The organism is Sphingomonas sp. T1, from assembly GCF_902506585.1.
Classification (GTDB): domain Bacteria; phylum Pseudomonadota; class Alphaproteobacteria; order Sphingomonadales; family Sphingomonadaceae; genus Sphingomonas; species Sphingomonas aerolata.
Genome location: NZ_LR733875.1, coordinates 2490673 through 2601153 on the forward strand (window position 1 = coordinate 2490673; position 110481 = coordinate 2601153).

General features: G+C 67.2%; 113 protein-coding genes, 1 pseudogene and 1 riboswitch (2 of these 115 cut by a window edge). Of the genes and pseudogenes, 57 read left to right on the top strand and 57 right to left on the bottom strand.

All coding sequences use genetic code 11. From position 1 onward, the window contains the following. A protein-coding gene (gene rlmN, locus GV027_RS11200; RefSeq protein ID WP_201302611.1) for a 23S rRNA (adenine(2503)-C(2))-methyltransferase RlmN crosses the window boundary here: on the top strand, positions 1-363 show its 3' portion. 828 nt of this gene lie to the left of the window's left edge; only the last 363 of its 1191 coding nucleotides appear in the window; its start codon lies off the left edge, out of view; the stop codon is at positions 361-363. Next, positions 356-1114: a sulfite exporter TauE/SafE family protein gene (locus tag GV027_RS11205; RefSeq protein WP_159511929.1), complete on the top strand. Its 759-nt coding sequence runs from the start codon at positions 356-358 to the stop codon at positions 1112-1114. The genes rlmN and GV027_RS11205 overlap by 8 nt, the downstream gene beginning before the upstream one ends. A gap of 71 nt (positions 1115-1185) precedes the next feature. Here the strand turns inward: GV027_RS11205 and GV027_RS11210 are convergent, their stop codons facing one another. Continuing rightward, complete coding sequence (locus tag GV027_RS11210) at positions 1186-1803, bottom strand: flavin reductase family protein (RefSeq protein WP_159511930.1); 618 nt, start codon at positions 1801-1803, stop codon at positions 1186-1188. A 51-nt stretch (positions 1804-1854) separates the two neighbouring features. On the opposite strand from GV027_RS11210, the gene GV027_RS11215 reads away from it, so the two are divergent. The 3 genes from GV027_RS11215 to GV027_RS11225 are packed head-to-tail and all read left to right on the top strand — an operon-like array spanning position 1855 to position 4666. Beyond that, a complete protein-coding gene (locus GV027_RS11215) occupies positions 1855-2631 on the top strand; it encodes a cytochrome b/b6 domain-containing protein (RefSeq protein WP_031396583.1) in 777 nt (258 codons plus the stop codon). Further along, a complete protein-coding gene (locus GV027_RS11220; RefSeq protein ID WP_159511931.1) occupies positions 2628-3389 on the top strand; it encodes a molybdopterin-dependent oxidoreductase in 762 nt (253 codons plus the stop codon). The genes GV027_RS11215 and GV027_RS11220 overlap by 4 nt, the downstream gene beginning before the upstream one ends. 50 nt (positions 3390-3439) lie before the next feature. Then, complete coding sequence (locus GV027_RS11225) at positions 3440-4666, top strand: SAM-dependent methyltransferase (protein ID WP_159511932.1); 1227 nt, start codon at positions 3440-3442, stop codon at positions 4664-4666. Between the two features lie 157 nt (positions 4667-4823). Here GV027_RS11225 and GV027_RS11230 read toward each other — a convergent pair whose 3' ends face one another. Next, entirely contained in the window at positions 4824-5213 is a 390-nt protein-coding gene (locus tag GV027_RS11230; protein WP_031396586.1) for an EF-hand domain-containing protein, read from the bottom strand. Positions 5214-5362: 149 nt separating this feature from the next. Between GV027_RS11230 and GV027_RS11235 the strand changes: the two genes are divergently transcribed. Further along, complete coding sequence (locus GV027_RS11235; protein WP_236559181.1) at positions 5363-6610, top strand: argininosuccinate synthase; 1248 nt, start codon at positions 5363-5365, stop codon at positions 6608-6610. A 119-nt stretch (positions 6611-6729) separates the two neighbouring features. After that, positions 6730-8322, top strand: a complete 1593-nt coding sequence (locus GV027_RS11240; RefSeq protein ID WP_201302612.1) for a hypothetical protein — start codon at positions 6730-6732, stop codon at positions 8320-8322. Here the strand turns inward: GV027_RS11240 and GV027_RS11245 are convergent. Genes GV027_RS11245 through GV027_RS11260 form a run of 4 tightly spaced genes read right to left on the bottom strand, consistent with a single transcriptional unit; the run spans position 8285 to position 10882 of the window. Then, positions 8285-9430 (bottom strand): GNAT family N-acetyltransferase, encoded by a 1146-nt coding sequence (locus GV027_RS11245; protein ID WP_159511933.1) that lies wholly within the window; start codon positions 9428-9430, stop codon positions 8285-8287. The two genes, GV027_RS11240 and GV027_RS11245, sit on opposite strands and share 38 nt — an antisense overlap. Before the next feature lie 46 nt (positions 9431-9476). Then, complete coding sequence (locus GV027_RS11250; RefSeq protein ID WP_031396590.1) at positions 9477-9944, bottom strand: RidA family protein; 468 nt, start codon at positions 9942-9944, stop codon at positions 9477-9479. A 33-nt stretch (positions 9945-9977) separates the two neighbouring features. Next, complete coding sequence (locus tag GV027_RS11255) at positions 9978-10604, bottom strand: HAD family hydrolase (protein WP_159511934.1); 627 nt, start codon at positions 10602-10604, stop codon at positions 9978-9980. Further along, the gene (locus GV027_RS11260; RefSeq protein ID WP_056673459.1) at positions 10601-10882 is read right to left on the bottom strand and encodes a DUF3572 domain-containing protein; all 282 of its coding nucleotides are present in this window, start codon (positions 10880-10882) and stop codon (positions 10601-10603) included. The genes GV027_RS11255 and GV027_RS11260 overlap by 4 nt, the downstream gene beginning before the upstream one ends. A 39-nt stretch (positions 10883-10921) precedes the next feature. Between GV027_RS11260 and GV027_RS11265 the strand changes: the two genes are divergently transcribed. Then, the gene (locus GV027_RS11265) at positions 10922-11284 is read left to right on the top strand and encodes a response regulator (protein ID WP_159511935.1); all 363 of its coding nucleotides are present in this window, start codon (positions 10922-10924) and stop codon (positions 11282-11284) included. Positions 11285-11391: 107 nt separating this feature from the next. On the opposite strand, the gene rpmG is transcribed toward GV027_RS11265, so the two are convergent. Next, a complete protein-coding gene (gene rpmG, locus GV027_RS11270; protein WP_017977469.1) occupies positions 11392-11559 on the bottom strand; it encodes a 50S ribosomal protein L33 in 168 nt (55 codons plus the stop codon). A gap of 205 nt (positions 11560-11764) precedes the next feature. Between rpmG and GV027_RS11275 the strand changes: the two genes are divergently transcribed. The 5 genes from GV027_RS11275 (at position 11765) to GV027_RS11295 (ending at position 15307) form a co-directional block, all read left to right on the top strand. Then, complete coding sequence (locus tag GV027_RS11275; protein WP_042466204.1) at positions 11765-12106, top strand: hypothetical protein; 342 nt, start codon at positions 11765-11767, stop codon at positions 12104-12106. A gap of 21 nt (positions 12107-12127) precedes the next feature. Then, positions 12128-12694, top strand: a complete 567-nt coding sequence (locus GV027_RS11280) for a TMEM165/GDT1 family protein (RefSeq protein ID WP_159511936.1) — start codon at positions 12128-12130, stop codon at positions 12692-12694. 106 nt (positions 12695-12800) lie between these two features. Further along, entirely contained in the window at positions 12801-13298 is a 498-nt protein-coding gene (locus GV027_RS11285; RefSeq protein ID WP_159511937.1) for a Dps family protein, read from the top strand. 74 nt (positions 13299-13372) lie between these two features. Then, positions 13373-13558 (top strand): DUF1328 domain-containing protein, encoded by a 186-nt coding sequence (locus tag GV027_RS11290; protein WP_031395540.1) that lies wholly within the window; start codon positions 13373-13375, stop codon positions 13556-13558. Between the two features lie 138 nt (positions 13559-13696). Next, on the top strand, positions 13697-15307 hold the full coding sequence (locus GV027_RS11295; protein WP_159511938.1) for a cisplatin damage response ATP-dependent DNA ligase: 1611 nt from the start codon (positions 13697-13699) through the stop codon (positions 15305-15307). Here GV027_RS11295 and GV027_RS11300 read toward each other — a convergent pair. After that, positions 15304-16128 carry a glutaminyl-peptide cyclotransferase gene (locus tag GV027_RS11300; RefSeq protein ID WP_159511939.1) on the bottom strand — a complete coding sequence of 275 codons (825 nt, stop codon included), beginning with the start codon at positions 16126-16128 and terminating at the stop codon, positions 15304-15306. The genes GV027_RS11295 and GV027_RS11300 overlap by 4 nt on opposite strands. A 37-nt stretch (positions 16129-16165) precedes the next feature. Next, positions 16166-17011: a cold-shock protein gene (locus GV027_RS21810; protein ID WP_159511940.1), complete on the bottom strand. Its 846-nt coding sequence runs from the start codon at positions 17009-17011 to the stop codon at positions 16166-16168. 249 nt (positions 17012-17260) lie between these two features. Here GV027_RS21810 and GV027_RS11310 point away from each other — a divergent pair, with 249 nt between their 5' ends. The 6 genes from GV027_RS11310 to GV027_RS11335 all read left to right on the top strand — a co-directional run bounded on the left by GV027_RS11310 (position 17261) and on the right by GV027_RS11335 (position 22962). Beyond that, on the top strand, positions 17261-17881 hold the full coding sequence (locus tag GV027_RS11310; protein ID WP_031396597.1) for a ribonuclease D: 621 nt from the start codon (positions 17261-17263) through the stop codon (positions 17879-17881). A gap of 1 nt (position 17882) precedes the next feature. After that, complete coding sequence (lptC, locus tag GV027_RS11315; protein WP_236559182.1) at positions 17883-18548, top strand: LPS export ABC transporter periplasmic protein LptC; 666 nt, start codon at positions 17883-17885, stop codon at positions 18546-18548. Positions 18549-18553: 5 nt separating this feature from the next. Next, entirely contained in the window at positions 18554-19099 is a 546-nt protein-coding gene (locus tag GV027_RS11320; RefSeq protein WP_107930894.1) for an LptA/OstA family protein, read from the top strand. A gap of 90 nt (positions 19100-19189) precedes the next feature. Further along, positions 19190-19984, top strand: coding sequence for an LPS export ABC transporter ATP-binding protein (gene lptB / locus GV027_RS11325; RefSeq protein ID WP_107045271.1), 795 nt, complete (start codon positions 19190-19192; stop codon positions 19982-19984). A 4-nt stretch (positions 19985-19988) separates the two neighbouring features. Next, the gene (gene rpoN, locus GV027_RS11330; protein WP_159511941.1) at positions 19989-21509 is read left to right on the top strand and encodes an RNA polymerase factor sigma-54; all 1521 of its coding nucleotides are present in this window, start codon (positions 19989-19991) and stop codon (positions 21507-21509) included. Positions 21510-21570: 61 nt separating this feature from the next. Continuing rightward, positions 21571-22962, top strand: a complete 1392-nt coding sequence (locus GV027_RS11335) for a DUF418 domain-containing protein (protein WP_236559183.1) — start codon at positions 21571-21573, stop codon at positions 22960-22962. Here the strand turns inward: GV027_RS11335 and GV027_RS11340 are convergent. Both GV027_RS11340 and GV027_RS11345 read right to left on the bottom strand, forming a co-directional pair. After that, positions 22959-23957, bottom strand: a complete 999-nt coding sequence (locus tag GV027_RS11340; protein ID WP_031438833.1) for a ligase-associated DNA damage response exonuclease — start codon at positions 23955-23957, stop codon at positions 22959-22961. The two genes, GV027_RS11335 and GV027_RS11340, sit on opposite strands and share 4 nt — an antisense overlap. Before the next feature lie 68 nt (positions 23958-24025). Then, positions 24026-24631, bottom strand: a complete 606-nt coding sequence (locus GV027_RS11345) for a hypothetical protein (protein WP_159511942.1) — start codon at positions 24629-24631, stop codon at positions 24026-24028. A gap of 101 nt (positions 24632-24732) precedes the next feature. Between GV027_RS11345 and GV027_RS11350 the strand changes: the two genes are divergently transcribed. From GV027_RS11350 to GV027_RS11360, 3 genes are all read left to right on the top strand, one after another. Further along, positions 24733-27156: a ligase-associated DNA damage response DEXH box helicase gene (locus GV027_RS11350; protein ID WP_159511943.1), complete on the top strand. Its 2424-nt coding sequence runs from the start codon at positions 24733-24735 to the stop codon at positions 27154-27156. Between the two features lie 66 nt (positions 27157-27222). Further along, complete coding sequence (locus GV027_RS11355) at positions 27223-28194, top strand: aspartyl protease family protein (protein WP_236559184.1); 972 nt, start codon at positions 27223-27225, stop codon at positions 28192-28194. A 92-nt stretch (positions 28195-28286) separates the two neighbouring features. Beyond that, a complete protein-coding gene (locus GV027_RS11360) occupies positions 28287-29666 on the top strand; it encodes a M20/M25/M40 family metallo-hydrolase (RefSeq protein WP_236559185.1) in 1380 nt (459 codons plus the stop codon). A 155-nt stretch (positions 29667-29821) separates the two neighbouring features. Here GV027_RS11360 and GV027_RS11365 read toward each other — a convergent pair whose 3' ends face one another. Then, positions 29822-31786, bottom strand: coding sequence for a potassium transporter Kup (locus GV027_RS11365; RefSeq protein ID WP_159511946.1), 1965 nt, complete (start codon positions 31784-31786; stop codon positions 29822-29824). A gap of 124 nt (positions 31787-31910) precedes the next feature. Here GV027_RS11365 and pdeM point away from each other — a divergent pair, with 124 nt between their 5' ends. After that, positions 31911-32606: a ligase-associated DNA damage response endonuclease PdeM gene (pdeM, locus tag GV027_RS11370; RefSeq protein WP_159511947.1), complete on the top strand. Its 696-nt coding sequence runs from the start codon at positions 31911-31913 to the stop codon at positions 32604-32606. Between the two features lie 15 nt (positions 32607-32621). On the opposite strand, the gene msrA is transcribed toward pdeM, so the two are convergent. The 4 genes from msrA to pabB all read right to left on the bottom strand — a co-directional run bounded on the left by msrA (position 32622) and on the right by pabB (position 36726). Then, entirely contained in the window at positions 32622-33281 is a 660-nt protein-coding gene (msrA, locus tag GV027_RS11375; RefSeq protein ID WP_159511948.1) for a peptide-methionine (S)-S-oxide reductase MsrA, read from the bottom strand. A gap of 84 nt (positions 33282-33365) precedes the next feature. Beyond that, positions 33366-33512 (bottom strand): hypothetical protein, encoded by a 147-nt coding sequence (locus tag GV027_RS21250; protein WP_166746496.1) that lies wholly within the window; start codon positions 33510-33512, stop codon positions 33366-33368. 203 nt (positions 33513-33715) lie between these two features. Continuing rightward, entirely contained in the window at positions 33716-34915 is a 1200-nt protein-coding gene (locus tag GV027_RS11380; RefSeq protein ID WP_159511949.1) for a pyridoxal phosphate-dependent aminotransferase, read from the bottom strand. Positions 34916-34965: 50 nt separating this feature from the next. Then, a complete protein-coding gene (gene pabB, locus GV027_RS11385; RefSeq protein WP_159511950.1) occupies positions 34966-36726 on the bottom strand; it encodes an aminodeoxychorismate synthase component I in 1761 nt (586 codons plus the stop codon). An 80-nt stretch (positions 36727-36806) separates the two neighbouring features. On the opposite strand from pabB, the gene GV027_RS11390 reads away from it, so the two are divergent. Further along, entirely contained in the window at positions 36807-37475 is a 669-nt protein-coding gene (locus GV027_RS11390) for an MBL fold metallo-hydrolase (protein ID WP_031394761.1), read from the top strand. A 187-nt stretch (positions 37476-37662) separates the two neighbouring features. Here GV027_RS11390 and GV027_RS11395 read toward each other — a convergent pair. Next, positions 37663-39280 (bottom strand): annotated as a pseudogene (locus GV027_RS11395) (M28 family metallopeptidase). Positions 39281-39318: 38 nt separating this feature from the next. After that, the gene (locus GV027_RS11400; RefSeq protein WP_056406758.1) at positions 39319-39762 is read right to left on the bottom strand and encodes an MAPEG family protein; all 444 of its coding nucleotides are present in this window, start codon (positions 39760-39762) and stop codon (positions 39319-39321) included. A gap of 207 nt (positions 39763-39969) precedes the next feature. On the opposite strand from GV027_RS11400, the gene rpmF reads away from it, so the two are divergent. The 5 genes from rpmF to GV027_RS11425 all read left to right on the top strand — a co-directional run bounded on the left by rpmF (position 39970) and on the right by GV027_RS11425 (position 42932). Continuing rightward, entirely contained in the window at positions 39970-40149 is a 180-nt protein-coding gene (gene rpmF, locus GV027_RS11405; RefSeq protein ID WP_031438822.1) for a 50S ribosomal protein L32, read from the top strand. A 27-nt stretch (positions 40150-40176) separates the two neighbouring features. After that, the gene (gene plsX, locus GV027_RS11410; RefSeq protein WP_159511951.1) at positions 40177-41205 is read left to right on the top strand and encodes a phosphate acyltransferase PlsX; all 1029 of its coding nucleotides are present in this window, start codon (positions 40177-40179) and stop codon (positions 41203-41205) included. Continuing rightward, positions 41202-42170 carry a beta-ketoacyl-ACP synthase III gene (locus GV027_RS11415; protein WP_031395325.1) on the top strand — a complete coding sequence of 323 codons (969 nt, stop codon included), beginning with the start codon at positions 41202-41204 and terminating at the stop codon, positions 42168-42170. Before plsX ends, GV027_RS11415 begins: the two co-directional genes overlap by 4 nt. A gap of 94 nt (positions 42171-42264) precedes the next feature. Next, positions 42265-42564 carry an integration host factor subunit alpha gene (locus GV027_RS11420; RefSeq protein WP_031395326.1) on the top strand — a complete coding sequence of 100 codons (300 nt, stop codon included), beginning with the start codon at positions 42265-42267 and terminating at the stop codon, positions 42562-42564. A gap of 8 nt (positions 42565-42572) precedes the next feature. Continuing rightward, positions 42573-42932 carry a MerR family transcriptional regulator gene (locus GV027_RS11425; protein ID WP_159511952.1) on the top strand — a complete coding sequence of 120 codons (360 nt, stop codon included), beginning with the start codon at positions 42573-42575 and terminating at the stop codon, positions 42930-42932. A gap of 68 nt (positions 42933-43000) precedes the next feature. Here the strand turns inward: GV027_RS11425 and GV027_RS11430 are convergent, their stop codons facing one another. From GV027_RS11430 to rpmI, 7 genes are all read right to left on the bottom strand, one after another. Further along, positions 43001-44569 carry a peptide chain release factor 3 gene (locus GV027_RS11430; protein ID WP_159511953.1) on the bottom strand — a complete coding sequence of 523 codons (1569 nt, stop codon included), beginning with the start codon at positions 44567-44569 and terminating at the stop codon, positions 43001-43003. 229 nt (positions 44570-44798) lie between these two features. Continuing rightward, a complete protein-coding gene (locus GV027_RS11435) occupies positions 44799-45674 on the bottom strand; it encodes an aldose 1-epimerase family protein (protein WP_159511954.1) in 876 nt (291 codons plus the stop codon). Between the two features lie 158 nt (positions 45675-45832). Continuing rightward, the gene (gene pheT / locus GV027_RS11440; RefSeq protein WP_159511955.1) at positions 45833-48247 is read right to left on the bottom strand and encodes a phenylalanine--tRNA ligase subunit beta; all 2415 of its coding nucleotides are present in this window, start codon (positions 48245-48247) and stop codon (positions 45833-45835) included. Then, the gene (gene pheS, locus GV027_RS11445; protein WP_192141248.1) at positions 48244-49338 is read right to left on the bottom strand and encodes a phenylalanine--tRNA ligase subunit alpha; all 1095 of its coding nucleotides are present in this window, start codon (positions 49336-49338) and stop codon (positions 48244-48246) included. The genes pheT and pheS overlap by 4 nt, the downstream gene beginning before the upstream one ends. 96 nt (positions 49339-49434) lie before the next feature. Beyond that, the gene (locus GV027_RS11450) at positions 49435-49764 is read right to left on the bottom strand and encodes a GIY-YIG nuclease family protein (RefSeq protein ID WP_159512876.1); all 330 of its coding nucleotides are present in this window, start codon (positions 49762-49764) and stop codon (positions 49435-49437) included. 240 nt (positions 49765-50004) lie between these two features. Continuing rightward, positions 50005-50370 carry a 50S ribosomal protein L20 gene (gene rplT, locus GV027_RS11455; protein WP_031395288.1) on the bottom strand — a complete coding sequence of 122 codons (366 nt, stop codon included), beginning with the start codon at positions 50368-50370 and terminating at the stop codon, positions 50005-50007. A gap of 19 nt (positions 50371-50389) precedes the next feature. After that, positions 50390-50593 (bottom strand): 50S ribosomal protein L35, encoded by a 204-nt coding sequence (gene rpmI, locus GV027_RS11460; protein WP_031395289.1) that lies wholly within the window; start codon positions 50591-50593, stop codon positions 50390-50392. Between the two features lie 199 nt (positions 50594-50792). Between rpmI and GV027_RS11465 the strand changes: the two genes are divergently transcribed. Beyond that, positions 50793-52916 (top strand): AsmA family protein, encoded by a 2124-nt coding sequence (locus tag GV027_RS11465; RefSeq protein WP_159511957.1) that lies wholly within the window; start codon positions 50793-50795, stop codon positions 52914-52916. Positions 52917-53113: 197 nt separating this feature from the next. Here the strand turns inward: GV027_RS11465 and GV027_RS11470 are convergent, their stop codons facing one another. Then, complete coding sequence (locus GV027_RS11470; protein ID WP_159511958.1) at positions 53114-53944, bottom strand: inositol monophosphatase family protein; 831 nt, start codon at positions 53942-53944, stop codon at positions 53114-53116. Positions 53945-54035: 91 nt separating this feature from the next. On the opposite strand from GV027_RS11470, the gene GV027_RS11475 reads away from it, so the two are divergent. From GV027_RS11475 to GV027_RS21715, 3 genes are all read left to right on the top strand, one after another. Further along, positions 54036-54566, top strand: a complete 531-nt coding sequence (locus GV027_RS11475) for a peroxiredoxin (RefSeq protein WP_159511959.1) — start codon at positions 54036-54038, stop codon at positions 54564-54566. A 95-nt stretch (positions 54567-54661) separates the two neighbouring features. Beyond that, positions 54662-55672 (top strand): GGDEF domain-containing protein, encoded by a 1011-nt coding sequence (locus GV027_RS11480; protein ID WP_328799428.1) that lies wholly within the window; start codon positions 54662-54664, stop codon positions 55670-55672. Between the two features lie 335 nt (positions 55673-56007). Next, positions 56008-56136 (top strand): hypothetical protein, encoded by a 129-nt coding sequence (locus GV027_RS21715; protein WP_260171388.1) that lies wholly within the window; start codon positions 56008-56010, stop codon positions 56134-56136. Between the two features lie 43 nt (positions 56137-56179). Here the strand turns inward: GV027_RS21715 and GV027_RS11485 are convergent, their stop codons facing one another. Beyond that, the gene (locus GV027_RS11485; protein WP_159511961.1) at positions 56180-56818 is read right to left on the bottom strand and encodes a YbhB/YbcL family Raf kinase inhibitor-like protein; all 639 of its coding nucleotides are present in this window, start codon (positions 56816-56818) and stop codon (positions 56180-56182) included. Next, a complete protein-coding gene (locus tag GV027_RS11490) occupies positions 56811-57362 on the bottom strand; it encodes a hypothetical protein (RefSeq protein WP_159511962.1) in 552 nt (183 codons plus the stop codon). The genes GV027_RS11485 and GV027_RS11490 overlap by 8 nt, the downstream gene beginning before the upstream one ends. A 168-nt stretch (positions 57363-57530) precedes the next feature. Between GV027_RS11490 and GV027_RS21720 the strand changes: the two genes are divergently transcribed. Further along, on the top strand, positions 57531-57656 hold the full coding sequence (locus GV027_RS21720) for a hypothetical protein (protein WP_260171387.1): 126 nt from the start codon (positions 57531-57533) through the stop codon (positions 57654-57656). A gap of 25 nt (positions 57657-57681) precedes the next feature. Then, positions 57682-57987: an alkylphosphonate utilization protein gene (locus tag GV027_RS11495; RefSeq protein WP_031394037.1), complete on the top strand. Its 306-nt coding sequence runs from the start codon at positions 57682-57684 to the stop codon at positions 57985-57987. A gap of 55 nt (positions 57988-58042) precedes the next feature. Here the strand turns inward: GV027_RS11495 and thiC are convergent, their stop codons facing one another. From thiC to GV027_RS11515, 4 genes are all read right to left on the bottom strand, one after another. After that, a complete protein-coding gene (gene thiC, locus GV027_RS11500; protein WP_159511963.1) occupies positions 58043-59965 on the bottom strand; it encodes a phosphomethylpyrimidine synthase ThiC in 1923 nt (640 codons plus the stop codon). 39 nt (positions 59966-60004) lie between these two features. Then, positions 60005-60112: riboswitch (TPP riboswitch) on the bottom strand. Between the two features lie 88 nt (positions 60113-60200). Next, a complete protein-coding gene (locus tag GV027_RS11505) occupies positions 60201-61064 on the bottom strand; it encodes a MipA/OmpV family protein (RefSeq protein WP_234387246.1) in 864 nt (287 codons plus the stop codon). Between the two features lie 69 nt (positions 61065-61133). Continuing rightward, the gene (locus GV027_RS11510; RefSeq protein ID WP_236559186.1) at positions 61134-61583 is read right to left on the bottom strand and encodes a DUF2141 domain-containing protein; all 450 of its coding nucleotides are present in this window, start codon (positions 61581-61583) and stop codon (positions 61134-61136) included. Then, positions 61489-61893, bottom strand: a complete 405-nt coding sequence (locus GV027_RS11515) for a sterol desaturase family protein (RefSeq protein ID WP_443029533.1) — start codon at positions 61891-61893, stop codon at positions 61489-61491. The genes GV027_RS11510 and GV027_RS11515 overlap by 95 nt, the downstream gene beginning before the upstream one ends. A gap of 372 nt (positions 61894-62265) precedes the next feature. Here GV027_RS11515 and GV027_RS11520 point away from each other — a divergent pair, with 372 nt between their 5' ends. Then, positions 62266-62685: a hypothetical protein gene (locus GV027_RS11520; protein WP_159511965.1), complete on the top strand. Its 420-nt coding sequence runs from the start codon at positions 62266-62268 to the stop codon at positions 62683-62685. A 172-nt stretch (positions 62686-62857) separates the two neighbouring features. On the opposite strand, the gene GV027_RS11525 is transcribed toward GV027_RS11520, so the two are convergent. Beyond that, positions 62858-63451, bottom strand: a complete 594-nt coding sequence (locus tag GV027_RS11525) for a GNAT family N-acetyltransferase (RefSeq protein WP_159511966.1) — start codon at positions 63449-63451, stop codon at positions 62858-62860. Between the two features lie 236 nt (positions 63452-63687). Between GV027_RS11525 and crtY the strand changes: the two genes are divergently transcribed. The 4 genes from crtY to GV027_RS11545 all read left to right on the top strand — a co-directional run bounded on the left by crtY (position 63688) and on the right by GV027_RS11545 (position 68200). Continuing rightward, entirely contained in the window at positions 63688-64854 is a 1167-nt protein-coding gene (gene crtY, locus GV027_RS11530; protein WP_031394043.1) for a lycopene beta-cyclase CrtY, read from the top strand. After that, entirely contained in the window at positions 64851-66329 is a 1479-nt protein-coding gene (locus tag GV027_RS11535) for a phytoene desaturase (RefSeq protein WP_031394044.1), read from the top strand. The genes crtY and GV027_RS11535 overlap by 4 nt, the downstream gene beginning before the upstream one ends. A gap of 193 nt (positions 66330-66522) precedes the next feature. Then, positions 66523-67104 carry a TIGR00730 family Rossman fold protein gene (locus GV027_RS11540; protein ID WP_031394045.1) on the top strand — a complete coding sequence of 194 codons (582 nt, stop codon included), beginning with the start codon at positions 66523-66525 and terminating at the stop codon, positions 67102-67104. Positions 67105-67252: 148 nt separating this feature from the next. Continuing rightward, the gene (locus GV027_RS11545) at positions 67253-68200 is read left to right on the top strand and encodes a phytoene/squalene synthase family protein (RefSeq protein WP_159511967.1); all 948 of its coding nucleotides are present in this window, start codon (positions 67253-67255) and stop codon (positions 68198-68200) included. 146 nt (positions 68201-68346) lie between these two features. Here GV027_RS11545 and GV027_RS11550 read toward each other — a convergent pair whose 3' ends face one another. After that, positions 68347-68577 carry a hypothetical protein gene (locus GV027_RS11550; protein WP_056406734.1) on the bottom strand — a complete coding sequence of 77 codons (231 nt, stop codon included), beginning with the start codon at positions 68575-68577 and terminating at the stop codon, positions 68347-68349. A gap of 121 nt (positions 68578-68698) precedes the next feature. Between GV027_RS11550 and GV027_RS11555 the strand changes: the two genes are divergently transcribed. Further along, complete coding sequence (locus tag GV027_RS11555; RefSeq protein ID WP_159511968.1) at positions 68699-70528, top strand: ABCB family ABC transporter ATP-binding protein/permease; 1830 nt, start codon at positions 68699-68701, stop codon at positions 70526-70528. Between the two features lie 33 nt (positions 70529-70561). On the opposite strand, the gene GV027_RS11560 is transcribed toward GV027_RS11555, so the two are convergent. Both GV027_RS11560 and GV027_RS11565 read right to left on the bottom strand, forming a co-directional pair. Next, on the bottom strand, positions 70562-71221 hold the full coding sequence (locus GV027_RS11560; RefSeq protein WP_236559187.1) for an SdpI family protein: 660 nt from the start codon (positions 71219-71221) through the stop codon (positions 70562-70564). Continuing rightward, on the bottom strand, positions 71197-71508 hold the full coding sequence (locus GV027_RS11565) for a metalloregulator ArsR/SmtB family transcription factor (protein WP_056406728.1): 312 nt from the start codon (positions 71506-71508) through the stop codon (positions 71197-71199). Before GV027_RS11565 ends, GV027_RS11560 begins: the two co-directional genes overlap by 25 nt. A gap of 275 nt (positions 71509-71783) precedes the next feature. Between GV027_RS11565 and recQ the strand changes: the two genes are divergently transcribed. From recQ to GV027_RS11580, 3 genes are read left to right on the top strand one after another with little or no spacing between them, the layout of a single operon-like run. Further along, on the top strand, positions 71784-73553 hold the full coding sequence (gene recQ / locus GV027_RS11570) for a DNA helicase RecQ (protein ID WP_159512877.1): 1770 nt from the start codon (positions 71784-71786) through the stop codon (positions 73551-73553). Then, positions 73550-73978 (top strand): TIGR01244 family sulfur transferase, encoded by a 429-nt coding sequence (locus GV027_RS11575; RefSeq protein ID WP_031394698.1) that lies wholly within the window; start codon positions 73550-73552, stop codon positions 73976-73978. Before recQ ends, GV027_RS11575 begins: the two co-directional genes overlap by 4 nt. Then, positions 73975-74388, top strand: coding sequence for a hypothetical protein (locus GV027_RS11580; RefSeq protein ID WP_159511970.1), 414 nt, complete (start codon positions 73975-73977; stop codon positions 74386-74388). The genes GV027_RS11575 and GV027_RS11580 overlap by 4 nt, the downstream gene beginning before the upstream one ends. Positions 74389-74514: 126 nt before the next feature. Here GV027_RS11580 and GV027_RS11585 read toward each other — a convergent pair whose 3' ends face one another. The 4 genes from GV027_RS11585 to GV027_RS11600 form a co-directional block, all read right to left on the bottom strand. Next, entirely contained in the window at positions 74515-75879 is a 1365-nt protein-coding gene (locus GV027_RS11585; RefSeq protein WP_201302613.1) for an ammonium transporter, read from the bottom strand. Between the two features lie 15 nt (positions 75880-75894). Next, positions 75895-76233 carry a P-II family nitrogen regulator gene (locus GV027_RS11590; RefSeq protein WP_031439291.1) on the bottom strand — a complete coding sequence of 113 codons (339 nt, stop codon included), beginning with the start codon at positions 76231-76233 and terminating at the stop codon, positions 75895-75897. 171 nt (positions 76234-76404) lie between these two features. Next, positions 76405-76605, bottom strand: coding sequence for a putative signal transducing protein (locus tag GV027_RS11595; RefSeq protein ID WP_159511972.1), 201 nt, complete (start codon positions 76603-76605; stop codon positions 76405-76407). Further along, a complete protein-coding gene (locus tag GV027_RS11600) occupies positions 76602-77159 on the bottom strand; it encodes a pyridoxamine 5'-phosphate oxidase family protein (RefSeq protein ID WP_031439289.1) in 558 nt (185 codons plus the stop codon). The genes GV027_RS11595 and GV027_RS11600 overlap by 4 nt, the downstream gene beginning before the upstream one ends. A gap of 141 nt (positions 77160-77300) precedes the next feature. On the opposite strand from GV027_RS11600, the gene GV027_RS11605 reads away from it, so the two are divergent. From GV027_RS11605 to GV027_RS11615, 3 genes are all read left to right on the top strand, one after another. Then, on the top strand, positions 77301-79526 hold the full coding sequence (locus GV027_RS11605; RefSeq protein WP_159511973.1) for a TonB-dependent siderophore receptor: 2226 nt from the start codon (positions 77301-77303) through the stop codon (positions 79524-79526). Between the two features lie 119 nt (positions 79527-79645). After that, positions 79646-79918: a CsbD family protein gene (locus GV027_RS11610; protein WP_031439287.1), complete on the top strand. Its 273-nt coding sequence runs from the start codon at positions 79646-79648 to the stop codon at positions 79916-79918. Positions 79919-79991: 73 nt separating this feature from the next. Beyond that, positions 79992-81020, top strand: a complete 1029-nt coding sequence (locus GV027_RS11615) for a lactonase family protein (protein WP_159511974.1) — start codon at positions 79992-79994, stop codon at positions 81018-81020. On the opposite strand, the gene GV027_RS11620 is transcribed toward GV027_RS11615, so the two are convergent. Beyond that, on the bottom strand, positions 81017-82417 hold the full coding sequence (locus tag GV027_RS11620) for a hypothetical protein (protein ID WP_236559188.1): 1401 nt from the start codon (positions 82415-82417) through the stop codon (positions 81017-81019). The genes GV027_RS11615 and GV027_RS11620 overlap by 4 nt on opposite strands. A gap of 211 nt (positions 82418-82628) precedes the next feature. On the opposite strand from GV027_RS11620, the gene GV027_RS11625 reads away from it, so the two are divergent. Further along, positions 82629-83555 (top strand): crotonase/enoyl-CoA hydratase family protein, encoded by a 927-nt coding sequence (locus GV027_RS11625; RefSeq protein WP_042466417.1) that lies wholly within the window; start codon positions 82629-82631, stop codon positions 83553-83555. Positions 83556-83574: 19 nt separating this feature from the next. On the opposite strand, the gene GV027_RS11630 is transcribed toward GV027_RS11625, so the two are convergent. After that, positions 83575-85584, bottom strand: coding sequence for a putative bifunctional diguanylate cyclase/phosphodiesterase (locus GV027_RS11630; RefSeq protein WP_159511975.1), 2010 nt, complete (start codon positions 85582-85584; stop codon positions 83575-83577). 120 nt (positions 85585-85704) lie between these two features. On the opposite strand from GV027_RS11630, the gene GV027_RS11635 reads away from it, so the two are divergent. After that, positions 85705-86292: a septal ring lytic transglycosylase RlpA family protein gene (locus tag GV027_RS11635; RefSeq protein WP_201302614.1), complete on the top strand. Its 588-nt coding sequence runs from the start codon at positions 85705-85707 to the stop codon at positions 86290-86292. Here the strand turns inward: GV027_RS11635 and GV027_RS11640 are convergent. Then, complete coding sequence (locus GV027_RS11640; protein ID WP_031394390.1) at positions 86271-86885, bottom strand: class I SAM-dependent methyltransferase; 615 nt, start codon at positions 86883-86885, stop codon at positions 86271-86273. The two genes, GV027_RS11635 and GV027_RS11640, sit on opposite strands and share 22 nt — an antisense overlap. 181 nt (positions 86886-87066) lie before the next feature. Here GV027_RS11640 and GV027_RS11645 point away from each other — a divergent pair, with 181 nt between their 5' ends. Next, positions 87067-87390 carry an antibiotic biosynthesis monooxygenase gene (locus GV027_RS11645; RefSeq protein ID WP_159511976.1) on the top strand — a complete coding sequence of 108 codons (324 nt, stop codon included), beginning with the start codon at positions 87067-87069 and terminating at the stop codon, positions 87388-87390. Next, positions 87387-88709 carry an MFS transporter gene (locus tag GV027_RS11650; protein ID WP_037530031.1) on the top strand — a complete coding sequence of 441 codons (1323 nt, stop codon included), beginning with the start codon at positions 87387-87389 and terminating at the stop codon, positions 88707-88709. Before GV027_RS11645 ends, GV027_RS11650 begins: the two co-directional genes overlap by 4 nt. Before the next feature lie 27 nt (positions 88710-88736). On the opposite strand, the gene GV027_RS11655 is transcribed toward GV027_RS11650, so the two are convergent. Next, positions 88737-89021, bottom strand: coding sequence for a hypothetical protein (locus tag GV027_RS11655; protein WP_159511977.1), 285 nt, complete (start codon positions 89019-89021; stop codon positions 88737-88739). A gap of 304 nt (positions 89022-89325) precedes the next feature. Further along, entirely contained in the window at positions 89326-91599 is a 2274-nt protein-coding gene (locus GV027_RS11660) for a CDC48 family AAA ATPase (RefSeq protein WP_031396435.1), read from the bottom strand. Between the two features lie 276 nt (positions 91600-91875). Here GV027_RS11660 and GV027_RS11665 point away from each other — a divergent pair, with 276 nt between their 5' ends. Further along, positions 91876-92760 (top strand): LysR substrate-binding domain-containing protein, encoded by an 885-nt coding sequence (locus tag GV027_RS11665; RefSeq protein WP_037530034.1) that lies wholly within the window; start codon positions 91876-91878, stop codon positions 92758-92760. Positions 92761-92942: 182 nt separating this feature from the next. On the opposite strand, the gene GV027_RS11670 is transcribed toward GV027_RS11665, so the two are convergent. Beyond that, complete coding sequence (locus GV027_RS11670) at positions 92943-93398, bottom strand: peptidylprolyl isomerase (RefSeq protein WP_031440995.1); 456 nt, start codon at positions 93396-93398, stop codon at positions 92943-92945. A 108-nt stretch (positions 93399-93506) separates the two neighbouring features. On the opposite strand from GV027_RS11670, the gene mgtE reads away from it, so the two are divergent. Both mgtE and GV027_RS11680 read left to right on the top strand, forming a co-directional pair. Next, complete coding sequence (gene mgtE / locus GV027_RS11675) at positions 93507-94916, top strand: magnesium transporter (protein ID WP_031440994.1); 1410 nt, start codon at positions 93507-93509, stop codon at positions 94914-94916. Positions 94917-94959: 43 nt separating this feature from the next. After that, on the top strand, positions 94960-95376 hold the full coding sequence (locus tag GV027_RS11680; RefSeq protein ID WP_037530035.1) for a DUF1489 family protein: 417 nt from the start codon (positions 94960-94962) through the stop codon (positions 95374-95376). 9 nt (positions 95377-95385) lie between these two features. Here GV027_RS11680 and GV027_RS11685 read toward each other — a convergent pair whose 3' ends face one another. The 6 genes from GV027_RS11685 to GV027_RS11710 all read right to left on the bottom strand — a co-directional run bounded on the left by GV027_RS11685 (position 95386) and on the right by GV027_RS11710 (position 101025). Then, entirely contained in the window at positions 95386-96078 is a 693-nt protein-coding gene (locus tag GV027_RS11685) for a GIN domain-containing protein (protein ID WP_159511978.1), read from the bottom strand. A 52-nt stretch (positions 96079-96130) separates the two neighbouring features. Continuing rightward, on the bottom strand, positions 96131-96862 hold the full coding sequence (locus tag GV027_RS11690; protein ID WP_159511979.1) for a head GIN domain-containing protein: 732 nt from the start codon (positions 96860-96862) through the stop codon (positions 96131-96133). Positions 96863-97009: 147 nt separating this feature from the next. After that, a complete protein-coding gene (locus GV027_RS11695) occupies positions 97010-97543 on the bottom strand; it encodes a CarD family transcriptional regulator (RefSeq protein ID WP_031393647.1) in 534 nt (177 codons plus the stop codon). Between the two features lie 218 nt (positions 97544-97761). Next, complete coding sequence (fdxA, locus tag GV027_RS11700) at positions 97762-98103, bottom strand: ferredoxin FdxA (RefSeq protein WP_031393648.1); 342 nt, start codon at positions 98101-98103, stop codon at positions 97762-97764. 149 nt (positions 98104-98252) lie between these two features. Then, entirely contained in the window at positions 98253-98525 is a 273-nt protein-coding gene (locus GV027_RS11705) for an RNA-binding S4 domain-containing protein (protein WP_159512880.1), read from the bottom strand. A 7-nt stretch (positions 98526-98532) separates the two neighbouring features. Then, positions 98533-101025 (bottom strand): helicase-related protein, encoded by a 2493-nt coding sequence (locus tag GV027_RS11710; protein ID WP_159511980.1) that lies wholly within the window; start codon positions 101023-101025, stop codon positions 98533-98535. A gap of 233 nt (positions 101026-101258) precedes the next feature. On the opposite strand from GV027_RS11710, the gene GV027_RS11715 reads away from it, so the two are divergent. Together GV027_RS11715 and GV027_RS11720 are read left to right on the top strand one after the other, a co-directional pair. Continuing rightward, complete coding sequence (locus GV027_RS11715) at positions 101259-102797, top strand: M23 family metallopeptidase (protein WP_236559189.1); 1539 nt, start codon at positions 101259-101261, stop codon at positions 102795-102797. Positions 102798-103004: 207 nt separating this feature from the next. After that, positions 103005-103649, top strand: coding sequence for a BLUF domain-containing protein (locus GV027_RS11720; RefSeq protein ID WP_159511982.1), 645 nt, complete (start codon positions 103005-103007; stop codon positions 103647-103649). 43 nt (positions 103650-103692) lie between these two features. Here the strand turns inward: GV027_RS11720 and GV027_RS11725 are convergent, their stop codons facing one another. The 5 genes from GV027_RS11725 to GV027_RS11745 all read right to left on the bottom strand — a co-directional run bounded on the left by GV027_RS11725 (position 103693) and on the right by GV027_RS11745 (position 109754). Next, positions 103693-105384, bottom strand: coding sequence for an ATP-binding protein (locus GV027_RS11725; RefSeq protein WP_159511983.1), 1692 nt, complete (start codon positions 105382-105384; stop codon positions 103693-103695). An 88-nt stretch (positions 105385-105472) separates the two neighbouring features. Continuing rightward, a complete protein-coding gene (locus tag GV027_RS11730; RefSeq protein ID WP_052149151.1) occupies positions 105473-106192 on the bottom strand; it encodes a TIGR02186 family protein in 720 nt (239 codons plus the stop codon). Between the two features lie 38 nt (positions 106193-106230). Continuing rightward, positions 106231-107145 (bottom strand): sulfite exporter TauE/SafE family protein, encoded by a 915-nt coding sequence (locus GV027_RS11735; protein ID WP_037529957.1) that lies wholly within the window; start codon positions 107143-107145, stop codon positions 106231-106233. Positions 107146-107188: 43 nt separating this feature from the next. Next, the gene (locus tag GV027_RS21475) at positions 107189-108409 is read right to left on the bottom strand and encodes a hypothetical protein (RefSeq protein ID WP_236559190.1); all 1221 of its coding nucleotides are present in this window, start codon (positions 108407-108409) and stop codon (positions 107189-107191) included. Then, on the bottom strand, positions 108375-109754 hold the full coding sequence (locus tag GV027_RS11745; RefSeq protein ID WP_159511984.1) for a glycosyl transferase family protein: 1380 nt from the start codon (positions 109752-109754) through the stop codon (positions 108375-108377). The genes GV027_RS21475 and GV027_RS11745 overlap by 35 nt, the downstream gene beginning before the upstream one ends. Before the next feature lie 304 nt (positions 109755-110058). Between GV027_RS11745 and GV027_RS11750 the strand changes: the two genes are divergently transcribed. Continuing rightward, positions 110059-110481 carry the beginning of an ATP-dependent DNA helicase gene (locus GV027_RS11750; RefSeq protein WP_236559191.1) on the top strand. 2307 nt of this gene lie beyond the right edge of the window, so only the first 423 of its 2730 coding nucleotides appear in the window; it begins with the start codon at positions 110059-110061; its stop codon lies beyond the right edge, outside the window.

A 110481-nucleotide genomic window follows, 5' to 3' on the forward strand; every position in this document is an offset into this window, starting at 1 on the left:
CTCCAGGCCTGCGCGGACTATCCCGGCACCAACAATGCCCGCCGGATCACGTTCGAGTACGTGATGCTGAAGGACAAGAATGATTCGGACGCCGACGCGCACGAACTCGTCCGGCTGCTGCGCAAATACGAGCTGCCCGCCAAGGTGAACCTGATACCGTTCAACCCCTGGCCGGGCGCGACCTATGAATGCTCGACGCCCGAGCGGATCAAGTCGTTCTCCAGCATCGTGTTCGGCGCGGGCATTTCGGCGCCGGTGCGCACCCCGCGCGGTCGCGATATCGATGCGGCCTGCGGGCAGCTGAAGACCGCGTCCGAGAAGAAGAGCCGCGCGCAGCTGGATCGCGAAGCCGCGCTTGCTTGAGATCGGTGCGGTCGCACTGGCGGCAGGGGCTGGACTATTGGGCGGCGCGATGAACGCGCTGGCGGGCGGCGGCAGTTTCGCGACGATGCCCGCGCTGATCGGGCTTGGCCTGCCCTCGACCTTCGCCAATGCGACGAGCAACGTCTCGCTCCAGCCCGGCGCGATGGCGAGCGCATGGACCTATCGGCACGGGCTTGAGCCGGTGTCGGGCGTCGGCATGCGGACGATGGCGGGGATCACCTTCGTCGGCGGGCTCGTCGGCAGCCTGTTGCTCGTCGCGACCTCGGCGCGCGCGTTCGACCTGATCGTGCCGTGGCTGCTGCTGTTCGCGACGCTGGCGATCGCGTTCGGCACGCAGGCGTCGCTGTGGCTGCGGTCACGGGTCGAGATCGGGCCGAAATCGCTGGTCGCGGTGCAGGCGATGCTGGGCGTCTATGGCGGTTATTTCGGCGGCGGGGTCGGGCTGATGCTGACCGCCGCCTGGGGGCTGTTGTCGGGCGCGACGCCCGCCATGCTTGCGGCACCGCGCACGCTGATGCTCGCGGTCGCCAATCTCGCGGCGACGATCATCTTCATCGCCACCGGCATGGTCTATTGGGCGCTGTGCATACCGATGCTCCTCGGCGGGATCGTCGGCGGGCATTTCGGCGCGAAGCTCGGGCTGGTGCTGCCCGCCAAGGTCATTCGGGTGTGGACGCTGCTGGTGACGATCGCAACGACGATCGTGTTCTTCTGGCGAGCGTATGGCTGAGGCGTGTGTCCCCGCGAAGGCGGGGACGCAGTCCGGGCACCCGCCTTCGCGGGTGAACAAACCTCCTCAGGTCAACCCGGCCGACGCATCTTGAATAGCGACTCCTCGGTGATCGCGAAATAATCCGCCGGGCCGCCGCCGCGCAGGATCGGTTCGCCGCGCGCGGTCTGGTACACGCCGTCGTCGAGCATCGCCGGGTCGATATGGATCGCGACCGCCTCGCCGAGCACGAGCCACTGGTCGAGTTCGCGGCCCTCCTTGGTTTCCAGCCGGACGATCTGCGTCACCTTGCATTCGAACTGCGCGCGGCTCGCGGCGACGCGCGGCGGCTTCACGTGCAGCGAGGCGAGCGTTTCGAGCCCCGCGAGTGCGAATTCGTCGACGTCCGCCGCGACATTGGCCGCGGTCGCGTTCATCGCCTCGCCCAGATCGCGGCTGACGAGGTTCCAGACGAATTCGCCGGTCGCGGCGATGTTCGCGACGCTGTCCTTCCACCCCATCGACGAAAAGCCGATCAGCGGCGGGGTGTAGTTGAACAGGTTGAAGAAGCTGTAGGGCGCAAGATTGGGTACGCCGTCCGCGGACAGCGTGCTCACCCAGCCGATCGGGCGCGGCGCGACGATCGCGTTGAGCGGATCATGCGGCAGGCGATGGCCGCTCGTCGGTTCGTAAGAATGCCATTCGGTCATACGCGTATCCCTGCTATGGTCGGAGCTTGTCGCCTAAAGCGAAGGCCAAGCATGAACGATCCCGCCCGCCCTATCGCCACTGCCCCTGTCACCGTCATCAAACGCCACCGGATCGCGACGCGGCTGTGGCACTGGATCACCGCGGTGGCGATGTTCATCATGATCGGCAGCGGGATCGGCATCTTGAAGGCGCATCCGCGATTCTACTGGGGGCGCTATGGTGCGAACTTCGATCAGGCGTGGACGACGCTCGACCAGTGGCCGGGCTGGGTGGTGACGCTGATCAACCTGCTGACGATTCCGGCGAGCTACAACCTCGCCATCTCGCGACGCTGGCACCTGTTCTTCGCACTGGTCCTGTCGTTCGCGCTGCTCGGCTTCATGATCGTCAGCCTGTTCAATCGGCATTTCCAGCGCGACCTTCGCGTCCGGGCGGGTGAGCTTGCGCCGCGCGAAGTGGCGCATGACGTGCGCGAGCATCTGGCGCTGCGCTTCCACGATCCGAAGCGGCCCGCCGCGTACAACATCCTGCAGAAGCTGTCCTATGTCGCGACGATCTTCATCCTGCTGCCGGTGATGATCCTCACCGGGCTGGCGATGTCGCCGGCGATGGATGCCGCCTGGCCATGGCTGCTCGACATCTTCGGCGGGCGGCAGTCGGCGCGGTCGATCCACTTCATCGCGATGGTCGCGCTCGTGCTGTTCATCATCGCCCACCTCGCGCTCGTGATCCTGGCGGGCGCGTGGAACGAGGTGCGATCGATGATCACCGGACGCTTTACCGTTCCGGGGCACGTCCCCGCGCATACCGGGGAGGATGCCGCATGAGCACCATCATCACCCGCCGCTCGCTGGTCGCCGGCGCGGCGGTCGGCGCCGGTGCGCTGCTTACCGGGTGCGACAAGATCATCCAGCATCCCGAGGCGCGCAAGATCCTGTTCATGGGCGAGGAGATGCAGCGCGGGCTGCAACGCGCGCTGACCGATCGCAACGCGCTCGTCCCTGAATTCAGCGCGGCGCAGATGTCGCCGATCTTCCGGTCGAACGGCACGCGCAACCCCGGCACCCCGGCCTATACCGAGATGCTGGTGAACAACTTCGCGGACTATCGGTTGCGCGTCGGCGGGCTGGTCGACCGGCCGCTGTCGCTCTCGCTGCCGCAGCTCCGCCAGATGCCCGCGCGCGCGCAGATCACGCGGCACGACTGTGTCGAGGGCTGGTCGGCGATCGCCAAGTGGCAGGGCCCGAAGCTTGCCACGCTGTTACAGGCCGCGGGGATCCGCGACACCGCGCGCTACATCGTCTTCACCTGCGCCGACCTGTACCGGGGCACGCCCTATTACGAGTCGATCGACCTGATCGACGCATTCCACCCACAGACGATTCTCGCCTGGGCGTTGAATGATCAGATTCTGGACGTCGCGCACGGCGCCCCCGTCCGGCTGCGCGTCGAACGTCAGCTTGGCTACAAACATGCCAAATATATCATGGCGATAGACGCCGTCGCCAGCCTGGCCGGGATCGGCAAGGGCAAGGGCGGCTATTGGGAAGATAACGTGGATTATGATTGGTATGCGGGAATCTGACGCCGCCCGGGGGGTGGCGCATTTCCGTACCAGTCATTAGCTAACGCGACATGGCCCTATTCGATCGCTTTCTCGCCCGGCAGGTAAAAACCGGCGAACTCACGCTGATCCACGCGGACGGTACCACCAAGCAGTTCGGCACGCCCGACCCTGCCTACAACCCCGTCACGATCCGCCTCACCGCCCCAGGTGTTGCGGGCGCGATCGTCCGCCACCCGGCGCTGGGCGCAGCGGAAGCGTTCATGGACGGCCGCCTGGTGATCGAGCGCGGCGACATTCGCGACCTCGTCAACCTGCTCAAGGGCAACAGCCCGTGGGAGCGCGGCGGCGGGCTCAATCCCTCGCTGCCGATCAAGCTGCTCGACAAGGTCGTCCACCGCGTCGACCGGGTGAACATGGCACGCCGGTCAAAGAAGAACGTCGCGCATCATTACGACCTGTCCGACCGGCTCTACGACCTGTTCCTCGACGCCGATCGCCAATATTCGTGCGCGTACTTCACCGATGCCGGCAACAGCCTGGAACAGGCGCAGGACGACAAGAAGGCGCATATCGCCACGAAGCTCGCGATCCAGCCCGGCATGCGCGTGCTCGACATCGGCTGCGGCTGGGGCGGCATGGCGCTGTACCTGCACGCCAAGACGGGCGCCGAGGTCCTGGGTGTCACGCTGAGCGAGGAACAGCTGAAGGTCGCGCGGCGCCGCGCCGAGGAGGCCGGCGTCGCGGACAAGGTGAAGTTCGAGCTGATCGACTATCGCGCGCTGACGGGTACGTTCGACCGGATCGTGTCGGTCGGCATGTTCGAGCATGTCGGCCCGCCGCAGTACAAGACGTTCTTCCGCAAGTGCCGCGACCTGCTGAGCGCTGACGGGGTGATGCTGCTCCACACGATCGGCCGCATGGGCGGGCCCGGCGTGACCGACACCTTCACGACCAAGTATATCTTCCCCGGCGGCTACAACCCCGCGCTGTCGGAGATCGTCCGCGGCTATGAGGGGCTGAAGTTCTTCCCGACCGATATCGAGGTGCTGCGCGTCCATTACGCGCTGACGATCGACCATTGGTACGACCGGACCGTCGCGGCGAAGGACGCGATCGTCGCGCTGTATGACGAGCGCTTCTACCGGATGTGGACTTTCTACCTCGCGGGCGCGGCGGCGGCGTTCCGGACCGGGGGGATGGTCAATTACCAGATCCAGCTGTCGAAGAGCCGGATGACGCTGCCGCTGACGCGCGACTATATGATCGAGGGTGAACGGGCGTTGCGCGCGGGCTGATTTCCCGCCGTTCGTCATTCCCGCGGAGGCGGGAATCCAGACTGGCAGGCTCCGGTGATGGAACCGAAAAGCCAGCCGGTCTGGATCCCCGCCTCCGCGGGGATGACGACTTTACGGGGGGGACTCCGTAGATGGATGCCCCCCTATAGGCGTGGCCTCAGCGGCTGCCCTGCATCTGCGACTTCGCGGCCGATCGCTCGTCGCCGCCGATCTTGCCGTCCTTGTTCGCGTCATATTTCGCAAAGGTCGCGGCGAGCAGTGCCTGTGCCTCGGGCTGCGTGACCTTGCCGTCCTTGTTGGTGTCGGCGCTGCTGAACCACAGCTCGGCGAGCCGCTTGGCGTGGACCGGATCCGGGCGCCCCGGCCCGACCTTCATCTGGCTGATCCCCGCCTGGACCTCGGCGCGCGTCAGGACGCCGTCCTTGTTGGTATCGCGCGCGGCGAACTCGGCCTTGAACTTGGCGGACACGGAAGCGCGGGTCTCCTGCGCCAGCGCGGGCGTCGCGAGGCCGGCGAGGACGAACAGGGTAAGCGTTTGACGTAGCACGGTCGGGACACTCCAAATGATCTGGGCGCGCACGTAGCGCGGGTTGGTTGTACGCGCCATGAATGCACCCGGTTGCATGCTCCGGTTGCATGCAGGGCGTCCAGCGCATAGGGGCGCGGGCATTGGATATTGCCCAAAGGATCTTGCCCGTGACCGATCAGATCAACCGCGCCGCCGGCGACGCCGGCATCAATCGGGTCGTCCTCGCCTATTCGGGCGGCCTCGACACCAGCGTGATCCTGAAATGGCTCCAGCAGACCTACAACTGCGAAGTCGTCACCTTCACCGCGGATCTGGGCCAGGGCGAGGAACTCGAGCCGGCGCGCGCCAAGGCCGAGATGATGGGCGTGAAGCCCGAGCACATCTTCGTCGACGATCTGCGCGAGGAATTCGTGCGCGATTACGTGTTCCCGATGATGCGGTCGAACGCGCTGTACGAGGGGCTGTACCTGCTCGGCACGTCGATCGCGCGGCCGCTGATCGCCAAGCGCCAGATCGAGATCGCCCGGATGGTCGGCGCCGACGCGGTCAGCCACGGCGCGACCGGCAAGGGCAACGACCAGGTCCGCTTCGAGCTCGGCTATTACGCGCTGTCACCCGACATCAAGGTGATCGCACCGTGGCGCGAATGGGACCTGACCAGCCGCACCAAGCTGATCGAGTTCGCCGAACAGCACCAGATCCCGGTCAGCAAGGACAAGCGCGGCGAGGCGCCCTTCTCGACCGATGCGAACATGCTCCACACCTCGTCCGAGGGGCTGGTGCTTGAGAATCCGTGGGACGAAGTGCCGGACTATGTCTATTCGCGCACGGTGAACCCCGAGGACGCGCCCGACGTCCCCGAGTACATCACGATCGATTTCGAGCGTGGCGACGGCGTCGCGATCAACGGCGAGGGGATGAGCCCCGCGACCCTGCTGTCGACGCTCAACGACTATGGCCGTCGTCACGGCATCGGCCGTCTCGACCTGGTCGAGAACCGCTTCGTCGGCATGAAGAGCCGCGGCATGTACGAGACACCGGGCGGCACCATCTATCACCTCGCGCATCGTGGTATCGAACAGCTGACGCTCGACCGTGGCGCCGCGCATCTGAAGGACGAGCTCGCGCCGCGCTATGCCGAGCTGCTGTACAACGGCTTCTGGTTCTCGCCCGAGCGCGAGATGCTGCAGGCGGCGATCGATCACAGCCAGGAGAAGGTGTCGGGTACCGTCCGGCTGAAGCTCTACAAGGGCGGCGTGTATGTGGTCGGCCGCAAGTCGCCCAACTCGCTCTATTCGGAAAAAGTCGTGACGTTCGAGGACGATCAGGGCGCCTATGACCAGCGCGACGCGGCCGGCTTCATCAAGCTGAACGCGCTGCGTCTGCGCCTGCTGGGCCGCCGCGACCAGGTGTGAGCGATACCGGCTCCCGGCCCCCGACGCTCGGGGGCCGGGAGCCCCGGCGGTGTATTCCGTCGCAACGCCGCGCGGTCGGCGCTTGTCGAATGCCCCCCTGCGGCGCTAGGCGTCGAGGGATGGCGCGGGGGACAACAACGGAACTTCACTGGTGGCAGACGCGCACGTTCGTCGCGTGCGTTGCGCTGGCATCGATCATCCCGCTGCTGTGGCCGGAGGTGCCGCCTCTCGTCGATCTGCCCGGGCATATGGGGCGCTACCGCGTCCAGCTCGCGATCGGCGACAATCCCTGGCTCAGCCAATGGTATGATTTCCGCTGGCAGCTGATCGGCAATCTCGGCATCGACCTGTTGATCGTGCCGCTCGCGCCGATCTTCGGGTTGCAGCTCGCGGTGAAGCTGATCGTCATGGCGATCCCCGCGCTCACCGTCACCGGACTGCTGTGGATCGCGCGCGAGGTGCATGGCCGGATCCCGGCGACCGCGCTGTTCGCGCTGCCGCTCGCCTATAGCTATCCGTTCCAGTTCGGCTTCGTGAACTTCGCGCTGGCGATGGCGCTCGCCCTCAACATGTTCGCGCTGTGGCTCCGCCTCGGGCGGCTCGAGCGGCTGCGGCTGCGCACGATCCTGTTCGTGCCCGGATCCTGCCTGCTCTGGCTGTGCCATACCTTCGGCTGGGGCGTGCTGGGCGTGCTCGCCTTCTCCGCCGAGCTGATCCGCCAGCACGACATCCGCAAGACCGGGGTGCGCGGCGAAGGCGCGATCAAGGGCTGGATCGGCGCGTTCATCCGCGCCGGGCTCAGCTGTATCCCGCTGGCGCTGCCGATGGTGATGATGGTGCTGTGGCGGTCGGGCGACCACGTCACCGGCAAGACGCAGGACTGGTTCAACTGGCGCTGGAAGATGAACTGGATCACGATGGTCCTGCGCGATCGCTGGATGGCGTTCGACATCGCATCGGTCACCGTGCTGTTCGTGATCCTGTTCCGCGGCGTGCGCGACCAGACGATCGAATATTCGCGCAACCTCGCGCTGTCCGCGCTGTTCCTGGCTTTGGTCTATATCCTGTTGCCGCGGATCGTGTTCGGCTCCGCCTATGCCGACATGCGCCTCGCGCCGTTCATGCTGGCGTTCGCGATCATCGCGCTGCGCCCGCGCAACCGCCTGTCGCTGCGCGGTGCCGCGACGCTGGCGGTGCTGGGGTTCAACTTCTTCGCGGTCCGGCTGGCGGGCACCACGATCAGCTTCCTGATCTATGACCGCAGCTACGACCAGGCGATCGCCGCGATCGACACCGTGCCCGAGCGGGCGCGCGTGGTCTCGTTCGTCGGGCGCCGCTGTCGCGACGACTGGGCCTATTCGCGGCTCGAGCATGTCCCGGCGCTGCTGCTCGAGCGGCGGCTGGCCTTCACCAACGACCAGTGGTCGATGGCGGGCGGACAGCTGATGACGACGCGCTATCCGATCGCGCGCGGCTTCGCGCATGATCCGTCCGAAATCGTTACGGATATCCGCTGTCGTGGCCAGTTCTGGCGGCCGATCGCGATGGCGCTAGAGCATTTCCCGCGCGACGCGTTCGATTATGTCTGGCTGATCCACCCGCCGGCGTTCGACCCCGCGCTGATCCGCGACCTGACCCCGATCCGCCGCGACGGCACGAGCGTCCTGTACAAGGTCAACCGGTCGGCGGTTCCGCCCGCCGAAACGGAGTAAGCTCGCCGAGATACTCGCGGTCGGAGGCGACCGCCTCGCGTTCGCGGACGAGGAAGTCGGCGATCGCGCGGCGGAAGCCCGGATCCGGGATGTAGTGCGCCGAATAGGTCGCGACCGGCGCATAGCCGCGCGCGAGCTTGTGTTCGCCCTGCGCGCCCGCCTCGACCGTCGTCAGCCCGCGCGCGATCGCCGCATCGATCGCCTGGTAATAGCAGAGCTCGAAATGGAGGAACGGCACCTCCTCGGTCGCGCCCCAATAGCGGCCGTAGAGCGTGTCCGCACCGATCAGGTTGAGCGCCCCCGCGATCGGCACGCCGTCACGCTCGGCGAGGATCAGCAGCACCAGGTCGCCCATCGTCTGACCGATCCGATCGAAAAAGGCGCGCGTCAGATAGGGCTGGCCCCATTTGCGGCTGCCCGTGTCCTGGTAGAAGACCCAGAACGCGTCCCAGTGCGCGGGCGTGATCTCCGCGCCCGTCAGGTGGCGGATCGTCAGTCCCTCGACCGCGGCGGCGCGCTCCTTGCGGATCGCCTTGCGCTTGCGGCTGGCGAGCGCGGCGAGGAAATCGTCGAAGCTCGCATAGCCGTCATTGGTCCAGTGGAACTGCGTGCCCTGACGGATCAGCCATCCGGCGGCCTCGAACAGCGCGACCTCTGCGGGGGCGATGAAGGTCGCATGCGCGGAGGACAGACCGCTCTGATCGGTCACCGCCTCGAGCGCGGCGATCAGCGCGGGCGCGACCGCCGGGTCGCGCAGCAGCAGCCGTGGGCCGGGCACCGGGCTGAACGGCGCGGCAATCTGCAATTTGGGGTAATACTGCCCCCCCGCCCGCTCCCACGCGTCGGCCCAGCCCTGATCGAACACATATTCGCCCTGGCTGTGGCTCTTGGCATAGGCGGGCGCGATCCCGGCCGGCCTGCCGTCGTCGCCATCGACGACCACCGGCAGCGCCTGCCACCCCGATCGTCCACCGACGCTTCTGGACGCCTCGAGCGCGGCGAGGAAGGCGTGGCCGACGAACGGGTTCGCGTCGCCGGCACAGGCGTCCCAGTCCTCCGCCGCGATCGAGGTAACGCCTTGGGCGATGCGGGCGGTAATGGCTGTCATGCGCTCCTAAAATAGGCGCGCAGGCGTCAGGCTCAAGCGGCTGACCTCAAGCGGCGGAGACCTGGACGATCGCGTCGATCTCGACCGCGGCACCCAGCGGCAGCACGGGAACGCCGACGGCCGAGCGGGCATGCTTGCCGGCTTCGCCGAACAGCTGGACCATCAGGTCGGACGCGCCGTTCGCGACCTTGGGCTGATCGGTGAAATCGCCGTGCGAATTGACGAACACGCCGAGCTTCACGATTCGCTCGACACGGCCGAGCGAGCCGAGCGCCGCCTTCATCTGCGCGACCAGCATCAGCGCGCAGCGCTGCGCCGCGTCCTGCCCGTCCTCGAGCGACACGCCGTCGCCGAGGCGACCGGTGACGATCTGGCCATCCTTGAACGGCAGCTGGCCGGAAATGTGGAGCAGCCCGTTCGCCTCGACGGCGGGAACATAGGATGCGACGGGGGCGGCGGCCTGCGGCAGCGTCAGGCCAAGCTCTTCGAGCTTGCGGTCGATACGATCGGTCATGTGCGCGGTCTCACCACAGCCACGGGGGGCGGGTCAAGCGTCCGCGGGCACCCCGGCGGCGAACCGCGCGGCGATCCAGGCCTGCGCCTCGCGCCAGTCGTCGATCCGGGCATGCGCGGCGGGCGCTCTCGGCACCGCCCCCGCCAGCGTCGGCTCGGACACCATGTGCAGGCGGTGGACGCCCGGCGCATGCCGCGCGACCGATTCGTGATGCACCGCAAGGTCGTCGACGAACACGGTGACGGGGTTGCCATATTCGGCGACCAGTCGCGCGACGGGGTCGCCCTTGCCGCCCTGGTTGCACTCGACGCGGTGGGCGATGTCGAACGCGGCGAGCTGCTCGATCCGTGGCAGGCGGCATTCGTCCTGCAAATTGGTCAGGATCACGATGTCCGCGATCTCGGCGAGCGACGCGAGCGCCTCGCGGGCATGCGGCACCAAAGTCTGGCGGTGCATCTCTGCGGGAAAGAACCCGCCGAGCAGCGCCCACATATCCTCGCGCGTGGGCGCGGGCCCGCCGTCGCGGCGCGTCATGCTGTTGGCGAAATCGCCGTGGCCGATTTCGAAATCGATATCATGCGCCTCGTCGAGCCAGGTGCCGAAATGCTTGACCATGTGGAGCAGCACTTCGTCGCAATCGCTGATCAGCAGCGGCTTCATGCCTCGAACCCCGGATCGAGCGTCATCCGCGCGCGGACCAGCGCCTCGGGCCTGATGCCGAGCGTTTCGGCGCAGGCGACAAGATCGGGTTCATGCGATTCGAGGAAACCGAGTACCGCCGCGAGCACGGCGGGCTCCCCAGCCCGCGTGCGCAGGTCGGCAGGGTCGAGTCCGGTCACCGACAACAGGCGCATCGCTCGGTCCGGCTCGCTCAGCGTCCATACCAGGGCTTGCAGCGCCAGGGCCTCAGCGTCTTCATTTGTAACGGCGCTGCGCATTGCCTATTGTCATCCTTCTTGAAACGAATGGTGGCTCGCGTGGCAAAGAAGGTGCTCGTTGTCGAGGACAACGAACTCAACCTGAAACTATTCTGCGACCTTTTGCGGGCGCATGATTACCTTGCCGAACCTGTACGCGACGGGCGCGAGGCGGTGGTCCGGGCTCGCGAATTCGCCCCCGACCTGATCATCATGGACATCCAGATGCCGCACGTCACCGGCTATGAGATCATCCTTGAGCTCAAGGCCGACGACGTGCTCAGCACGATCCCGGTGATGGCGGTCACCGCCTATGCAGGTCGCGAGGACGAGGACCGGATCCGTGCCGCGGGCGCGGACGCCTATATCTCGAAGCCGATCAGCCTCGCCCGCTTCATGGAAGCGGTGCGCGCGTTCATCTGAACGAACAACGAGACCTGCCGCGCAGGAACGCCAAAGGCCGCGGGTATCGCTACCCGCGGCCTTGCGATCGCATCGTAAACGCGCGACGGCATCGCCGCCGCGTCGACTTACTTGATCTTGGCTTCCTTGAACTCGACATGCTTGCGCACGACGGGATCATACTTGCTGAACGAGAGTTTCTCGGTCTTCGTGCGGGGATTCTTCTTGGTGACGTAGAAGAAGCCGGTGTCCGCGGTGCTGACGAGCTTGATCTTGACGGTAGTCGGCTTGGCCATGAGCCCAATCCTTAAGGCTGAAAATGCTAGGGCGGCAGCACGCATGCCACCGCCCGATCTGTCGCGGCGCATGGCGCATGCTGCCGGCCAAGTCAACCATATCACCCCATATTCGCCCCGGAATCCCGCATCACAGGGTGTTTAACCCCATCTTTATCGGCATGGGCGCATGATGCATCCCATAAGAAAGACAGGAGGCGGGATCATGGGGCAGGTTGCCGAGCGAGTCGCGGAATTCCAGGATCTGGCGCTGGTAAAGGCCGAGCTTGCGGCCCGGATCGCCGCGATCGACGTCCGCGCGCCCTATACCCGTGCGACCGATCTCGCGCCCGATATCGACGCGATCCGCCTGATCGCGCATCGCAACGGCATGAACCCCGCGGTGACCGTCACGCACTTCATCGATTCGGCACTGTCGCGCGGCGAACATGGCGCGCTCGTCCATGGCTGGCTGATGACGCTCAGCGACGCGATCTACAGCGAGCGGCAGGACGTCCAGGCCTGCCATGTCTTCGCGGCCGCCTGTTCGGTCCGGCTCGCGGGATGACCCGCGCATGACGCGTTAGCGATGGACGCGCTGATGGCGGCGCTCGTCGCCGCCGCGCTGGCGCAGGTCGGCGATCGGACCGCGTGTCTCGCCGCGATCCTGTCCGATCGGTATCGCAAGCCGCGGCTGGTGATCCTCGCCGCGGCGGTCGCGTTGCTGCTCGCGGGCAGCCTGGCGGTCGCGGGCGGGATCGCGGTCGCGCCGTTGCTGACCCCCAATGCGCGGCAACTGATGCTGGCGCTCGCGCTGATCGTCCAGGGCGGCGGTGCGCTCCTGCCGGTCAAGGCGCCCGATCCACTGCGCGGGTGGCGCACGGGCGCGATCGCCACCACCATGCTCGGGCTGTTCATCCTCGCGTTCGGCGACGGCATACAGTTCATCGTGGCCGCGCTTGCGCTCCGTAGTGCCGTACCGATGCTGGCGGCGGTCGGCGCGACGATCGGATCGCTGGTGGTGATCGTCCCCGCTGCGATGATGGGTGAAGCCGCGTGGCGCCGATGGCCGCTCGCCCGACTGCGCACCGGCATCGGGCTGATATTCGTGATCCTGGGGGTCATTCTGGGCCTGAGCGCTGCGCGATTGATCTAGCGGGGCGATCACTCAGATGAGGAATGGCGCATGCGCAACGGGAGCATTTCGGCTATCGCTTCGTTGACGCAACGATCCACAGACATTCCCATGCATGGAGTTTTCGATGCCCGCCACCAACCCCGCACTCGACACGCCCACCGATCTCGTCAGCAACAGCACGAAGACGGTTGCCGAAGCGCTCAATGCCTCGCTCGCCGATTGCTATGCCTTGTATTTGAAGACCAAGAACTTTCACTGGCATATGTCGGGTCCGCACTTCCGTGACTATCATCTGTTGCTCGATGACCAGGCGGCACAGATCCTGGGCGTGACCGATGCGATCGCCGAGCGGGTCCGCAAGACGGGCAACACGACGCTGCGCTCGATCGGCGACATTTCGCGCCGCCAGAGCATCCCTGACAATGACAAGGATTTTGTCGGACCGACCGAAATGCTCGCCGAGTTGCGCGAAGACAATCTGAAGCTCGTCGAGCAGTTCCGGATCGTCAAGGACGCCGCCGACGACGCTAAGGACAATGCCACCAGCGGCATCGTCGACGAGTGGACCGATCAGGCCGAGGAACGCGCCTGGTTCCTATTCGAAGCCAGCCGGAAGGCCTGAACCCCGGCGCCCGTCCCGCCCGTGTCGGAACCGACATGGGCGGGACGGGTTCTGTCAGAAACAGGAGAATGCCCATGTTGAAGCTCGCCATCACTTTCTTGATCATCGGCCTCGTGCTGGCCCTGCTCGGATTTGGCGGCGTCGGCGGGGCGTTTATCGGCATCGCCAAGGTGCTGTTCTTCATCGCGATCGCGCTGTTCGTGATCTTCCTGGTGCTCGGCCTGCTGGCCGGCAAGGGAATCAAGAACGCGATCGACTGACGCGACGGGATTGCATCGGCCCGCGCCGATACCACGACAGGGCCCTCGCCGGGAACGGCGGGGGCCTTTTTGATGTAATGCCCGCAGCGACGTGGACGCCGACCCGGAGCCGAGTGCCGGGCGGCGCGTTGTCGGATCATGCATGCTTTCGCCGCGCTCCTCGATGCCCTCACCTATACGCGATCGCGCAATGCGAAGCTGAAGCTGATCGGCGATTATCTGCGCGTGACGCCGGACCCCGATCGCGGCTGGGCGATGGCGGCGCTGACCGGCGATCTCGATCTGCCGGGGGTCAAATCGGCGGTCATCCGCGGGTTGATCGAGGACCGGGTCGATCCCGTCCTCTTCCGGATGAGCCGCGATTATGTCGGCGATACCGCCGAGACCGTCGCCCTGCTGTGGCCCGAGCCCGAGCCCTTGGGGCCGGATCCGGTGCCGGCCGAACCGCTGTCGATCTCGCAGGTGGTCGACCGGCTGATGACGCTGTCGCGCGCCGAGGCGCCGGCGGCGCTCGCCGCGATGCTCGATCGCTCGGATGCGGAGGAACGCTTCGCCCTGCTCAAGATGGCGACCGGCGGGCTGCGGATCGGCGTTTCGTCGCGCCTGGCGAAGACCGCGCTGGCGGATGCGTTCGGGCTCGACGTCGATGCGGTCGAGGAAGTCTGGCACGGCCTGGCAGCCCCCTATCCGACGCTGTTCGCCTGGGCGGAGGGGCATGGCGCGCAACCGACACCCGCCAACGTCCCCGTCTTCCGTCCCTTCATGCTCGCCCATGGTCTGGAGGATCTGCGCGTCGACCTCGCCGACTATGCGGCGGAGTGGAAATGGGACGGGATCCGCGTGCAGATCGTCCATGTCGCGGGGGAAACACGGCTCTACAGCCGGACCGGCGACGACGTGACCGCGAGCTTCCCCGAAATCGCCGCCGCCTTCGTCACGCCGGGGACGGTCGATGGCGAATTGCTGGTCAAGGGCGAGCATCAGGGGGGCACGCTGGAGGAGGGCGGCGGGGCCGCCAGCTTCAACGCGCTGCAGCAGCGGCTGGGGCGCAAGACCGTGTCGGCGAAGATGCTGGCCGAGTATCCGGCCTTTGTCCGCCTCTATGACCTGTTGATCGATGGCGACGAGGATCTGCGCGCACTGCCCTGGACCGAGCGACGCGCGCGGCTCGAGGCGTTCATGCCGCAGCTCGATGCCGAGCGGTTCGACCTGAGCCAGGTCATCGATGCGGCGGATTTCACCGCGCTCGAGGCGGTGCGCGCGGGTGCGCGCGACTCGGCGATCGAGGGCGTGATGCTCAAGCGCCGCGACTCGCCCTATGTCGGCGGGCGCCGCGTCGGGCTGTGGTATAAATGGAAGCGCGACCCGCTCACCGCGGATTGCGTGATGATGTACGCGCAGCGCGGCAGCGGCCGGCGGTCCTCTTATTATTCGGACTATACCTTTGGCTGCTGGACCGAAGAGGGCGAGCTGCTGCCGGTCGGCAAGGCCTATTCGGGGATCACCGACGAGGAGCTGCGGATGCTCGATTCGTTCGTCCGCAAGAACACGCTCAACCGGTTCGGGCCGGTGCGCGAGGTCGCCAAGACGATGGTGCTCGAAATCGCGTTCGACGCGCTGCAGGAGTCGAAGCGGCACAAGTCGGGGATTGCGATGCGCTTCCCAAGGATCGCGCGGATCCGGACGGACAAGCCCGCGGCCGAGGCCGACCGGATCGACACGCTCCGCCGAATGATCCCCGCGCCCTAGCCGTTGATCCGGATCTCGAACAGGGTCGGCCAGAGTTTGCCGGTGACGAACAGCCGCTTCTTCGCGGCATCCCAGGCGATGCCGTTGAGCACCGCGTCGCGGTCGCGGGCGCGGATCTCGGCGACCAGCGGACGCAGGTCGATGATCGCGGTGACGCGGCCGGTGCCGGGGGCGATGCGGACGAGATATCCCGTCTGCCAGACGTTGGCGAGGATCGCGCCGTCGACATATTCGAGTTCGTTGAGCTGCGTCAGCGGACGCCCGTCGATCGTCACGCCGATCCGGCGACGTTCGGTGAGTGTCCTGGGATCGCGCAGGATCAACGACGCGCTGCCGTCGGACTGGATCAGGCCGTCCCTGTCGCTCGTCAGGCCCCAGCCCTCGCCCGCATAGCGGTTGGTGCCGGTCGGCTTGAGCGTGCGGGCGTCCCAGCGGTGCGCGATGCCGTCATGCCAGGTCAGGCTGATCAGCTCGTTCTTCCACAGGCCGAGCCCCTCGCCGAACTGTGCCGGATCGATCCGCCGGCGCGCGACGATACGACCATCGAGAAGCGTGACGCGGCGGACATCGGACTGCCCCTCCTTGCCCGTGCTCTCGTAGAGCGCGCCGTCGTGCCACAACAGGCCTTCGGTGAATGCCGTCGCATCGTGCGGATAGCGGGCCACGATGCTGACCGACAGGATCGGCACGGCTGGCGCGGGCGCAGAAGCGGGCAATGTGCGCGTGGCGGGCTGGGGCGCCGCTGCGCCCTGCGCCAGAACGGCAACGGCCGGCCCCGCAAGTGCGAGACCGGCCGCTATCAGGCTGTGTCCGATCGTCATGTTGGTTCGAAAAACCCCGATGACCGGACGGACGGGATTAGCCGCCTGCGCTCAGGTTGACCGCTGCATACTTGCCGCGACGATCGACTTCGAGCTCGAACTCGAGCTTGTCGCCCTCGTTCAGCGTCGCCATGCCGGCACGCTCGACCGCCGAGATGTGCACGAATGCGTCAGGCTGGCCGTCATCGCGCTGAATAAAGCCGAAGCCCTTCATCGCGTTGAAGAACTTGACCGTACCCGTTGCCTTCTCACCGGTCAGCTGGCGCTGCGGCGCGCCGCCTGCACCACGATCGGCACCGCCACGGGGTGCACCCGGGCCGGCATCGCGATCACGCGGCGGACCACGATCGGTCACGGCCATTGGCTCGCCATCGATCTTGAGATCGGTTGCCGAGATGCGGCCGCCGCGATCGACGAGCGTGAAGCCGAGCGGCTGACCCTCGGCGAGAGCGACCATGCCGGCCTGCTCGACTGCGCTGATGTGCACGAACACGTCCTCGCCGCCGTCATCGCGAACGACGAAGCCGAAGCCCTTCTGTGCGTTGAAGAACTTTACGACGCCGGTGCCTTCACCAACGACCTGGGGGGGCATGCCGCGCCCGGCGCCACCGCCGCCACTGAAGCCGCCGCCACCGCCGCCGCCGCGGTAACCACCGCCGCCACCGCCGCCGCCGCCGAAGCGATCACCGCCGCCGCCGAAGCTGCTGCCGCCGCCGTAGCTGCTGCCACCGCCACCATAGCTGCTGCCGCCGCCGCCGAACCGGTCACCGCCGCCGCCGAAGCTGCTGCCGCCACCGAAATCGTCGCTGCCGCCGCCGAAGCTGTCGCGCTTGTCGCGGCCACGCCCGCCACGGTTCCCGCGGCCACCTTTATCGAAACCCATAAGCCCTGATCGTCTTCCCGGTTCGCCCGCAAAATCTCTCCAAAAGCCGGCGTGTCCGGACGACGAACGCGGGCCCTCGGGCGCGAAACCTTTTGCGCCTTGGGGAAGGGCATAGCGCAAAAATCAAGCTATCGCGAACAGAATCTTGTCCGCTTGCTCCATTGGCGATGATCGCGGCAAAAGCATGGCGCACCCGCGTCATCGCGGAGGACCATTGAGCAAGGCGCCCCCGACCGCTAGGGCCACCGCATGACAGTGTATCTTCATGAAGGCGACATCCCGTCCGGGATCTTCGCACCGGGCGCCTCGATCGCCGTCGACACCGAGACCATGGGCCTCATCACGCCACGCGACCGGCTCTGCGTCGTGCAGCTGTCGGATGGCGGCGCGGACGAACATCTCGTCCGGTTCGCGGCCGACAGCGACTATGCGGCGCCCAACCTCAAGGCGCTGCTCGCGGATCCGGAGCGGCTGAAACTCTACCATTTCGGACGATTCGATATCGCCGCGGTCCAGCATTATCTCGGCGTCGTCGCGGCGCCGGCCTATTGCACCAAGATCGCGTCGCGACTCGTCCGGACCTATACCGACCGGCACGGCCTCAAGGAGCTGGTCCGCGAACTGCTGGGCCAGGACGTGTCGAAGCAGCAGCAATCCTCCGACTGGGGGAGCCCGCAGCTCAGCGAGGCGCAGAAGGACTATGCCGCGTCCGACGTTCGCTTCCTGCACCGGATGAAGGAAGAGCTCGACAAGCGGTTGATTCGCGAAGGCCGCATGGAGCTCGCGCAGAAATGCTTCGACTTCCTGCCGACCCGTGCCGCGCTCGATCTCGCCGGATGGCCCGAGATCGACATCTTCGCGCACGCCTGACATGACCATGGCGCCCCCGTCCGACGCATCGGCGAAGACGATCCGGCAGGCCCGCTCGCCGCGTCAGGTCTGGGCGGCGCCGGGCAGCCGCCACGACCGCGTCGTCGGGCTGGCGCGACTCGGCCTGCCGACCGCGATCGGCGTGCTGACCGCATTCCTGGTGATGGCGCCGCTGACCGCGGGCGGCGACGTGTCGTTCGTGCTCGACAAGAACAAGGTCGAGGTCGCGCAGGAGCGCATGAAGCTGCAGGCCGCGCAATATCGTGGGCAGGATTCGAAGGGCCAGGCGTTCACGCTCGACGCCCGCTCGGCGATCCAGAAGAGTTCGGCCGAACCGATCGTGCAGCTCAACACGCTGAGCGCGCAGCTCCAGCTCGCCGACGGCCCCGCCAACATCAAGGCGAATTCCGGGCGCTACGACATGGACACCGAGAAGGTGCAGCTGAACGGCCCGCTCAACGTCACCGGGCCCAACGGCTATGACCTGAAAACCACCAACGCGACGCTCGACATGCGCGCGCGGACGATGGACAGCGGCAGTGCGGTGACGGGAACCGTGCCGCAGGGCGTGTTCAGTGCGAACAAGCTGCATGCCGATCTGGAAGCCCGCACCGTCAGGCTCGACGGCAATGCGCGCTTGCGGATCGTGCCGCGAGGGCCGAAATAGCCGCCATGCGCCTCATACCAAGCTCCGTCCTCCTGATGCTCTCCGCGGTCGCGGCGACCGGCGTCTCCGCGCAACGTGCGCACAACTCGAACGCGCCGATCGATTTCGGCGCGGACCATATCGAGCTGCAGGACAAGGCGAACCGCGCCGTGCTGAGCGGGGGCGTGTCGGTCAAGCAGGCGGACATGACGCTGAATTCCGCGCGGATGACGGTGGCCTATACCGGCGAAGTGGTCGGCGGGAACCCGCAGGTGTCGCGCCTCGACGCGTCGGGCGGCGTGACGGTGCGCCGGCCGGACCAGACCGCGAAGAGCCAATATGCGATCTACGACCTCAACCGGCGGGTGATCACGATGCTCGGCGCGGTGACGCTGACCCAGGGTGGCAACACCGTGAATGGCGGGCGGCTGACGATGAACCTCGACACCGGTCGCGCGGTGATCGACGGATCGTCGGTCCGCGGCAGCGGCGGCGCGACGGCCAGCGGCGGCACCGTGACCCAGACGGGCGGGCGCGTGACGGGCACCTTCTCGGTTCCCAAGCGCAACTGATCCGATGACCGCACCGCCGGCCATCCGCGAAACCCGCCAGCCGAGCGCCAGCCGCTTTTACCCGCCCGCCCTCAGCAAGGCCAAAGCCTGATGGATGCCCCCACGCTGCCCCCGATCGAAACCCCCGGCCCGCACGGCGACGCGATCGTCGAAGCGCCGACGACCAACGGCCTTCAGGTCGTGTCGATCGCCAAATCCTATGACAAGCGCACCGTCCTGACCGATGTGTCGGTGTCGGTCGGGCGCGGCGAGGTGGTCGGGCTGCTCGGGCCGAACGGCGCCGGCAAGACGACGTGCTTCTATTCCGTGATGGGGCTGGTGAAGCCCGATTCGGGCCGGATCATGCTCGACGGCGACGATATCACGCGCCTGCCCATGTATCGGCGCGCGATCCTGGGGCTTGGCTATCTGCCGCAGGAAACCTCGATCTTCCGCGGGCTGACGATCGAGAAGAACATCCTGACGGTGCTCGAGCTGTCCGAGCCCGACAAGGCGGTGCGCGAGCGCAAGCTCGACACGCTGCTCGAGGAGTTCGGCCTGACCCGGCTGCGCGCCGCGCCCGCGATGGCGTTGTCGGGCGGCGAGCGGCGCCGGGCGGAGATCGCCCGCGCGCTGGCCGCCGAGCCGTCGATCATGCTGCTCGACGAGCCGTTTGCGGGCATCGATCCGATCTCGATCGCCGACATTCGCGACCTCGTGAAGGATCTCAAGCGCCGCGATATCGGCGTGCTGATCACCGACCACAATGTCCGCGAGACGCTCGACATCGTCGACCGCGCCTACATCATCTACGATGGCCGCGTGCTGTTCTCGGGCAGCCCGGCCGAACTGGTTGCCGACGCGAACGTCCGCCGCCTCTATCTGGGCGAGGGCTTCTCGCTCTAGTGTCATGAGCCTCGCGCCTCGCCTGGACCTTCGCCAATCGCAGTCGCTGGTGATGACCCCGCAATTGCAGCAGGCGATCAAGCTGCTGGCGCTGTCGAACCTGGAGATCGAGGGGTTCATCGCCGAGGAGATCGAGCGCAACCCGCTGCTCGAGGCGGGCGCCGCGGACGATGGCGACAGACCCGAGCGCGAGGCCGGGCCGGAACCGGACGCCGCCGCCCCCCGCGACGAACGCGTCGCCGCCGACGAGCTGGTGAGCGGCAGTGTCGGCAGCGACGAGCCCGCGCTCGACATCGACTATGCGACCGAGAGCCATCACCAGGACAGCGTCGCCGACGGTGGCAGCGGCACCGACGGCGCGCTGTCGATGAGCGGGGCCGGCGCGGGCGGTGGCAGTGATGGCGACGGGAATGGCCTCGATCTGGACGCCTTTGCCGATACCGGGCTCAGCCTTGCCGATCATCTGCTGGCGCAGGCGGGCCCCGCGATCGCCGCGGATGATGCGTTCGTCGCGGCGCATCTGATCGACCAGATCGACGAGGCGGGGTATCTGACCGTGCCGCTGCTCGAAATCGCCAACCGGCTGGGCGTCGCGCTCGCCCAGGTCGAGCATGTCCTGGCGGTGATCCAGACCTTCGACCCGACCGGGGTGGGCGCGCGCGATCTGGCCGAATGCCTGACGATCCAGGCGCGGGAGGCAGACCGCTATGATCCCTGCATGGCGCGGCTGATCGACAATCTCGACCTGCTGGCGCGGGGCGAGATCGGACGCCTGAAACGGCTGTGTCAGGTCGACGACGAGGACATGGCGGACATGATCCGCGAGCTGCGCGGCTATGATCCGAAGCCCGGATGCCGGTTCGGCGGCGAACCAAGCCGCGCGGTCGTGCCCGACCTGTTCGTCGCGCGGACCAAGACCGGCTGGAGCATCGAGATCAACACCGCGACGCTGCCGCGCATCCTCGTCAACCGCAGCTATTACACCGAACTGGCGCGGGGAGAGCAGGACAAGGCGTCGAAGGCGTGGCTCAGCGAGTGTCTCGCCAGCGCGAACTGGCTGGTCAAGGCGCTCGACCAGCGGCAGCGCACGATCATCAAGGTCGCAACCGAGATCGTGAAGCAGCAGGAGGCGTTCTTCCTCCACGGCGTCGCACATCTCAGGCCGATGACGCTGCGGATGGTTGCCGACGCGATCGAGATGCACGAATCGACCGTCAGCCGCGTGACCAGCAACAAATATGTCTCGTGCGGGCGCGGACTCTACGAGCTGAAATATTTCTTCACCTCGGCGATCCAGTCGGCGGACGGCGGCGACGCGGTTTCGGCGCAGGCCGTCAAGAGCGCGATCAAGGCGCTGATCGCGAACGAGGGTGCCAAGATCCTGTCCGACGATACTTTGGTGGAATTGCTCGACGGCAAGGGCTTCGACATTGCCCGGCGCACCGTTGCTAAATATCGCGAGGCACTCGGCATCGGCAGTTCGGTACAACGCCGCCGGGCGCGTGCGCTCGAGGGTACGGGCTGACGCTTGCCTTCGCACCGGATCGGCGTAGCGTCCGGCTTGCATCACGGGGGGGCCCAGACCGATGAACGACCTTTCCGCCAGCCGTGATGGCGACGCCGAGCGTGTGGCGACGTTGCCAGCGATGACCGCGGCCGAGCCCGATGGCGCGCCACGCATCGCGGTGCTCGATATCCTGCGCGGGATCGCGATCCTCGTCATCCTGTTCATGAACATCAACGACATGGGCGGGTCGCTCTACGCGTCGTTCGACGATATCCGGCATTTCGGCTGGACCACGCAGGACCAGATCGCCTGGTGGCTGCGCGAGGTGATCGCCAACGGCACCGCGCGCTGCATGCTCGAGATGCTGTTCGGCGCCGGGATGGTGATCCTGACCGACCGCGCCGCGCAGCTGGCGGGGACGCGCGTGGTGATGAAGCGCTATTATGCGCGCAACCTGCTGCTGTTCGCGTTCGGCGTGGTGCACATCCTCATCCTGCTGTGGCCGGGCGACATCCTCCACACCTATGGCCTCGCGGCGCTGATCGCCTTCCTGTTTCGCGGACTGCGACCCCGCCTGCTTCTGACCATCGGCCTGTCGGCGGCGGCGCTGCAGTTCGCCGGCGGCACCTACGGCTATGTCTCCACCACGCAGACCCAGGCGCAGGTCGCCGCGATCGAGAGCGCGCAGCGCGCCGGGCGACCGGTCACCGCCGCAGACCGCACGCTGCTGACCAAGGTCACCGAGGGGGCTGCAAGACGCGCTAAAACCAAAGCCGAGGATGCTGCGCGGATCGCCGCCGAGGACAAGGCGCGGACGGGCAATTTCAAGACCTGGGCGGCGTATCAGTGGAGCGTCATCGCCTATCTGCAGAGCCGCGGGCTCGAGCTGGTGTTCGTGTGGGAAGCGGCGGGCGTGATGCTGATCGGCGCGGCGCTGTACAGGCTCGGCATCCTGCAGGGCGGACGATCGCGCGCCTTCTACGCGCGGATGACGCTGATCGCCTACGGGATCGCGATCCCGCTGCGGATGATCGGCGCGGCGGAGCAGATGCGCTTCGATACCGCGCCGAAGACGCTCTGGGCGACCGCGGAGCTCAGCCGGCTGGCGATGACGCTGGGCCATGTCGGCGCGGTCCATCTGCTGGTCGGGACGATCGTCGGCGCGCGGCTGTTGCGCCCCTTCGCCGCCGCCGGCCGGACCGCGCTGTCGCTCTACGTCCTGCAGACGATCATCGGCCTGTGGATACTGTTCCCGCCCTTTGCGCTCGGGCTGTACGGCCAGTTCGGCTGGGCGGCGCTGATGGGAATCGCGCTGGCGATCAATATCGGCCTGTTGTGGCTCGCCAATGCCTATCTGCGCGCGTTCAATATCGCGCCGGTCGAATGGGCGTGGCGGTCGCTGCTCGAGCGGCGTCGGCTGCCGTGGCGCAAAACGCGTATCACCCCCGCGATGCGGACGGCATCCGCCTAGTCGTCCTCGTCCTCGAACCCGACCAGCGCCAGCGCGCGCGCCTTGATCTGGCGGGTCATGCACCAGTGGACGAGCGCATCCTCACGGCCGTGCGTGACCCATACTTCGCGCGGTGCGATCTCGGCGAGCGTGTCGATCAGCTCGTCCCAGTCGGCATGGTCGCTCAGGATCAGCGGCAGCTCGACATTCTTCTGCCGCGCGCGCCCGCGGACGCGCATCCAGCCGCTCGCCATCGCGGTGATCGGGTCGGGCAGCCGCCGCGACCAGCGATCGTTGAGCGCGCCGGGCGGACACATCACGACATGCCCCGCCATATCGGCCTTCTTGGCGTCCGCAACCGGGAGCAGGGTGCCCAGCCGGACGCCGTGATCGGCGTAGAGGTCGCACAGCCGCTGGAGCGCACCATGAATGTAGATCGGCGCCTCATGCCCACGCGCGCGCAGTTCGGCGATCACGCGCTGCGCCTTGCCGAGCGCATAGGCCCCGACCAGCACGCAGCGGTCGGGATTGGCGTGCAGCGCGGCGATCAGTTTGTCGATCTCGTCGCCGGTATCGGGGTGGCGGAAGACCGGCAGGCCAAAGGTCGCCTCGGTGACGAACACGTCGCATTTGACGGGCTCGAACGGCGTACAGGTCGGATCGCTCCGCCGCTTGTAATCGCCCGAGACGACGACCCGTTCGCCGCGATAGTCGAGCACGATCTGCGCCGAACCCAGGACATGGCCGGCGGGGACGAACCCGATATCGACCTCGCCCATGCGGATCGTCTCGCCATAGGCGACCGGGTGACCCGATTGCGGACCATAGCGGGCATCCATGATCGCCAGCGTCTCGGGCGTTGCCCAGACCGCGGCATGGCCGCCGCGCGCATGATCCGCATGGCCGTGCGTGACGAGCGCCCTTTCGCTCGGGATCGACGGATCGATCCACGCGTCGATCGGCTTGACGAGGATGCCGTGCGGATGCGGTTCGAGCCAGTCGCCGAGTTTTGCCATCACGCTACTACGCCCGAGCGATGGCTGCGGTGCCACGCGCGACAGCGGAGCGACACCGGCGCGGCCGCCTAGCGTCGCCGGCCGACCTTGACCGTCTTCAGGATCGCATCCATCCGTGCCGCGGCGACCGCCTGGGTCGGTGCATTGCGCGGCGGCGGCGACCCCGCCTTGGCCGCATAGGTGATCCGGTCGACCGCGTAGCAGGTGCCGCCGATGACGCTGCGCAGCGTGAGCGCGCGGACCTGCTGGCTCATCCCGGCATCGCCCGTCTCATAGGTCGCCCAGCGCTGGCCGCCGAGCGTGCGATCGGCGAGGCGGCGGCTGTTCGCCGATGTCAGCCCGTCGGTGGTGCAGCGTGCAATCACCGCCGTGCTCCGGCTGAAGCCGACCTGGATCATCTCGGTCACCTGCCCCTGCCCGTCGGTCGGCTTTGCGACCTGCCAGAACCGGACGATGCCGACGCCCCGCCCGGGCAGCGTGCCGTCCCACATCGTCCGCCAGCCGCTGGTCATCAAAGCACGGCCGGCAAAGTTGCGCGTCGGGGTCAGGGTCGACGGATAGGCGAGGCGAACCGTGCCGCCCGCGCCGACGAACTTCTGCGTCGCCGCCGTCGCATTGGCAAAGGGCAGCAGTGCGATCAGGGACAGCGGCGCGAGATGGCGAAGAATCGACAAGGTTGGTCTTTCACAGGCTAAACAGATCGATGGTCCGACAAATCGCCGACCGGATGAGCGCCGTCCATGGCGTTGCGGCATAGTGCACCCATATGACGACCATGCGTGAACAGGCCGTGAGCGACCTTCCCCCCCAACTTGACGACTGGTTTGCGACACGGGGCTGGCGGCCGCGCCGGCATCAGACCGACATGCTGGCACAGGGACGTGCCGGGCACCACGCGCTGCTGGTCGCGGCGACGGGGGCCGGCAAGACGCTCGCCGGCTTCCTGCCGACGCTCGCCGAGCTGATCGAGGAGCCGACTAGCGGGCTCCACACGCTCTATGTCTCGCCGCTGAAGGCGCTCGCGGTCGACGTCCAGCGCAACCTGCTGACGCCGATCGAGGAGATGGGCGTCAACATCCGCGTCGAGACGCGCACCGGCGACACGCCGTCGGACCGCAAGGCACGGCAACGCGTGAAACCGCCGCAGATCCTGCTGACCACCCCCGAATCGCTGTCGCTGCTGCTGAGCTATCCCGACAGCATCACGATGTTCGAGGGCATCCGCACGATCGTGATCGACGAGGTTCATGCGTTTGCGACCGGCAAGCGCGGCGACCTGCTTTCGCTGTGCATGGCGCGGTTGCAGACAATCTCGCCGGGGATGCGCCGCGTCGCGCTGTCCGCGACGGTCGCGGATGCCGACGGCTATCGCGCGTGGCTCGCCCCCGACGGCGATATCGACCAGGTCGCGATGGTGCAGGGCGAGGCGGGCGCGGATCCGGACATCGCGATCCTGCTGCCCGAGGGGCGCATTCCGTGGTCGGGCCATTCGGGCCGCTATGCCGCCGAGCAGGTGATGGCGGAAATCGAAAAGCATGCGACGACGATCGTGTTCTGCAACACGCGCAGCCTCGCCGAGCTGATCTTCCAGGATCTTTGGAAGGTGAATGCGAACACGCTGCCGATCGGCGTCCATCACGGCAGCCTCGCGCGCGAGGCGCGGCGCAAGGTCGAGGGCGCGATGGCGGAGGGCAAGCTGCGCGCGCTGGTCGCGACCGCAAGCCTCGACCTCGGCGTCGACTGGGGCAATGTCGACTGCGTGATCCAGATGGGCGCACCCAAGGGTTCGTCGCGGCTGCTCCAGCGGATCGGCCGCGCCAATCACCGGCTCGACGAGGCGAGCAAGGCGATCCTCGTCCCCGGCAACCGGTTCGAATATCTCGAGGCGCGCGCCGCATTGGACGCGGTCGAGGCGGGCGAACTCGATCCCGACCTGTTCCGCGTCGGCGCGCTCGACGTGCTGGCGCAGCATGTCATGGCGTGCGCCTGCGCCGCGCCGTTCCGTGAGGAGGACCTGCTCGACGAGGTCCGCTCGGCCCTCCCTTATTCCGCGCTGCAGGCCGAGACCTTCTCGCGCGTGCTCGGCTTCATCAGCGACGGCGGCTACAGCCTGAAGGCCTATGACCGGTTCAAGCGCCTGACGCAGGACGCCGACGGCACATGGCGGATCAGCCATCCCAAGTTCATCGGCCAGCACCGGCTGAACGCGGGGATCATCGTCGAGGCGACGATGCTCAACGTCCGGTTCGGCAATGGCCGCGCGCTCGGCCGCGTCGAGGAAGGCTTCGCGGCGCAGCTCAGCCCCGGCGACACGTTCTTCTTCGCCGGGCTCAGCCTTGAAGTCATCAAGATGGACACCGAGGACCTCGTCGTCCGCGCGACGTCCAAGCCGGCGCGGATCCCGACCTATGGCGGCAGCCGGATGCCGCTGTCGACCAACCTCGCCGACCGCGTCCGCGGCTTCCTCGCCCATCCCGGCGAATGGGCGCGGTTTCCCGACGATGTGCGCGAATGGCTCGAATATCAGCGGCTGCGCTCGGTCCTGCCCGAACCCGGGCAGCTGCTGGTCGAGACCTTCCCGCGCGAGGGCCGGCATTACATGGTCGCCTACAGCTTCGAGGGGTGGAACGCGCACCAGTCGCTCGGCATGCTGATCACCCGGCGGATGGAGACGCAGGGGCTCAAACCGCTCGGCTTCGTCGCGAACGACTATGCGCTGGCGGTGTACGGGATCGACAAGATCACCGACCCGGCATCGCTGTTCTCCGCCGATATTCTCGAACATGAGTTCGTCGACTGGGTGCAGCAATCGCATCTGCTCAAGCGTGCGTTTCGCGAGGTCGCGGTGATCGGCGGGCTGGTCGAGCGCCAGCATCCCGGCAAGCGCAAGACCGGGCGGCAGGTCACCTTCTCGACCGACCTGATCTATGACGTGCTGCGCAAATACGAGCCGACCCATTTGCTGCTCGAGGCGGCCTGGGCGGATGCGCGGGCGCGGATGACCGATGTCGGGCGACTGGCCGGGCTGCTCGACCGCGCGGCCGAAACGATGCTGCATGTCGATCTCGAGCGCGTGACGCCGCTCGCGGTGCCGATCCTGACGCTGATCGGGCGTGAGAAGGTCGCCACTAACACGTCCGACGACGCCCTGCTGATCGAGGCGGAGGCGCTGGCAGCCGAGGCGATGCGGATCGACTGAACGGACGCGCGACGAACCAGGGACGAACGACTTGTCGTCCGTCGGTTTCGGGCGCAGCATCGGGTCATGCGCAGGTGGTCAGGCCCGGTGTTGCTCATCATCGCTGCCCCGGCTGCGGCCCAGCAGTCTGCCCCGGATGCTACTCCCCAAGCCGCCGCCCCGCCCGCTTATGCTGCACCGGTCGATGATGCAGCATCTGCAGCAAACACGGTGATGCTGTTCGGGCAGGACGAGAGCAGGATGACGGTGCCCGTGTCGATCGCGGGCACCAGTCCGCAGAAGTTCGTCGTCGATACCGGCGCGCAACGCACCGTGATCTCGCGCGAGCTTGCGGCGGTGTTGCGGCTCGCCCCCGGCCGGATCGTCCGCGTCACGGGCATGACCGGATCGGACAGCGTCGCGACCGTGATCATCCCGGCGCTGCGCGTTGGCACGATCGACAGCCCGGCGATCGAAGCGCCCGCGATCGCCGCGCAGAATCTGGGCGCGCTGGGGCTGCTGGGGATCGACACGCTGCAGGGACGCGCGGTGGGAATCGATTTCGACACCCGCACGATGACCGTGACGCCCGCGCGCCGGCGCAACCGCCGCGAGCGAACCGAGCGGGGCGAGATCGTCGTCCGGGCACGCAGCCTGTTCGGCCAGCTCGTCGTCACCGACGCTTATTGCAACGGCGTCCGGATCCGCGTGATCATCGATACCGGGTCATCGGTCAGCATGGGCAATGCCGCACTGCGCCGCAAGCTGTTGCGCAAGCCGGTCCGGTCGCAATCGATCGCGCTGACCGGTGTCACCGGTCAGACGGTGATGGCGGACTATTCGACGATCGATCGCGTCATGATCGGCAGCCTGACGATCACCAGCCTGCCGATCGCGCTGACGGCCGTCGACGCCCCGCCCTTTCGCCAGTTCGGGCTGGCGGAACGGCCCGCGATCCTGCTCGGCATGGATGCGCTGACGTTGTTCCGGCGCGTCGACATCGACTTTGCCAATCGCGAGGTGCGGCTTGCCCTGCCGCGCAATGTCACGCCGCGTTGAGGTTGCGTGATCGATCATTCGCTGCAACGCTGCTGCAATAAACGATCAAGGGGACGACGATGCGCGCAGTAAGCAGGGTGATGGCGGGAGTGATGCTGACGGCCAGTGTCGTCACCATGCCCGGTACGGGACTTGCGCAAAGCCGCCCCGACCAGAAGGCGTTCTTCGGTCTCTACAAGGAGCTGGTCGAGACCAACACGACACTGTCCTCGGGCAGCTGCACCCAGGCCGCAGCGCAGATCGGCGCACGGCTGAAAAGCGCGGGCTATGCCGATGCCGACATCACCTATTTCTCGGTTCCCGAGCATCCCAAGGATGGCGGACTGGTCGCAGTGCTGAAGGGATCGGACGCGTCGATCAAGCCGATGTTGCTGCTCGGCCATCTCGACGTCGTCGAGGCCAGGCGCGAGGACTGGGTGCGCGATCCGTTCACGCTGATCGAGGAGGGCGGCTATTATTACGCGCGCGGAACCGTCGACGACAAGGCGCAGGCGGCGATCTGGTCCGACGCGATGATCCGCTTCAAGACGTCGGGCTATACGCCGAAGCGGACGATCAAGCTCGCGCTGACCTGTGGCGAGGAGACGACCTTCGCGTGGAACGGCGCGCAATATCTGGCCGCGAGCAAGCCCGACCTGATCGCCGCCGAATTCGCGTTGAACGAGGGCGGCGGCGGGCGGCTCGACGATAATGGCAAGCGCCAGCTGCTGGCGATCCAGGTCGGTGAGAAGGCCGCGCAGAATTACACCTTCACCGCGACCAATCCCGGCCGGCACAGCTCGCAGCCGACGCCCGACAATGCGATCTACGAACTCGCGGACGCGGTGAAGGCGGTGCAGGGCCATGAATTCCCCGTGACCTTCACCGACACGACGCGCGCCTTCTTCACCGCGAGTGCAAAAGCGATGCCGGGCACGATGGGCGACGCGATCACGCGCCTGCTCGCCAACCCGCAGGACAAGGCGGCAGACGCGATCGTCAGCCGCGACAAGGCGATGCATTCGACGCTGCGCACGACCTGTGTCGCGACGCTGCTGAGTGCGGGCCATGCCGAAAATGCGCTGCCACAGCGGGCGACCGCGAATGTGAACTGCCGGATCTTTCCCGGCGAGACGGTCGACGGCACGCTCGCCAAGCTGAAGTCGCTCGCGGGTGCCAAGGTGAGCGTGACCGCGAACCAGCCGGTCCGGCCGACCGCGATCCCGCCGACGCTCGACCCCAAGATCATGGGCCCGGTGACGAAGGTCGCGGCCAAGCACTTCCCCGGGCTGCCGATCCTGCCGCTGATGTCGACCGGCGCGACCGACGGGATCTTCTTCGAGGCGATCGGCATCCCGGTTTACGGCGCGCCGGGCGTGTTCATCGACAAGGACATGGGCGGCATCCACGGCCTGAACGAGCGGATCCGGATCGCGTCGCTCTATGACGGCCGCGACTATCTGTACGATCTGGTCAAGGCGTTCGCGGGGTGACCGCTCGTCCCTCTCCCCCCGGGGGAGAGGGACGGGCCGCAGGCGACGGAAGGGTGAGAGGCATTGGGTCGGGGTCCCTAGCCTCAAACCCCTCACCCTTCCCACCCGGCTTCGCCGGGCGGGCCCCTTCCCTCTCCCCCTAGGGGAGAGGGAGATCAGACGGTGACCTGTTCGCCGAGTTCGAGCACCTTGCCGGGCGGGATCCGCAGGAAATCGGTCGGATCGCTCGCGTTGCGCTGCAGGAACATGAAGATCCGGTCCTGCCAGGGCGGCATGCCCTTTTCCGCGTCGGGCTTGAGCGTGTTGCGGCCGATGAAGAACGACGTCCGCATCGGGTCGAGGCCGAGCTGTTCGGTCTTCGCGCCGACACCAAGATCGCGCGGCACGTCGGGCGATTCCATGAAGCCGTAGGTCAGCACGACGATCGAGAAATTGTCATCGACCCGCTCGACCTTGGCGCGGCCTGCTTGGTCGACGAACGGACGATCCGCGGTGCGGATGCTGACGATCAGGTTTCGCTCGTGCAGAACCTTGTTGTGCTTGAGGTTGTGGAGCAGCGCGCCGGGCGTCGCGTGCGGATTGGCGGTGAGGAACACCGCGGTCCCCGACACACGCTCGGGCGGGCGCTTCTCGAGCGCGGCGGCGAGGTCGCTGAGCGGGATGCTCTGCCGCTTCTCGAACGCGCTGACGATCTTCTTGCCACGCACCCAGGTGAAGATGATCAGCCCGATCGACGCCGCGATCACCAGTGGCACCCAGCCGCCCTCGATCACGCGCAGGATGTTCGCGCCGAAGAAGATCAGGTCGAGCGTCAGGAACGGTAGGATCGCGGCGAGCGCCAGCGGCCGCGACCAGTTCCAGCGGTGCCGCACGACGATATAGGCGAGCAGCGTGGTGACGACCATCGTGCCGGTCACCGCGATACCGTACGCCGCGGCCATCGCCGACGAGGTCTTGAACTGGATCACCAGCACCAGCACGCCGATCAGCAGCAGCCAGTTGATCGCGGGCAGGTAGATCTGCCCGGCGAACACCGCCGAGGTCTGGCGGATGCGCAGCCGCGGCAGCAGGCCGAGCTGGATCGCCTGCTGCGTCAGGCTGAACGCGCCGGTGATCACCGCCTGGCTGGCGATGACCGTCGCGAAGCCCGCGAGAATGATCAGCGCGGGGCGCAGTGATTCGGGTGCCATCAGGAAGAACCAGTCCTGATTGACGAACGGGACGCCCCGACGCGCGGCATCCTCGAGCTGCGACAGCGCGAACGCGCCTTGCCCGAGATAGTTGAGCGCGAGCGCGGGAAAGACCAGGAAGAACCAGCCGATCCGGATCGGCAGTTTGCCGAAATGGCCCATGTCCGCGGTCAGAGCTTCCGCTCCGGTGACGGTCAGGAACACCGCGCCGAGCACGAACAGGCCGGTGACGCCGTGGGTCGCGAGAAACGCGACACCGTAGGTCGGCGAGAAGACGCGGACGATCGAGGGCTCGTCGGCAATATGCCACACGCCCAGCGCACCGATCGCGACGAACCAGACGATGCAGACCGGACCGAACAGCTTCGAGACATGCGCGGTGCCACGCGACTGGATCACGAACAGGACGATGAGAATGGCGATCGTCAACGCGCGCACCACGGCCTCGTTGAAGATATGCGCCGCGCTCGGGATCGTGCGCAGCCCTTCCATTGCCGAGAGGACGGACAGGGCCGGCGTGATGATCGCATCGCCGTAGAACAGCGACGCGCCGGCGGCCCCGAGCACGATCGCGATCTTCGACCGGACCCCCAGCGCCCGCCTTGCGAGCGCCGCGAGCGCGAGCACGCCGCCCTCGCCCTGGTTGTCGGCGCGCATCAGGAAAATGACGTATTTCACCGTGACGACGAGGAACAGCGACCACAGCGCCAGGCTTAGCACGCCGAGAATCTCGCTCGGATCGATCCCGCCCGCAGCACTCTGGCCGAGCGCCTCGCGGAAGGCATAGAGCGGGCTGGTGCCGATATCGCCGAACACCACGCCGATCGCCCCCACGGTCAGCGCGGCGAGCGCCGGGTGTGGGTGAAGATGCGCCGCCGACAGATCGGTGGACGTTTCAGCGGGCTGGGGTGTTCCGGCGACGGACGACATGGCGCGAAAAGCGCTCCTCCTGATGGGACGGCGCGCTTTACGCCGATTGCAGCCATGCGCAAGTGTTCGACGCTGCGCCGCACAATCGCTTGATTCGAACGTCGACCGACGGCATGGCCACCTGATGGTTCCCTTTTCGTTCGGCGGACACACGCTTTTGGCGCTGGCGGCAGGTGCGGTTTACTGGCCCGCGCGACACGCCTTGCTGGTCGCCGACCTGCATTTCGAAAAGGCGAGCTGGTTCGCCAGCCGTGGCCAGATGCTGCCGCCTTATGATTCGATCGCGACCTTGACCGAACTCGCCGCCGTGCTCGACGCGACCGGCGCGACCGATATCTGGTGTCTCGGCGACAGTTTCCACGACAGCGACGGCTGCGACCGGCTGCCGCAGCGCGCGCAGGACATGCTGCGCGCCATGACGCAGAAGACCCACTGGACCTGGATCACGGGCAATCATGACCCGATGATCCTCGACCGGTGCGGTGGCACGGTCGTCGACGAGGCCTGTGTCGATGGCCTGGTACTGCGCCACGAGGCCGATCCCCGTGAAACCCGGCCCGAACTCTCGGGCCATTTCCATCCCAAATTGCGGCTTCGGCTGCGCGGCAAGCAGGTCGCGCGACGGTGTTTCGTCGCGACCGAGACCAAGCTGATCCTGCCCGCCTTCGGATCGCTGACGGGCGGGCTGGACGTCGACCATCCCGAGATCATCCGCGCGGTGGGTCCCGGTGCGCAGGCGCTGTTGCCAGTCGCGGACCGGATGCTGCGGTTTCCGGTCGCCGCGCAGCGACCGGACACGCGGATCGCCGTATCCGCCTGAGCCGATCAACCGGCGTTAGCTGGCGATTGTCGGGAAGGCCTTGCGGAACGCCGCGAGCTTGGGCTTGTCCCAGGCGACGATGTAGGGATGCGTCGGGTTCCGGTCGAAAAAGTCCTGATGATAGGCTTCGGCAGGATAGAAGCTGCCGGTTTCGAGCGTCGTGACGATCGGCCGCGCAAACGCCCGCGTCTGGCCGAGCTGCGTGATATAGGCGCGTGCGACCTGCGCCTGCTGCGGCGACTGCGGGAAGATCGCGGAGCGATAGCTGGTGCCGCTGTCGGGACCCTGGCGGTTCAGCTGCGTCGGATCATGCGCGATCGAAAAATAGACGCGCAGCAGCGTGGCGTAGCTCACGACGCGGGGATCATAGCTGATCCGCACCGCCTCGGCATGCCGCGTGGTTTCGCTCGACACCTGCTCGTAATTCGCGGTCGCCTTCGTCCCGCCGGCATAGCCTGCGGTCACGCCCTTGACGCCGCGGACATGCTCGAACACCGCCTCGAGCCCCCAGAAACAGCCGCCCGCCAGCACCGCGGTCTGCAGGCCGCCCGTCCGCGGGACATCGACGGTCGCGGCCGGGATGATGACCGCGCGCTCTGCCTGCGCAGAACCGGTGGCGATGACCGCACCGGCGAGTCCGACGGCGGCGAGCGTTGCGAAAAGGGGCGTGTGCATGTTGATCATGTGGGGCGTCTCGATGACGTTTCCAGCCCCGGCGCGGAATGCCTTTCGGCGACCGATCACCGGGATTCAGCAGGCTCAGCGCTGGGCGGGCGCGGTGTGCACGGGCGCGCCATACACCGGCTGCGTTGCCTCGGCGGGCTGGAACGCAAGGAGACCCAGCGCACCCAGAACAAAACCGCCAGTAAACTGCCAGAGAAAGCTCGACTTGATAAGATTGCGCATCATGCGCTCCTGTTGAAATCAGACTTGGCGTGATCCCGGTGGATCACGTCAGCTACGACCCAGCATGTCGTGGGGATGCCGTGTCTTCACAATGCCGTTTTATGAAACGGTCGATTAACGCGATGTGGCCAATCCGTTCATCCGCCAGCAGGGTTGCTGGCGGATGTCCGGGCATGTCCGCGATGTTGCCGAGGCGTGCCGGATCAGCGCAGCGCGGCGCAGGCGGTCTGGATCCGCGTGCAGGCCTCGCGCAGCAGCGTGTCCGACGTGGCATAGCTGATCCGGAACGCGGGGCTGAGGCCGAACGCCGCGCCCTGCACGACTGCGACCTTGGCATCGTCGAGCAGATAGCCGACCATCGCCTCGTCGGTGTCGATCAGCCGACCGTTCGGCGTCGACTTGCCGATCAGCGCGGCGAACGACGGATAGACGTAGAACGCACCCTCGGGCGTCGGGCATTCCATGCCGTCGATTTCGTTCAGCATCGACACGACCAGATCGCGGCGGCCCTGGAAGGCGGTGTTGCGCTCGGCAAGGAACGACTGGTCGCCGTTGAGCGCGGCGACGGCGGCGGCCTGCGCGATCGAGCACGGGTTCGAGGTCGACTGCGACTGGAGCTTGGCCATCGCCTTGATCAGCCAGCTTACGCCGCCCGCATAGCCGATCCGCCAGCCGGTCATCGCATAGGCCTTCGAACAGCCATTGACGGTCAGCGTGCGCTCGAACAGCTCGGGGCACGCCTCGGCGATCGTCGCGAACCTGAAGCCGTCATAGACGATATGCTCGTACATATCGTCGGCGAAGATCCAGACATGCGGGTGCTTCGTGAGCACCGCGCCCAGAGCCTTCAACTCGTCGATCGTGTAGCCGGCGCCGGTCGGGTTCGACGGCGAGTTGAGGATCACCCACTTGGTCTTCGGCGTGATCGCCGCGTCGAGCGCCTCGGGGGCAAGCTTGTAGCCGACCTCGGGGCCGGCCTTGACGATCACCGGCACACCGCCGGCGAACTGCACGACGTCGGGATAGCTGACCCAATAGGGCGCGGGGATCACGACCTCGTCACCCGGGTCGATCGTCGCGACCATCGCGTTGAACAAGGTGTGCTTGCCGCCGACGTTCACGCTGATCTGGTCGGTCGCATAGGTCAGGCCGTTGTCGCGCGCGAACTTGGCGGCGATCGCCTGCTTCAGCTCGATCGTGCCGTCGACATTGGTGTATTTCGTCTTGCCGTCGCGAATCGCCTGGATCGCGGCCTCCTTGACGAAATCGGGCGTGTCGAAATCAGGCTCGCCCGCCCCCAGCCCGATCACGTCGACGCCGGCGCGCTTCAGTTCGAGCACACGCGACGTGATCGCGAGGGTCGGCGAAGGGCTGATGCGGCCAAGGGCGGCGGATGCGTGCATGGTGAAACCTCTGCGGTTGACCGCAGCGGCGCCTGCGGAATTCGCGCGGGCTATACGCCGCGATCGCCTGATTTCGCAACCGCAACAACGGCCGGAACGAGCCCGCGCACCGCATTTCCCATACGGAACCCGTTGGCAAGGTCGGCGCGCGTCAACCGTCCCTCGATCGCCTGGCCGCTGGCGAGCAGATCGGCGCGCAGCACGCCGGGGATCAGCGCGCCCGCGGGCGGGGTCACCAGCACCCCGTTGCGCGGGACGAACAGCGAGGTGAAGCTGCCCTCCGTCAGGAAGCCGTCGGGCGCCTCAAACACCACTTCGGTGGTGCCCGCGGCACGCCGCGCGTCGTCGTAAAAGGCGCGGTCGCTGGTCTTGTGGCGCAGCCGGATATCGGCGGGCGCGACGGGCAGCGGGACGATCGCCACCGTCATCTGCGCGGGCGTGACCGGCATCGGACCGACCTGGATCGCGACCGCGCCCGATGCCGCGACGACCAGCCGGATCCGCCGCGGACCGCGCAGCCGGAAGGTCGCCGCCTGCAATTCGTTCCGCACCGCGTGACGATCGAAGCTGAACCCCAGCGCCGCAGCACTCGCTGTCAGCCGGGCGAGATGCAGTTCGAGCCGCATCACCCCGTGTTCGGGATCGAACGCCATCGTCTCGATCAGGTCCAGCTTGCGCTGTCCGGCGGTGACGAAGGCCGCCTTGTCCGCGCATTCCTGCCATTCCTGGTCGGCGACGCTGTCCGCGACGATCCCCGAGCCGAGCCCCATCACCGCGTCACCGTCGCGCACCGTCAGCGTGCGGATCGCGACGTTCAGCGCGGCGTCGCCGCCGGGATCGAACCGGCCGATCGCACCGGTATAGAGGCCGCGGGGGCGGGCCTGCTCGACCTCTGCAATCACTTCCATCGCGCGCTGCTTGGGTGCGCCGGTGATCGAGCCGCAGGGAAACAGCGCGGCGAGCACATCGATCGCATCGCGGCCGGGGGTCAGCCGCGCTGCCACCGTCGAGGTCATCTGGTGGACGGTTGGATAGGTTTCCACCGTGAACAGGTCGGGGACCGAGACACCCTGCGCGACCTGCGACAGGTCGTTGCGCATCAGGTCGACGATCATCAGATTTTCCGCGCGCTGCTTCGGATCGGCGGCCAGCTCCTCGGCGAGGCGGCGATCGACGTCGGGCGTGGCGCCGCGCGGCGCGGTGCCCTTCATCGGCCGACAGGTCAGCCGATCGCCCTCGAGCGTGAAGAACAGTTCGGGCGACAGCGACAGACAGGTCTCGTCGCCCGTGTCGATCAATGCGCCATAGCCGGCGCGCGCCTGGTGTCTGAGACGGGCATAGAGCGCGCGGGGATCGCCGATGAACGGCACGGTCGCGGCAAAGGTCAAATTGGCCTGATAGATGTCGCCCGCCGCGATCAGCGCGAGCAGCCGCGCGATTCGCGCATCATAGACCTCGCGGTCGATCTGCGGCTGCGGCGGCCCAACCCAGATTCCGGCAGGATCGGGCAACAGCGCGGGCAGCGCCGCCGCGGGGATCGTCTCGTAGCGCTCGAACAGGCCGAACCACAGCAACGGGCCGTCCGGCGGGCCGGTATCGACCGCACGCGACGCGAACGTCATCCCCGCTTCGTAGGCCAGCATCCCCGCGGCATGCAGCCCCTCGGCCAGTCCGCGACGGATCTCCGCAAGCGCGGGTTGCACGGCATCGGGGGTGTCCGCGCGAACGACCCGAACAGGCCGGTCGTACAGGCGCGCGGGGGCCCCCGCCTCCCGGGCATCATCAAGCAGCACGAAGGGCGCAGTCCACATCGTGCCGACTGATGCACGGGGCGGCAGGCAAACCGCAAGCGGCGATTGCCCGAAACCGCCCGCCGCCCTATTTTGCCGGAATGACAAAGACCTCCCTGCCGCCGCTGCGTGCCGCGATCATCCCCGTCACGCCGATCCAGCAGAACTGCACGTTGCTGTGGTGCACCGCGACGATGAAGGCGGCGGTGGTCGATCCCGGCGGCGACCTGCCGCGAATCAAGGCGGCGATCGCGGAGGCGGGTGTGACGGTCGAGAAGATCCTGCTGACGCACGGGCATATCGACCATGCCGGCGAGGCGAAGGCGCTGGCCGACGATCTGGCAGTGCCGATCGAGGGGCCACACGAGGCCGACCGTTTCTGGCTCCAGCGGCTCGACCAGGACGGGCCGAAATACGGCATCGCCGGCGTCAATTTCGAACCCGACCGGTGGTTGGTCGAGGGTGACCGGGTGTCGGTCGGCGACCTCGTTCTCGATGTCTACGAAACGCCGGGGCATACCGAAGGCCATGTGATCTTCCATCACGCGCCATCGAAATTCGCGCAGGTCGGCGACGTGCTGTTCCAGGGGTCGGTCGGGCGATCGGACATGCCCGGCGGCAATCACCGGGTGCTGCTGTCGTCGATCGTCGAGAAGCTGTGGCCGCTGGGCAGCGATACGAGCTTCATCCCGGGTCACGGCCCCGCGAGCACGTTCGCGCATGAGCGCGCGACCAACCTGTTCGTGAGCGATCGGGCGCTGGCGGCGTAGGTCCCTGGTCCCCCGCGGATGCGGGAGAACACCGGGAAGCAGATGTCCAACGCGCCAATCACCCCACCCCGGCGAAGGCCGGGGCCCAGTTGGGGGACCAAGATTGGCGGAGGTAGCGCGCCGTTACTGCAACCTTCCCAACTGGGCCCCGGCCTTCGCCGGGGTGGTAGCGAGTGTGGGTTGAGCCCTACTTCCGCTCCCCCGCGCTTTCAGCGCGAACCGACTTGAATTCGGAGTCGTCGCGCCATTCCGGCCAGAGCCGGCTGTTCGCCAGCTTCGTGCCGATCGTCCGGAACAGACCGACATCCTGCGCCGCGCCGCGCAGATCCCAGTCCGCACTCCAGGCGTCGCACGTCTGGTGATAGCATTTCATATAGCCGTCGAGCCACGCCTGCCCCGCGGGTCTGCCGCCCGTCACGAGGTCGGACGCACCGCTGATCGCCATCAGCAACAGCGTCGGCACGCCGCGCCGCGCGACCGAGAAATGATCCGCGCGGTAGAACAGCCCCCGTTCGGGCAGGGCTTCCGGAGTCACCACCCGGCCCTGAGCCTTCGCGGCATCGCCCAGCATGTCCTCGAGGCTGTTCTGACCCGCGCCGACCAGCAGGACGTCGCGCGCCGGCCCCGCCGTCTGGAGAATGTCGAGCGTCAGGTTGGCGACCGTCTTCGCCGCGGGATAGACCGGTTTCACCGCATAGGTTTCCGACCCGAGCAGCCCCCGCTCCTCCCCGCTCCACAGCGCGAAGACGAGGCTGCGGTCGGTGCGCGGCGCGGCGGCAAAGCTGCGGGCAAGGCCGAGCACGCCCGCGACGCCGAGCGCGTCGTCATTGGCGCCCGGGCGGATCGTGCGGCCCTGCGCATCGGGCGCGCCGACGCCATACGCATCCCAGTGCGCCCCGAACATCACCACTTCGTCGGGACGGGTCTTGCCGGGCAGCATCGCCAGCACGTTGCGGCTCTCCGCCGTGTCATGACGGACGGGAAGGTCGGTCGTGAACCGCTGCTTCAGCGCGACGGGGCGGAAATCGCTGCGCCGCGCGGCCTTGCGCAACGTGGCGAGGTCGAGACCGGAGGCGGCAAAGAGCCGGGTTGCGGCGGCCCCTTCAATCCACCCCTGCAGCAGCACGCGCGAGGCCGGATCCTCGCGGACGATGTCGTAATTCTCGCCCGCGGGTGCGGTGACCGTCGCCCAGCCATAGCCGGCACCCGGGGTGTCGTGGACGATCAGCGCCGCCACCGCGCCACGCCGCGGCCTCCTCGAACTTGTAGGTCCAGCGCCCATAATAGGTCATGCGGCGATCGCCGAACCGGCCCTTGGCATCGTCGCCCGCCACCGCCTCGAAATCGGGGTCGTTGACCAGGAAGACGGCGACCTTGCCCTTCAGGTCGAGACCCTTGAAGTCGTCCCAGCCGCGTTCGGGCGCGGTGACGCCGTAGCCGACAAAGACCATCGGCGCGTCGGCGATCGCGACGCGGTCGACCCCGCGCACCGTGCTGAGATAGACGTCGCGGCCCTGGACCAGCGGCGTGGCCCCGGCGCGCACACTGCCCTGCCCCAGGCGCGTGTGGACCAGCGGCACCGCCTGCGTCCAGCTGCCGTCCGGCCCGCCCGGCGACAGCTTCATCGCCTTGAACTGCGCGATGAGCCAGTCGATCGTCCTGGTTTCGCCCGCGGTTCCCGGTGCCCGCCCCTCGAACGCGTCCGACGCCAGCGTCCTGACATCGGCGGACAGGCGCTCGGGCGAGATGGCGTCCTGCGCCAGGCCGTCCTTCGCAAGGCCGGGCGTCGCGACCGCGAGCAGCATCGGCGTGGCGAGGAGGGCGGCGACATTCCGGACGATGCTCATGCGCGACCCTCGATCGGTGCGGTCTGGAACGTCGTGACCGACGGCGTGGCACCGGCCTGATAGGCGATCGCGAGCGCCCAGCCCGCGAGCAGCGCCATCAGCGCCCAGGTTGCGAGTGCACCACCCGCGCGCGGCAGGTTCGACGTCGTCTTGTCCATGCCGAAGGCGTGCGCGATTCGCGCGACAACGAAAACGACTCCGGCGATCCACAACCAGCGGGGTGATCCGCCACCCAGTTCGATCAGCGCGAACAGGATCAGGATGAAGGGCGCATATTCGACGAAGTTCGCCTGCGCGCGCATCCGCCCCTGCAGGACCGGATTGCCATTGTCGCCCAGCAGGACATTGTCCTTGAGGCGAGTCGGCACGATGCGGAAGGCCAGCCAGAGATTGATGACCGCGGCCGCAGCAGCGATCGTCAGGGTTACGGGCAGGATCATGCAGCTTATTCCTCGATGTTTCCGGTGTGCGCGGGTCGTGCCACTGTGCCACCATGCTTGCAACGCAGGCGATTATCGCTATAGCGCCACGCTTCGCGATGCGTCAGGCCGTATGGTAGCTCACGCGGCCGACCTTAACAGTCGGTTGCCGACTCCTTCGTCCGGGCCTATCGGAGCCCCGACCTTTATAAAGAACAAGGTGCCGAAATGGCCGTCCCCAAGAGAAAAACCTCGCCCTCCAAGCGCGGCATGCGCCGTGGCCACGATTCGCTGACGATCGCGGCATTTCAGGAGTGCCCGAACTGTGGCGAACTCAAGCGCCCGCACAACCTCTGCACGTCTTGCGGCCATTACAACGGTCGCGAAATCCTTTCGGTCGAGGGCTGAGCCCTTACCTGAGCGAAGGACGTGAGCATGCCCGACAGCGCCTGGATCGCCGTCGATGCGATGGGTGGCGATGACGGGCTGGCGGTAATGCTGGCGGGTGTCGCGCGTGCGCGACGCCAGTTTGACGGCATGCATTTCCTGCTGGTCGGTGACGAAACCGCGATTCGCGATGGGCTCAAAGCCCATCCGAATCTCGAACTCAATTCCGAGATCGTCCATGCCCCCGAGGTGGTTGGCTCAAGCGACAAGCCGAGCCAGGCGATTCGTCGCGCCAAGACGACATCGATGGGCATCGCCATCGATCTCGTCAAAAAGGGGCGTGCCGCAGCTGCGGTCTCGAGCGGCAATACCGGCGCGCTGATGGCGATGGCGAAGCTGTCGCTCAGGACGCTGCCGGGCATCGATCGCCCGGCGCTCGCCGCGCGCCTTCCGACGCTTGGCGACACCGACATGGTGATGCTCGACCTCGGTGCGAATACCGAGTGCGATGCGCGCAACCTCGTCCAGTTCGCGATCATGGGCGGCGCCTATGCACGGACCGCGCTCGAAATCGCCCACCCACGTGTCGCGCTGCTCAATATCGGCAGCGAGGACATGAAGGGCACTGACGAGATCCGCGAGGCCGCCGCCATGCTGCGCGCGACGCCCAAGCTCGACATGGATTTTACCGGTTTCATCGAAGGCGACCGCCTGTCGCGCGGCGATGTCGACGTCGTCGTGTGTGACGGCTTTTCGGGCAATATCGCGCTCAAGACCGCCGAGGGCACCGCGCGATTCGTCGCCGACCTGCTCAAGCGCGCGTTCCGCAGCTCGGTCCGGTCGAAGCTCGGCTTCCTGATTTCGAAGCCCGCGACCGAATTGCTGCGCGATCATCTCGATCCCAATAATCACAATGGCGCGGTGTTTCTCGGGCTCAACGGCATCGTCGTCAAAAGCCATGGCGGCGCCAATGAGCGCGGCGTGGCGACGGCGATCGGCAATGCCGCCAAGATGGTGAGAAACGACCTCGTCCGCCGGATCAGCGACGATCTGGGCAACGTCAAGGAAGCCGCATGATCCGTTCGGTCATTACCGGCACCGGATCGGCTCTGCCGGTCCGCCGCGTCTCGAATGCGCAGCTGGCGGAACAGGTCGACACCAGCGACGAATGGATCGTCGAGCGCACCGGCATCCGGTTCCGCCATATCGCCGGCGAAGGCGAGACGACCGCGACTCTGGCCGCCGACGCCTGCCGCGCGGCTCTCGCTGCAGCAGGCGTGGACGCGCAGGACATCGACCTGATCGTGCTCGCCACCGCGACGCCCGACCAGACCTTCCCCGCCAGCGCCACCAAGGTGCAGGCGATGCTCGGCATCGACGACTGCGTCGCGTTCGACGTCGCCGCGGTCTGCTCGGGCTTTCTCTACGCGGTCCAGGTCGTCGACAGCATGATCCGCAGCGGCGTCGCCAAGCGCGCGCTGGTGATCGGCGCCGAGACGTTCAGCCGGATCCTCGACTGGGAGGATCGCACGACCTGCGTCCTGTTCGGCGACGGTGCGGGCGCGATCGTGCTCGAGGCGCAGGACACTGCCGATGCGGACGGTCGCGGGATCCTGACCACCAAGCTGCATGCCGACGGGCGACACAACCAGCTTCTCTATGTCGATGGCGGCGTCTCGACGACCGGGACGGTCGGCAAGCTCAGGATGAAGGGCCGCGAGGTGTTTCGTCACGCAGTGACCAACCTTGCCGCCGTCATGACCGAATCGCTGGCGATGGCGGGCCTGTCCGCGGACCAGGTCGACTGGGTCGTGCCGCACCAGGCGAATGCCCGGATCCTCGACGCGACCGCGCGCAAGCTGGGCCTTGCCCCCGAGCGCGTCGTCGTCACCGTCGACCAGCATGCCAACACCTCCGCGGCGTCGGTACCGCTCGCGCTCGACGTGGCGGTCCGTGACGGACGGATCCAGCAGGGCCAGATCGTCGTGCTCGAGGCGATGGGTGGCGGCTTTACTTGGGGTGCGGCCGTCATCCGCTTCTAAACGCAACTGAAAGCCAGTTGCAATTTGTCCGATAAAGCTCTTCCGATGAACACGCTGCTTGTGTAGGTACCGCAATGGGTGTGGGAGTTTCGGAATGACAATGACGGGTACGCTGACACGAGCCGATCTAGCCGAATCGCTTCATCGCGAAATCGGACTTTCGCGATCGGATGCTTCTAAAGTCGTCGAACAGATCCTGACCGAGATGTGCGAAGCACTGACCAGCGGCCAGAATGTCAAGATTTCGGGCTTCGGTACGTTCGTCCTGCGTGACAAGGGCGAGCGCATCGGTCGCAACCCCAAGACGGGTGTCGAGGTGCCGATCGCACCGCGCCGCGTGCTGACGTTCCGCGCAAGCCAGATGATGCGCGAACGCATCGTCGGCGCAGGCTGAGGCACGCGATGCCGGACAGTTCCGGCAAGGCCAGTACCGCATTCCGGACCATCGGCGAACTGTCGAACGATACCGGCTTGCCACAGCATATCCTGCGCTATTGGGAAACGCGTTTTCCCCAGCTCCGACCGCTCCAGCGTGCCGGGAATCGTCGCTATTACCGCGTCGAGGACGTCGCGCTGGTGCGCCGGATCGATCAGCTGCTCAATCGCGACGGCTATACCGTGCGCGGCGTCCAGCAGCTGCTGGCCGCGGAAAAGGGCGCACCGGCCGCGGTCGCTGCCGAGATCCTTGCGCCCGCTGAGCCGCCGATCACGGCACTGCGCGCGATCCGCGACATGCTCGCCGAGGCCCTGGCCGCGGACTGATCCGCATCCCTGCCGGTTCGTCATCCCCGTGCAGGCGGGAATGACGACGGAGTGCGGTCGAGCGGGCGTTACCGCTCGCGCGTCGCGGCAAAGCGGATCTTCGCATAGCGTTCGGCGATGTAGTTCACCTCCCACGCGCTCTTGGCGAGGAACACCGGGTTCCCGTCGCGATCCTTCGCCATCGCGCCGCGGTTGATCTCGGCGAAGGTCTTGAGCTCCTGCGGGTCTTCCGCCGATATCCAGCGGGCGGTCTCGTAGGGCGCCGGCTCGAGCCCGGCCGCGACCTTGTACTCCGCGTCGAGGCGCGAGAGCAGCACTTCGAGCTGAAGCTGCCCGACGACGCCGATGATCCAGTTCGAGCCGATGTCGGGGTAGAAGACCTGAGTCACCCCCTCCTCGGCCATGTCATCGAGCGCTTTACGCAACTGCTTGGTCTTGGTGAAATCCTTGAGCACGACGCGGCGCAGGATTTCGGGCGCGAAGTTCGGCAGGCCGGTGAAGCGGATCGCGGCGCGTTCGCTGAGCGTATCGCCGACGCGCAGCGTGCCGTGGTTGGGGATGCCGATGATGTCGCCCGGAAACGCCTCGTCCGCCAGCTCGCGATTCTGCGCGAAGAACAGGATCGGCGAGTGAACCGCGATCGGCTTGCCGTGGCCCGTGGGCGTCAGCTTCATACCGCGCTTGAACACGCCCGAGCACAGCCGCATGAACGCGATCCGGTCGCGGTGGTTGGGATCCATGTTTGCCTGCACCTTGAACACGAAGCCGGTGACTTCGCTTTCGTCGGGGGAGATGGGGGCGGGCTCGGCGGGCTGCGCGCGCGGTGGCGGGGCGTAGTCGGCGAGCGCTGCGATCAGCTCGGCGACGCCGAAGTCCTTGAGCGCCGAGCCGAAATACACCGGCGTCAGATTGCCTGCGCGATAGGCGTCGGCATCGAAGCTCGAATAGCCGCCCTGTGCGAGTTCGGCTTCGTCGTTCAGGCGGACGATCCCTTCGGGGCTGAGGATCTCGGCAAGTTTGGGGTCGTCGATGCCCGCGAACGGGATCGCCTTGCCCATGAACTCGCGGCTGTCGCCTTCGGGGCGGCTCAACGTGTTGGCGTAGAGGTCGTACACCCCCTCGAACTCGCCGCCCATGCCGATCGGCCAGCTCATCGGGCAGACGTCGAGCTGAAGCATCTCCGCCACCTCGTCGAGCAGCGAGAACGGATCGCGCCCCTCGCGGTCGACCTTGTTAACGAAGGTGATGATCGGCACGTTGCGCAGGCGGCAGACCTCGAACAATTTGCGCGTCTGCGGCTCGATGCCCTTGGCAGCGTCGATCACCATGACCGCCGAATCAACCGCGGTCAGCGTGCGGTAGGTGTCCTCGGAGAAGTCCTCATGGCCCGGCGTATCGAGCAGGTTGAAGGTGATTCCCTGGCGCTCGAACGTCATCACCGACGACGTGACCGAGATGCCGCGCTGCTGCTCGATCTTCATCCAGTCGGATCGCGCGCGCCGGTTCTGGCCGCGCGCCTTCACCTCGCCCGCGAGATGGATCGCGCCGCCGAAATAGAGCAGCTTTTCGGTCAGCGTGGTCTTGCCGGCGTCGGGATGCGAGATGATCGCGAAGGTGCGGCGGGGAAATTGGGTCATGGCGTGGGTCCGGGGAGCCGAGTCGGGGCTCGCAAAGAAGGTTGGGCCGGGAGTCCGGCGGTCATGCTGCCGCTCTTGGCAGATGCGGGGGCCGGAGGACAGGGGGTGCAATCGCGGCGATAGCTGCTCCCCGCCCCTTCAGGGAAGGGGCTGGGGGCGGGGTCTCACCACGGGCGTGGCGCTTGCGGCTATGCCCCACCCCAACCCCTTCCCTGAAAGGGAGGGGCTTTTAGCGGAGCAGCGTTACGCGGAGTGCGATGCGCTTTGTGGCGCCTGCTGGGATCTCGAACACGCCAGGCTTGGCACGGAAGTCGCCGTCATAGCCTTCGGGGTCGGCGATGCCGTGCCACGGCTCGACACAGACATAGGCGGCGCCGGGCTTGGTCCAGATGCCGAGCATCGGCGTGTCGGGGAAATCGATCCGCAGCTGCGGGCCGGTTTCGGCGCCATAGGTGACCGAGTCGGACCGGACCGAATCCCAGACCAGCGCATCCTTTGCGAACAGCGCGTCCTGCAGGCGCAGCGTCCGCCGCTCCAGCGGCGAGGGCCGCTCCCCCTCCGCGATCGTGCCGTCGTCGGCGATCATGCGCAGCGCATCGGGCTCGTCGGCCGAGAAGACGATGCGGTGGTCGGCGCGATCCTCCCCGTAAGGCAGCGGCCAGGCGAAGGCGGGATGGAAGCCGAAGCTCGCCGGAAGCGGCTGCGCGGCGGGGTTGGTGATCGCGACGTCGACGCTCAGCGTCGCGTCGACCAGCGCGAACGTCACCGTCAGCCGGAAATCGAACGGATAGACCGCGCGCGTCTCGGGCGTCGCCTCGAGCGTGAAGGCGGCCGATCCGGGCTGCTGCTCGGACACGGCGAACACCATGCGGCGGGCGAAGCCGTGCTGCTTCATCGAATATTCGGTGCCGTCGACGCGGATCGTGTCGCGGTAGGGGCGACCGACGACGGGGAAGAGGATCGGCGCGTGGCCGGTCCAATAGGCCGGGTCGGCATTGGTCATCAGCTCGCGGCCGTCTGCGTCCTTGAGCGACGTGAGCTCGGCACCCAGTGGGTTGATCTGCGCGGTGAGGTGGTCGTTGGCGATCGTGATCAGGTCGGTCATGTCGGTGCTCCGCTACGGTCGGCCATTCTGTACATTACCTTGCATGTCATCCCCGCGAAGGCGGGGATCCAGAATGACAGCGCTTTCGATAGAATCGATTGGTCAGCCAGTATGGATCCCCGCCTTCGCGAGGATGACGAACAGGGTGTTGGGGCGCGTTACCCGCGCAGGCTCGCGCCCTGCTTCGCCGCCGCCGCGACGACCTTGTCCGCCACCGCCTTCAGCTCCTCGTCGGTGAAGCTCTTGGCGGTGGGTTGCAGGACGATCTCGACCGCGACCGACTTGTGGCCGTCCTCGACGCCCTGGCCGGTGAACACGTCGAACACGCGCGCCGAGACGATCGCGGCCTTGTCCGCCCCCTTCACCGCGCGGACCAGCGCGTCGGTGGCGAGCGCCGCCGGCACGAGGAACGCGAAGTCGCGGCGGACGGCCTGCAACGCTGGCGGCGTGTAGGCGGGACGCGCAAAACCTGAGGCCCGCTTGGGTGGGATCGCGTCGAGATAGATCTCGACCGCGGCCACCGCGCCGTCGAGGTCGAACGCCTTCAGCACCAACGGATGCAGCATGCCGAAGCTTGCCAGCACCGTCTTCGGTCCGAGCCGAAGCGTGCCCGACTGGCCCGGATGCCAGGCATCGCCCGCCTCCCCCATGACCTGGAGATTGTCGACCGGTGCGCCGGCAGCAGCAAGCAGTGCGAGCGCTTCGGCCTTCGCATCATAGGCGTCGAAGCTCGCGGCCTTGCCGTCGCGCCAGCCGCGCGGGCGGCGGTCGCCCGCCAGCACCACGCCCAATGTCGCGCGTTCGGCGTCGGCGAGGTAGCGGCGGCCGATCTCGAACAGGCGGACGCTCTGCTGGCCGCGCTTGAGGTTGCGCCCCGTCGCGGCGAGCAGGCCGGGGAGCAGCGAGGGGCGCATGACCTTCAGGTCCTCGCTGATCGGGTTGGCGAGCGTCCAGGCGCCGCCACCGAACGGGGCTGCCTCGGCCTCCGAGAGGAAGCTCCACGTCACCGCTTCGTCGAGGCCGCGGGCGGCAGCGGCGCGACGCGCGCGGCGTTCGAGCTTCTGCTCGGGCGTCGCGGTCGGCTTGGCGACGCCGGGCAGGCGCGGCAGCGGCGTCGAGGGGATGCTGTCGATGCCCTCGATCCGGACGACTTCCTCGACAAGATCGGCGGGACCGTCGACGTCGCGGCGCCAGCTCGGGACCGTGACCGGCCATTTGCCCTCGATCGTCGAGAATAGCGCGTCGCTGAACGCATCGGCGCTCTTGATCGCGCCGATCGTGAAGCCGAGCGACAACAGCGTGCGTGCCTGGCGTTCGGGGGCGACGTGGAGGCCGCCGAGATCCGCGCTGAGGCGCGGGTCGTAGTGGATCACGCGCGGCTCCGACGGCGCTTCGCCCGAGCGCGTGACGGCGCTCGCAGTCCCGCCGCAGACGTGGAGCACGAGCGCGGTGGCGATCGCGAGGCCGTCGTCGAGGAACGCCGGATCGACGCCGCGTTCGAACCGGCTGCGCGCGTCGGAGGTGAGCGTGAGCTTCTGGCCGGTGCGCGCGATGTGGTCGGGATCGAAATAGGCGCATTCGATCAGCACGTCGGTGGTGTCCGCGGAGACGCCCGAATGCTCGCCGCCCATGATGCCGCCGATGTCGTGCACGGCCACGTCGTCGGCGATGACGGTCATGGTTTTGTCGAGCGTGTAGGTCTTGCCGTTGAGCGCGACGACCTGTTCGCCGTCCTTTGCTTTCCGCGCGACGAGGCCGCCCGACAGCTTGGCACGATCATAGACATGCAGCGGGCGGCCGAGGTCGATCATCAGGTAATTGGTGATGTCGACGAGCGCGGAGATCGGCTTCTGCCCGATCGCGAGCAGGCTGCGGCGCATCCAGTCGGGGGACTCGCCGTTGGTCACGCCGGTGACGGTCTGCGCGAAGAAGGCGGGGCAGCCGGCGGTGTCCTCGGTGCGGACGTCGGGGCCTGCGCCCTCGCTCGTGAACGTATCGAAGATCAGCGGCGTGAGCGTGCCCATCCCCGCTGCGGCGAGGTCGCGCGCGATGCCGCGGACGCCCATGCAGTCCTGGCGGTTGGGGGTGATCGCGACGTCGATGACGGGATCGGTGAGCCCGGCATAGTCTGGGTACGGCGTGCCGATCGGCGCGTCCTCGGGCAGCTCGATGATGCCGTCATGATCCTCGCCGAGTTCCAGCTCGCGCGTCGAGCACATCATGCCGTTCGATTCGACGCCGCGGATGCTCGCGAGCTTGAGCGTCACGTCGAGACCAGGAACGTAGGCGCCGGGCGCACCGAACACGCCGACCAGCCCGGCGCGCGCGTTCGGCGCGCCGCAGACGACCTGGAGCGGGCCGTCACCGGCGTCGACCGACAGGATCTGGAGCTTGTCAGCCTGCGGATGGCGTTCGGCGGTGAGGACCTTGGCGATCTTGAAGGCGGCAAGCTTCTCGCCGGGGTTCTCGACGCCTTCGACCTCGAGGCCGATCCGCGTCAGCGCGTCGACGATCTGGTCGAGCGTGGCAGTGGTTTCGAGGTGCTGCTTGAGCCAGCTGAGCGTGAACTTCATGCGCCGACTCCGGCCGACAGAGTGGGGACGTCGAGGCTCGAGAAACCATAATGTTTCAGCCAGCGGATATCGCCGTCGAAGAATGGGCGGAGGTCGTCCATGCCGTATTTGAGCATCGCGAGCCGGTCGATCCCGCAGCCGAACGCAAAGCCCTGCCACTCGTCGGGGTCGAGCCCGCACGCCTCGATCACTTTCCGATGGACCATGCCGCTGCCCAGGATCTCGAGCCAGCCATCGGGCTCGGCGCCGCCAACGACGCGCTTGCCCTTGACCAGCGTGTAGCCGACGTCGATCTCGACCGAGGGTTCGGTGAACGGGAAGTAGCTCGGGCGCATCCTGAGCACGATGTCGTCGCGCTCGAAGAACGCCTTCACGAAGGTTTCGAGCGTCCACTTCAGATGGCCGAGCGTGATGCCCTTGTCGATCACGAGGCCCTCGACCTGGTGGAACATCGGCGTGTGCGTGGCGTCCGAGTCCGAGCGGTAGGTGCGGCCCGGCGCGATGATGCGGATCGGCGGCTTCTGGCTCAACATCGTGCGGATCTGGACGGGCGAGGTGTGCGTGCGGAGCAGCGAGAAGGTCGTCTTCTCGTCGGCGGTGCCCGCGGCCTTCGCGTCGATCCCCTGCTGGAGATAGAAGGTGTCGTGCATCGCGCGCGCCGGATGCGTCTCGGGGATGTTGAGCGCGGAGAAATTATGCCAGTCGGTCTCGATCTCGGGCCCGGTCGCGACCGCGAAGCCCAAGTCGGCGAAGATCTCGGCGAGTTCGTCCATGACCTGGCTGACCGGGTGGATCGTGCCGGGCATGGGCGCGTCGGCGGGCAGCGTCATGTCGAGCGTTTCGCTGGCGAGGCGCGCGTCGAGCGCGGCGCGTTCGAGCGTCGCTTTGCGCTCTGCGATGCCATTGGCGACGGCTTCGCGCAGGCCCTGGATCACCGGGCCCTGCACGAGGCGCTCGTCGGGGGTCATCTTGCCCAGCGTCTTCAGCAGCGCGGTAATCGTGCCCTGCTTGCCGAGCGCCTCGACCCGGCACGCCTCCAGCGCGTCGAGGCCGGATGCCGCGGCGATCGCCGCCAACATGTGTTCGCGCATCTGGTTCAGGTCTTGCGTCACTGTCTCACATCCTAACTTCGTTGCCCCTGCGAAAGGCATTACGCACGTGCCTCGCGGCTACCACCGACGCTGCCGCTATGGATTCCCGCGTTCGCGGGAATGACGGAGCGGGGCAAACCCCAGACCGATCGCGAGATCATCCCAATCGAGGTTTGTCGCTTCGATCAGTCGCAGCTTCCAGTCGCGATTCCACTTCTTCAGCTGCTTCTCGCGTGTGATCGCCGCTTCCATCGTTTCGGCCATTTCGTAATGCACGAGCCGGTGGATGCCGTAGCGGGAGGTGAAGCCCTTGATCAAGCCTTCGCGGTGCTGGTGGATGCGGCCGAGCAGGTTTGAGGTGACGCCGATGTACAGCGTGCCGTGCCGGCCGCTCGCGAGGATGTAGACGCAAGGCTGCCAGTCCATCCGCCATCCCCTCGTACCGTCATCCCCGATCTCGTCATCCCCGCGGAGGCGGGGAACCATATTGGCTGACGCTCGCAGTAATCACAACGGTTCGGAGTTTATGGGTTCCCGCCTGCGCGGGAATGACCCGTTGGGGCGGGCGGATGATCACCATCGCGGAGTTTCGATTTCCCCAAACGCGAAAAAGGGCACCGGTGGTTTCCCACCGGCGCCCTTTTCAAACCCAACCTCAGTCGCGAATTACGCGGCCTGGGGGAGTGCTGCCTTCGCCTGTGCGACGATCGCGCTGAAGGCTGCGCCCTCGTGCATGGCGATATCGGCCAGGACCTTCCGGTCGAGTTCGATACCCGCCAGCTTCACGCCGTGCATGAACTGCGAATAGGTCAGACCCTCGGCGCGGACGCCGGCGTTGATGCGCTGGATCCACAGGCCACGGAAGGTGCGCTTCTTAACCTTGCGGTCGCGGTAAGCGTACTGTCCGGCCTTTTCGACGGCCTGACGGGCGATGCGGATCGTGTTCTTGCGACGGCCATAATAGCCCTTCGCCTGAACCAAAATACGCTTGTGCTTGGCGCGGGTGGTAACACCCCGTTTTACGCGTGCCATTGTCTAATTCCTTCTCAGCTCAACGCAGGCCGTAAGGCGCCCAGGCCTTCACTGCTGCGGTATCGGCCTTGGACAGCAGCTTGGTGCCGCGGTTCTGACGGATGTACTTGCCGTTGTGATGCGCCAGACGGTGACGCTTGCCGGCGACGCCGTGCTTGAGCAGGCCGGTGGCGGTGAGCTTGAAGCGCTTCTTGACGCCGCTCTTGGTCTTCAGCTTGGGCATTTTTATCCTTTCGGTTACGAAGGGAAACGCTGAAATCGCCGCGGCAGCCCACACTGGCCGGGCGATTCGTCGAACGCGCATCCCTTCGAGGAAGCGGGGCCGATACCCGCATCGGTCCGAAATCTCAAGTCGCATTCCCGGATTAATGCGGCATCCGACCATAGTGGAACCGCTACGCCCGCCATGCGATAGGCTTATCATGGACGCCAGCCCGACGCAGCCGATCGACGCCCCCCCGCCCGCCGCGGCGCAGAAGAGGCGCAAACGGCGGATCCTGCGCAACATTCTGATCGGGATCGTCGCGGTGATCGCCGCGATCTGGCTGGTACTCTACATCACCAAGGGTCGCTTCCTGAAGCATCCGTTCGAGCGGATCGTCGGGTCGATGACCCACCGCATGGTGACCGTCGGCGGCGATTTCCAGCTCTATTTCGCGCCGTTCCGAATCAAATTCTATGCCGAGCGCTTCACGCTCTCCAACCCCGACTGGGCGAGCCGGCCCAACCTGTTCCAGGCGGACAAGCTCGACACGCGGATCGCGCCGCTGTCGCTGATCTTCGGCAAGCGGCGGCTCTACTGGCTCGACCTGGTCAACGGCACGGTCGATCTCGAATGGAATGCCGCGCATACCGCCAACAGCTGGACGTTCAGCGACAAGAAGGGCGGCGAGCCGCTCGAATTCCCGCGGATCGACGTGGCGACGGTGACGGGGACGAGCGTGCGCTATCTCGACCCGCGAATGCGCGTGCTCGCCAATCTCGACGTCGCCGACATCCGCTCGGTCGATGCGACGATCGGCCGCGCGGTCGGCCTCAAGGGCACCGGCCAGCTGCGCGAGACGCCGTTCACGGTGACCGCGCAGCTGCTGTCGCCCGACGCGACCGCCAATCGGGGACAGAACAAGCTGGTCGCGCGGATGCGCGCGGCGGGCAACGTGATCGACGTCGCCGGCACGCTGCCGAGCATAGCGGACGTCGAGAACGTGCCGCTCGCGGTGACCGCGCGCGGCGCCAACCTGTCGACCCTGCTCGGCGTGATCGACGTCGCGATCCCGAACACACGCACCTATCGGCTGCGCGGGCAGCTCGTGAAACAGGGCGAGGAATATCATTTCACGCGGATCACCGGCGTGGCGGGGAAGACCGATCTGGCGGGCAAGCTGACGATCACCAATGGCGAACGCATCCATCTCGATTCGGTGCTGGCGACCAAGAGCCTCGACATCGTCGATGCCGCGCCGTTCATCGGCTACAATCCCGACATCGTCGAAAGCCGCGGCGCGGTGGCGGCCGCCGCTGCGACCGGCGCGGGCGCGCAACGCCTGTTGCCCGATGGGAATTTCCCGGTCGAGACGATGCAGATCTTCGATGCCGACCTGAAATGGACGATCGGCGTGGTCCGGTCGAAGAACATCCCGATCTCGAACGTCGACCTGACGCTCGACCTCGAGCGCGGGCGGCTGGCGCTGTCGCCGCTGACGTTTGCGATGGCGCGCGGCAATGTCGCCTCCGACGCAGTCTTCGACACGCGATCGCGGCCGAGCGCGGTGTCCTACGACATTCGCCTCGCACCGACGCCTATGGGGCGGTTGCTCAAGGGCTATGGGCTTGCCGAGGCGGGGACGACCGGGACGATCAAGGGGCGGATCAAGCTCGACGGGCGCGGCGATTCGATCCATGATTCGCTAGCCTCGTCACGCGGCCGGATCGCGTTCGTGATGCCGTCGGGCGCACTGTCGGTGCGCAACGTCCAGCTCGCCGAGCTCGACATCGGCACGTTCGCGCAGCGGATGTTCCAAGGCAAGCTCGACGAGCCGGTCCAGGTCAATTGCGGCCTGATCGGCTTTACCGTGCGCGGCGGCGTGGCGGCGGCGGACCCGATCCTGATCGACACGAAGAAGAACGTGATCGTCGGGCGCGGCGGGTTCAGCTTCCGCAACGAGGCGGTCGACCTTGCCTTCCGCGCCGATTCGAAGAAATTCAGCCTGTTTGCGGGCCAGTCGCCGGTCGGGTTCGGCGGCGTGTTCGCGGCACCGAAGATGAGCGTGGTCTCGAAGGACCTGCTCGCCCGCGTCGGTACCGGGCTGGGCCTCGCGCTGGTGGCGACGCCGGTCGCGGGTGTGCTCGCGTTCGTCGATGTCGGCGATGCGAAGGCCACCGCCTGCGGCCCGGTGTTGGCCGGCGCGACCGCCAAGGCGCAGCGGACGACCAAGGGCGAGACGCGCGACGATGTCGGCCGCGGGACGACCGCCAAGGGCGAGGACGGCAAGGCGTCCGAGGCGGAGAAGAAGGGGCAGAAGAAGAAGTTTCTCGGGATCTTCTAAAGCGGCGGCGGCTTTGGTCGCAGCCGCGCCGCTCACCTCACCTTACTGGCCCCCGTCACCCCCGCGAAAGCCGGGGCCCATGGTTTCGGCCAGCGCGGTTAGCGACCGTGCAGTGTCCATGGGTCCCGGCTTTCGCCGGGATGACGGATATGGGACTAGGTGCGAGGCGTAACGCCCGCCTTCCCGCCAAGACGGTCTCAGTGGTCGTGATCGCCATGGTCATGCGCATCACCCGTGATCCGGTGCATCGCCTCGAGCACGTCGTCCAGCCGCGCCGGATCGCCGATCGCGAGCACATGGCCTTCGCTCGCCGCGGTCAGCGGGTCGCCGTTCCAGTCGCACATCATCCCGCCGGCGCCTTCGACGACCGGGACCAGCGCAGCGAAATCGTAGAGCTGGAGACCCGATTCGCAGACGACGTCGAGGTGACCGCTCGCGAGCAGCCCGTAATTATAGCAGTCACCGCCATAGACCGGCCCCTGGCGCGGGTTGCCACCCGAGATCGCCGCGACGAGCGCGAGATAATGCGGGACGTCAGCCTCGCCGAACAGATGCGGGCTGGTCGTCGCGATCGTCGATCCCGCCAGCTCGCGGCAGACCCGGGTGCGCACCGGCACGCCGTTCAGCGTCGTCGGACGCCCCGCGACGCCGACCCAGCGTTCGCGCTGGACCGGCTGGTCGATGATCCCGAGCACCGGCCAGCCATCCTCGACCAGCGCGATCAGCGTGCCGAAGATCGCGCGGCCGACGGTGAAGCTGCGCGTGCCGTCGATCGGGTCGAGCACCCATTTGCGGTTGGTGACGCCGGTCTTTTCGCCAAACTCCTCGCCGACGATACCGTCGCCCGAGCGTTCGGCGTCGAGCAGCCGCCGCATCGCCGATTCGGCCTCGCGGTCGGCGCGGGTGACGGGGGACTGGTCGTCCTTGATCTCGACGCCGTGCTCGTGGCGGAAATAGGGTCGGATGACGTGGCCCGCGGCATCCGCGAGGCGGTGCGCGAGGTCGATATCGGCTTGGGTCACTGGCATCTGCCCTGCCTATCGATACGGTACGGCGCGAGCAATGGACGGATGCCGCGAGCGGGCGTACGTCACTGCGATCATACCGGAGTATAGCCCCATGCGCCTTGTCCCGACTCTCGCCGCCCTCCTCCTCGCCACCCCCGCAGTCGCGGCGCTCGCGCCCGGTGCGAAGGCGCCCGACTTCACCACGCGCGGCGCGATCGCCGGCAAGGTGTTCACGGTCCACCTCGCCGAACAGCTGAAGAAGGGCCCCGTCGTGCTCTACTTCTTCCCCGCGGCCTATACCGGCGGCTGCAATGCCGAGGCGCATGCCTTTGCCGAGGCGGTCCCCGCGTTCAAGAAGGCCGGCGCGACGGTGATCGGCATGTCGGCGGACAACGTCGAGACGCTGAGCAAATTCTCGGCAGAGAAATGCGCGGGCAAGTTCGCGGTCGCCAGTGCAGGGCCGAAGGTCGTCGCGGGCTATGACGTCGCGCTCGGCAAGCAAGTGATGGGACGCGACGTCACGAAGCGCACCAGTTACGTGATCGGCCGCGACGGCCGGGTCGCCTTTGTTCACGACGACATGAACCCGGCCGAGCATGTCAATTCGACGCTGGCCGCAGTCGAGACGCTTAACCGCCGATAGATCCGCAAATCGTCACGCGTTGCTAACCTTTATCGTTCTATTCCGGGGGCGAAACGGGGGCAAATGACATGCGGGACGCTCAGGGCGCACAACAGGTGAGCACGGAGGACCTGTTCGACCAGATCGGCCGATTCCTCCGTAAGCACCGGTTGCGTCCGGATCCGTCGCATTATGCGTTCGCGCATGCCGTGCTGTCGGCACCCGACGGCCCGCTCGCGGCGCAGGTTGCGCAATTGACCGAGGGCGGCGTCCGGCTGCTGCGCAGGGATATCGAGGCGCTTGGCGGACAGGTCACCGAGCCCTCTGCGGTGGTCGATCCCGACGACCCGTGCGATCCCGCGCAACGCGAAGGGCAGGCGGACCGGCTGGTTGCCGAGACGCAGGAGTATGTCGACGGATTCGCGACGATCATGCACAGCATCCACGCCGAGACCCGCGGCTTCGGCCATGACCTGGCGGAAAGCGCGGCAGCGATCACGACCTCGCCGGGACTAGCCGAGATCGACGAGATCACGCGGATCACCACCGCGATGATCGGCCGGATCCGTGAGTCCGAGGTACGGCTGGCCAAGGCGAAGCACGAGACCGACGTCCTGCGGGCCAAGCTGATCGAGGCGCGCGACAGCGCACGCCGCGACACGCTGACCGGCCTGCCCAATCGGCGCGCGTTCGACGAGGCGTTCGGCGCCCGTGACGCGGGCAAGGGCCCCTATTGCCTGGCGGTATGCGACGTCGACCGGTTCAAGCGCGTCAACGACGCGTTCGGCCACGGCGTCGGCGACAGGGTGCTGACCGCGATCGGCCAGATGATCGCGGCGGGGTGCGAGGGGCATCTCGTCGTGCGGCACGGCGGCGAGGAGTTTGCGGTGCTGTTGTGCGGCGTCAGCCTGAGCGACGCCGCGCGCCTGCTCGATTCGGTCCGCGCGATCGTCGCCGCCAAACGCTTCCGCAATCGCGAGACCGATTCGCCGCTTGGCCAGATCACCTTTTCGGCAGGCGTCACCGCGATCCATGCGGACGAAGCCGCCGAGAGCGCGTTCGCCCGCGCCGACCGGCTCCTCTACACCGCCAAGGGCGACGGGCGCGACCGGATCTGCGCCGCCTGATCCGCGCGGCGGTCCGCGGCACCGATCCTTGGCGCCGTTCACCGGATTCGTGTGGCGCAAAATCCCAACTGCTGCGGGGCTGCTGCGAAAAACCGCGCTGATTCAGTCGGATACGGAACTGGCACGGGGTGTGCAAAGCAGGGGATATCGGCAGCCGGATGGTCCGGACGCCGCCATCACCGAAGGGAAGCCACCATGTCCTCGATCCATTTCGAATCCGCCAAGCGCATCCTCCTCTCGTTCGCCGGGGCGCTGGTCTTCGCCGGCATCGCGATCAGCGCAGCGACGCCGATCATCCCGATCGCCTGATCTGGCCTGACTGCGGAGACTGCATCATGCTTCGTCATCTCCATCGCGCCCAATCGCGGCCCGATCGGGCGCGGGACCCCGGCCTGCTCGTCTGCATCGTCGCCTTCTCGACCACAGTCCTGCTGATCGCGACCCACGCCGCAGCATTCGCCTGACCGGCAGCGCGGCGGATCCCTGCCCGCCACGTGCGGGTCGCGGTCAGGCCGGCATGGCCGATGAAGCGGGGCCGACGGGCGCGGCCTCCTCGCGCGAATAGGTCCCGATCAGCAACCCCGCCGCGAGCACATGTCCCGACATCGCCTCGACCAGCGCGGTGCGGCCCGGTGACACGCCTGGATCGCCCAGCGCCGCATCGAGCGCGAAAAGCTGGAAGGCATAACGATGTTCGCCATGCCCGGTCGGCGGATCGGGCGGCAGCCAGCCTTCGCGTAGATAGGAATTGCGCCCGACATCGCCGTCGGGCGTCCCTGCGCCGTCGGCCGTGATCGCGCCCTCGGCCAGTCGCAGCCGATCGGCAGCGATATGCCAGACAATCGCGTGAACCAGCGGTTGCGGCGTCGGCGCATCCGCATCCTCGACGATCAGCGCGAGTGCGGCGGTGCCCGCAGGCGGCGCGCTCCAGAGGAGCGGCGGCGACACCCCGTCACCATCGGCGGTGAACCGGGGCGGCAACCGCCCCTCATGCGCGAAGCCGGGGCTGGTCAGGTCGAGCGTTGCGAACTCCGTGCCGGCCTGCGCGCCCGACCCGAAACCGGAGCGGGCGATCACCAGCGCGTCGGCACCAGCGCGCAATCCTTTAAGTGCGTGGCCGAGCCAGGCAGGCATGTGTTCAAGCATCGTTTCCACCCTCCGAAGGACAGGCGCCGGGGCGCAGGACCGGTGCGCCATTGGCATACCAGCGGCTTTGGTCGCGCATCGTGCCGGCATCGTGATAACAGGCCTGCGCCGTGCCACCCGCCGGATCGATCGCGACCATCCAGTTGTGATCGCCGCAATTATGCGCCTCGCACCCCCAGGAGGCGATGCGCCGGCCCCGTTGGAAGATCGGCGTCTGCGGTCCCGAGCGTCCGCGGATGAGCGACCGCAGCCGGGCATCGTCGACAACCGCGAGCAACCCGCCGGCAACCTCGGTCCGATCGAAGAAATCGACGCCATCGACCGCGTCATGCGGATATTTGCCGACATAGGCGGTGAGCGGCGTGGTCTGCGCCTGCCCTGCCACGGGGGTCGGCGTCCGCGTGGCAGGCGGCGTGAAATTCGTAACCGCAGCGGTCTGCTGGGAATCGTCGCCCGCACTGCAGCCTGACACGGCCATGGCAAGCACTGCCATCCCCGCACGCAGCGACAGGGTAATCGGCGCAGCCCCGGATCCGATATGCATCGCAGCCCCCTCATGCTCTTTTCATCCCAACGCGCCGACTGGGCCGAGGTTGCCCGCGATGCCCGCACTGCCGGGGCGACTCGATGATCCGAATCTACGGGTATGCGCGAGTGCAAGCGTGTATCGTCGCCGTCCCGGGGCGCTCCGCCCCGCCGGAAGGGCAGCATCATGGCCAAGAGCCAGAAGAAATCGAACAAGGAAGTCCGCAAGCCCAAGGCCGAGAAGGAGCCCAAGGCGAACGCGTCGAACCCGACGACCAAGGGCAAGCCCGTCGAGATGACGACGCTCAAGTGATCCGGCACGAGACAGGACGATGACGATGGCGGACGACGATTACGTCTATGACGAGGCCAGCGGCGAATGGGTCGCCGCCGACGCCGCATCCACGACCCGCGCGGCGGACGACGACGCGGTCGTGGTCCGCGACTCGGTCGGCAACGTGCTGGCGGACGGCGACCAGGTGACGCTGATCAAGGACCTGACCGTCAAGGGCGCGGGCCAGACGCTCAAGCGCGGCACGCTGATCAAGGCGATCCGCCTGACCGGTGACGCGCAGGAGATCGATTGCCGCTACGAGGGGATCAAGGGTCTGGTCCTGCGCGCGGAGTTCGTGCGCAAGCGGTAACGGGCGTACCCCCTGATCCTCCCCCTGGCGGGGGAGGAGTTCGGGATGTGGCGGATCAGACGTCCGCGGGGAGATAGATCTCGCTGCCCTTCTCGCGGAACCTCTCGCTCATCTCCGCCATGCCCTTTTCCGCATCGGCATGCGCGCCCTTGGCGAAGATCGCGCGGTTGGCGTCGGTCTGATCGACATCGGCTGCGAGGAACGTGTCGGCCGGGCCATTCTGTTTCGCGGCGAAGTCACGCACCTCCTGCGTGATCTTCATCGAGCAGAATTTGGGACCGCACATCGAGCAGAAATGCGCGGTCTTGGCGCCTTCTGCGGGGAGCGTCTGGTCGTGATATTGCTCGGCCGTATCGGGGTCGAGGCTCAGGTTGAATTGATCGCGCCAGCGGAATTCGAAGCGCGCACGGCTTAACGCGTCGTCGCGCATCTGCGCGGCAGGGTGACCCTTGGCGAGGTCGGCGGCGTGCGCGGCGAGCTTGTAGGTGACCACGCCGACCTTCACGTCGTCGCGGTCTGGAAGCCCGAGATGCTCCTTGGGCGTCACGTAGCAAAGCATGGCGGTGCCGTACCAGCCGATCTGCGCCGCGCCGATGCCGCTGGTGATATGGTCATAACCCGGCGCGATGTCGGTGGTGAGCGGCCCCAAGGTATAGAAGGGTGCCTCGCCGCAGACCTCGAGCTGCTTTTCCATGTTTTCCTTGATCTTGTGCATCGGCACATGGCCGGGGCCCTCGATCATCACCTGGACGTCGCTCTTCCACGCGCGGTGGGTGAGTTCGCCAAGCGTGTAGAGTTCGCTGAACTGCGCCTCGTCGTTCGCGTCGGCGATTGAACCGGGGCGCAGCCCGTCGCCGAGCGAATAGGCGATGTCATACGCCTTCATGATCTCGGTGATCTCGTCGAAGCGCTCGTAGAGGAAGCTCTCCTTGTGATGGCTGAGGCACCATTTCGCCATGATCGAGCCGCCGCGCGAGACGATGCCGGTGACCCGCTTGGCGGTCATCGGGATATAGGCGAGGCGCACGCCGGCGTGGATCGTGAAGTAATCCACGCCCTGCTCCGCCTGTTCGATCAGCGTGTCGCGGAAGATCTCCCAGGTCAGATCCTCGGCGACGCCGCCGACCTTTTCGAGCGCCTGGTAGATCGGCACGGTGCCGATCGGCACGGGACTGTTGCGCAGGATCCATTCGCGCGTGTCGTGGATGTTGCGCCCCGTCGACAAGTCCATCACCGTGTCGGCGCCCCAGCGGATCGACCAGACGAGCTTGTCGACCTCGGCGGCGACGTTCGACGCGACTGCGGAGTTGCCGATATTGGCGTTGATCTTGACCAGGAAGTTGCGGCCGATCGCCATCGGCTCGGATTCGGGGTGGTTGACGTTGTTGGGGATGATCGCGCGGCCGCGCGCGACCTCGTCGCGGACGAATTCGGGGGTGACGAAGTCGGGGATCGACGCACCGAAGCTCTCGCCGTCGCGCTTATACTCTTTCAGCATCGCGCGGCCGAGATTCTCGCGGGTCGCGACATATTCCATCTCGGGCGTGATGATGCCGCGGCGGGCATAGTGCATCTGGCTGACATTGGCGCCGGCCCTGGCGCGCAACGGGCGTGCGATACTGCCGGGGAATTGCGGCACGCCGCCCGAGCGGTCGGGGCCGAGCTGGCCATTATCCTCGGCCCGGACCGCGCGCGCGTCGTAACTTTCGACATCGCCCCGCGCCTCGATCCACTGGCGGCGGAGTTGCGGCAGGCCGGCGTTGATGTCGATCGTGGCGCGCGGGTCGGTGTACGGACCGCTGGTGTCGTAGACGCGCAAGGGCGGCTCGGAACAGCTGGGGTCGAGCACGATCTCGCGCATCGCGACGCGGACGTCGGGGCTGGAGGGCACCGCGACATGGATCTTCCGCGAGCCGCGGATCGGGCCGGTGGTGACGCCGATGTCGGCGGTCGGGATGCGGGGATCGTAATCGGCCATGCGCTTGCTCCTAAAGGTCTCGGAGCAAGGCATACGGTTCTGTGGCGACCGCTCCCTCCCTCCGCCGGTATCAACCGGATCAGGTTCAGCGGGTCGAAGGCTCCTGCCTTCCTCTCAAGCGCGGATCGGCGCTCCCCCGGGGTAGGGCGAGCATAGGCGCAACGGACGGGGGCGCAAACGAAAAACCCCGCGCGGTCGGGCCGCACGGGGTTTCGGGTCGATCGGCGGGTTGCGATCAGAAGGTGTAGGTCAGGCCCACCGCGCCGAGCCACTGGTCGGCATCGCCGACGTCCGCGACGATCGGGCTGTCCTTGTACTTGCCGAGCATGCGGCCATAGAGCACGCCCGCGCCGACGCCGAACCCGCGGCGCAGATCACCCGACAGGCTCTGCAAGGCAAACGCGGAGACGTTGACGCGGCGGAAACCGCTGTCGTTGATGTCATAGGTGCGCAGGCCGCTGTTGATCGTGCCGATCGGCGTGACCGCGGCATAGGTCCGGCCAAAGCCCTTGCCCGCATAATCCGCCGACAGGCCGAACGCGACCAGGGTCCGGACCGACAGCGGCGTGGTGTAGTTGACCTGCGGGGTGATGACATAGCTGTCGTGCGTGCCCGACACGTCGTGGATATAGGCGACGCGCGCGGTCAGCGTGTCGTAATCGCTGGTGATGACACCGGTCTTGCCGATGCCGACAAAGCCGCCGACTTCATAGGCCGTGTCGATCTTGCCCAGCGCGCGGACCTGGCGGTTGTCGACCCGGCCCGTGCGATCGGTACGCACCGCGGCGATGACACCGACTTCGTAGTTGATGCCGACCGACCCGGTATTGGGGATCAGGTTCACATAGAGCTGCGTACCGCGCGTGAAGAAATCATGCCCGCGGACCGTACCGATCGCGACCGCGCCGGGGGTGAAGCTGTTGCTGTCCGCACCCTCGTAATCGGGAAGCGACGCGACGCCGAGACCGAGCGTGATGCGGTTGTTGTCGGCGGGATCGGTGATTGGCGGGGTCGGATTGGGATCCGTCTGCGCAAGTGCCGGCGTGGCGAGGGCGACTGCCGCGGTTGCGGCAGTCAGAACGAGTGAGAATGCGCGCAAGGACGGGCTCCGGACAAAAAGGTTCCACCGCGCAACGCGGGGCAACCCCATTCGGTCCGTTGCAATCCGTCAGAAGATGTAACGCATCCTGACCTGTTGCATTTCAGCATCACCGGCGAGCATGAACCGTGCCGCGGAAAAGCGCGGCGGTCCGAAGCGTACCGCGGCGTTGTTCGAGAAGCCATAGCCCTCGCGCGGGATGCCCGCGATCGTGTCGAGCTTGGAGTTGCTGTTCTCGTCATGGATGATCGCCAGCGCATAGCCGCGCTGCGGCAGGCCCGGAAAGCTCGTCGTCCGGACCGCGGCGGGCAGGGTCCGGGTCAGCGCCTTGGCATCGTCGACACAGGCGGGGAAATTGTCGGGGTCGGCGGTCAGACAGATACGGATCAAGCCCTTGGCCGAGCGAAGATTGTCGACCTCGACGTCAAGCCGCGTGACCGGGCTCGCCGCCGCCAGAACGGCCCAGAGCGCCGCCGCGGCCAGCACGCGCGGCAGCCTTGGCATGCGATCTGCGGACATTGCCGAGCTCCCGGTTGGTGCCGCAGAGCCGATCCCAGAACCGGAAAGTGAGCTCATAATTGCACCTGTATCGTTCATGATGTGGCTGATGGTGGCTGGCCGTGATCAGCCATGTCCCCAATGCTCCCCTCCACATGAACCGGGGAAAAACCTCCCGGCCCATCGGATTGGCCCCCTCCATAACGGTCATGACCGTCAGAGCCAAACCGAGCGCACCGCCAGGGTCGGAATCGCAATGACCCGTAGCGGAATTATCACAGCAACGGGACCGGATCGAACGCCGTTGCCATTCAGACCCTCGGTCGACCATGCCCGGCCGGTGCTCCACCTGTTTGCACTGACTCTAGCCTATCGCCCCCGCAAAATGATCGAAACCGGCGGCATCCGGATACGCGGCTGCAAAGCGCGACGGCCTGTGCGCCTGCAAACTCAACGCCGCCCTGATCTATGTCCGAACACCGGATCCTCATCATATCTTTATCGATTTTGCAGAATTCATGCGCCAACAACTCGGTTGTCTAAGTCTCATTGACGCCTTGCAATGTGAAATTTCACTCAGGTCAACGAATTTGAGATCCGGATAGCAGAACATTGCTCCATTACGACGATAACGCCTGTTTGAAAGTCTGACGCCATGTCGGAGACAGGCCATCTCGATACTATAAATTTAGGAGATGAGGATATGGCAACCATCAACATCATGATTGCTGTGGATGTGGAAACAGCTCAGTCGACGGCCAGTGGCCAGACCATCACCCAAGGTCTGTATATGATCGACACGACGGGCTATGAAGGCACGTCCGAGGGTGGCAACGAGTTGACGACGCCGTGCAATGCCGGTGACGTCTTGGTGTGGACCGTCTATCCCATCAATCCCGCCGATGATATCGCAATCACCGGGTTTACCGGTCAATGCACGCAGAACCCGCCGAATAGTGTATTCCAGAAGCTTGAAAAACAGACTACGCCCGCGGGCGTTATCTATTGGACCTGTGTGATCAACAACGGCACAGCAACGGGGTCCTACCAGTACAGCGTCGTCTTCTCGATGTCGGGCAAGACTTACAGCTATGACCCGTTCATCAAGGTCCCGGCGAACTGATCGCCAGCGCGTAAACATGGGCATGTGCGCTCCCGGCTGATCCGGAAATGAGCGCGCGCCGCACATGGTGCCGGGCAGCAGCGACGACTTGCGGCTGCCCGGTACCGTAAAAACCCGCGCAGTTCCTCGGCCAGCATCGCTCGACCTGTCCGCCGAGCGTCCGGAACCGAGGTCAGGCGCGTCGGTCGAGGATCAGGATCGGCGCGTCACGATAACGACCCTCGATGCGCAGGCGGTAGCCGAGGCGCTCGGCGAGGCGGAGCGAGGGCGCGTTGCCGGGGTCGAGGATGCAGGTCGTCGCGGCGATGCGCGGGTCGGCCCAGCCCAGGACCGCCGCCATCGCCTCCGACGCATAACCCTGTCCCTGCGCGTCGCCGGTCAGCGTCCAGCCCATTTCGGGGCCGACCGCACCGGGACCGTCGATCGGCGGCAGGATCGCGCGCCGCGCTTCGATCAACCCCATCTCGCCGATCAGCCGGCCGGTCACAGTCTCGCGCACGATCCAGCTGCCATAGCCGAACGCGGTCCACTGCCCGATCGAGCGGAGCAACCGGATCCACACTTCCTCGCGACTGCGCGGCGTGCCGCCGATCATCGCATAGACGCGGGCGTCGGCCCACATCGCGGCGCAATCGTCGAGATCGGCAGGGACATGGCCGGTCAGCGTCAGGCGCGACGTGGCCAGCGTCGGCGCCTGGGGGTGGCGAGGGCCGGGATCGCCGGCGTGCGGTGCTGGCGAAGCGTCGGTCGGGTGTGAGGGGGGCATGGCGGCTCCGAATTTGGCATGGACATAGTGGCGGAGATGGCGACGGCGCGCCATGCCCGACCTGACGCTCCCCCGCCCGTTCGCGTCCGGCGCGCGGTGGCAGCGGACGGCGATGGGGCAAGGGGGATCGCCCCGGTGGGGGAAGAGGCAGCGGGGCCGGCAATGCAGGTTGTCTTCGTGCGCGATTGGGCGGGAAAGGCTGTTTTCGCAGGCGCCGGTTTGCGCTAGTCGGAGCCATGGCATCGACGATCTCCTGCGACGTCGCGATCGTTGGCGCGGGCCTGGCCGGCGGGATGATCGCGCTGGCGCTCAAAGCGAAGCATCCGGCGCTCGACGTGCGGCTGGTCGATGCCGCCCCGACGGTCGGCGGCAACCACCTCTGGTCGTTCTTCGACAGCGACGTCGCGGCGGCGGACCGATGGATCGTCGCGCCGCTCGTGGTGCATGGCTGGCAGGGCTATGACGTGCGCTTTCCAGGGCATGCGCGGACCATCGACGCGCGTTACAATTCGATCGAGAGCGTCCAGCTCGACCGCGAGGTACGCCGCGTCCTGCCGCCGCACGCGCTGATGCTCGACCGCAAGGTGAGCGGCGCGAGCGCGACCGCGGTGGTGCTGAGCGACGGCGACCGGATCGAGGCGACCGGGGTGATCGACGCGCGCGGGCCGGGCGACCTCACGCTGCTCGATCTGGCGTGGCAGAAATTTCTCGGACGCGAGCTGCTGCTCGACGCGATGCACAAGGCACCGCGGCCGATGGTCATGGATGCGGGCGTCGAACAGCTCGACGGCTATCGTTTCGTCTATTGCCTGCCGTTCAAGGCGCGGCGGATGTTCGTCGAAGACACCTATTACAGCGACACGCCCGATCTCGATCTGCCCGTGCTGCGCGACCGGATCGACGCCTATGTCGCCGAGCGCGGCTGGTCGGTGAAGCGGATCGAACGCGAGGAATCGGGCGTCCTGCCGGTCGCGATGGGCGGCGATTTCGAGGCCTATTGGCGCTCGACCGGGGCGCGTGTCGCCAAGGCGGGGATGCGCGCGGGGATGTTCCACCCGACCACCGGCTATTCGCTGCCCGATGCGGTGCGGACCGCGTCGATGATCGCGGCGCTGGGGGATTTCTCGGGCGCGCGGCTGCACGACGCGACCTATGCGATGGCGCAGGCGACGTGGAAGAGCCGCGGTTTCTACCGGATGCTCGACACGATGCTGTTCCGCGCGGCGGAGCCCGAGGAACGCTACCGGATCCTCGAGCGCTTCTATCGCCTCTCCCCTTCGCTGATAGGCCGTTTCTATGCCGGACGTTCGACCATGACCGACAAGGCGCGGATCCTGACCGGCAAGCCCCCCGTCCCCATCGTGCGCGCCGTCCGCGCCATCGCAGGCAGTATGAGATCATGAAGACAGCTATCGTCATCGGCGCAGGGTTTGGCGGGCTGGCGCTCGCGATCCGGCTGCAATCCGCAGGCGTCCAGACGACCATCGTCGAGAGCCGCGACAAGCCGGGCGGGCGTGGCTATTACTGGGAGCGCGACGGCTTCACCTTCGATGCCGGCCCGACCGTCATCACCGATCCCGATTGCCTGCGCGAACTATGGGCGCTGAGCGGGCACGACATGAGCGCGGACGTGACGCTCGACCCGGTGCTGCCCTTCTATCGGCTGAACTGGGCGGACGGGACGAATTTCGATTATACCAATGACGATACGCAGATGCGGGCGGAGATCGAGAAGCTGCATCCGGGCGACTGGGCGGGCTATGAGAAGTTCCTCGCCTATTCGGCGGGCGTGTTTCACGAAGGCTATGAGAAGCTCGGCCATGTCGCGTTTCTCGACTTCGGGTCGATGATCAAGGCGGCGCCGGCCCTCGCGAAATATCAGGCCTGGCGCTCGGTCTATTCGATCGTGTCGAGCTTCGTAAAGTCCGAGAAGCTGCGCGAGGCGCTCTCGTTCCACACGCTCCTCGTCGGCGGCAATCCGATGACGACCAGCGCGATCTATGCGCTGATCCACAAGCTGGAGCGCGACGGCGGCGTGTGGTTCGCGCGCGGCGGTACCAACCGGCTGGTCGCGGCGCTGGTGACCCAGTTCGAGCGGTTGGGCGGCGTGCTGCGGCTCGACGACCCGGTCACCTCGATCGAGACGCTGGGCGACCGCGCGACCGGGGTCACGACGGCGAGCGGCTGGTCGGGCCAGGCGGATGCGGTGGCGGCGAACAGCGACATCATGCACACCTATCGCGACCTGCTGGCGACGTCGCGCAGCGGACAGCGGACCAAGGCGTCGCTCGAGCGCAAGAAGTACAGCCCGTCGCTGTTCGTCGTGCATTTCGGGATCAAGGGCACGTGGCCGGGCATTCCGCACCACATGATCCTGTTCGGGCCGCGCTATAAGGGGCTGCTGTCGGACATTTACGATCACGGCGTGCTGGCGGAAGATTTCTCGCTCTATCTGCACCATCCGACCGTCACCGACCCCAGCCTGGCGCCGGAGGGGCATTCGACCTTCTACGCGCTCGCGCCGGTGCCGCATCTCGGCAAGTTCCCGGTCGACTGGGACGAGATCGGCCCGATCCTGGAGAAGCGGATCCTTGACGAGATCGGCCGGCGGCTGATCCCCGACATCCACGACCGGATCGTGACCAAGTTCAGCTATGCGCCGAAGGATTTCGCGCAGGATCTGAACGCGCATCTGGGCTCGGCCTTCTCGCTCGAGCCGGTGCTGACACAGAGCGCCTATTTCCGCGTGCACAACCGCGACGATCACATCCCGAACCTGTACTTCGTCGGCGCGGGGACGCATCCGGGGGCGGGGATCCCGGGCGTCGTCGGGAGTGCTAAGGCGACGGCGCGGTTGATGCTTGAGGGCGAGCAGTAAGGGTTTGTTCGCGCGAAGGCGCGGAGGACGCGGAGATGGTGCGTCCAGCCTATCGGTCGGAAGACCTCTCGGCTGTACGTCATCATGGTATAAGGTCGCTCCGCGACCCGTGCTGCAACTCCGCGCCTCCGCGTCTCCGCGCGAACACATTCTTTTCTTGCGGCACCACGCGCGCTTCCCCTAGCGAGGCCACATGAAAAGACTTGCTGTGTATTGCGGGTCGGCGACGCCGGCTGATCCCCTGTATATCGAAGGCGCACGCGCGCTGGGACGGACCTTTGCCGAGCGCGGAATCGGCCTCGTCTATGGCGGTGGCCGCACCGGCCTGATGGGCGCGATCGCCGATGGTGCGCTCGAGGGTGGCGGCGAGGTGATCGGCGTGATCCCGCAGGCGCTGGTCGATGCCGAAGTCGCGCATCGCGGGCTGACCGAGCTCCACGTCGTGCAGGGCATGCATCAGCGCAAGCAGATGTTCACCGACCTGTCGGACGGATTCGTGACGATCCCCGGCGGCACGGGCACGATGGACGAGCTGTGGGAGGCACTGAGCTGGGCGCAGCTCGGCTATCATGCCGATCCGGTCGGGCTGCTCAACACCGCGGGCTATTATGACCATCTGATCGCATTCTGGGACAAGATGGGCGAGGTCGGCTTCCTGCGACCGCAGCACCGTGACCTGCTGATCGTCGCGGATACGCTCGACCTGCTGCTCGACCGGATGGCGGAGCATGTGCCGACGCAGCCGATCGTCCGGATGAACGCGTCGGATCTGTGACCGTCTTCGCGCCGCATACTATCCTGCTCCACCCCGGCGAAGGCCGGGGCCCAGTTGGGGGACGGGGATTGGCTCGCGCTACGCGTCGTTACACTCGCTTTTCCACCTGGACCCCGGCCATCGCCGGGGTGGTAGTAAAGGTGGCGGCATGACCTCCCCCTCCCCCACCCGCGAAGCGATCGTCGCGACGGCGAAGGAATCGATCGCGCGCGGATCGAAGAGTTTCGCGGCCGCCAGCCTGTTGTTCGACAAGCCGACGCGCGAACGGGCGTGGCTGCTCTACGCCTGGTGCCGGCGGTGTGACGATATCGCCGACGGGCAGGATCACGGGCACGGCATGACCGTGGTCGACGATGCCCCGGCGCGGCTCGTCACGCTGTCGGCGATGACCGAGCAGGCGCTGGCGGGCGAGGTCGTCGGCGAGCCCGCATTCGACGCGCTGCGGATCGTCGCGGCCGAGACGCGGATGCCCAAGCGGTTCGCGCGCGATCTGGTCGAGGGCTTCGCGCTCGATGCGCGCGAGTGGCGACCGCGCTCCGAAAACGACCTTTACAAATATTGCTACCATGTCGCGGGCGTCGTCGGCTGCATGATGGCGATCGCGATGGGCGTTGATCCCGACGACGAGGACACACTCGACCGCGCCTGCGACCTGGGGATGGCGTTCCAGCTCGCCAACATCATGCGTGATGTCGAGGAGGATGACCGGGTCGGGCGCTGCTACCTGCCCGAGGACTGGCTGGTCGAGATGGACTTTCCGCCCGGCCAGCACATGAAGCCGCCATTCCGCGCGCGCCTCGCGGTGCTCACGAAACGGATGGCGGACCGCGCGGCGGCGTTCGAGGCGAGCGCACGGGAGGGCACGCCCGCGCTGTCGTTCCGGTCGGCCTGGGCCGTGCTGTCGGCGGCCGGCATCTACGGCGCAATCGGGCGGGCCGTCGCGGCGCGCGGCGAGCATGCCTGGGATCACCGCGTTACGACGTCGGGGGCGCAGAAGCTGGGGTTTATCGCCAGAGCCGCGCGGGAGGCGGCGGCGCGGGAGCGGCTGTATCCACGCACGCCGCGGGATCCGCGGCTGTGGACACGACCGCGATAGCTTAGTCTTTCACGCCTCACCCCTCATCCGTTCGCCCTGAGCGAAGTCGAAGGGCCTCCGTTCGGGACCTGTGCTTCGACTTCGCTCAGCACGAACGGGGAGGAGAGAGCGAGGGAGACGAACTCAAACCCGCTCGAACCAACATATCAGCCCCTGGTCTTGGCCTTGCCTGTCACGGCGATCTGCGCGCCCGCGGTGCGGCAGTTTGCGCCGATCATCGGATAGGGAACGTCAGTGTTCTGCGCGAGCTGATCGGGAAGCGCCGCGCGGCACTGCGCCATCGTTTCGTACCGCGCCGGCACGACCCGTGCCTCGGTGCAGTTCATATTGCCGTCACTGCAACCCATGATGGCCATGACGTAGAACAGCGGTTCCATTTCATTCTCCAGTGGATCGCTATGCCCGGCGTTGGACACGGTATGAAAAGCGACGAAGTGGCAGGATTGTTCCGCCAACCGCTTTCGCCGGGGCTTGACCACGCCTACATCACCACCAGCAATGCCCCCTGATACCTACACCTCCACCCGCGCGGACCAGCCGTTGCTGCCGACGCTCCGCCGCTTTCTGCCATTCCTGTGGCCGGCGGGGCAGCCGAAGCTGAAGGTGCGGATCGTCGTCGCGATGCTGCTCGTGATCGCGTCGAAGCTGGTGCAGGTGTTCGGCGCGGCCTTCACGCTGAAATATGCGGTCGACCGGATGGCGGGGAACGACCGCGGCGCGCTGACGCTCGTCGCGCTGCTGGTGGTCGGCTATGCGGCCTCGCGGTTCGGAACGACGCTGTTCGACAATCTGCGCAACGCGGTGTTCGAGCGGGTCGGACAGGACGCGTCGCGGCGGCTGGCAGCGCAGGTGTTTCGCCACCTCCATGCGCTGAGCCTCGATTTCCATCTGTCGCGCCGGACGGGCGCAGTAACCAAGGTGGTCGAGCGCGGGACGAAGAGCATTGATACGATGCTCTATTTCCTGCTGTTCAACATTGCGCCGACGCTGTTCGAACTCGTGCTGGTGCTGGGCCTGTTCTGGACCAAGTTCGGCTGGCCGCTGGTCGTCGCGACGATCGTAATGGTGGTCGGCTATATCGCGTTCACGCGGATGGTCACCGACTGGCGCAACGCGCTGCGCGCACGCATGAATGACCTTGATACCGGTGCGGTCGCGCATGCGGTCGATTCGCTGCTGAACTTCGAGACGGTCAAGTATTTCGGCGCGGAGGAGCGCGAGGCAAAGCGCTATGACAGCGCGATCACCGCCTATTCCGAAGCCGCGGTGAAGAGCGAGAATTCGCTCGCATGGCTGAACCTCGGCCAGGCGCTGATCACCAATCTGATGCTCGCGGGCGGCATGGGCTTCGTCGTGTGGCGGTGGAGCCGGGGCGAGGCGTCGGCGGGCGACGTGGTCTTTGTCTCGACGCTGCTAGCGCAGCTGTTCCGGCCGCTCGACCTGCTCGGCATGGTATATCGCGCGATCCGCCAGGGCGCGCTCGACATGGCGGCGATGTTCGACCTGATCGACACGCCCGCTTCCGTCGTCGACGTGGTCGACGCGCCCGTATTGGCGGTGAGCGCGGGTCATGTCCGGTTCGAGAATGTCTCGTTCGGTTATGATGCGGGCCGACCGATCCTGCGCGACCTCGAGCTCGACGTGCCCGCGGGATCGACGCTCGCGGTGGTTGGACCGTCGGGCGCGGGCAAGTCGACGCTCGCCCGGCTGCTCTACCGCTTCTACGACCTGACGGGCGGGCGGATCACCGTCGACGGGCAGGACATTGCGCAGGTCCGCCAGGCATCACTGCGCGCGGCGATCGGCATCGTCCCGCAGGACACGGTGCTGTTCAACGACACGATCGGCTACAATATCGCCTATGGCCGCGAGGGGGCGGAGATGCCCGAGGTCGAGACGGCGGCGAAGGGCGCGGCGATCGCGGGGTTCATCGAACGCCAGCCGCTCGGCTATGCGACGCGCGTCGGCGAGCGTGGTCTGAAGCTGTCGGGCGGCGAGAAACAGCGCGTGGCGATCGCACGCACGCTGCTGAAGAACCCGCCGATCCTGATCCTCGACGAGGCGACGTCCGCGCTCGACAGCCGCACCGAGGCGGAGATCCTCGACACGCTCGAGGCGATCGAGCGCGGCCGCACCACGATCGTGATCGCGCACCGGCTGTCGACCGTGGTGCATGCCGACCAGATCGTCGTGCTGGAGGCGGGGCGGATCGTCGAGAAGGGCACGCATGGCGAGTTGCTGCGGCGCGAGGGCGTGTATGCGGAGATGTGGAACCGCCAGGCACAGGAGCGTGCTGGGCAGGATGACGGGGCGCTGGCGGCCGAGTAGCGACGCATCCGTTCTTGCTGCACGCGACAAGGCCTACCCTGCCCGGTGCGTCCACCGCCAGTAGAAGAACGAGTAAAGGATCGGCGTCGCGACCATCACGAGCAGCAGCGCGATGACGAACGACGTGCGCGTTTCGCCCTGCATCGGCAACAGCGCGACGAGGATCAACCCGAACCCCGCCCCCATCATGATGCGGCCGCCATAACGATGCGTGGCGATCCAGTTATCAGGATCCATGATCGCCCAGGGCGTACGGATGCCGACGAAGAATCCCGGGCGGGACTTCGGCAGAACGTTGCCGAGCGCCACGAACAGCACCCCGATCCCGACCAGCATCGTCATCGCGGGCAGCGTGATGCCAAAGGCCGGCGCGGCGACCATCGCCTCGACCAGTATCAGGATTCCGAGCAGCCCGGCCCAGGCCGTGCGGTAGAGCGGTGCGGATTGTTCGAGCTTGTCCTGCATCGGCTCGAGCGACGGCAGCACCGCCATCACCAGCGAAACCACGACCGTCAGCGCGACAGGCATGAACAGAGCGGTTCCTGCATCGGCGAACCGGTCAGGCAGCCCATCAGGGCCCCAATGCGTCGGCAGTTGCGTCCCCGCCGGAAACCGGCCGAGTGCGACCGCGGCAACGATCGCGAGCCCAGCCGCAGTCAATGCAGAGGCTATGATGAGGTTTCGGTAGCGCATGTCTCGTCCCCCTTGTCGTCATCCGCGGCACCGACGCGAAGCCGCCCCATGAAGCCCATCACCACCTCCTCCATCACCGACAGATCGAGCGTGTAGACGATCGACGTGCCGCGGCTCTCGGCCTGGATCAGGCCGGCGGCTTTCAGCTTGGCGAAGTGATTTGACATGGTCGGTTTCGACACCGCGAACGCGTCGGCCAGCGCCCCTGCGGTCATCGCGCCGCCTTTCAGCAGCTCGAGAATGCGGCGGCGGGTCGGGTGCGCAAGGGCGTCGAAGACCGAGTCCATGCGCTTTGTTTATTCGTAAAGTCGCTAATTAGCAATATGACTAAATTTGAGAGATGGCTCGACGGGGTTTACCCCTCCCCGGCGGAGGCCGGGGTCCAGTTGGGAGACGTTGCTGACAAAGGGCATCCTGTTGTTACGACCACCTTTCCAACTGGGCCCCGGCCTCCGCCGGGGAGGTGCATGCTATCTGGTCGAGATGCCAGACCCCTATGCACCGGCGCGATAAGACCCGCGCTATCCTCGACATCGCAGCGGGGATCGCTACCTACACGGCGATGGCACTCGACCCCCTTCCCGATCTCCAGCGCATCTTCGGCTTTCCTGATTTTCGTGGCGTGCAGCGCGATGTCGTCGACCGCGTGCTTGCGGGGCAGCGGACGCTGGCGGTGATGCCGACCGGGGCTGGCAAGTCGCTGTGCTACCAGTTGCCCGCGACGATGCTCGAGGGGACGTGCGTGGTCGTGTCGCCGTTGATCGCGCTGATGCACGACCAGCTGCGTGCCGCGACCGCGGTCGGGATCAAGGCGGCGACGCTGACCTCGGTCGATACCAACCGCGAGGAGACGATCGCGCGGTTCCGCGCGGGCGATCTCGATTTGCTGTACGTCGCGCCGGAGCGGGCCTCGAACGAGAGTTTCCGCAATCTGCTGTCGCAGGCGAAGCTCTCGCTGTTCGCGATCGACGAGGCACACTGCGTCAGTGAGTGGGGGCACGATTTCCGCCCCGACTATCGGCTGCTGCGGCCGCTGCTCGACAGCTTTCCCGACGTGCCGCGGCTCGCGCTGACCGCGACCGCGGACGCGCATACGCGCGCGGATATCCTTGAACAGCTGGGGATCTCGCAGGACGGCTTGATCGTGTCGGGGTTCGACCGGCCGAACATCCGCTATGCGATCTCGGCGCGCGACAACGTCAACCGGCAGATCGCCGACATCCTCGAGAAGATTCCGGGGCCGGGGATCGTCTATGCGCAGACACGCGCGGCGACCGAGAAGCTGGCCGAGGCGCTGGGACGCAGCGGGCGGCCGACGCGCGCCTATCATGCCGGGCTCGATCCGCAGGTCCGTGCGAAGAACCAGGCGGATTTCGTCGCGAGCGAGGACATGGTGATCTGTGCCACGGTCGCGTTCGGGATGGGGATCGACAAGCCCGACGTGCGGTTCGTCGCGCATGCCGGGCTGCCGAAATCGATCGAGGCCTATTATCAGGAGACGGGGCGCGCGGGGCGCGACGGCGATCCGGCGATCGCGCATCTGTTCTGGGGTGCGGAGGATTTCGCGCGCGCCCGCCAGCGGATCGGCGAGGTCGAGCCCGAGCGGCAGGCCGGCGAGCGCCAGCGGCTGACCGCGATGGGCGGGCTGGTCGAGACCGCGGGGTGCCGGCGCCGCATCCTGCTCAAGCATTTCGGCGAGGAGCGACTCGAGGATTGCGGCAATTGCGACAATTGCCTCGGCAATGTTGATGCGGTCGACGCGACCGAGACCGCGCGGAAATTCCTGTCGGCGGTGTTCCGGACGGGTCAGATGTTCGGGGTCGGCTATATCGAGGGGATCCTGACCGGGGTGTCGAGCGAGCGGAGCCTGATGAACGGGCATGAGGCGCTGTCGGTCTACGGGATCGTCGAGGGCGACGAGGTGGCGTTGCTGAAACCCGTATCGCGCGCGCTGATGCTGAAGGATGCGCTGCGGACGAACCCGCACGGCGGCCTCGAATTCGGACCGGCGGCCAAGGCAATCCTGAAAGGCGAGGCGGCGCTGTCGATGATCGTGCCGCCCAAGCGCGAGCGACGGCGCAAGGCTGCACCGGGGGCCGTGCCGAACCCGGTCGACGATCCGCTGTTCGAGGCGCTGCGCGTATGCCGCCGCGATCTGGCGAAGGACGCGGGCGTTCCACCCTATGTGATCTTCCACGATTCGGTCCTGCGTGACATGGCGGCGCAGCGACCCGCATCGCGGGCGGCGCTCGCCGTGCTTTCGGGCATTGGCGCGCGCAAGCTCGACGCCTATGGGGATGCCTTTCTGGCAGTTATCCGCGAGTCCGCATGATCCGGCACATCAACGAAAGCATTTCGGTCGCGCCGCAGATCGCGGTCGAGCACGTCGCGGACATCGCTGCGGCGGGCTTCAAGACGATCGTCAACAACCGCCCCGACGACGAGGATGCGGGCCAGCCTTCGGGTGACGCGATCCGTGCGGCGGCCGAGGCGGCAGGCCTGAACTATGTCGCGATCCCGGTGACGCATGCGGGCTTTTCGCATCCGCAGATCGACGCGATGACCCAGGCGCTGACCGAGGCGAAAGGCCCCGTCCTCGCCTATTGCCGGTCAGGCACGCGGAGCTGCAATCTGTGGGCGCTGGCCGCGGCAAAGGCGGGGCGCAATCCCAACCTGCTGCTCGCGCAGGCCGAGGACGCAGGCTATGACCTGCGCGGTATCCGCCCGATGCTGGACGCGCTCGCAGGGCCGCGATGATCCCGATCGCGCTCGGCCCCGCGGTGATCGGGGCTGCGGTCGCGGCATTGGTGGCGTCGGTCGGTGGTATCGGCTGGGCGGCGGTCCAGAAACGGCGCGTGATACGGATCGAGACCGCCGAGGAGGCCGCCGAGGCGGCGCAGGCGCAACTGCCGGGCTTTGCCGTCTCGGGCGCGGTGGTCGGCGCCGATGGGCGCGGCGCGCTTGCCGTCGCGGATGATGGCCGTGTCGCCGCGGTCAAGCGTGTCGGCAAGCGGATCGCGGTGCGCGAGGTCACCTGGCGGACGGTGCGCGCGACGCAGGAGGGAATCCTCGTCGAGACCGGCGACCGGACGCTCGGCGCGGTGATGCTCTCGCGGGTCGACGTGCTCGATATCCGGCGGCTGGCGCCCAGGAACATCGGCGTCTAGCGGCCACCCTGCCGGCACCGCGATCGACACGCAAAAAAAGACCCGGTGCGTTGTGCGCACCGGGCCAGGTTGTCCGCAGGAGGAACATCGTGGGTGCGGGCTCGGGCGGCCCGCTACCGAACAGGATCAGTTATAGGCACGCTCGCCATGCTCGCCGATGTCGAGACCCTCGACCTCGACTTCGGGCGAGACGCGCAGGCCGGTGACCGCCTTGGCGATCAGGATCGCGATCACGGTGCCGACCGAGGCCCAGATGATCGTGACGAGAACCGCCTGAATCTGCACCAGCAGCTTGGCGCCGATCGCATAGTCGGCGGCACCCGGCCCACCGAGCGACGGCGCATAGACCACCGCGGTTCCGATCGCGCCGACCATGCCGCCGATGCCGTGGATACCGAACGCGTCGAGCGAGTCGTCATAGCCGAGCAGCGGCTTGATCTTCGACACCGCCATGAAGCAGATCAGCGAGGCGATCGCGCCCAGCACGATCGCACCAAACGGGCCCGAATTGCCCGCCGCCGGCGTCACCGCGACCAGCCCTGCGACGATGCCCGAGCAGAAGCCGAGCGCCGAACCCTTGTGACCCGACAGCCGCTCGGCGAGCATCCAGAACAGTGCCGCCGACGCGGTCGCGACGAAGGTGTTGATCATCGCCAGCGCGGCCGACCCGTTCGCCTCGAGCGCGGAGCCGGCGTTGAAGCCGAACCAGCCCACCCAGAGCAGCCCGGTGCCGATCCCGGTCATCACGAGCGAATGCGGCGCCATCGGCTCCTTGGGATAGCCGATCCGCTTGCCGAGCATCAGCGCGGCGACCAGCGCGGAGACGCCCGCGTTGATGTGCACGACGGTCCCGCCCGCGAAATCGAGCGCGCCGGCCTTGAAGAAATAGCCCGACGCTGCCCAGACCATGTGCGCGATCGGGAAATAGACGATCGTCAGCCAGACCAGGCCGAACACCATCACCGCGGAGAATTTCATCCGCTCGACGACCGAGCCCAGCACCAGTGCGATCGTGATCGCGGCGAAGGTCATCTGGAAACAGACAAAGACATATTCGGGAATTTCGACGCCCGCGGTGAAGGTCGCCGCCTGCGAGGCAGGGGTGATCCCCTTGAGGAATGCCTTGTCGAGGCTGCCGATGAAATTGCTGAGCAGCGGATTGGTCACGTCGGGACCGAAGGCCAGCGTATAGCCCCACATCACCCAGATGAGCATCGCGAGCGCTGCGACCGCGCCGATCTGCGTCATCGTCGAGAGCATGTTCTTCGACCGGGTGAGACCGCCGTAGAACAGCGCGAGACCCGGCAGGATCATCATCAGGACGAGGATCGTCGAGGTCATCATCCAGGCGGTATCGCCCTTGTTGACGGTGGCGACGACGGGCGCGGCCGCGGGTGCGACGACCGTCTGCGCAAAGGCGGGCACGGCGGCGACCAGCGCGGCACCGAACCCCAGAACCGCCGCGGCGGCTGTCTTCATGTCATGCTTCATCGTGTCCCCCTCCCCTCAGAGCGCCGAGTCGTCGGTTTCGCCGGTGCGGATGCGCACCGCTTGGCTGACGTCGACCACAAAGATCTTGCCATCGCCGATCGCGCCGGTGTTGGCGGATGCCTGGATCGCCTCGACCACGCGATCCACCAGGCTCGTCGCGCACACGACCTCGACCTTGATCTTGGGCACCATGTTGGTCGTGTATTCGGCACCGCGATAAATCTCGGTCTGACCCTTTTGCCGGCCGAACCCCTTGACCTCGGTGACCGTCATGCCCGCCACGCCGAGCGTGGTGAGCGCTTCGCGCACCTCGTCGAGCTTGAACGGCTTGATGATGGCAATGACGAGTTTCATCGCGCCCCTTCCCCTTGTTACGCCGAACACAACGCAACGACCGTGCCAGTTTACCGGCAAGGTGCGGGACGGGGCGGGAACGGGGTGCCGGATGCGCCGGGCCGCTAGAAACTGTGCAGCGCGCGCCGATTGCCTCAAAAACGGGCAGCGCGCCGCCGGACGGTTATTCGCTCACTGGTCGGGAATAATCGCGCGTGCCTCGGCGAAATCGTCGGCGTCGACCATCACGCGGACCGGGATCAACAGATCGCTGCCGTCGCCGATCGCCATGTCGCCGTCGAACACGATCGCGGCGATGCCTTCGCTTTCGAGCCGACCGGCGATGATCAGCGCCTCGTTGCGGCTGTAGCGGCCAAGCTCGGCGAGATTCATCGGGCCGCACCGGGCGCGACCGTCGGCACCCGCGTCGGCAGACCATCGATGCTGCGCGGATGCTCGGCCCATTCGGCGAGCCGTTCGGCATCGCTCTGTCCGGCATGATATTTGGACAGAGTCTGGCGTTCGCGATCGAGCGTCATCACGGGCACGCCCCATCCGCAGCTCGTCTGCACCTGATCGACCGCAATCTCGAAGATCTGCCGGGTCCCCGGCAAGGGCGTGAACTGCGCATAGAGCGCGTCCCAGCGATCGTCCTGTGGCAGTACCGCGGTGCCGTGCCCATAGATACGGAAGATGAGCGCGGGGCGGTCGAACGCGCAGAACATGATCGTAATGCGTCCGTCGGCGGCAAGATGCGCATTGGTCTCGTTCCCCGAGCCGCCGACGTCGAGATAGGCGACGGTGCCGGCGTCGAGCACGCGGAAGCTGTCCATCCCCTTGGGGCTGAGGTTGATCCGCGCACCCTCGGCCGCGGTCGCGACGAAGAACACGGGCTGGCGTTCGACGAACGCGCGGTGCGCGTCGGTAAGGGCGGGGAAGAAGTCCATGGCAACACCCTATCAGGACCATCGCCCCGACGCGAACGGTGAACCGCTTTTCCAGGCCACTGAAAACGCGGTTTGCGAATCGGTCGCAACGCTATTGCAAATCAGTCGCGACAACAGTAGCGAGCCGGAAAGGGGTTTTTCATGTCCGATCGTCGCTTCGCCCGCCTGCTGCTCGCCGGCACCATTCTCACGGCCGCGCTGTCCGCAACACCGGCCTGGGCCGGGTCCGTGTCGGAGGACACGACCCCCAACGCGTCTGTGGCAGCCGCAACAAGCACTGACGAATCCGACGCGTCCGACGCGTCCGAACCGCAAGATCACGGCGTGATCGTCGTGACTGGTGAGAAGGCGACGACGATCGCGTCGTCGGGGACGAAGAGCGCAACGCCGATCGTCGAGACGCCGCAGTCGATCAGCGTGATCAACGCCGCCGACATTGCTGGGCTGGGGCTGCAGAACCTCAATCAGGCGCTGCGCTTCGTCGCGGGTGTGACACCCGAGACGCGCGGTGCATCCGCCGAGGTGTACGACCAGTTCAAGCTGCGCGGGTTCGACGCACCGGTCTATCTCGACGGCCTGCGCCAGTTCGGCAGCGCGACCGGCTATGCGGTGCCGCAGGTCGACGTGTCGCGGCTCGATCGGGTCGAGATTATCAAGGGCCCGGCGTCGGTGCTCTATGGCCAGTCGAGCCCGGGCGGTCTGGTCGCGGAGGTCAGCAAGCTGCCGCTTGATCGCACAACCTATGGTGCGGTCAGCGGCACCTATGGCACCTACGACCTGTACCGCGTCGACGCTGATATCGGCGGGCGCGCAGGGGACGGCGTGCTGTGGCGCATCTATGGCAGCGCGAATGGCGCCGACGATCAGCAAACGCAGGGTCAGGGCAAGCGCGAACGCCAGACGATCTCCGCCGCGGTGACCGCCGGCGCGGGCAGCAGCACCAGCTTCACGCTGCTCGGCGCCTATTCGCACGATCCGTTCAATGGCAATTACGGGGTGTTCCCGACGCTCGGGACGCTGATCGACAACCCGGCAGGCAAGATCTCGACCAAATTCTATGGTGGCGAGCCCGGGGACTTCTTCCGTCGCGAACAGGCCGCGCTGACCTATATCTTCAATCACGATTTCGGTAGCGGCTGGGCGCTGCGCTCGTCGGGGCGCTATCAATATGTGAAGAGCCGGATGGGGCTGGTCTATACCAGCGGACCCGCGGTCGATCCGCTCGCGGTAGCGCCGACGCTGTATGCCCGGTCCTCCTATTCGACGCGGGAGCAGCTCAACAACTGGACGTTCGACAATCAGCTGACGGGCAAGGTCGTCACTGGCCCCGTCACGCACAACCTGTTGTTCGGGGTCGACCGTCAGGTCGCGCATTCGGCGGGGCTCTCGGCCTTTGGCGGCGGGACGCCGATCGACGTTTTCAACCCGGTCTATGGGACGATGCCCACGCCGCAGACGCCAGCCGATGTCCAAGCGTCCTTCGGCATCGGTTCCGCCAATGTCCGCCAGCGTCAGCAGGGCATCTATGCGCAGGACCAGATCGCGGTCGGCGGGCTGCGCGTGACGCTAAGCGGGCGCCAGGACTGGGCCCGCCAGGCGCGCGACGGGCTGGCACAGGAGGACGACAAATTCACCTGGCGCGCGGGCGCGCTGTACCTGCTGCCGTTCGGGCTTGCGCCCTATGCGAGCTACTCGACCTCGTTCGAGCCGCAGAATGCGCGCCTGCGCGACGGCAGCCTCGCCCAGCCCTCGCTCGGCAAGCAGATCGAGGCGGGGGCGAAATATCAGCCGACCGGTACCGCGATCCTGGTCACCGCGGCCTGGTTCCGAATTGAGCAGACCAATGTCGTCGTCAACTATCCCGACTTCACCGCGGACCAGGTCGGCAAGGTCCGGTCGCAGGGTGTCGAGGTCGAGGCGAGCGCGCCGCTGCCCTACGGGTTCAATGCCAAGCTCGCCTATAGCCGCCAGCGCGTGAAGAAGGTCGAGGACGTTGTCGCCGCCAATATCGGCCTGCCGCTCGCGACGGTCGGGCGCGGCGGGATCTCGGCGAACCTCGAATGGGCGCCGACCGAGGGGCCGGCATCGGGCTTTGCGATCGGCGGCGCGGTGCGGCACGTCGACAAGACCTATGCCGATTTCTATTCGGACGGCGTCGCGCGCTATTCACCCGCCTATACGGTGTTCGACGCGCTGCTGCGTTACGATCTGGGCAAGCTCAGCCCACGGCTCGCCAATGTCGATCTCGGCGTCAACGCGACCAACCTGTTCGACAAGAAGTATCTGACGAGCTGCTTCGCCAACTATGCCTGGTGCTGGTACGGCAACCGCCGCACCGTGCAGGCAACGATCGGGTATCGCTGGTAACGGGCCGCTCGACCCTGCGCGGGCGGTTTATGCGCAGGTCGATGGCACATCTTGGCGTGTCGGCCGTTCAGCGGTCCGAGCGCATTCGTTCCGGATGCCGTCCAGCATAGGAGTTTAGCATGAACACGACGACCTTGAAGGGTGAAGGCCAGGATCTGCTCGGTTCGGTGAAGCAGGCAGCAGGCAATGCGACGGGCGACAGCTCGCTCCAGGCCGGCGGCGTCGCCGACCAGATCGCAGGCACCGCGAACAAGGCGATCGGCACCGCGACCGACACCGTCGCACCGCTCGCCGGCAAGGCGCGTGCGTTTGCCAAGGATCGTCCGTTCGCCACCGCGGCGCTGGTCGGCGTCGTCGGCATCGCGCTGCTCAACACGCTGCGCGGCAAGTGATCGCCCGGGGCCGCGTCCGCGCGGCCCCGCTGGTCGGAGGATCCCGGCGGTGTCGGCGCGGGGCGAACGCCCTGTGACCCGACCCGCCGGCCTCTGGATCGGCACCAATCGCGGCGGGCTGCACCCACTGCGACACGGCGATGGCTGGTCGACCGGCACGCCCTATCCTGACGCGGTGAACGTGTCCTTCGGCGTCCATTCGCCGCGCCATGACCTCCATTATCTCGTCGACGAGCGCGATGACGGCGCGATCGGCCTGTATCGCGCCACCGCCGACGGATGGCGACAGATCGCCCGCGTGGCGGTCGATGGGGACGCGCCCTGTCATCTCGCGCTGAGCAACGACCAGAGCCTGCTCGCCGTCGCCAATTATGCGAGCGGGAGCGTGTCGGTCCTGGATCTCGATTCAGACGGCCTGCCGATCGCGCCAGCGCACGTCTTTGCGCATAGCGGATCTGGTCCGAACCGCGAGCGTCAGTCTAGCCCGCATGCACACTGGGTCGGGTTCGATGCCAATGATCGCTGGCTCTATGCAACCGATCTGGGGACCGACGAGATCCGCGCCTTCGCGGTGGCGCCGGCGCCGGCGCCGGGCGGTAACCGTGTCCGGGCGGCCGGAACAGCCTTTCACGCACCAGCGGGATCGGGGCCACGCCATCTGCTGCTGCATCCGTACGTGCAGCGCGTGGCGTATCTTGCCAACGAACTTACGAACACGCTGACCGTGCTGGTCGGCGACGAGGGTCGGTTCCCGGCGGCAAGGACCGTGTCGACGCTGCCCGAGGAGTATGAGGGTCCGAGCATCGTCGCGCACTTGGCGATCAACGCGGCGGGGGACCGCCTCTATGTCTCCAACCGCGGGCATGACAGCATCGCGGTCTTCGCGCTCGACGCGAAAGGCGACCCGCGGCTGGTCCAGCATGCGCCGGCGGGGGCGGCCTATCCGCGTCATTTCGTGCTGCTGGAGGACGAGGGCCTGATGGTGATCGCGAACGAGAAGGACGAATGCGTGACGCTGCTGCCGATCGACGCGGACGGGCTGCTCGGGCCGCATGTCGCCCGGGTCGCGGTTCCGGGGGCGGCGTTCGTCCTGCCCCTCTAACCAGCCCCCTGCACTCGGCGATAGGCGAGCGTCCAGCCGGGCGGCAGATAGTCGGTCGACATGTAATAATAGAAAAGGCAGCTGCCATCGGCGCGGTAGGTGCCGCCCTTGACGAGGCCGAGCGCGACCTGCCCTTCGAAGACCGGCGCACCGCTGTCCCCCGACTTGCACGTCGGCCCCTCGACCGCGACCCAGGTCGGCAGGCACGCGCCGCCGCACAGATCGCCCGCGGGGGCGAAATCGACCATCGCGACCGGCGCACAGCTATAGCCGGTACGCTCGCCGCGGTGACAGACGAAGTCGCCCGCGCGCGTGCTGGTCCGGTTGCGCCACGTCGCGACGGTCCTGAGCTTGGTCTTGGCGGTATCGGCAAAGAAGGCGGGTAGCCTTGGCGCAGTCGCCGGCAGCGCGGGCGCCCGATTGATCTGGACGTCCTGATACCCCCAGCCCCATTGGCCGACATAGGGCAGCGCGATCGCCCGGCGGTCCGCGCCCGCCGGCGGCCGCCCGACATAATCGAGCGTGTCGGGACAATGCGCGGCGGTGGCGATCGCATCCGCGACGCCATCGGTGACGACGAATCCCGTCGTGCAGACATAGCGCCGGCCGTCGACCGTCCCGACCACCCGCCCCCCGCCCGCGACGTCCGGCATCACGGTCACTGCGGCGGCAGGCGGGATTGTCGCCACGGGGGTCAAGGGCGCTGCGGCGCCCGGCATGGCCGTTATGCTCGTCTGAAGCGCCATCGGCAGCATCGGGCGGTCACTGGCTTCGATCCGCACGGGAACGCCGGTCATATCGGCGAACTTGGCGGTAAGTGCGCCATCCCGGTCGAGCGCAAGGTCCGCGGTCGCGACCATCACGACAAGCGTACCCGTCCGCTGATCCGCACCGATGCCGGGGGGATGCGGAAGCGCAGCACGGATCGCCGCCTGGAAGGTGCGGATCTGGCCGAGGATCCGGTCGAGCGTCGCCGCCGCGCCGGTCCGGAACACCAGCGGGACGCTCATCCCCCCCGCCTCGACGACGCGGTCCGCGACCGGGTCGGTGCCGGTCAGCAGCACCACGATCCGGTAGGCCGGGTCATGCTCGACCGCGATGCCCGCGAGTCGATCCGCGAATTCGCGGCGCAGCGCATCGGTGACAGGAATCGTCGCCGCCTGCGCCCGCATCCGGTGGAGCGCGACATCGAGCGGCACGCCGAAACGCCGCGCATATTCCGCCGCGTCCTGCATCGCCGCGTCGACGGGGAGCTGGAGCTGCAGGGTGTCGACCGGCGCGATCGGCGATGAAACAGGCGGTGCGACACTGGTCTGTGCCGCGCCAGCCGGCGTCGCGAACCCCAACCCCGCAACCAGCGCTCCGGCCAGCCCCGCCTGCATCCATCTCACTATCATGATCGGCAAACGTCCAGTTTTAGGGGCCAGCACCGGGTCGCGGGCCGTGCGCCACGACCGCCCCTGACCCCGACCCCGCCTAGCGCACCGGCGCGGTGTCGCGCGAGACGGATTTTAACGCGCGTCGCGCGCACGCCCCCGCGGGATCGCCGCCATTGTGCCCTAGGTTCGGCGGTGCAGCACTGCGCTGCGATTACAAAGGAATGCCACAGTGACTCTTGCTTTACCCGCCCGACATTTCTCGCCGGCCCCGCGGCCCGCAACCGCGACCACAGCCGGGATCGCGGCCCCCGCCCCCACCCCGCCGCTGTTCGCGCTCGACCAGCTCGAGGTGACGTTCGACCCGCAGGCCGACACGCTGTGGACCTATATGCGGCCAAGGACGCGGCCGAGTTTCAACCCTGCGCTGCTCGCGGACTTTGGTCAGTGGCAGGCCGATATCCACAGCGCCCACACCTCCGGGGCGATGCCGATTCGCTATCTCGTGCTCGGATCGCGATTCCCCGGCGTCTTCTCGCTCGGCGGTGATCTCGACCTGTTCGCACAGCATATCCGCGCCGGCCACCGCGAGGCGCTGGTCCAATATGGCCGTGCCTGCGTACAGATCCTGCACCGCAACCTGCGCGGCCTCGACCTGCCGATCGTGACGATCGGGCTGGTCGAGGGCGATGCGCTGGGCGGCGGGTTCGAGGCGCTGCTGTCGTTCAACGTCGTCGTCGCCGAACGCGGCGCGAGCTTCGGCCTTCCCGAGACCGTGTTCGGGCTGTTCCCCGGCATGGGGGCGCACTGCTTCCTGTCGCGGCGGCTGGGGGCAGCGCGCGCCGAACAGATGATCCTCAGCGGGCGCAACTACAGCGCGGAGGAGCTCTATGATCTGGGTATCGTCCACGCGCTCGCCGACCCCGGCCAGGGCCGCCGGGTGGTCGAGGACTATATCCGCCAGAACCGGCGTCGCCACAGCGGGCATTGCGCGATCTACGAGGCGTCGCGCGCGGTCAATCCGCTGACGCTCGACGAGCTCGAGGCGGTGGTCGACCTGTGGGCGGACGCCGCGTTGCGCCTCAGCGAGGGGGATCTCAAGCTGATGCGGCGGCTCGTCGCGGCGCAGACCCGTCTGCTCGACAAGCCGAAAGGCTGACGGACATCGCCCCCGGCCCTCAGGACAGCGCACGCATCCTGGGGGTTTCGTCGGCAAGCAGGTTCGCCACCTGACTTGCCGACATCGGGCGCGCGAGCAGGAAACCCTGCACCGCGGTGCAGCGGGTGCGGCGCAGCTGCGCGAGCTGGGTCGGCGTCTCGATACCCTCGGCGACCGTCTGCATGCCGAGCGTCGCGGCGAGATCGACCACCGTCTGGATGATCGCCATCGACGCGGGATTGTCGTCGAGCGCGGTGATGAACGACCGGTCGATCTTGAGCGTCTGGAACGGGAATTTGGTGAGATAGCCGAGCGACGAATAGCCGGTGCCGAAATCGTCGAGCGTGGTGCCGACCGCCATCCGGTTGATCGCCGACAGCGCCGCCAGCGATGCGTCGATATCGTCGAGCAACACCGATTCGGTCACTTCAAGATCGAGCCGCCCCGGCGCGAGCCCGCTGGCGTCGAGCGCGTCCTTCAGCACCTTGGCGAGCCCGGGCGACAGGAGCTGGATCGGCGACAGGTTGACCGCGACGCGCACCGTGTCCGGCCAGTCGCGCGCGTGACGGCAGGCCTCGCGCAGCACCCAGGCGCCGATCTCGACGATCAGCCCGCTCTGCTCGGCGATCGGGATGAATTCAGCAGGCGACACGCTGCCATGGCACGGGCTGTCCCAGCGCAGCAGCGTCTCGCACGACAGGATGCGATGCGTCGCCAGGTCAAAGATCGGCTGGAAGGCGAGCCACAGCTCGCCGCGCGCGATCGCGCCGTGCAGGTCGCTGGTCAGCGCGCGCGTCCGTTCGATCTTCTCGTCCATCACCGGCTCGTAGAAGCAGAAGGCCCCCCGGCCGCTTTCCTTGGCGCGGTAGAGCGCGAGGTCGGCATGTTTGAGCAGCGTGTCCGCGTCGCCCCCGTCGATCGGTGCGATCGCCACGCCGAGCGAGGCGCCGACCGTCAGCCGGCGTCCGGCATAGGCCACAGGCTGTGCGACGAGGTCGAGGATATGATCGGCGATCGTGCGGGCATCGTCGCGCGCGCCGATCGCGCAGACGACCGCGAACTCATCGCCGCCCAGCCGCGCGACGATCGCGTCACCGGCCACCCCGATGGTGCCGCCATCGGTGACGAACGCGGTCTGGAGCCGCTGCGCAACCTCGGTCAGCAGCACGTTGCCCGCCAGGTGACCGAGCGAATCGTTGATCTCCTTAAACCGGTCGAGATCGATCCAGTGGATCGACAGGAGCTCACCGGTCGATTCCAGTCGGTGCAGCCGCCGCTCGAACCATTCGCGAAACGCGGTGCGGTTGGCGACTCCGGTGAGGTCGTCGCGCCGCGCGAATGCGGCGTGATGTTCGGCGAGCGCGGTCTTTTCGCTCGCCGCGATGGTCGCGCCGAGGATGGCCTCATAGGTCTGCAGCGTGATGTCGATCATCGCCAGCACGAACAGGATGATGACGATCGCGAGCACGGCGTTGAGCGGCTCGCCCGACAACAAGAGCCCCGCCGCGAGCGGCAGCGACGCGAGGCAGAGCTGTGCGAGCGCGATCGTCGGCCGGCCCGCATTGCGTCCGGCAATCCCCGCCGCATAGCCGATCGCCGTCGTCACCGAGAGGAGATGAAGCACGCCGTCCGCGGTCCGGGTCAGCGTCAGCAGCCCGAACATGCCGAGCAGCGCGGAAAAGGCGAAGGCGCCGATGCGGTAGTAAAACTCCCACTGTCCTGCCCGCGGGCGCTCGGCGGCACCCCGATCGACAGCAAATACGTCAGCGGCCTGTTGATCGGGCACGCGCTGGACGATGCCGATGATCCGCAGTGCGGCGACAAGCCCGATCAGCACCGCGAAGCCGGCAAGCCAGCGATCGCCACTGGTGACAGCCACGACCGTGGCGATACCCGTGCTCGTCAGCGCACCGATCACCAGCGACTTGGGTGAGGCATAGAGCGAGGTGACCAGAGTCGCCCGGACGTCCGCGGCGACCGCGTGATCCGAGTGCCGAAGCTGCCTCAACCGGGTAATGAAATGCGTCATGGCACCTTCGAACAGACTGTAACCGTAGGGTAAAGCGGTTAAGCAAACGCTACGATCCCGCGCGCGGGCGGTTCGCCGCAATGGGGTTCAGCTTCGACCGGGTGTCCGCTAGCAGGGATAATGATCCCAATCGCACCGCGTTCCGATACGCCCGGCCTGCTGGCCGCCCTCGCGCTGTGCGCCATGCTCGCCGGCTGCGGCACGACGCGCTACCGCCCGGTCAGCGACTATCCGGTCAAGATCGGCCGCCCCTACAGCGTGCGCGGCACGACCTACCGGCCCGCCGATCTGCCGGGCTATGACGCGGTCGGCATGGCGAGCTGGTATGGCCGGGAATCGGGCAACCAGACCGCGAACGGCGAACGGTTTCGCGTGAAGGGCATTTCTGCCGCGCATACCGTCCTCCCGCTGCCGAGTTATGTCGAAGTCACTGCGCTCGACACCGGCCGGACGATCCTGCTGCGGATCAACGACCGCGGGCCGTTCACGCCCTCGCGGCTGATCGACCTGTCACGCGGCGCCGCCCGGCTGCTCGGGATCGAGCGCCTCGGCCGGGCCGCAGTCCGCGTCCGCCGCGTCGAGCCCGATGCAAAAGACCGCGCGCGGCTGCGTGCGGGCAAGCCCGCATCGGCGAGACCCGATGCCTCGCCCGACGAACGCGCCGCGCTGCGCGCGCGGCTGACGGATCAGTCCTTCCAGGCCCAGTAGAGCTGCGCCGGGGGCACGTTCCACCATTCCATGTCGTGATCGATCGATTCGAAATGCGGGGTGAGGAAGTCCTTCACCTTCGGGCTGAACTGATAGACCAGGAACGCGCCGCCGCTGCGCAGCACCGAATGCGTGCCGGCCGCGATCGCCGGACCGACGCCGGGGGGCAGCGTCGAAAAGGGCAGGCCCGAAAGGACATAGTCGGCCGATTCGAAGCCGTGATCGGCGACGATCTTTTCGACATCGGCCGCCGAGCCGAGCACCGCCGAGAACCGCGGATCGGTGATCGTGTGGCGCAGATAGCGGATGAAATCGGGGTTGGTATCGATCACGATTAGCGTCGCGTCGGGCGCCATGCGGTCGAGAATCGGGCGGCAGAAGGTGCCGACGCCGGGTCCATATTCGACGAACACCTTGGTGTTGTCCCAGTCGACCCGGCCGAGCATCTTGCGGATCAGCTTGTCCGACGACGGCACGATCGAGCCGACCATGACAGGGTGTTTCAGGAATTCGGTGAAGAACATCTGCCACGGGGAGGGCACGCCGGCGGGGCGGGTGCGCGCGCGCCGGGCGGCTGTGGTCGGACTGGGCATCGTGTTCCTTACGATCAGGGATCCCGCGCGCACGCGAGGCTTTGAGCCCCCCGTCGCACGGATTCCAAACGTGTTTCAAGGCCTGCGGGTTGCATCACGCGACGAACCGCACCGAACGCGACCAGTGCCCGGTGCCGCAACCCGCGCTTGCCAACCCCCGGGCTTGGCTTAAGCATTGGGCATGCACGACGATCGGACGGGCCAGACGGCGGTCATTTTCATGTCGAACCGTAACGGCACCGACCCCGCCGGCTATGCCGCGGCCGCCGCCGTAATGGAGGCGCTCGCCGCGACGCAACCCGGCTATCGCGGGATCGACAGCGTGCGCGACGAAGCCGGGCTGGGGATCACGATCAGCTATTGGGCGGACGACGCCGCGGCGATCGCGTGGCGCGACGATCCCGACCATGCCGCGATTCGCGAGCGCGGGCGGGCGCTCTGGTATGACCGCTACCGCGTCACCGTCGCACGGGTCGAGCGCGACTATGACTGGGCGCGGCCATGACCGGCACCGGTCGCGAGGATGCGCGGATCGATCGTCGCTTCGCCCTGATGTTCCTCGTCATGCTGACGATCGCGGCGGGCAATACCGCGCTGCAATCGGTGCTGCCCGCGCTCGGCCGGTCGCTGGGCGTCGCCGACAGCGCGGTGGCGGGCGCGTTTTCGGTGTCCGCGCTGCTGTGGGTGATCGCCGCGCCGTTCTGGGCGAACCGGTCCGACCGGCATGGCCGCCGCGCGATGATACTGCTCGGCATCGGCGGGTTCAGCGTGTCGCTGACATTGTGCGGGCTGTTCCTGATGGCGGGTATCAACCACTGGATCGGCGGGACCGCGGCGTTCGGCTGCTTCATCGCCGGGCGGCTGATCTATGGCGCATTCGGTGCCGCCGCGCCGCCCGCGGTGCAGGCGCTGGTCGCGGGCGAGACGACGCGCGCGGAGCGGACCCGCGCGCTGACGCTGCTCGCTTCCGCCTTCGGGCTCGGCACGATCCTGGGGCCGGCGATCGCGCCCTATCTGATCCTCGGGTCGGTCGGCGGACTCGAGGTAGGGCTGGCGGGCCCCGCCTTCCTGTTCGCGCTGTTCGGCGTGGCGGTGTGGATCACGGTGCGGCGGATGCTGCCCGACGACCGGATCGTCGCGCCGCATGACGATATGCACGGCGCGAGTTCGGCCTATCCGTCGATCGGCGGCGCGCCGAGCGGTGCGTCGGTCACTGCCGCGACCCAGTCGCATGTCGAACAGGTCGGCTATACCGATCCGCGCATCCGCGCCTGGATGATCGCCGGGCTGGTGATGGGGCATGCGCAGGCGATGACCGGGCAGGCGATCGGGTTCCTGGTGATCGACCGGCTCAACCTTGCGCCCGCACTTGCGCTCGAGCCCACGGGGATCGTGCTGATGATGGGCGCGGGTGCAGCGCTGCTCGCGCAATGGGGAATCATTCCGCGGCTCAACCTGACCCCGCGCCAGCTCGTCCTGACCGGGCTGGTGCTGGCGGCGGCGGGCACCGCGCTGACGGGGATCGCGACCTCGCTCTACACGATCGCGACCGCTTATGCGCTGGCGAGTCTCGGTTTCGGCTTCACGCGGCCGGGCTTTACCGCGGGTGCCTCGCTCGCGGTCGGCGCGAATGCGCAAGGGTCGGTCGCGGGCAAGGTGACCAGCATCAACGGCGCGAGCTTCGTGCTCGGGCCGTCGATCGGGGTCGGACTGTACGAGGCGCAACATTCGCTGCCTTATCTGGTCGCGGGCGCAGCGTGCGTGGTGTTGATCGGCTATGCCTGGGTGACGCTGAATGAGGCGAAGGACGCGTCGGGCGGCTGACCCGGGATTCGTCAGGCCGCGGCTCCGCTATTTCGCCGACATTCCGATGCAGTACAGAAGCAGCGGAACCCCGATCAAGAGGATCATCAGTAACAAGTTCATCTGGATCAGTCGGTTGAGCCATTTCGGCTGCCCGGCAGCGTCCCGATCGGCCTCTTCCTTCGAATAATCCTCGACGAGTTCCATATCGAATTTCTTCGAAAAGAAATGCCTGGGACGCATCCGCAACGAGGCTTTCGGAGACAGGGCGTCTTCATCGACGTCGCGGCGCGCTGGCGAGTGATCGCCAGATTCAGAGGCTGGGCCTGACATTGCGTGGTTTCCGTATATTCGAGATCATGGGCGTGCAGCGCACGTCCAAAGGTCAGATCGAATAAAGCCCGAACTCCAGCGGCCTATAGCCGCGAGCTCGGGCTAACCCCGTGCGGCGAGTTGGCCGGCGTGGTCGAGGAAACGCTTATGTGTCGCGGATGCGTACATGAAAGTTACATTGGACCCGTGCCCGGTAATGTCAACACATGGCACAAGATCAGGGCCATTCGGCCAGTCGACTATCGCCCGCCGAATGAAACCATGCGGGCGGTAGCCCCTCTCCCGTCAAGGAGAGGGGCGACGATCACGCCGCGCCTTTGCTGGGGAAGGCGAAGCCGATCGGCTGGATGGCGGTCGCGTCCTGTTTCAGGCGGGCGGCCATCTGCTCATACTCACGCTCGGTCTCGGGCGTGACGCTGGCGCGCGATTCCTTCAGCGCATTGTCGAAATCGGCCATCGTCACGTCGGTCGAATCGATCGAGCGACGCAGCGCGACCAGGCCTGCGCGGCGGACGACGTCCTCCAGGTCCGCACCCGAGAACCGGTCGGTGCGGTCCGCGAGACGATCGAGATCGACGTCGGACGCGAGCGGCATCTTTTGCGTCTGGATGCCGAGGATCCGGCGGCGCCCCGCTTTGTCGGGCACGCCGACATAGACAAGCTCGTCGAACCGCCCCGGGCGAAGCAGCGCCGGGTCGATCAGATTGGGGCGGTTGGTCGCGCCGATCACGACGACCGACTGGAGCTCTTCCAGACCGTCCATCTCGGCGAGGATCGTGTTGACGACGCGCTCGGTCACCTGCGGCTCGCCCGCGCCGCTGCCGCGTGCGGGCACCAGCGAATCGAGCTCGTCGATGAAGATCACGCACGGTGCGACCTGCCGCGCGCGCTGGAACAGCCGGGTGATCTGCTGCTCGCTCTCGCCATACCATTTGCTGAGCAGGTCGGACGATTTGGTGGCGATGAAATTCGCCTCCGCCTCGCGCGCGACCGCCTTCGCGAGCAGCGTCTTGCCGGTACCGGGCGGGCCGTAGAGCAGGAAGCCCTTGGCCGGGCGGATGCCAAGCCGCCGGAACGCGTCAGGATTCTTGAGCGGAAGCTCGACGCCCTCCTTCAGCCGCATCTGAGCGTCGTCCAGTCCGCCGACATCGGCCCAGCGCACGGTCGGCGCCTGGACCATGACCTCGCGCATCGCCGAGGGCTGGACGCGCTTCAACGCGCCGAGGAAATCCTCGCGCGTGACCGACAGGTCGTCGAGCACCTCGGGCGGGATCGTGCGCTCCTCAAGGTTGAGCTTGGGCATGATTCGCCGCACCGCCTCGATCGCGGCCTCGCGTGCGAGTGCTGCGAGATCGGCACCGACAAAGCCGTAGGTCGTGCGCGCCAGCTCGTCGAGATCGACCCGGTCGCCCAAAGGCATGCCGCGCGCATGGATGCCGAGAATCTCGCGGCGGCCGCGCTCGTCGGGAACGCCGACGACGATCTCGCGGTCGAACCGGCCGGGACGCCGCAGCGCCTCGTCGATCGCCTCGGGACGATTGGTCGCGGCGATCACGACGAGATTGGCGCGTGCCTCCAGCCCGTCCATCAGCGTCAACAGCTGCGCGACGAGACGCTTTTCCGCCTCGCCCGACACTTGCCCGCGCTTGGGTGCGATCGAATCAATCTCGTCGATGAAGACGATCGACGGCGCGGCCTTGGCGGCCTCCTCGAACACCTGGCGCAGCTTGCCTTCCGATTCGCCATAGGCCGACCCCATGATCTCGGGGCCGTTGATCAGGAAGAACTGTGCGTCGGATTCATTGGCGACCGCGCGCGCGAGCCGCGTCTTGCCGGTGCCGGGGGGGCCGTGCAGCAACACCCCCTTGGGGGGATCGACGCCGAGTCGCTGGAAGAGTTCGGGGTAGCGCAACGGCAGCTCGACCATCTCGCGCAGTTGGTCGATCGTCTGCGCCATGCCGCCGATATCGTCATAGGTGACGTCGGCGCGGCGTGCGTCCTGCGGCTCCTCATATTCGGGGCGCAGCTCGATCTCGGTATTTTCGTCGATATGGACGACGCCCTTGGGGCTGGCGGCGATCACCGCGAGGCGGATCTCCTGCAGCGCATAGGCGGGCGCGTTCATGAACTGCTGGACGCCCGCGGGCATGTTGCCGACGCGCTGATGCCCCGCGGTCGCGACGATGTCGCCCTGGCAGATCGGCCGGCCGAGGAATGTGCGCTTCAACGCGTTGGTCGAGCCCTGGAGCCTGAGATTCTGCTGTGCGGGTGCGAAGACGACGCGCGTCGCGGGCTTCGATTCGGCTTTGCGCACCTCGACGAAATCGCCCGAGCCGACGCCCGCATTGGCGCGCTGGAGCCCGTCGATGCGCAGGATGTCGAGCCCCTCGTCCTCCGGATACGGCCCGACGGCACGCGCGGGCGTGTTCTGCTTGCCGAGGATCTCGATCACGTCGCCCTCGCCGATGCCGAGCGTCGCCATCAGCGCGCGCGGCAGATGCGCCAGGCCGCGGCCGCTGTCCTCGGGACGCGCGTTCGCCACCTGGATTTTCCGCGTCGGGGTTTCGCTATCGGGCATCTCGACTCCTTCAAACTCGAAGCGTGTCAGATGGGGGGCCGCCGCCGGGCTTGCGAGGACTTGAAAAGACAAAAAAAGGGCCGGCCAATGAAGGCCAGCCCATGAAAGTTTTTAGGAGAGGATGCCTGAAAGGCGAGGTCTTTTTGCGTCGAGGCGGTTCATGTTGCAAGTGCGAATGGATCCGCTACGATTGCGCTAACTGCAATCGTAGGCTTCAATGCGGCCAATGATGCGGATCACATGCATCGAGTCGGATAAGGGAGTCGGGGAGGAATCATGCGGAGGCTGCCGCCACTCGGGGCTATCGAGGCGTTCGTCCAGGTCGCGCGGCTGGGCTCGATCAAGGCCGCCGCGGAGGATCTGGCGCTGTCCGCGCCCGCGCTCAGCCGGCGCGTGCAGAGCCTCGAACGGTTCATCGCCAAGCCGCTGTTCGCGCGCCGGCACCAGGCGATGGTGCTGAACGCCGACGGCGAACGCCTGCTCGCGCAGATCGCGCCGGTGCTCGATTCGCTGTCAGATGCGGTCGAGTCGATGACCAGTACGACCGAGGTGCTGCGGCTGCGGCTCGGCATCCTGCCGCTCTATGCGTCGCAGAAGCTGTTCCCGCGGCTCGGCGAACTGCGCGCGTCGCATCCCGAACTGCATCTCGACATCGATACCGCGGCGCATCTGGTATCGCGGCTGGGCGACGGGCTGGACGCGGTGATCGCGCTGTCGCGCGAGATCGATCCGGCCTTCTATGCGCGGCGGCTCGATCGCAATTCGGTCTATGTGATCGGTGCGCGCACCCTGCTCGACCGCGCCGATCCGATCACCCGACCCGAACAGCTCTCGACGCTGACCGCGCTAGTCCACCGCGACATGACGGATACGTTCACCGCGTGGCGGACGGCAGCTGGGCTCGACGATATCGAGCCGCTGGCGATCGATCATTTCGATTCGGGGGCGCTGATGCTCGAAGCGGCGGCGCAGGGGCTGGGCGTCGCGTTCATGCATGCCAGCCATTTCGAGGATGCGAACGATCCGCGGCTCGTGCGGCTGTTCGAAATCGAGGTGGAGAGCCCGTACAGCTATTGGTTCGTCTGCCGCCCGCGCGCATTGCAGGCCAAGCCGGTCAAGCTGTTCCATGACTGGCTGATCAAGACGCTAGCGGAAGTTTAGCGAGGCACAGCCTCCGCTCGGATACCGGATGTACGGTTGAGAGAGTGTCGGGGTAGTAACCGCGACGCGCTCCTGACTTGAAGCGCGTCGCGGCTAAACCGCGCCGTCGGACGGAGCGTTGCTCCGCCGGCCGGCTTCGACTGTCTCCGACGCAGCTTCGCTGCGCCGGTACAGTCTTCAGCTCAGGCTGCGCGGGCCTTCACGATCTTGCCGGGCTGGCGCGGCGGCTCGCCCTTGGGGAGCGCGTCGATCAGCTCCATGCCGTTGGTGACTTCACCCCAGACGGTGTACTGCTTGTCGAGGAAGCGCGCGTCGTCGAACACGATGAAGAATTGCGAGTTCGCCGTGTCGGGCTGGTTGGTGCGCGCCATCGAGCACACGCCGCGGACATGCGGCTCGGCCGAGAATTCCGCCTTGAGGTTCGGCTTGTCCGACCCCGACATGCCGGTGCCGGTGGGATCGCCGCCCTGCGCCATGAAGCCCGGGATCACGCGGTGGAATACGACGCCGTCATAGAAGCCGTCATTGGCCAGCTCGACGATGCGCTCGACATGCTTCGGGGCCAGATCGGGGCGCAGCTTGATCGTCACGTCACCGCCGTCGAGGGTCAGCGTCAGCGTTTCGGGGGTATCGGCCATTGGGTCTTCTCCTGAATTGATGCGCGGCAGATAGGGATCCACCCCGCGACTGGCAAATGCATGCGCGGCGCGTTAGGGCCCAAGCGCACGCTTTTAAGGGAGGCAGCCATGAGCGAACTCGAGCTTCCCGAGGTCGAAACCGAGACCCAGCCCGAAACCCAACTCGATCGCGACGACCGGTTGCGGCCCGAGTTCGTCCGCGCCGTGCTCGACGCGGTCGAGGATGGTGACAATGCGGCGGCACGCGCGCTGGTCGAGCCGCTGCACCCCGCCGACATCGCCGATCTCTTCGAGCTGACGCCGCAGGAGGATCGCGCGGCGCTGGCGCGCGCGGTCACCGATCTACTCGACGGCGACGTGTTCGCCGAGATGAACGATTATGTCCGCGAGGATCTGATCGACGCACTCGAGCCGCACCAGGTCGCCGACCTTGCCTCCGAACTCGATACCGACGACGCGGTCGCGATCATCGAGGACATGGACGAGGACGAGCAGCGCGCGGTGCTGCGCGCGCTTGATCCCGATGATCGCGCCGCGATCGAGGAGGCGCTGAGCTACCCTGAGGAATCCGCGGGCCGCCTGATGCAGCGCGAGCTGATCGCGGTGCCCGAGCACTGGACCGTCGGCGACGCGATCGACTATCTGCGTGGTCACGAGGAGCTGACGACCGATTTCTGGGAAATCTTCGTCGTCGACCCCGCGCACAAGCCGATCGGCACGTGCCAGCTGTCGTGGATGCTGCGCACGCCGCGCGGGATTGCGATGGCCGATGTGATGAAGCGCGAACAGACGCTGATCCCGGTCGACATGGACCAGGAAGAGGTCGCGCTCCGCTTCCAGAAATATGCGCTGATCTCTGCCGCCGTGGTCGATCATGGCGGCCGGCTGGTCGGCATGATCACGGTCGACGACATCGTCCACATCATTTCCGAAGAGGCGGGCGAGGATACGCTGCGTCTGGCAGGGGCTGGCGACGGCGACATCAACGAACCGATCCGGCTGACGGTGCGGACGCGCTTCACCTGGCTGGTGGTCAATCTGGGCACCGCGATGGTCGCATCGTCGGTCGTCGGGCTGTTCCAGGGGACGATCGCGAGCTTCGCTCTGCTTGCGGTGCTGATGCCGATCGTATCGGGGATGGGCGGCAATGCCGGGACGCAGACGCTCGCGGTCGTGGTCCGCGCGCTCGCGACCAACCAGCTGACGAGTTCGAACACCAAGCGGATGATCGTCCGCGAATTCCGGATCGCCACGGCCAATGGCGTCATGCTGGGCACGCTGATCGGCCTGGGTACCTATGTGATCTTCCGCAACACCGATCTGTCGATCGTGATCGCGGCGGCGATGCTCACCAACAACATCACCGCAGGGCTTTCCGGCGTGCTGGTCCCGATCACGCTCGACAAGTTCCGGATCGATCCCGCGGTCTCGTCGGCGGTGTTCGTGACCACGATGACCGACACGATGGGGTTCTTCTCGTTCCTCGGCCTTGCCAGCCTGTGGGGGCTGCACGGTTGACGCTCCGGTTGACTGGCGCGGATTAGCGCCCATTTCCAGACGGATGCCGCTTCACCTCACCAAAGTCGCGTTCGGCGCGGACAGCGTCGACCATCTGGCGGAGCGCCTGCGGCTGCGCGGCGAAGAGGGCCCCGTGTTCCTCACCACCCGCTACCTGCCCAAGCGGCACGAGGAGGTTGCGGGGCCGGTCGGCGAAGGCGGCTCGATGTACTGGATCCTGAAGCACCAGCTGATCGCGCGGTCGCCGATCCTGGGCTTTGGCGAGGCGGAGGGCGGACGCGTCGCGATCCATATCGACCCCAAACTGGTGCTCGTTCAGGCCCGGCCCAAGCGCGCACATCAGGGGTGGCGGTATCTGGAGGGCGCCGATGCGCCGCTCGATCTGGGCGGCGACGCGACCGGGCTCGACATCATGCCGCCCGCGCTGATGACCAAGCTCGCTGAACTCGCGCTGATCTAGCCTGCGCGCTTAGCGGCCGCAGATCACCGGGCCGGTCGCCGCGGCCCGGACCGTGCAGGCGGCGGTGCCCGCGACCGTGACCGAGCCCGCACCGCCGTTCGTCACCTGCGCGGTGCGGCGCGCCGAGGCGCGGGTTTCGCCGACACCGTCCTGCATGACGACGAGATCATCGACGGCAAGTGCGGTCGCGTCGATCAGCCCCGGACCACTGACGGTCAGACGCGCGCGCGCACTGCGCCCTGCCAGCGTCATCCGCCCCGTGCCGATGACGGTGGCGTTCAGCTGGTCCGCCTGCGCATCGTTCACCGCAAGGCTGCCCGCACCGCTGACCGCGAGATCCAGCCGCAGCCCCTTCATGCGATCGATCGTCAGCCGCCCCCCCGCCACGACGCTGGCAAAGGCAAGACGCGGGGTGGACAGCGTCACGATGACCGGGCGCTGCGCCCCCGTCTCGGGGCGCTCGCCCCAGCGGCTCGTGCTCCGCCGGACCGACAGCGTCGCACCGTCAACGCGGATGTCGACCGCCTCGGTCGCATGCGGATCCCCCGAGACCTTTGCGCCGGGCGATCCCGTGACGAGGCGCACGTCGAACGGACCGTCGATCCGGACCCGCTCGAAGCTGCCCACCGACACGCTACGATCGGCCGCGGCTGCGGCAACGGGACAGGCAAACAGGAGCGGCAGGACAAGAAAACGGATCATCGCCAGATCGTTGCCGCTTCGGCGCACCGACGCAAGCCGTGCGCGCAGCGGGTCACGGTGCGCAGCGGACCGAGCCGGAGCCCATCTTGGACACGGTGCACCGCGCCGCGCTGCCCAGGTCGACATCGCCCGACCCCATCATGTCGACGGTGGCAGGGCCATCGACGACCGCGCGGACGCTGCCCGAGCCGGCAATCTCGACCCGCGCGGACCGGGCCTTGAGCCCGGCTGCGTCGACATCCCCCGAGCCGGCGATCTCGACCGCCAGCGCCCGCGCGGATCCTGCCGCCGAGACGCTGCCCGAGCCCGCGATCGAGACGGCGAGATCGTCGACCTTCACCGCCGCGACCCCCAGGCTGCCGGAGCCTGCGACATCGGCCGCGAATCGCGTTCCCTCGACCCGGTCGACGGTCATGTCCCCCGATCCCGATATCGCCGCCGCCGCCAGCCGCGGCAGCGTGACGAAGACCTTGACCTTGCCCGATCGCCCCCAGTTGAGATTGACGCCCTTGCGCCGCCCGATCTCGAGCGTGTCGCCGTCCCGCTCGATCGTCAGCCGGTCGAGCGCCTCGGCAGGCCCCTGCGCACGCACCGAAAAGCCAGTTCCCACGCGCACATCGACATCGCTCGCACCGCGCAGGTCGATCGTGCTGAAATCGCTGACCGTATAGGTGCGGGTCGTGCCGGTGCCGCTCGGCGATGCCCCCGCCCCGTCATCGTCCCCCGACCAGCCGAACGAGCAGGCGGCAAGCGGCATCATCAGACCGAGCGCGAGATACTTCATGGCATCCTCCTGTGTATTGCCCAAACAATACACCCGATCGGCGAGAGGCGGAAGCGGAATCCGTGGTGGTCATCGGCCGGCGGGCCAGAAACGCAAAAGGGCGGCCCCGCGGGACCGCCCTTGCGTCATCGAACGGAGCGCCAGCGGTCAGGCAGGCAGCTTGTCCTTGTTGTAGATCGCGGCGGCAGCGCGGAGGATGTCGAGGATCTTCTCCTGCGCCTTGGGCTCGTCAATCTCTTCCATCGCGGCGAGTTCGCGGGCGAGACGGCTGGTCGCACCTTCGAAGATCTGACGCTCGGAATAGCTCTGCTCGGGCTGGTCGTCGGCGCGGAACAGGTCGCGGACCACTTCGGCGATCGACACGAGGTCGCCCGAATTGATCTTCGCCTCATATTCCTGCGCGCGGCGCGACCACATGGTGCGCTTGACCTTGGGCTTGCCCTTGAGCGTGTCCATCGCCTCGCGCATGGTCTTGTCCGAAGACAATTTGCGCATGCCGACGCTTTCGGCCTTGTTGGTCGGAACGCGGAGCGTCATGCGCTCCTTCTCGAAACGGAGGACGTAGAGTTCGAGCGTCATGCCGGCGATTTCCGAGCGTTGCAGCTCGATCACACGGCCGACTCCGTGCTTTGGGTAAACGACGAAATCACCGACGTCGAAGGACAGTGCCTTGGCAGCCATTGGGGGCCTTTCCGGATCAATGCCTCCACGCGGTGCCACAGCGACGCGTTCGCCGGATTGCACCGTGGAGGAATAGGGTTCGAACATACTCCAGGCGGACGACTTGACATATCGCGCCCGTCACGGACCCAATTACCATCTTTGCAACAAAATTACCAGCCGATCGTGACAGCCCTCGTGCCCCAATCCGCCATAAAGACACGAATTTCGTGCGATTTTCAGTCGCCGGCGCCTGGCTCGGGCGAGAAATACTTGTCGAACTTGCCCTCAACGCCCTTCATCGCGTCCGCGTCGGGCGGCGTCTGGTTGTCGTTGCGAGTGACGTTGGGCCACTGCGCAGAGAAGGTCGTGTTGAGTTCGAGCCACTGCTCCAGCCCGCTTTCGGTGTCGGGCAGGATCGCCTCGGCGGGGCATTCGGGTTCGCACACGCCGCAGTCGATGCACTCGCTGGGATTGATCACCAGCATGTTCTCGCCCTCATAGAAGCAATCGACCGGGCACACTTCCACGCAATCCATGTACTTGCAGCGGATGCAGGCATCGGTGACGACGTAGGTCATTGCAGAACTCCTGGGCCGGATTCCTTCCCGGCGACGAACGGCCTGCGACTATGCGCGCAGGCCCGTCGCGTCAATCATAGCAAGCCTTCTGCGAGACGTTATCAGGCTTTGCCGCCGGCTTATCCTTCCCCGCCAGGGGGAGGATTCGGTTAGTCGAGGGCGGGGGTCTGGCCGGCGATCAGGTCTTGATAGCACGCCTGCGCTTCGGGGGCGGGACCGCGGCGTGTCGGCAGTGCCTCGATGCGGATCACGCGGACGCGGTCGTTGGCGGCGAAGGTCAGGACGTTGCCGATCCGGACGGGACAGTGTGCGCGATCGATCGCGCGGCCGTCGATTCGCAGATGCCCCTTCTCGGCGATCGCCTGGGCCGCGCTGCGCGTCTTGGCGAGCCGGACGAACCACAGGAACCGATCGATCCGCATCGCGCCTTCACCCATGGCGGACCAGTGCGGCAAGCCCGGCGAACGCGTTCTGCCGCGACGGGTCGATCGGCGTCGCAGGGACCGCGCGCGCGGGCGGGCGGCCGCGCCAGACCCAGCGCGGCGTGTCGCCCGCCAGCGCCTTGAAGCCGAGCTCGGCCATCAGCCGCTCGATCGACGCGGGCTCGAGCCCGATCGAGGTCGCGAGCGCCGGGTCGGGCGCGAACGGTGCGCGGCCGGTGCGCGAATCATGCGCGGCGCGGGCGATACGCTCGATCAGGTCGACGCGCACCGCCTGAAGCCCCAGCGGGCGGAACCCGGCCTCGAGCGTCGCGCCGTCGCTGCCGCGCGCGAGCACGGTCGCCCCGTCGCGCGGCGCGGTGATCACCGTCCCGCGGATGCCAGCGAGGATACGGCGCCAGCGCGCCGGCTCGGGCTTGAGCAGGCGGACGTCGAACAGGTCGAGCGCACCGATCATGATGCCGATTTTGCGCAACCGCTTGCGCTCGTCGGGATCGACCGCCTCGAGCGCGAGCCGCATCGGCAGGCGGGGCAGGATCCCGCCCGCTTCCTCGATCGCGCTGGCGACCGCGCGCAACGCCGGGGTCGCGTCCGCGTCGCGGCTGAGCGCGGCAAGATCGACGAGCACCGCGAGCCGCCGCTTGAGCATCGCCGCGAGCCAGCGCGACAGGCGCGTCTCGATCCGCTCGCGCGCCGCCTTGTCGAGACAGTCGAGCGCGCGATCGAGGATCAGTTTCGGGCGGGCGAAGGACGGGCCGGCGCCGAGACGGGCGACCGGATGCCCCGCCCACACGATCTGCGCCGACTCGTCGAGCGCGATGTCCGCATCCGGCGCATCGACGAGCGACTGGCCGCGCCGCGTGCGTTCGCCCGTCAGCCGCTTTTCGGCGGCGGCGAGCAGCAGGCGCTTGTCGCTGGCGCGCGCGTCGGCGGCGACGGTGAAGCGGAAGCCGTCGAGGCGGCCGATCGGGTGATCCTCGACCATCACCTCGCCCTCCGGACCGATCACGACCGGGAGCGACGCGGCGTCCGCACCGATCTGACGCATCAGCGCGGTCGTACGCTTGTCGACGAAGCGCTGCGTCAGACTGGCATGAAGCGCGTCGGACAGACGCTCCTCGAGCGCGGCGGTGCGCGCGGCCCAGTGCGCGGGCTCGGCGAGCCAGTCGGCCCGCTGCGCGATATAGGCCCAGATCCGCGTCGCCGCGATCCGGCCCGCGATCACCGGCACGTCGCCCGCGACGGTGTCGAGCCGCACGATCTCGTCGGCGAACCATTGGTGCGGGATATGCCCCCGCCCCTCGCTGAGATGTCCGAACACCCGCGAGACGAAGCGCGCATGCGGGTCGAGCCCGACCTTGCGGAAATCAGGGATGCCGCACGCCGCCCAGAGCCGCGCGACCATCTTCGGGTGCCGCGTCCGTTCGCGCACCCAGCCCTCCTCGGCGAGCCGCTTGAGCACGCCGAGGTCGAGCGCCTGGGGTGCGGCGCGCAGGACGCCCGCGGGCGGGCGCGCCTCGAGGCTGGCGACCAGCGCGTCGATGCTGGCAAAATCGGGTTCACCCTGCCGCCAGTAGAGGTTTTCGAGGCGCGGGAAGCGGTGTTCCTCGATCGCGAGCACCTCTTCGGGCAGGAACGCGCCGGGCCCGTCATCGGACAGCGCGCCGAACGTGCCGTCGCGCTGGTGTCGCCCGGCGCGGCCCGCGATCTGCGCCATCTCGGCCACGGTCAGGCGACGCTGGCGCTTGCCGTCGAACTTGTTGAGGCTGGCGAACGCGACATGCGCGACGTCCATGTTGAGCCCCATGCCGATCGCGTCGGTGGCGACGAGATAATCGACCTCGCCCGCCTGGAACATCGCGACCTGCGCGTTGCGGGTACGCGGTGACAGCGCGCCCATCACCACCGCCGCACCACCGCGCAGCCGCCGCAGCATCTCGGCGACGGCATAGACCTCCTCGGCCGAGAAGGCGACGATCGCGGACCGCTTGGGCAGGCGGCTGATCTTCTTGGCGCCCGCATAGGTAAGCGTCGAGAAACGCGGGCGGTTGACGATTTCCGCCCCGGGCACGAGCGCCTTGATCATCGGCCGCAGCGCCTCGGAGCCGAGAATCATCGTCTCCTCGCGTCCGCGGGCACGGAGCAGCCGGTCGGTGAATACATGGCCGCGCTCGGGATCGGCGCCCAGCTGCGCCTCGTCCAGCCCGACGAACGCGACGTCGCGGTCGGGCATCGATTCGGCGGTGCAGAGCAGCCAGCGCGCATCGGGCGGCATGATCTTTTCCTCGCCGGTGACCAGCGCGACGCGGTTCGCGCCCTTGATCGCGACGACGCGGTCATAGACCTCGCGCGCCAGCAGTCGCAGCGGGAAGCCGATCATGCCGCTCGAATGCGCGCACATCCGCTCGATCGCGAGGTGCGTCTTGCCTGTGTTGGTCGGCCCCAGGACCGCGGTCACGCCGCCGGACACATCGTCACTCATAGCCTTGAACATCGGGCGTTAGGTCGCGCGGCGCAATGACCGGCAGGACAAGTTCGCCGTATTCCGCGCACAGGCTTCCGTCCGCCCCCGCCGCACCACGCCTCGTCGTCGTGCGTGGCTGGCGTGCGGCGGGTTAATTTGACTTTAGGACCCTTGCTGCACAGGACTCCGACCCGCGCCGGGGGGAACGGCGAGCCTGGCCGGAAATGTGCGCCAGGAATTTGGGCCACGAGGTGCGCGACGTGTATCTAGGGACGGAGCAGGAACTGGGGCTGGCGGGCGGCATCGACGCCCGAGGTTTCGGGCGCGCCGCCACCACCGGTTCCGACGCAATTCCCCGGGGCATCACGCGGTTGCACGACGCCGCAGCACGGATCGACTGGGTGCCCGATCTGGGCAGCGCGATCGGTAGTGCGACGTGGTGGCGCGGCCTCGCGAACTGCACCGCGCTGTGCGCTGCGACCGTCATGCTCGCCCCCGGCTTTCGTCCGCTGACCGGCGGCGTCCCCGCACCGCTGGCCGGTTCGGCACGCGAGCAGGCGCGGGCACTGGCGATCGCGCCGCTCGGCCAGGGCGCGGATACGGGGCGGCGGATGGCGGCGAACGACCTTGTCGTGCCGCTCGCGCAGGCCCCCGAACGGCCCAGCGTCGATCTTGCCGCGACACTGGGTCAGGGCGATGCCTTCGACCGGGTCCTGATCCGCGCGGGCGTCAGCCGGCGTGACGCCAGTGCTGCATCGGCGCTGATCGCGCAGACGGTCGATCCCGGCGCGATCCCGGCGGGCACGCGGATCGCGCTGACGCTGGGCCGGCGCGCGGATCGCACGGTAGCCCGCCCACTCGAATCGCTCGCGGTGCGCGCACGGTTCGACCTCGACGTATCACTGCACCGCACCGCAGCGGGTCTGGCGATGACGCGCACGGCGATCGCGGTCGATCGCACTCCGCTACGGATCCAGGGGCTCGCCGGACCGAGCCTCTACCGGTCGATGCGCGCCGCCGGTGTGCCCGCCAAGGCGGTCGAGACCTATATCAAGGCGATCGCGACACGGCTGTCGATCGGGCGCGACGTCAGCGCGACGGACCGTTTCGACCTGATCGTTGCCCGCGAACGCGCCGCGACCGGCGAAACGCGGATCGGCGCGCTGCTGTTCGCCGGGATCGACCAGGGACGGCGCACGCTGCAACTCGTCCGCTTCGCACCGGCCGCTGCGACCAACAACCAGTCGGATCTCGCCACTGCAGAGGGCGAAGACGCCGGTCGCGGCGGCTGGTTCGATGCCAATGGCCAGACCGAACGCCGCGCCGTGTCGGGCATGCCGGTGATCGGCCGCATCACGTCCGGTTTCGGCCTGCGCGTGCATCCGCTGCTCGGCTTCACGCGGATGCACAAGGGACTCGACATCGGCGCGCCGCGGGGCGCGCCGATCCACGCGATGGCCGACGGGGTGGTGAGCTTCGCGGGCCGGACCGGCGGCTATGGCAATTTCGTCAAGCTCGTCCACGGCGGCGGTCTGGCGAGCGGCTATGGCCATATGAGCCGGATCGCGGTCGCATCGGGCACGCGCGTACGCCAGGGCCAGGTCATCGGCTATGTCGGCTCGACCGGTATGTCGACGGGGCCGCATCTCCACTGGGAAGTGTGGAGGAACGGCGGCGCGATCAATCCGCGATCGGTATCGCTGGCGAGCGCGGCACAGCTGTCCGGCCCGGCACTGCGCGCGTTCAAGGCGCGGGTCGCCCGCCTGCTCGCGGTCCGCACCGGCACCTAGCGACGCGCGTCGCGCCGTACGAATCTGCATCCGCCACCGAGTCCCCGCAGATGCCCGTGTCGACCGCGTGCACTATTGATCGATCATCTTTCCGAATTCGAACAGACTAACGCGCTGTGGGTCCCGATCACGGACGCAGATCCCATACTAAAGTCCGGTTCGTAGTTCTACGATATTACAGTGCTGACATGCGCCATGCTAGGCGGGATGCACCATCGCTTTACCGGATATGTGACGATCATGCAGACAGGGCTCTCCTCGACCGCGACCGGACGGCTCATTTCGATCCAGGGCTATGTTCCGGGACGCGCGATGCGCCGCGAGCAGGACTGGGCCCTGCGGATCGCCAGCCGGCCGCAACCCCGGCCGACACCCGTCACCGCGATCCGGCCCGCCCGCGCGACGCCCGTGCCAGCCTTGCGGACAGTGCTGTATCTGAGCAAGATCAAGCCCGATATCGCGATGGATCAGCGCGCGCTGATGGAGATCGTCAACGAGTCCAGTGCGCGGAACGCACAGGCCGGCATCACCGGCGCGCTGATCATCACCGATCTGCACTTCGTCCAGTTGGTCGAGGGACCGGATCCGGCGATCTCCAATCTGCTCGCGCGGCTGAGCGCCGACCGGCGCCATAGCGACGTGACGATCATCACGGACATGATCGGCCTCGACCGGGGGTTCCGGCGCTTTTCGCTGGCCTATTCGGGTCCCGACACGTTCGTCGACCAGCAGCTCATCCCGATGCTCGCCACCCCGAACGGGCCCGGCAAGCCGGAGATCGCATGCCGCCTGATCAACCGGCTGCGGCTGATGGCGGACAACGAGATCACCGAAACCGACTACGCCGCCTAGGCGCCGCCGCGAGTAGCACTCGCCACGAGGACCGACAGCCAGCTCACTTGCCCTGCGCGCGCCATTTCAGGATCGTCCGGTCGATGATCTGCTCCTCGCCGCCGACATCGCGCCACAGCGCCGAGAAGAGCGGATCGCTCGAGGCGGGGCGGCGCGCGTCCTCGAGATCGTCGAACGCGACGCGGATCGGGATCGTCACGCCCTCCCCGCAGATAATGGCCTCGCGATTGCGCAGCGCGGGGATGGATTCGAGAAAGCCGCGTGCGCCCTCGGGCATCGCCGCGCGGACAAAGGCCTGATCGCGTTCGTTGTTGAGCCGCATCGCGACGATCGTCCCGCACTGCGACAGGACGCCTTCCGCCAGATCGGACGGGCGCTGCGTGATCAAACCGAGCGAAACGCCGTATTTGCGGCCCTCCTTGGCGATCCGTCCGAGGATCCGCCCGACCGAGCTTTCCGCCTGACGGTCGTTCGGGATGTAGCGATGCGCCTCCTCGCAGACGAGCAGGATCGGTCGCTGCGGCTCGTTGCGCGACCAGATCGCGAAATCGAACGTCATCCGTGCGAGCATCGCGACGACGACGGCGGTGATGTCCGACGGCACGCCCGATACGTCGATGATCGAGATCGGCCGGCCGTCGCCGGGCAGGCGGAAGATGCGCTGGAGAAACGCCGCCATCGTGTCCGCGACGAGCATCCCCGAGAACATGAAGCCATAGCGCGGATCGGCCTTGATCTCGTCGATCTTGCCCTTGAGCCGCAGATAGGGGCTGGTGTCGCCGGCGCGGTCCATCTTGCCCATTTCGAGGCTGATGATGCCGGTAAGGTCGCTGAGCAGATAGGGAATCGGCGCGTCGACCGTCAGCTTGGCGATCGCCTGGCCGAGCCGGCTCTTCGCACGGGCGGCAAGCAGGCATTTGGCGAGGATGTCCGCATCGAACTGGCGCTGTTCCCCGGTGCTGGTCAGGAAGACCTCGCAATGCTCTTCGAAATTCATCAGCCAATAGGGCATTTGCAGGTTCGACACGTCGTGGATCGCGCCGTTCGTGCCAAAGGCCGCGGCATATTCGCCGTGCGGGTCGATCATCACGATATGCCCCTGCGGCGCGAGGTCGCAGATCCGGTGCAGGATCAGCGCGGCGGCGGTCGACTTGCCCGTGCCGGTCGAGCCGACGAGCGCGAAATGCTTGCCCAGCATCGCATCGACATACAGCGCGGCGGGAACGTCGGCGGTCGGATAGACGGTGCCGATCGCAATGTTCGCGCGGTCCTCGGCGGCATAGACCTCGCGCAGGTCGCGCGTCGTGACCGCGAACACCTCGCAGCCCGGCATGGGATAGCGCGTCACGCCGCGGCGGAATCCGTACAACGCGCCGGTCGCCCGGTCCTCATCCCCCTCGCCAAGGAAATCGATCTCCCCCGCGATGACGCCGCCCATCGCCGCCTCGAGCGCGAGCGAGCGGACATTGGCGATGATCCATGAGGTGCCGACCCGGATCTTGACCTGGCTGCCGACCTGGCCGGCGGCGGCGAGCACCGCGTCGGGGTGCGCGAGCAGCGGCGCGATCGCGGTCCGGTCGAGCAGGACCCGGCTGCTGGCCCCGGCGATCGCGGATATGACGCCGATCGGGGCGTCGGCCTGTCCCCCCGGTGGTGCGTCCGGCCCCGCGCCATCCGCGATCGCCGCGGTGGCAATCGCCCGCTGGAACAGATGGGCGGCGGGCATGTCGGTCATAGGCGGTCGGTCCTCGATCCTCCGGCTTTTGCCAGAAGTCCGCAGTCATGCCGCGCACGGGTAAAGAATGCGTGAGCGTCCGTGGGCCTCAGACCCGGCGCGCGATCCAGCCGGCCGCCCAGCCGAGAAAGATCGAGAGAAAGACCGCGACCAGGCCATAGGCGATCGCCGACCGGTCGGCCGCGCGCGCGACGAAACGTTCGAACCCCGATTTGCGGATGTCGATGTCGCGCACCGCCGCGGCCAGCACACGGCCGTCGCGGATCAGGAAGGTTTCCGCGGTGAAGCGCCCGACCGGTACGCGCGCGGGCACCGAAACCCGCGCGCGGTACAGCACGTCATCGGTGATCTCGACTGCGCCCGGCGCCTCGTAATACAGCCCGGCACGCCGTTTCAGGTCGACCAGGCCGCGCTGGAACCGGTCCTGCGTCGGAATCGGCGCGCTCGACGCGGGCGACAATTGCAGGCTGTCGAGGCCGAGTTCGTAGATCGCCCGGGTGCGGTCGTCGACCAGCCGCCCGATCGGCTTGGACGAGGCGATCGCATAGAAACTGGGCGCGGACCGATAGCGCAGCCGCGACGTGTTGACCCAGATGCCGGCGACCTTCTCCTTCTCGCGCATCACGATCGACTGGGTCGGCCCCTTGACGACGACGACGATGTCGGTGGGACTCTCGCCGCTCGGCAGGCGCCCGCCGGGATAGAGGATCGCGCCGAACAGCAGCAGTTCGGCGCCAGTGAAGCTGTAGGCGATCTCGATATTGCGCTGCGACACGTCGGGGACGAGCACCGGCTTGGCCTGCGCCATCAGCAGCGGCGCGAGCAGGAGGAGCGGCGCGCCCGGCTTCACGACAGCGTGACCGAGAAGATCTCCTCGGGCCGCCACACCAGCCCGAGCACGATCCGCGCGCCGACGAGCAGGACCATCACGGCAAGCCCGAGACGGAGATATTCGGGGCGGAATTTGGTCGCGAACCGCGCACCGATCTGCGCGCCGACGACCGATCCGATCAGCAGCAGCCCGGCCAGCACGATGTCGACCGCCTTGGTCGTCGTCGCATGCACCATCGTCGCCACCGCGGTGACGAACAGCGTCTGGAACAGCGAGGTTCCGACCACCACCGACGTCGCCATGCCGAGCAGATAGATCATCGCCGGTACCAGGATGAACCCGCCGCCGATCCCCAGCAACATGGTCAGGATCCCGGTCGAAAAGCCGAGCAGGAGCGGCGCCAGCGGCGAGATATAGAGGCCCGAGGCGTAGAATCGCGTGCGCAGCGGGAGCGCGGCGACCAGCGGGTGATGGCGTCGCTTGCGCGGCTTGGCGGGGCGGCCGGTCCGGGCACGGCGGATCGTCCCGATCGATTCGCTCGCCATCATGCCGCCGATCGAGCCGAGCATCACGACATAGACGATCGCGATCACGGTATCGATCTGGCCGCTCTGCTGGAGCAGCCGGAACAGCCAGGCGCCGAAGAACGCGCCCAATATGCCGCCTGCGACGAGGACGCCGCCCATTTTCACATCGACGCCGTTGCGGCGGAAATGCGCGAACACGCCCGACACGCTTGCCCCGGTGACCTGGCTTGCGGACGAGGCGGCGGCAACGGTCGGCGGGATGCCATAGACGATCAGCAGCGGCGTCGTCAGAAAGCCGCCGCCGACCCCGAACATCCCCGACAGGAGCCCGACACCGCCGCCAAGCAGGATGATGACGAGCGCATTGACCGACAGGTTTGCGATGGGAAGATACAGGTCCACGCGCGTCGTTATACGCAAACCGGCCGCGGGGGCTAGCGGCCGGCTAGAAGTCGCTGCCGACCGAGAGTGCGGGACCCGAGCCGGGGCGGGCTGTGCCGGCGATACGCTGGCGCCAGTCGAGCGCGAGACGGACCGATCGTCGGCCGAGCGGCAGCGCGAGCCCGAGCGACGGACCGAGATCGCCCCGTGTCGCCCCCCGCTGCGCGCTCACCCATGCGCCGACCCCCGCGTCGAGACGGAGCGCGCCGCGTTCCGCGAAGCCGTACGTCACGCGCGCAGCGGCGTCGACGAACCCTTCGACCCCGCTGCGCATGATCGCCCCTGCCTGACCATAGGTCTCGATCCGCGCGCCCGGTGCGATCTCGGCGGGGCCGTAGCCTGCGATCACGCCGACCGTCGGGCCGCCGCGGCCCCCGTCGAGGACGAAGCGCTGTTCGGCGATCAGACGGACGGGCCAGCGGGTCGGCCGCCATTCGATGCCGAGGGCCGCCTCGCGTCCGCGTCCCTCGAGCGGCGCTGCCAGCCGCGCGGTCAGCCCGAGCCGCCGCGATGGGTCGATTCCGTAGACGGCCCGCACCCCCGCCTGCGATGCGCCCAATTGCCCCCCCGATACCGTACCCGACGCGCCACCGCGCGCGAGCAGCCAGCCGCTGACGCTCAGCGGCGCGTGCGAAGTTGCACGGGTCGCGCCGATCGCGGCCGGACCGAGCGGCGGGAGCATCGCGATCCGGCCCTGCCGGTCGGGCGCAAGGTCGGGCTGGACGTCCATATTGAATTGGGCGTCACGATCTGCGGCGTGCCTCGCGCGAACGTCAGCGGGGCGAGCACGCGCGTTCAGGATGACCGCGGCGAGCACCGGCGCGGCGCGGGCATGGCTGCGCGACGCTTGGGCACCATGCCCGATGGTCCAGTAGGGCGGTCGCGACGGCGTGACACGCCGGTCGGGCCGGTCGGCCGCGGCAGCAGTGATGTTCGCATCGTCGGTGGCGCGACGATGGTCGGTAGTGGCGATACCCACGGCGCGGGCTGCGGGCGAAGCTTGCCGATCGTGCCGCCTCCCCGCCGCGACAGTGGGACGCTGCAGGCTGCCAGATTCGCCGGGCGACAGCACCCCCGCCGCATAGGGCGACAGCACCATGATCCGCATCACGACCCACGCGCCGAGCGCGGCGGCGAGAAAACGGAGCGGCCGCCCGCCCTTCACCCGTGGCGCAGCGTGCGCGCCCCGCTCACCCTCCCGACGATCGGAGATCGGGAAATTCATGCCGGGTCTTGTCCCAGACCAGCGCCGCGCCGCGCAGCATCGCAATATAGCGGACCACGGCGCGCGGCGCGGCGATCAGGCTGATGACATTGCCGACGACGAAGCGGGGCAGCGACCAGAATGCCTCGGCCAAGCCGTAGATGCGCGCGGTGAAGGCCATCCGCATGCTGAGCCGCCACACGAGAAGCCCGATATTCGCCCCCGCCAGCCAGACGACCGGCATCGCCGGCCAGCCCTGCGCGGCGGGGACCATCGCATGAACCAGGAACGTCAGGACCCAGGCGGTCAGCCCGACATAGGCGGCGGCCAGCACGACCATGCTGAGCGGCGCCCGCCGATCGCGCATCCGCATCCAGTGATCGGCCAGTGCCTGCGGACGAGCCCAGCCGGTCCGGTCCCAGCCCGCCAGCGCGATCCCGGTCATCCAGCGCGCCTTTTGCCGGACGGCGGCGTCGAAGGTCGCCGGGAAGAACGCCCGCACCGCGATCAGCGCGCCCGCATCGTCGACGATCCGCGCAAACCGTCCGGCCCCACCGAGCTGGGCGATCCGCAGCCCGAGCTCATAATCCTCGGTCAGGCTGGACGCGTCGAACGGATCGCCGTCGCGGGTCGCCGCCACGGTTTCGAGAATCGCGGTGGACATCGCACACCCCGTCCCCGCCAGCGGCATCCCCGCACCAAGCGCGGTACGGATGACCAGCTGCTTCATATGCGCTTCGGCGAACTCATCGGCATAATGCCCCGACACGAGCCGCGAGCCGCGCTTGACGAGCGGCAGGACGGGCAATTGCACGACGGCATAATGGTCGATCAGCGAATCGAACACGCGCAGTTCGAGTGGGTGCACGACGTCTTCCGCATCGTGCAGCACGACCGCCTTGGTCCGTCGCCCGTCGCGATCGTCGGCGCGGCGCAGCGCATGCCAGAGCGTGTTGAGGCAGTCCGCCTTTGTCGTCGGTCCGTCGCGCTGGCCGATGACCAGGCGGATCCGCGGATCGCGTGCCGCCACGCGCGCCGCGGCGTCGATCGTCGCGCGGTCGTTCGGATAGAGTCCGACGAAAATGCGGTAATCGTCATGGTCGAACCGCGCCACCGCCGCCGACAGCATCGCGCCGATCACCGCCACCTCGTCCCAGGCCGGCACGAACACCGCGAGCCGGCCGGGCTCCGACGGCGTGGGCAGCGCGTCCATGCCCGGCAAGGTCGACGGTCCGCGCCAGATTTTCCAGAAAAAGAATGCGATGTCGACCAGGAGGTCATCGATGCCGCCGATCAGCAAGCCGACCGCAGCAAATGCCACCGCCTCGCGCACGATGATATCGATGATCCCCAGCGACTCGCTCATCGGCCCTCTCCCCGGGCAAGACTATCCGCTGTCCCCGCCGTAACGGACCAAACATGATCCGTTTCGGACAGGTGTCGGCCGACCGATCGTCAGAATATTGGAATGACTTGGCTCATCCGCCGACCGATGCTGAAAATTGCACCGAATGAACATCGCCCGGCACGCTGCCCGGTGCGCGACGCAGCGTCTGTTCGCCAAGGCGGAGCGCTCCCCATCGTCGCCGAGACCCTCGTACAAGCCGGTATTGCGGCTTTTCGGCACGGCGAGGTTGCCAATTCGTTCCGCATCGCGCACGGTCGGCAACGTGCTTGCCTACCCCGCCCTTCACGCCAGCCATGGCGGCATCTGGGTCGCGCAGGGCGGCGAGACGCGCGGGATCGGGCGTGGCGAAGCCATCCGGATCGCCGCCGACACGCCCGTCATCCTGCTCAACGCCGCGCTGATCGGCCAGCGTCTGGGCTATGCCGATCTGTCGGGGCTCGACCTGCTCGAACTCTACGCGTTCCTGCGCCCGGCGCAGTTCGCGGTGCCGACGCCTAAGGGAATCGCCCGCGTCACCGGTCTCGACCTGCCGACCGAGGATGCCGAGGTCGCGCCGTTCCTGTTGCGCGCGGCCGAGGCGATGCTGGCGCTGACCGACGCGGCCGACTGGCCCGAGCGCGAGGGGGCCTGGACCGCGGCGCAGTCGCTCTACCGGTTGCGCTGGCCCTGGGCGCCCGTGGTCGCC

What these genes read in the sequence shown, in the direction of transcription:
- GV027_RS11210 (WP_159511930.1), bottom strand. Translation starts at nt 1,803, where the DNA reads ATGACCGAATGGCATTCTTACGAACCGACGAGCGGCCATCGCCTGCCG.
- GV027_RS11215 (WP_031396583.1), top strand. Translation starts at nt 1,855, where the DNA reads ATGAACGATCCCGCCCGCCCTATCGCCACTGCCCCTGTCACCGTCATC.
- GV027_RS11220 (WP_159511931.1), top strand. Translation starts at nt 2,628, where the DNA reads ATGAGCACCATCATCACCCGCCGCTCGCTGGTCGCCGGCGCGGCGGTC.
- GV027_RS11225 (WP_159511932.1), top strand. Translation starts at nt 3,440, where the DNA reads ATGGCCCTATTCGATCGCTTTCTCGCCCGGCAGGTAAAAACCGGCGAA.
- GV027_RS11240 (WP_201302612.1), top strand. Translation starts at nt 6,730, where the DNA reads ATGGCGCGGGGGACAACAACGGAACTTCACTGGTGGCAGACGCGCACG.
- GV027_RS11245 (WP_159511933.1), bottom strand. Translation starts at nt 9,430, where the DNA reads ATGACAGCCATTACCGCCCGCATCGCCCAAGGCGTTACCTCGATCGCG.
- GV027_RS11250 (WP_031396590.1), bottom strand. Translation starts at nt 9,944, where the DNA reads ATGACCGATCGTATCGACCGCAAGCTCGAAGAGCTTGGCCTGACGCTG.
- GV027_RS11255 (WP_159511934.1), bottom strand. Translation starts at nt 10,604, where the DNA reads ATGAAGCCGCTGCTGATCAGCGATTGCGACGAAGTGCTGCTCCACATG.
- GV027_RS11260 (WP_056673459.1), bottom strand. Translation starts at nt 10,882, where the DNA reads ATGCGCAGCGCCGTTACAAATGAAGACGCTGAGGCCCTGGCGCTGCAA.
- rpmG (WP_017977469.1), bottom strand. Translation starts at nt 11,559, where the DNA reads ATGGCCAAGCCGACTACCGTCAAGATCAAGCTCGTCAGCACCGCGGAC.
- GV027_RS11275 (WP_042466204.1), top strand. Translation starts at nt 11,765, where the DNA reads ATGGGGCAGGTTGCCGAGCGAGTCGCGGAATTCCAGGATCTGGCGCTG.
- GV027_RS11280 (WP_159511936.1), top strand. Translation starts at nt 12,128, where the DNA reads ATGGACGCGCTGATGGCGGCGCTCGTCGCCGCCGCGCTGGCGCAGGTC.
- GV027_RS11285 (WP_159511937.1), top strand. Translation starts at nt 12,801, where the DNA reads ATGCCCGCCACCAACCCCGCACTCGACACGCCCACCGATCTCGTCAGC.
- GV027_RS11290 (WP_031395540.1), top strand. Translation starts at nt 13,373, where the DNA reads ATGTTGAAGCTCGCCATCACTTTCTTGATCATCGGCCTCGTGCTGGCC.
- GV027_RS11295 (WP_159511938.1), top strand. Translation starts at nt 13,697, where the DNA reads ATGCATGCTTTCGCCGCGCTCCTCGATGCCCTCACCTATACGCGATCG.
- GV027_RS11300 (WP_159511939.1), bottom strand. Translation starts at nt 16,128, where the DNA reads ATGACGATCGGACACAGCCTGATAGCGGCCGGTCTCGCACTTGCGGGG.
- GV027_RS21810 (WP_159511940.1), bottom strand. Translation starts at nt 17,011, where the DNA reads ATGGGTTTCGATAAAGGTGGCCGCGGGAACCGTGGCGGGCGTGGCCGC.
- GV027_RS11310 (WP_031396597.1), top strand. Translation starts at nt 17,261, where the DNA reads ATGACAGTGTATCTTCATGAAGGCGACATCCCGTCCGGGATCTTCGCA.
- lptC (WP_236559182.1), top strand. Translation starts at nt 17,883, where the DNA reads ATGACCATGGCGCCCCCGTCCGACGCATCGGCGAAGACGATCCGGCAG.
- GV027_RS11320 (WP_107930894.1), top strand. Translation starts at nt 18,554, where the DNA reads ATGCGCCTCATACCAAGCTCCGTCCTCCTGATGCTCTCCGCGGTCGCG.
- lptB (WP_107045271.1), top strand. Translation starts at nt 19,190, where the DNA reads ATGGATGCCCCCACGCTGCCCCCGATCGAAACCCCCGGCCCGCACGGC.
- rpoN (WP_159511941.1), top strand. Translation starts at nt 19,989, where the DNA reads ATGAGCCTCGCGCCTCGCCTGGACCTTCGCCAATCGCAGTCGCTGGTG.
- GV027_RS11335 (WP_236559183.1), top strand. Translation starts at nt 21,571, where the DNA reads ATGAACGACCTTTCCGCCAGCCGTGATGGCGACGCCGAGCGTGTGGCG.
- GV027_RS11340 (WP_031438833.1), bottom strand. Translation starts at nt 23,957, where the DNA reads ATGGCAAAACTCGGCGACTGGCTCGAACCGCATCCGCACGGCATCCTC.
- GV027_RS11350 (WP_159511943.1), top strand. Translation starts at nt 24,733, where the DNA reads ATGCGTGAACAGGCCGTGAGCGACCTTCCCCCCCAACTTGACGACTGG.
- GV027_RS11355 (WP_236559184.1), top strand. Translation starts at nt 27,223, where the DNA reads ATGCGCAGGTGGTCAGGCCCGGTGTTGCTCATCATCGCTGCCCCGGCT.
- GV027_RS11360 (WP_236559185.1), top strand. Translation starts at nt 28,287, where the DNA reads ATGCTGACGGCCAGTGTCGTCACCATGCCCGGTACGGGACTTGCGCAA.
- GV027_RS11365 (WP_159511946.1), bottom strand. Translation starts at nt 31,786, where the DNA reads ATGTCGTCCGTCGCCGGAACACCCCAGCCCGCTGAAACGTCCACCGAT.
- pdeM (WP_159511947.1), top strand. Translation starts at nt 31,911, where the DNA reads ATGGTTCCCTTTTCGTTCGGCGGACACACGCTTTTGGCGCTGGCGGCA.
- msrA (WP_159511948.1), bottom strand. Translation starts at nt 33,281, where the DNA reads ATGCACACGCCCCTTTTCGCAACGCTCGCCGCCGTCGGACTCGCCGGT.
- GV027_RS21250 (WP_166746496.1), bottom strand. Translation starts at nt 33,512, where the DNA reads ATGCGCAATCTTATCAAGTCGAGCTTTCTCTGGCAGTTTACTGGCGGT.
- GV027_RS11380 (WP_159511949.1), bottom strand. Translation starts at nt 34,915, where the DNA reads ATGCACGCATCCGCCGCCCTTGGCCGCATCAGCCCTTCGCCGACCCTC.
- pabB (WP_159511950.1), bottom strand. Translation starts at nt 36,726, where the DNA reads ATGTGGACTGCGCCCTTCGTGCTGCTTGATGATGCCCGGGAGGCGGGG.
- GV027_RS11390 (WP_031394761.1), top strand. Translation starts at nt 36,807, where the DNA reads ATGACAAAGACCTCCCTGCCGCCGCTGCGTGCCGCGATCATCCCCGTC.
- GV027_RS11400 (WP_056406758.1), bottom strand. Translation starts at nt 39,762, where the DNA reads ATGATCCTGCCCGTAACCCTGACGATCGCTGCTGCGGCCGCGGTCATC.
- rpmF (WP_031438822.1), top strand. Translation starts at nt 39,970, where the DNA reads ATGGCCGTCCCCAAGAGAAAAACCTCGCCCTCCAAGCGCGGCATGCGC.
- plsX (WP_159511951.1), top strand. Translation starts at nt 40,177, where the DNA reads ATGCCCGACAGCGCCTGGATCGCCGTCGATGCGATGGGTGGCGATGAC.
- GV027_RS11415 (WP_031395325.1), top strand. Translation starts at nt 41,202, where the DNA reads ATGATCCGTTCGGTCATTACCGGCACCGGATCGGCTCTGCCGGTCCGC.
- GV027_RS11420 (WP_031395326.1), top strand. Translation starts at nt 42,265, where the DNA reads ATGACAATGACGGGTACGCTGACACGAGCCGATCTAGCCGAATCGCTT.
- GV027_RS11425 (WP_159511952.1), top strand. Translation starts at nt 42,573, where the DNA reads ATGCCGGACAGTTCCGGCAAGGCCAGTACCGCATTCCGGACCATCGGC.
- GV027_RS11430 (WP_159511953.1), bottom strand. Translation starts at nt 44,569, where the DNA reads ATGACCCAATTTCCCCGCCGCACCTTCGCGATCATCTCGCATCCCGAC.
- GV027_RS11435 (WP_159511954.1), bottom strand. Translation starts at nt 45,674, where the DNA reads ATGACCGACCTGATCACGATCGCCAACGACCACCTCACCGCGCAGATC.
- pheT (WP_159511955.1), bottom strand. Translation starts at nt 48,247, where the DNA reads ATGAAGTTCACGCTCAGCTGGCTCAAGCAGCACCTCGAAACCACTGCC.
- pheS (WP_192141248.1), bottom strand. Translation starts at nt 49,338, where the DNA reads ATGCGCGAACACATGTTGGCGGCGATCGCCGCGGCATCCGGCCTCGAC.
- GV027_RS11450 (WP_159512876.1), bottom strand. Translation starts at nt 49,764, where the DNA reads ATGGACTGGCAGCCTTGCGTCTACATCCTCGCGAGCGGCCGGCACGGC.
- rplT (WP_031395288.1), bottom strand. Translation starts at nt 50,370, where the DNA reads ATGGCACGCGTAAAACGGGGTGTTACCACCCGCGCCAAGCACAAGCGT.
- rpmI (WP_031395289.1), bottom strand. Translation starts at nt 50,593, where the DNA reads ATGCCCAAGCTGAAGACCAAGAGCGGCGTCAAGAAGCGCTTCAAGCTC.
- GV027_RS11465 (WP_159511957.1), top strand. Translation starts at nt 50,793, where the DNA reads ATGGACGCCAGCCCGACGCAGCCGATCGACGCCCCCCCGCCCGCCGCG.
- GV027_RS11470 (WP_159511958.1), bottom strand. Translation starts at nt 53,944, where the DNA reads ATGCCAGTGACCCAAGCCGATATCGACCTCGCGCACCGCCTCGCGGAT.
- GV027_RS11475 (WP_159511959.1), top strand. Translation starts at nt 54,036, where the DNA reads ATGCGCCTTGTCCCGACTCTCGCCGCCCTCCTCCTCGCCACCCCCGCA.
- GV027_RS21715 (WP_260171388.1), top strand. Translation starts at nt 56,008, where the DNA reads ATGCTTCGTCATCTCCATCGCGCCCAATCGCGGCCCGATCGGGCGCGG.
- GV027_RS11485 (WP_159511961.1), bottom strand. Translation starts at nt 56,818, where the DNA reads ATGCTTGAACACATGCCTGCCTGGCTCGGCCACGCACTTAAAGGATTG.
- GV027_RS11490 (WP_159511962.1), bottom strand. Translation starts at nt 57,362, where the DNA reads ATGCATATCGGATCCGGGGCTGCGCCGATTACCCTGTCGCTGCGTGCG.
- GV027_RS21720 (WP_260171387.1), top strand. Translation starts at nt 57,531, where the DNA reads ATGGCCAAGAGCCAGAAGAAATCGAACAAGGAAGTCCGCAAGCCCAAG.
- GV027_RS11495 (WP_031394037.1), top strand. Translation starts at nt 57,682, where the DNA reads ATGGCGGACGACGATTACGTCTATGACGAGGCCAGCGGCGAATGGGTC.
- thiC (WP_159511963.1), bottom strand. Translation starts at nt 59,965, where the DNA reads ATGGCCGATTACGATCCCCGCATCCCGACCGCCGACATCGGCGTCACC.
- GV027_RS11510 (WP_236559186.1), bottom strand. Translation starts at nt 61,583, where the DNA reads ATGTCCGCAGATCGCATGCCAAGGCTGCCGCGCGTGCTGGCCGCGGCG.
- GV027_RS11515 (WP_443029533.1), bottom strand. Translation starts at nt 61,893, where the DNA reads ATGGTCGACCGAGGGTCTGAATGGCAACGGCGTTCGATCCGGTCCCGT.
- GV027_RS11520 (WP_159511965.1), top strand. Translation starts at nt 62,266, where the DNA reads ATGGCAACCATCAACATCATGATTGCTGTGGATGTGGAAACAGCTCAG.
- GV027_RS11525 (WP_159511966.1), bottom strand. Translation starts at nt 63,451, where the DNA reads ATGCCCCCCTCACACCCGACCGACGCTTCGCCAGCACCGCACGCCGGC.
- crtY (WP_031394043.1), top strand. Translation starts at nt 63,688, where the DNA reads ATGGCATCGACGATCTCCTGCGACGTCGCGATCGTTGGCGCGGGCCTG.
- GV027_RS11535 (WP_031394044.1), top strand. Translation starts at nt 64,851, where the DNA reads ATGAAGACAGCTATCGTCATCGGCGCAGGGTTTGGCGGGCTGGCGCTC.
- GV027_RS11540 (WP_031394045.1), top strand. Translation starts at nt 66,523, where the DNA reads ATGAAAAGACTTGCTGTGTATTGCGGGTCGGCGACGCCGGCTGATCCC.
- GV027_RS11545 (WP_159511967.1), top strand. Translation starts at nt 67,253, where the DNA reads ATGACCTCCCCCTCCCCCACCCGCGAAGCGATCGTCGCGACGGCGAAG.
- GV027_RS11550 (WP_056406734.1), bottom strand. Translation starts at nt 68,577, where the DNA reads ATGGAACCGCTGTTCTACGTCATGGCCATCATGGGTTGCAGTGACGGC.
- GV027_RS11555 (WP_159511968.1), top strand. Translation starts at nt 68,699, where the DNA reads ATGCCCCCTGATACCTACACCTCCACCCGCGCGGACCAGCCGTTGCTG.
- GV027_RS11560 (WP_236559187.1), bottom strand. Translation starts at nt 71,221, where the DNA reads ATGCGCTACCGAAACCTCATCATAGCCTCTGCATTGACTGCGGCTGGG.
- GV027_RS11565 (WP_056406728.1), bottom strand. Translation starts at nt 71,508, where the DNA reads ATGGACTCGGTCTTCGACGCCCTTGCGCACCCGACCCGCCGCCGCATT.
- recQ (WP_159512877.1), top strand. Translation starts at nt 71,784, where the DNA reads ATGGCACTCGACCCCCTTCCCGATCTCCAGCGCATCTTCGGCTTTCCT.
- GV027_RS11575 (WP_031394698.1), top strand. Translation starts at nt 73,550, where the DNA reads ATGATCCGGCACATCAACGAAAGCATTTCGGTCGCGCCGCAGATCGCG.
- GV027_RS11580 (WP_159511970.1), top strand. Translation starts at nt 73,975, where the DNA reads ATGATCCCGATCGCGCTCGGCCCCGCGGTGATCGGGGCTGCGGTCGCG.
- GV027_RS11585 (WP_201302613.1), bottom strand. Translation starts at nt 75,879, where the DNA reads ATGAAGCATGACATGAAGACAGCCGCCGCGGCGGTTCTGGGGTTCGGT.
- GV027_RS11590 (WP_031439291.1), bottom strand. Translation starts at nt 76,233, where the DNA reads ATGAAACTCGTCATTGCCATCATCAAGCCGTTCAAGCTCGACGAGGTG.
- GV027_RS11595 (WP_159511972.1), bottom strand. Translation starts at nt 76,605, where the DNA reads ATGAATCTCGCCGAGCTTGGCCGCTACAGCCGCAACGAGGCGCTGATC.
- GV027_RS11600 (WP_031439289.1), bottom strand. Translation starts at nt 77,159, where the DNA reads ATGGACTTCTTCCCCGCCCTTACCGACGCGCACCGCGCGTTCGTCGAA.
- GV027_RS11605 (WP_159511973.1), top strand. Translation starts at nt 77,301, where the DNA reads ATGTCCGATCGTCGCTTCGCCCGCCTGCTGCTCGCCGGCACCATTCTC.
- GV027_RS11610 (WP_031439287.1), top strand. Translation starts at nt 79,646, where the DNA reads ATGAACACGACGACCTTGAAGGGTGAAGGCCAGGATCTGCTCGGTTCG.
- GV027_RS11620 (WP_236559188.1), bottom strand. Translation starts at nt 82,417, where the DNA reads ATGATAGTGAGATGGATGCAGGCGGGGCTGGCCGGAGCGCTGGTTGCG.
- GV027_RS11630 (WP_159511975.1), bottom strand. Translation starts at nt 85,584, where the DNA reads ATGACGCATTTCATTACCCGGTTGAGGCAGCTTCGGCACTCGGATCAC.
- GV027_RS11635 (WP_201302614.1), top strand. Translation starts at nt 85,705, where the DNA reads ATGATCCCAATCGCACCGCGTTCCGATACGCCCGGCCTGCTGGCCGCC.
- GV027_RS11640 (WP_031394390.1), bottom strand. Translation starts at nt 86,885, where the DNA reads ATGCCCAGTCCGACCACAGCCGCCCGGCGCGCGCGCACCCGCCCCGCC.
- GV027_RS11645 (WP_159511976.1), top strand. Translation starts at nt 87,067, where the DNA reads ATGCACGACGATCGGACGGGCCAGACGGCGGTCATTTTCATGTCGAAC.
- GV027_RS11650 (WP_037530031.1), top strand. Translation starts at nt 87,387, where the DNA reads ATGACCGGCACCGGTCGCGAGGATGCGCGGATCGATCGTCGCTTCGCC.
- GV027_RS11655 (WP_159511977.1), bottom strand. Translation starts at nt 89,021, where the DNA reads ATGTCAGGCCCAGCCTCTGAATCTGGCGATCACTCGCCAGCGCGCCGC.
- GV027_RS11660 (WP_031396435.1), bottom strand. Translation starts at nt 91,599, where the DNA reads ATGCCCGATAGCGAAACCCCGACGCGGAAAATCCAGGTGGCGAACGCG.
- GV027_RS11665 (WP_037530034.1), top strand. Translation starts at nt 91,876, where the DNA reads ATGCGGAGGCTGCCGCCACTCGGGGCTATCGAGGCGTTCGTCCAGGTC.
- GV027_RS11670 (WP_031440995.1), bottom strand. Translation starts at nt 93,398, where the DNA reads ATGGCCGATACCCCCGAAACGCTGACGCTGACCCTCGACGGCGGTGAC.
- mgtE (WP_031440994.1), top strand. Translation starts at nt 93,507, where the DNA reads ATGAGCGAACTCGAGCTTCCCGAGGTCGAAACCGAGACCCAGCCCGAA.
- GV027_RS11680 (WP_037530035.1), top strand. Translation starts at nt 94,960, where the DNA reads ATGCCGCTTCACCTCACCAAAGTCGCGTTCGGCGCGGACAGCGTCGAC.
- GV027_RS11685 (WP_159511978.1), bottom strand. Translation starts at nt 96,078, where the DNA reads ATGATCCGTTTTCTTGTCCTGCCGCTCCTGTTTGCCTGTCCCGTTGCC.
- GV027_RS11690 (WP_159511979.1), bottom strand. Translation starts at nt 96,862, where the DNA reads ATGAAGTATCTCGCGCTCGGTCTGATGATGCCGCTTGCCGCCTGCTCG.
- GV027_RS11695 (WP_031393647.1), bottom strand. Translation starts at nt 97,543, where the DNA reads ATGGCTGCCAAGGCACTGTCCTTCGACGTCGGTGATTTCGTCGTTTAC.
- fdxA (WP_031393648.1), bottom strand. Translation starts at nt 98,103, where the DNA reads ATGACCTACGTCGTCACCGATGCCTGCATCCGCTGCAAGTACATGGAT.
- GV027_RS11705 (WP_159512880.1), bottom strand. Translation starts at nt 98,525, where the DNA reads ATGCGGATCGATCGGTTCCTGTGGTTCGTCCGGCTCGCCAAGACGCGC.
- GV027_RS11710 (WP_159511980.1), bottom strand. Translation starts at nt 101,025, where the DNA reads ATGAGTGACGATGTGTCCGGCGGCGTGACCGCGGTCCTGGGGCCGACC.
- GV027_RS11720 (WP_159511982.1), top strand. Translation starts at nt 103,005, where the DNA reads ATGCACCATCGCTTTACCGGATATGTGACGATCATGCAGACAGGGCTC.
- GV027_RS11725 (WP_159511983.1), bottom strand. Translation starts at nt 105,384, where the DNA reads ATGACCGACATGCCCGCCGCCCATCTGTTCCAGCGGGCGATTGCCACC.
- GV027_RS11730 (WP_052149151.1), bottom strand. Translation starts at nt 106,192, where the DNA reads ATGGCGCAGGCCAAGCCGGTGCTCGTCCCCGACGTGTCGCAGCGCAAT.
- GV027_RS21475 (WP_236559190.1), bottom strand. Translation starts at nt 108,409, where the DNA reads ATGAATTTCCCGATCTCCGATCGTCGGGAGGGTGAGCGGGGCGCGCAC.
- GV027_RS11745 (WP_159511984.1), bottom strand. Translation starts at nt 109,754, where the DNA reads ATGAGCGAGTCGCTGGGGATCATCGATATCATCGTGCGCGAGGCGGTG.